Here is a 115,343-nt window from a genome sequence, read left to right on the forward strand (position 1 = left end):
AAGAGGAAAAAGTATTGCTTCACATATTGACAATAAAAAAAGCCGCCTAAAAATTACTTTTTAGACGACCTCTTTTTGTTAAATTAAAATTCATTTTTTAAAAATATTCTGGTGTGGAAACGTCACTTCCCCACTTTTATGGGGAAAGATTCATCAATTTCCTGTTAATATAGAAAACGGCAAAAAAGAATTTTCTGATTAAAAAATTGCCAATATTATAAGTGAATTTCCATGCCAGAAATTACCTACAAACCCAATGAAATTCAGGAATTGTGGAGCATTATCAAAATAATTCTTCTTCCATATATAATTATGAATTTGGTTTCCCTCAGGGAGTTTTTATCCTGCTTTTAAAAAATTGGAACTGCAATTGCTTCTATAACTATAACCAAAAACCACACTTATGAAAGGAGGAGAAAAGCGTGTAGACAAAAAGTTGCTTTTAGAAACATATCTTTCCCAAATAAACTGGGACTGGCTTTTCCTTAAAGGACAATTGATCTTCACGGCAATTATTTGTCTTGGAACCCTTGGATTCATTATATGGTTTTTGAGGTAAGATCCCGATTTCTAATTTGTGGGTTCAGAAATCTTTTTCTGAGTTTAATTCCCCTGTAAAACAATTGTTAAACTTTATATTTAACTGAAACAAACCCCTTTAGTTTTCGTCATTTAAATACAAGCTGTCCCCACAGTCTGGATTTTAATCGACAGGTCATGAAAACAAAGGGAACTTTTTGGGCACGAGATGAGGTTCATACTTATCGCAATTACATCAACCGGGACTCATGGTTTTTAAAATTACAGCTAATCCTTGGCTTACTTGTGCTTCTGGGCGTAGTCCTGTATTCAGTTTTTGTTCAACAGTCTATTTGGCTTTAGAGATAAAAACCTTCTATCATCCGTAGACAACCCAGAAACAAGAAATGATCTGGAACCGTCCTCCTCCTGGTTCTAACCTTTTATTAGTTAGCCTTCCCCTTTTTTGATTGCAGAAAAAGCTTCCTAAACTTTTCCCAATCTGTTTTATCTTCAAGGCTAAACAACTTATTTTAAATAAGTTAAGTTTTTAATGCGACCCCTGATAATAACAAATCCAAAAAGGGAAGTAATGTCAATAACTAAAGAAAAATTTGGATCCCCTGCCAAAAAGCGGGATGCGAATAAGGCTGTAGTTCCGGGACCTGTTCTTAGTACATTGGATGCCTTTGCCCTTATCATTGGAATTGTAATTGGAGCGGGAATCTTTCGCACTCCGTCTTTGGTCGCAAATAGTGTTGCATCGGGTGAAATGATGTTACTGGTTTGGCTGTTGGGAGGCGCAGTATCCATCATCGGAGCCCTTTGTTATGCCGAACTTACCACCACCTTTCCCAACACCGGTGGTGATTACCATTTCTTAAAGGAAGCCTTTGGTAAACGCACAGCTTTCCTTTTTGCATGGGCAAGGATGAGCGTGATTCAAACAGGCTCAATAGCTCTATTGGGGTTTATCTTTGGGGATTACGCTTCGCAGATCTATAAATTAGGCGAACACTCTGCGGTGATCTATGCAGCTTTACTGGTTAGTGGCCTCACAATGATAAATATTGCAGGTATAAAAATGGGCGCAGGAACTCAAAAAATTCTTACCACGATTGAAGTGCTGGGAATATTAATGATCGTTGTGGTAGGATTTTTTTTGGTTCCTGAAGCTTCAGCAACTTCATCTACTTCTAATCCGGAAACAGGTAATGAGAATTCGTTTGGACTGGCCATGGTCTTTGTGCTGCTTACTTTTGGAGGGTGGAATGAGGCCGCATATATCTCTGCTGAATTAGGTAAGGGAAAAAGAAGAATCGCCATCGCATTAATTGCCGGTATCCTGGTCATTACTTTAATTTATTTCCTTGTAAATATGGCATTATTGAGAGGTCTGGGACTGGAAGGAATGGCCGAATCCAACGCAGTAGCGGGAGATCTTTTAGGAGTGGCTTTCGGACAAACGGGCATAGTTATCATTTCCGTCTTAGTGGCTATTGCTGCCCTTACTTCGGCAAATGCAACGATCTTCACCGGAGCACGTTCAAATTATGCACTGGGCAGGGACTTTAGTATTTTTTCTTTCCTCGGAAAATGGAAAAGCAGGCTTGAAGGCCCTGTTAATGCCCTTTTGATCCAGGGTGGCATCGCACTTGGGCTTGTGAGTTTTGGCCTCTTCTCCCGAAGTGGGTTTGAAACGATGATAGAATATACTGCCCCTGTTTTTTGGTTTTTCCTGTTGCTTACAGGAATTTCTTTATTCATACTTCGGAAAAAAAGACCTCTCAAAAAACGGCCTTTTAAAGTACCTCTCTACCCCGTACTGCCTATTGTTTTTTGCCTAAGCAGCGCCTATCTCCTCTACTCCAGCATTGTATATACCGGTTGGGGAGCACTGGCAGGAATTGGTGTTTTAATCGCAGGAGCAATGATCTTACTGCTCAAGCCAACTGTTGCCGAAAAGAAAAATAATGATAAGAAGAAGATCTGATCCAAAATTCATCTTATGAAAAATTTATTAGCAATTATTGTCTTTCTAATCCATTCCTTTGGAACTATAGCTCAGGATGTGATCTATGTGCCCACCCGGGATACTGTTGTCAACGCCATGCTGCAACTCGCACAAGTAGAATCTAATGATGTTGTATATGACCTCGGAAGCGGTGACGGCCGAATCGTTATTGCCGCTGCAAAGAATTTCGGCGCCCGCGGAGTTGGAATAGACATTGATCCAAAAAGAATTTCGGAATCCAGGGTGAATGCAAAGAAAGCTGAAGTAACAGGCAAAGTAGAATTTATTGAAGCCGATCTGTTTAGATCAGATTTTTCAGAAGCTACAGTGGTAACACTTTACCTGCTTAGTCATTTAAATGAGAGACTTAAACCCATTTTGCTCGAACAATTAAAGCCCGGCACCCGTATTGTCTCTCATGCTTTTGATATGGGAGACTGGAAACCCGACCGGGTTGAGTTTATTGACGGCACTACCATTTATTTATGGACCATCCAAAAAAGAAGTGAGTTCAGGAAATGAGCTTTCTTGAAAAACAACGCCCCTCTTTCCCGATAATCTATGCAATAGAGCTAAGGATGAGTATTCTAATAATACTTAATCATTTGATTCGGCATATTTCCTGAAGTTCTCAAGGATTGCCTGCCATCCTTCCCGCTGCTGTTGTATACTGTTTTCCTGTTCGGGATCAAAAGTTTCCTCTATGAAAGTAGCATTTTCAACAGGCTTGAAGTGAATGCTCACCTCCCGACCGTCATCCATTCTGTATCTTATAAGCCTGTGGGGCTCCACCTCCTGGTATTCTCCCGTAAAATCAAAGCCCTGGCTTCCATCTTTGGCTTCCATTCTATAATTGAACTTTCCGCTTTCTTTTAAATCATTTTCTGCAGAAGGGGTATGCCATTGGGGCGTGGCAAAATTCCACTTTTTAATATGCTCCGGGTTGGTCCACAGCTGCCACACTTTTTCCACCGGCAGCGGCACCAGGGTTTCTACTGTGATTTTTTTGGATTTCATAGTTCTGGTAAATTTATATAATACTGATAATAAGTACCTTAAATTTACAATAATTAGTTTTTTTCAAATGGCAATTCCCTCTTTTTTTCGAAGAATTTTCATCTATAAAAGCATTATTTTTTTAAAAGTTTTTTTATTCTAAAACATCATTTTTGAAGCCTCAAATCTCTACTTGTTCTATAAGGTTTTTAGATTTCGTAACAAATTCAGGTGAAGGTCAAAGCCTTCAGGTGAGCGGGAGCTTTATTGTAGTTTCCACTCCGGTGCCTGTACTTCTATTTTTAATTTCGAAGCTGTAGTTATTTCCGTAGAGATTTGACAGCCGGGCATCAATATTTGCCAGGCCTTTGCCTTTCTTCAAAAGCTCCTCTTTTCCTGCACTAAGACCGGCACCGACGTTAATAACCTGAATGATGAGTTCATTTGCTTCCGCATAAATCCTAATGGTAACTTCAAGATGAGTATGTTCATAGGAATAGCCGTGTTTTATGGAATTCTCCAGAATCGGCTGCAACAGCAATGCAGGAACCTTCTTTGACATGAGGTTCTGGTCCACTTCTTTGGTGATAGTAAGATGGTCGGAAAATCGAACATTTAAAATATTCTGGTAATATTCTAAAGTGCGTAATTCCTTTTCCAGGGGAATAACATTTTCGTCGCCGCTATACAGGATCTCCCTGAGAAAGTCACTGAGATCTGCAATAGTATCCTTAGCTTTTTCCTTATCAAGATCGGCCAGGACAGCAATACTATTAAGGGTATTGAACAGGAAATGCGGCTGTAATTGAGAAGATAGCATCTTCATTCGGGTATTTACCAGCTGAGTCTCCAGTTGAGCCCGGTGATGCTCCGCCTCCTTTACCTGTTTCACATAGTAATAAGTGTAAATAATAAAGGTCATGGCAAAGTAGATGAGAAAATTGAGATCCACCACTATCATGAACCGGGTAAAACTTTCTTTAACCTGATATTCTTCAATGGTAAATAATCCCGTTAAAATGCTATATAGATCAAAAATAAGCCTGATTATAAAACCTATGAGAATAGAGCAAACTATATGGATTGAAATGATCTTGACCCAGGAGTAATTCCTGTGGAGGAAACGTTTAGTGCTAATTGCGATAATGCTCATGTAGAATACCACGACCAACCAGTCAATAAGGATATTATTCACCAGGAAATCATACCAGGGCTCATGCCTCATTTCGGGGAAAGTCTCTCGCAGGTAAGCCGATTTTGTTATGTAAATAACATTAAACAGACCGTAAAACCCTGCCAGTAAAAGGATCAATTTAAAATCGATATATTTCTTGAGTTTCATATTCTTAGATTCCCAGTTTTTCCAGAAATTCCTTTTTATTTGATTTGCTTATATGAAGCAGCTTGCCATCATTCATGCGGGCATCCACTTCAGAATATTCTGAATGCACGATCTCCTTTACCTGGTCAATATTGACAATAGTAGAACGGTGTATTCTAAAGAAGCTTTCCCTTTCCAGTTGCTCTTCAAGATTGCTTAGAGATTCCCTTAGCACGTACTTTCCTGAAGTTGTATAGATCTCTGCGTAATATCCAGATGCGATTATGTAAAGTACATTCGCCGGGTCGATAAGGACAGTTTTGTTGCCTTGCTTAACCGGAATCTTACTGGCAATTTTTTCTGTTTTGCCCTCTAAGGAAAAGATCCTGAACATCTCCCTTATCCTTTTTTCGAAAAGATCATCGGCTTCTTTTCCTCCGGTTTTCATTACCCTTTCTATGGTTTTAAAGAATCGCTGGTCCTTAAAAGGTTTCAGGAGAAAATCAAAAGCTTCCACATCAAATGCACGGGTGGCATAACTATCATATGCAGTAATAAAAACAACAATGGGCTTTGGCTTGATTTCCACTTTTTGCAGCACTTCAAAACCATTCATATCTTTCATGCTGATGTCGAGAAAAATAAGATCGGGATGTTCACTGTTGATCCTTTTAATTGCAGTTTGCCCGTTAGAACACTCCCCAATTACTTTAATATTCGGAACTTCATCCAGAAGATTAAGGATCCTTCTGCGTGCCAATTCCTCATCATCTATAACGAGTGCTCTCATTTGTGTGGAAATTATTATTCCAATTTAATACATATTTGTTTTGATTTGTCCTCCTTATGTGTAAAAACCATCAGGCGAAAAGAACGCCTGATGGTATGTTATCAAATCCTGACTTTTTAGTTGCTCGCAATGTCTGTTACGCTAACCGGTGCTTGTAAAACTATCTTTTTGCGGTCTTTTCCATTTTCAAGATTAATCTTGTAGTAATCCTTGCTAACGTCACCATTTTTGCCCCGGGTGATACGAATATTCTTGGTCATTGCCCAGCCTTTATGGTCGCGATATAGATCGTTTCTTAGGTTATGGGGTAAAAGTGTGTTTTTAAATCTTGAGTTGGTTTGAACCAACTTTCCATTCTTATCAAAATCGGCTATTAATTGACCTTTTTGACTAACAAAGCTTACTTCATATCTATCATACTGTTCGGGCTTTAATTCTGAAATAAAATCTTCGATACTAAAGTAGTTCTCCATAAAAGCCAATGGATCTTTTTCAAATTCCCCAACTACAGCTTCTTTAACATTAAATGAAAAACTATTGCCGTTGCGTTCCACACTCGAAGCCATTGGGGCGAATCCCACATTTGCTTCCTTGAGTTCAGTAAATTCCTGTGCATGGCTTGTTCCTAATACCAGCAGTACCAAATAAAAAATTACAGTTTTCATAGCTTTAAGTTTTAGAGTTATTATACCCCCGAAATTAAGAAGCTAATCCCCTATAAATCAGTAAGAAGATGTGAATGACCAAAGAGAAGTAATTATGAAGATGATATATGATAACACACTAATAAACAACCTGTTGAATATAAAAATGATATTCACATCAAGTAAAAAGGTGTTAATATGCTATTTTAGGAGATTCACCGCAAAAAGTATAGAAAATGAAGAAGCCGCCTCTTCTACAAACAATCCGGTTACCCTACATTCCCGAATATATTTAAGAAAAAAGCGGCCTTTCTAAACTGCTAACTAACTATATTAACTTAAGATCTTTTAAAATTCCAACTAAATGAGGGGTTGTATTAGCTCCAAAATCTTCCCGAAGTTCCTTTAGCCTTTTCTCTATTGAACTCCTGCTATTGGGCGCAATCCTGCGACCCCTAAAATCTTCCTGGATCTCTTCCTGTGTATGACCTGTAGCAATGGCTTTAAGAAGTTCCATTTCCCAGTCTCCAAGGATCAACATATTGTTTTCCTTTAGGAGATTTTCAATGCGCACAGAATTATATTTTCCACTATTATTTACCGTTTCGATGGCTTCTTTAAGGTCCCGCATTCCATGCCTGTCTTTGGAAACATACCCATCAATATTCCCCGATTCCCAAAGATTACGCACAATTTGGGGGTGATCTTCAATAGTATTTACCAAAACTTTTAAATTGGGATCTTCTTTTTTAAGGGCAGATATTAATTCTCTACCTGTAGTCAACTTTTCTGTGCGGTGATCATTCTTAAAGGAAAGGTCACAGATAAGAAGATCAAATGGTTCCCCCATTGTAAGAGCCTTTTTGGCAAGGAGCCAGGCTTCATCACAATACTGGGCATGTTCCACCTTTGGTACTCCAAGATCCTTGAGCAATCCCGCGACAGCGAGATTAATGCTGTCCATATCTTCTGCTACCAGTACTTTTTGAAACATCGCTATTTGTCGGGGTATTCCCACCTTATCAATTTCTATGAATCAAAAATAAAACAAAGAATTCGAGTTGAATTACGGTTTTCCGTAATTTGCCCTAAATAAATATAAAATCTTCTAAAATTTTCGGCAGGAGAAAAAGCAATTTGTGATCTTATAAGCTGGCGTAGGAAAAAAATCTGCAAGAAAGCACGTGCAGGTTTTCAAAGGTTAGGCTCAAAAATGTATATTTGAACAGCCTATTTTAACCAACTATATGAATATTGCCGAAATAGCTGCGTACGTCCTAAGCATTTTAATCCTGGTTCCTACTGCAGCGTCCATAAGCAGGTTTGATCAATGGTGGGTAAGGGACTTTGATTTCCCCCGATTACAGATCAGCATCCTCATTCTTGCTGTTCTTATCTATAGTGCCGTGTCTTTTGATTTTAGCTCCATATGGGAGACCATAATGGTAGTCCTGCTCGCTTTGAGTTTCCTTTACCAGTCGGTAAAGATCTATCCTTATACGTTTTTTTCTTCCAAACAGGTGAAAATGTACCGTGGTCAAGAGGTGGAAAGGCAGATATCTATCCTGGTGAGCAATGTGCTCACTACCAACACCCGTTATGATAAGCTTATCCAAATAATAATTCGTGAAAACCCCGACCTGGTTCTTACCCTGGAAAGTGATAAGACCTGGGAAAAGGAGCTACAACCCATTGAAGAGGAATATCCCTATACGGTTAAAATTCCCCTCAAAAATCTTTATGGTATGCACCTCTACTCAAAACTTGAGCTTGAGGATATCGACATCAAATACCTTATTTCAAAGGAGATCCCTTCCATTCATGGAAAGGTGAAGCTGCGCTCGGGTGAGAAGATCAACATTCACTGCCTGCATCCAAAACCTCCAAGCCCATCTGAAGATGATACTTCTACCAACCGGGATGCAGAACTCCTGCTGGTAGGGAAATCAATTGACGGCGATAATTCCACTCTTGTCTTTGGTGATCTTAACGATGTGGCCTGGTCTAGAACCACAAAGCTATTTTTACAGCTAAGTGGCTTACTGGATCCGCGTATTGGTCGTGGTTTCTATAATACCTTCCACGCAGAATATCCAATCTTTCGCTGGCCCCTGGATCATGTTTTTCACAGCAGCGATTTTATGCTTCTGAAGTTAAAAAGGCTGGAGAAGATGGGATCTGACCATTTTCCTATGTTCATAAAGCTGGTTTATCAACCGGAAAATGACAACGCCAACGGCGAATTCGAAGAACCTGAAGCCGAAGAGGAAGAATGGGTAGAGGAAAAAATTGAAAAGGGCAAAAATTCTGAAGCTTAATAAAAATTGGCATTTTGGACACTCTATTTAATCTGATGTTTCAGGTACAATAGAGAACCTTGAGATATTTCCGTTCAAAAAGGGCATTTTTGACGCCTCTTATTTAGTGGTAACTACAGGCTCCAGCACCTCCCACACATTCTGGGCTACAATGTCATAGCCCTCTGCGGTTGGATGAATCCCGTCCTGTTGATTTAAGTTGGGATCTCCGGCTACGCCTTCCAGTAAAAAGGGAATCAGGTAGATGTCATTTTCTTCTGCCAGTTGTGGGAAAATCTCACGAAAATCTGTAGTGTATTCGGGTCCCATATTAGGTGGAATCTGCATTCCGGCGAGTACGATCTGCACATCGGGATTTTTCTCTCGTACTGCATCAATTATTTCCTGCAGGTTTTTGCGGGTCTCCTCCACCGGAATTCCGCGGAGGCCATCATTAGCTCCCAGGGCCAGAACAAATACATCCACATCCTGGTTAAGCACCCAATCAATCCTGTTTTTACCGGCAGCAGTTGTCTCTCCACTAAGTCCCGCGTTCACAACTTCATAATTAAGCCCCAGGGAATCTATGATCTTCTTAATTTCGGCCGGATAACCTTCAGCGGGATCCAGACCCATGGCGGCAGTGAGACTATCCCCAAAGAACAGGATCGTGTTGCGGTCTTCTTCAGAATTTTCAGCTTCATTTTCAACTTCCGAAGTAATTTCGGCTTCAGCCTCTTTTTCCTCTTTGGCAGTTTCTCCACAGGAAGTTAAAATCAAAAGTGTCAAAAATGGCAAATACAACAGGTTTCTCATAGCTACTGGCTTGAAGTGGAAATCATTTCTTATTTTGCTTTTTCTGAAAGCAAATTTAAAGATGACAAAAATATTAAACGTGCGCAACCTGGAAAAAAGCTATTCCAGCGGTTCCAAACAGCTCACTGTACTCCATGATATAAGCTTTGATGTTGAAGAAAAGCAAACATTTGCCATTGTAGGACCTTCAGGCAGTGGAAAAACCACTCTTTTAGGCCTCTGCGCAGGCCTTGATCGTCCCGGGAAAGGCAGCATTGAGCTCTGCGGCACCGAACTAAGTTCTCTTTCTGAAGATGAACGGGCAGTACTTCGTAATCAAAAGGTAGGTTTTGTATTTCAGGATTTTCAACTGCTTCCAACTTTGACTGCATTAGAAAATGTTGCCGTTCCCTTAGAATTGCAGGGAGCTAAAAATGCTTCGGAGGTCGCAAAAGGGTTACTTGAAAAAGTAGGTCTTGGCGGCAGGTTTGATCATTATCCTTCCCAGCTTTCGGGCGGGGAACAACAGCGGGTGGCAGTAGCCCGGGCCTTTTCAAACCAGCCTTCCATTCTCTTTGCCGATGAGCCCACAGGAAACCTGGATGCCGAAACGGGTGAAAAAGTAATTGAACTTCTTTTTGACCTCAACAGGGAAGCAGGAACCACACTTGTGATAGTAACCCACGACCTTGATCTTGCAAAAATGACACAGCGAATCCTGCGTCTCAAAGGCGGAAAAATCATAGATACCCATGAGCAGCACTAAAACAAGCACCTCATTTATGTGGTTGATGAAAATGGCGTGGCGCGATGGAAAAGCAAGTGGGCGTAAGCTTATCCTGTTCATGGCTTCGATCGTATTGGGAATAGCTGCCGTGGTTTCAATACAATCTTTTGGAGAAAACCTGAAGGATAATATCGCCCTGCAATCCAAAGCCATGATGGGAGCCGATTATAAGATCGACCTGGACAAGGCTCCAACAGAAGAAGTTCTCTCCATTATAGATTCTTTGGGTGGCGCAAGGGCAAGGGAAATAGGCTTCACTTCCATGGCTGCCTTTCCAGGAAATGACGGCACCAAGCTGGTGCAGGTACGGGGAATCGAAGGCGGATTTCCTTTTTATGGGGAACTGGAGACTGTGCCACCGGAGGCAGCACAAACCTATCAAGAGGAAGGTAAAGCTTTGGTCGATGCCACGCTAATGCGGCAGCTGGGACTTAACCCGGGTGACAGCATCAAAATTGGAGAAGTTACTTTACCTATTGCCGGGGCCTTGCGTTCCATTCCGGGCAGTAATTCATTTTTTAGCTCTGTTGCGCCACCTACTGTCCTACCCTACGGTTTTATTGAAGAAACAGGGCTTATACAAACGGGAAGCCGCATTTCTTATGATTATTACTTCACTGCACAACCGGGAACAGACCTGGAGCAACTGGACGAGGTTCTTGATCCCCGGCTGGATAATCTTGAAGCCGACCTGGACACGCACACCTCCACCAGTGAAAGATTGGGGCGGCGTTATGATAACTTCGGAAAGTTCCTGAACCTGGTAGCTTTTGTTGCATTGCTGCTGGGTTGTGTGGGAATTGCAAGTGCAATAAATATCTACATCAAAGGCAAACTGAAGGCTGTTGCTGTTCTTAAATGCCTTGGGGCCACCAGGAAACAAACTTTTATGATCTATCTCCTCCAGATTGCCGGCATGGGATTACTTGGTGGAATTATAGGTACCATTGCAGGCTTATTTTTACAGCAACTCTTCCCATTACTACTCGGGGACCTTTTACCTGTAGATATAGAAATGACCTTTAAAATTCAGATCATCTTATTGGGGATTTTACTTGGGGTTTTCATGGCAGTGTTATTTGCCCTTGTGCCACTTATAGGAACTTTATATGTTTCCCCTTTACAGGCTCTAAGAGTGCAGACGGGAGGTAATAAGAAAAAAGGAAAAGCAGAATTAGCAGTTCTTGGCGGCATTTTTCTTTTCATCCTTCTCTTCTCCTATTGGCTCCTGCAGGACTGGAGATACTCTTTGGCCTTTGTACTGGGAATTGTGGTGACCTTTGCTATACTTGCAGGGATCGCCCGATTGTTCATGAAAGTGATACGGGAGAATTTCCCAACCGGCTGGGGATTTCCCGCAAGACAGAGCCTGCAGAATTTATTCCGGCCACAAAATCAAACGCTCACTTTGGTGCTGGCCATTGGAGTAGGAACTTTTCTCATTAGTACTCTCTACTTTACCAAAGATGTTTTACTGGCCGAAGCCTCCCTTGACGCACAAACTGATAGTCCCAATATGATCCTTCTAGACGTGCAGGCCGGGCAGGAAAAAGAGGTAGAACAAGTAATTAAGAACAGTGGAAATCCTGTTCTGGATGATATTCCAATTGTTACCATGCGGGTGCAGAATATTAACGGAAGAACCGTGAACCAGATGAGAGAGGATTCAACATCGGGGATTAATCGCTGGGTTCTCAATCATGAGTTTAGGGTGACTTACCGTGATTCGCTCACAAGTTCTGAAGTACTTTCTTCGGGAGATTGGATTTCTCAAGTGGATAACACCAACCTCATCCCCATCTCTGTAAGTGATAACTTTGCTGAAGATGCCTTGGTGGGCGTGGGAGATCGTATCTCTTTTAATGTTCAGGGGGTGGTGATGAATACCGAAGTCCGCAGTATTAGGACCGTTGACTGGAGCCAGATGCAGCCAAATTTTTCAATTGTTTTCCCAAAAGGTGTTTTAGAGGGTGCTCCCCAGTTTAGAGTGATCACAACAAAAGTTCCCGGTGAGGCTGCAAGTGCCGCCCTGCAACAGGAACTTGTAAGATTATTTCCAAATGTTTCGATCCTTGACCTGCGGCAAATCATTACTGTTATTGAAGATCTTCTGAATAAAATTGCCTGGCTTATTAACTTTATGGCCTTCTTTAGCATACTTACTGGAATAATTGTTCTTCTCGGGGCAGTTCGCACCAGTAAGTTTCAGAGGATCAAGGAGAGTGTTTTACTGCGAACCATAGGTGCCCGCAGCAATCAAATTCTAAAGATCCTTGCACTGGAATATTTTTACCTGGGAGCACTTGGAACCTTATCGGGAATCCTGCTTTCTTTAATTAGCAGCCAGTTACTCGCATGGCTTTTGTTTGACACTGCCTTTGTACCTTCTATTTTTCCATTCCTGGTGCTCTTTCCTGCTATTACTTTACTGGTAATGTTCATTGGACTTACTAACAGCATAAGCGTAATCAAAAGTCCGCCGTTGGTAGTTTTGAGGAAGGAGAGCTATTAAGCCTGGTACCAAAGGTGTGGAAAAGGGTGAAATTTTGCTTCTTTTCCCACCTTTGATAAAATCAATATTATTGAGTCTGGATCATATAAATATCGTTATTACCAAAAGCTATCTCTTTTCTTATTTTCCTTCTTTTGAATTCCCGAACTTTGAATAAAACCTGAAATTTCTATGTCTCAGAACAAAAAATATACTCCTTATTCAATATTAGAACTCGCCAGTGTAGGCGTAGACTCCTCTATTCACCAAACCTTTGAAAACAGCCTGGATCTCGCCCAGAAAGCCGAAGAAATGGGTTATCAAAGATTTTGGCTGGCAGAACATCATAACATGCTTAGCATAGCAAGTTCGGCTACTTCAGTTTTAATAGGTTATATAGCCGGAGGCACAAAAAAGATAAGAGTAGGTTCGGGAGGGATCATGTTGCCTAACCACTCCCCGCTCATAGTTTCAGAACAATTTGGAACTCTGGGTTCATTATATCCTAACAGAATAGACCTTGGACTTGGCAGGGCCCCCGGTACAGATCAAGTCACTGCACATGCTATTAGAAGTGACCGCATGCAGGCAGTTTATAAATTTCCTGAGGAAATAAGCCAGATCCAGCAATATTTTTCAGCAGAAAACAAAAGAGCACAGGTGCGGGCGACTGTAGCTGAAGGAGTTGATGTCCCAATCTATGTTCTTGGTTCCAGTACCAACAGCGCACACGTGGCTGCCGAAAAAGGTTTGCCTTATGCATTTGCCAGTCATTTTGCACCAACCCAACTTTTTGAGGCGCTAAACATCTATTATAACAAGTTCCAGCCTTCAAAATACCTTGAAAAGCCCTATACCATTGGTTGTATAAATGTAATTGCTGCTGATACCGATGAAGAAGCTGAAGATATTTCGACTACGCTCATAAGAATGATGTATGGCGTAATGACAAATAACATGGATTATATGCAGCCTCCAATTAAAATGACAGAAGAGTTGCGGGAGCTGGCGGCAAACCCTGCTTTTCAAAGAATGCTTAAATATGCCTTTATTGGCAGCAAGGAAACTGTAAGGGAGCAAACTTCAAAATTCCTGAAAGAAACCGGCGTGAATGAAGTTATGGTAGCTTCTCATATTTATAATCACGAGGACAGGTTAAAATCGTACAGGATCTTTTCGGAAATAATGAAAGATCTTAAACATAAATAGTAGTTCTCGTTTTACTTTAAAGTATGGAATTATGCAATTACACCTTTACCAGATAAACGCTTTTACAGATCACATTTTTGGTGGAAATCCCGCTTGCGTGGTACCTCTCTCAGATTGGCTTCCCGATGATCTACTTCTGAAAATTGCCAGGGAAAACGCTGTTGCCGAGACCGCATTTTTTGTCGATAAAGGTCATAGTTTTCATTTGAGATGGTTCACCCCAGAAATGGAGATGGACCTGTGTGGACACGCTACTCTGGCAGCTGCTCATGCGCTTAGGGATATTAGAAAATATTCAAATAAAAATATCATTTTTGACACCCAAAGTGGGGAGTTAATGGTAACTGCCGAAAATGGGAGCTACACTTTAAACCTGCCCGTAAGAAATCCTGGTCCAACCGTACTTCCGGAACTATTAAAAAAATCCCTGAACATTCAGCCACGGGAAGTACTTAAAGCACGAGATTATGTGTTGGTTTATGAAGATGAACAGGAAGTGAGAAATATTGAAATCAACCGTACTTACTTTGATCAACTTGAACTTGGAACCGGAGGAGTAATAGTCACTGCCAAAGGTAAAGCTTGTGATTTTGTATCCCGGTTTTTCACTCCCAAAGCTTCAGTTTTTGAGGATCCGGTAACTGGTTCTGCTCATTGTTCCCTCACTCCCTACTGGAGTGAAAAGTTAAATAAACAGGAGCTGCAGGCAAGGCAATTATCTCAACGCGGCGGGCGTCTTTTTTGCAAAAACCTGGAAGACAGGATTGAAGTGAGAGGGAGTGCCCGCACCTACGCTATCGGTAAATTGTGGACGGAGTAAATCTTTATAATGTTTCGTCCCTCTCCTGTCAGAAAAAGGAGCCGGGACCGATAATTATTTGGAACACTGAATAGTTATTTGAAAGTCTACAGATTCTGCTCTGCGATATCCTCCTGTAGCAATAGTGCTGCAGTGTAAAGAGCAATAACCTTTCTGAAGGATCTTTGGTATGTAGAAACACCTCTCCTTTATACACTAAGAAACTGCCGCGACAGATTCTCCCATCTTATTGAATATCTCATATTCCAGCAATACCAACAACAGAAAAAGATTTTTATAATAAGATCTAAAATATCATCTAGCACGGGGCAGCAGGAAAAATGTTAGGCTCTATTTGCTTTTTTTGAATACTTGAATTCTAAGCCACACTACTTTTCTTTTCCTGATCTACTTTTGCACCCTTTACAAAATACATTTTCATCATGCCTTTATTCTTCACCATGATCTCTCCCCTGTAATCACATTCAAAATCATCCTGAATGAGATGATACGTATTTTCGGAAATGTTGATCCTTCCCGTTTCTGAACAGGATTCCATCCTGGCTGCAATATTCACCGCATCTCCCCATATATCATAAGCCCATTTTTTATTGCCTACCACTCCGGCCACCACAGGGCCCGAGTTTATCCCAATCCTTACCTCAAAACGAATCTCTTTTCCTGGCTCTTCCCTACCTACAAATTCTATCATTTCACAAGCCGCAGCGACCACGCGGCGGGCATGATCTTTAACAGCAAAAGGAACTCCGGCTGCACACATATAAGCATCCCCCACAGTTTTTATTTTCTCAAGGCCATGATGCTCGATTATTTCATCAAACTTGGAAAAATAAAAATCTACCCTTTTCACAAGTTCCTCTGGCGGAAGATTTTCGGCATAATGGGTAAAATCCTTGAAATCGGTAAACAATATGGTCACTGCTTCAAAGCGCTTTGCACGTACCTTTCCTTTTTCCTTTAATTCCATAGCAGTTTCCTGAGGAAGAATATTGAGTAGTAAACGATCTGATCGTTGTTTTTCTCTTTCAATGATTTTTTTGGTCCTGCCTATGTACCTATTTCTACGGTAAAGCCCCAGAGCCAGGAGCAGAATAAGGAATAAAGCAATAGCGGTAGCAATAACAATGTTGCGCTGATTACTTTTTTGTTCATTAAGTAAATCAACTTCGGTTTGTTTTTTGGCTATTTCATAATTCGTTCTAAGGTTTGCCACTTCCTTTACAGAAGCAATATTCTCAATACTGTCTTTATATACCACGTACATTTTGTAGTGGTCATAAGATTGCGGAATATTACCTGCTTCTTCGTGTAAAAATGCAAGTTTTTGATGTGCCCCCTGCAGGTCTTCTTTTAAACCATTGGCCTTTGCTGCTTCCAGGCTCTTATCTGCAAACGCTATTGCTGCTTCCAAATCTCCCTGCCTCTGGTTGATCTCAGAAAGTGCAGCATAGAAATCTGTTAGTGCATTATAATCTTTTACTTTAAACAAAGTTTCTACCGCCTCATTAAGTTGAGTTTCTGCTAAATCATATTGTTCCATAGCGGCATTGATTCTACCAAGATTCCCAAGACTATAGGCTTCATAAATTTCATGTCCGGCTTTTTGAAAAATTTCTCTCGCCTGGGTGGTATAAGCAAATGAAGAGTCTATGGCACCTTTATCGAAAAAGGTATCTCCCATGTTATAATAGGTCGCTCCTACCATTAAAGTGTCTTTTTCTGCCAGGAAAAGACTTATCCCCCGGTTAAAATAAGTCGAGGAAAGGTTAAGATCACCACTTTCGGCATAGGCATTTCCTATCTCCACATAAGAACTTCCAAGCTTATTTTTATTTTTAAGTTCTTCAGCTAATTCTGCACTTTTAAAGAGATGCTCAAAAGCATTGCTATAATCTCCTTTATAGCGCCAGGCGATGCCCTGGTTAAAATGCGCAAACTGAAGATACTCCTTATTATCAACAGGTTGTGCTTTTTTTATAAGAAGATTTGTATATTTAATCATGCTATCTGGCTGTGTTGCCGAAGAAATTATAACCTTAAGCAAATCCAAATTGTATCTTTCTTCTGAAGAACGATACAATTTGGTTAAACTGTCAAATTCAGATTTCTCCTGCCCCACTATGGTATAACCAATGGAGAATAAAAACAGGAAAGAAATAAGAATCTTTTTGTTCATCTTGAATCCGAATTACTTTTGAGCTCCATCTGTATCTTTGGGTCCACTTCAAATTCGCTTTTTCGTCCTTCAATTCGGAACCGGACAGAATATGGTTCCTGGCCATCAATGTGTTCCCCTTTGACCTTTCCAACCTTCACTCCCTTGTTTCCCTGTTCCGGCCCCACACTATCAAGAAGCTTCCATTTGTCTTTCCCGTCCTTAGCAGTGACCCCTGTAATTTCTATAACATCGCCGGATCCCTCATCTTTGGGTTGCCCCTTCCAGTAGACCTTCATACCGGGACTTATGGTTGAAACATAATCCATAGGCTTTCCCGGTTCCTGAGGAGGATCATCCCTGTCATCTGAAAAAACAACCTTCTCATCAATATTTCTTTCATTAATGTTTTTTGTGTCCACCGTTAAATAGATCCAGGTATTTTTAGGTGACTTACCTTTTTTTGTTTCATTCTTTTCCATTATTTCCAATAATTAGTTAATTAACTGAATATTAAGGTACTAAAGAAAGCTTGACTTTTAAATAAAATTCGTTGAAGTGCCGTAAATCATGCGAGAAATATCTTCTCCTGAAATAAATTCGTACATTCTGAAGTAAAAAGAAGACAATAATTTGCTGATTACTAAGCGTCAAAGAATTTTATTTCAAAAAAAATGTTAAGTTAGAGGATCCTCCCTACAAAAACATTTTGAACTTATGGTATCAAAAAACCCCATTAACTGGCGATCCCTGTTTTCACTTCACTCGGTGGTGTATTCCCTGCTGGGAATATTTTCTGCGATGATCGCGCTCGAGGGATTTATGCTTCCAAATCACTTTTTAGACGGGGGTGTTACGGGAATCTCCATCGTAGTGGAAGAGATGCTGGGGATCCCTTTTACTTATTTACTTGTTGCCTTTAACTTACCTTTCTTATACCTTGGATATCGTAAAATCGGAAAAACCTTTGCCCTTAGGGCCCTGCTTTCAATACTTCTGCTTACTGTCCTCATGCATTTTATTGAAATTCCAGCTGTTACCGAAGATAAAGTCCTTATTGCCGTTTTTGGAGGATTCCTTATAGGATTAGGACTGGGATTAGTGATCAAAGGAGGTGGTGTACTGGACGGCGTGGAAATTATGGCTGTCTACACCACGCGAAATTCAGCATTTTCCACTTCTGAAATCATCCTTGTTTTTAACGGTCTCATATTTTTGGGTGCCGCTTTTGTATTTGACCTCGAAGCAGCCATGTATTCTTTTTTAGTATATTTTACTGCCTCTAAAACTACAAGTTACATTATCGATGGTTTTGAAGAATTTACGGCCTTGACCATAATTTCGAAGGATTGCGAAGATGTAAAATCCCTTATAGTTAATGGCTATGGTAAGGCAATAACAGTATATAAAGGGGAAAGAGGTTATTTACCCGGAGCCTATGAGGTTAAACACGATTGTGATATCATTATGACCATTGTGACCCGGCTCGAGATACACAGAATTAAGGAAGCTACCCTAAAAATAGATCCTAATGCCTTTTTCTTTGTTCAAAGGATCAAAGAAGTTAAAGGCGGAATAGGAAAACAAACCGCAAAAGACCCTTTTGAAGACCATGTTCGAAAAAATCTACAAAAAAGTGATGTCCAACCTGGAGAGTAATCTTCCTTCCTGGTTATACTATCACTCACCTGCCCATACAAAGTATGTGCTGGAAAAATCTATTTTCCTCGCCCAACAGGAAGGAGTAACAGGCCGTGAACTTTTTCTTATCATGGTTGCAGCACTTTATCATGATCTTGGATTTGTAAAAGGCAGGGATAATCACGAAAAAAGGAGTTGTGAAATGGCTTCCGAAGAATTACCGGAATTAGGTATTACTTCAGAAGAAGTTCAAAAGATATGTAATATGATCCTGGCCACACAAATTCCGCAAAAACCTAAAACCCTTTCGGAAAAAATTCTCGCCGATGCCGATCTTGAGTATCTGGGAACTAACAGCTTCTATGAGATAAGTGAAAAACTATACCAGGAATTGCTGCACGACAAGCCGGAACTTAACAGGCAACAGTGGAATGAGATCCAGGTAAATTTCCTTTCGGGTCATACCTACCACACCCGTTACTGCAAGGTGCACTGTGAACCAATAAAGGCTGCACACCTTGCAGAGTTACAGGCGCAGATAGAAAGTTAATCCTTGATCCTTACCGGCTCCACCATCCATATTTTGTCACAGTAGTCTCTAATAGAACGATCTGACGAAAATTTACCCATCCTGGCTACATTAAGAATGGATTTTCTCGTCCATTCTTTCTGATCCTTCCACAGACTAAATACCTCTTCTTTTGTCGTACAGTAAGAATCGTAATCTTTTAGAAGTTGATATGGATCCTGCTGTAATAGATTTTGGTAAAGAGGCTTGAATAATTCTGTGTCCCCATCGGCCAGTTCCCCCGAGATAAGGAAATCCAGTACTCTCTTCAGGTCTTGATTTTCATTGTAGTATTCATAAGGCCTGTAACCATCACTTCGTGTTTTCTGCACTTCCTCTGTAGTTTGTCCAAAAAGGAAGAAATTTTCCTTTCCAACTTCTTCAAGGATCTCAACATTGGCACCATCCAGGGTTCCTATGGTAAGGGCCCCGTTTAGCGCAAATTTCATATTCCCTGTACCCGAAGCTTCCTTGCCAGCCATAGAGATCTGTTCCGAAAGATCGGCGGCAGGGTAAACTCTCTGGGCCTGTTTGACATTGAAATTTGGCAAAAAGACCACTTTAAGATATTTGTTTACCTCTTCATCATCATTAACAAGTTCTGCAACGGCTGTGATAAGTCTAATAATCAGTTTGGCCATAAAATAGCCAGGAGCAGCCTTCCCTGCAAAGATAAATGTGGATGGCGCTATGTTTTCTGTTCTTCCATCTTTGATCCTTAAATAAAGGTCGATGATGTGAAGTACTTTAAGATGTTGCCTTTTGTACTCGTGGATTCTTTTAACCTGCACGTCGAATAACATAGTAGGGTCCACTTTCACCCCTGTGCGTTCTTCCAGTAACCCGGTGAGAATCTTTTTATTCCAGAGTTTTATATCTCTCCATTCTTGCTGGAAGTCCTCATCTTCAGCAAAATTTTCCAGTTCCCTGAAGCTTGTGAGATCTGTTAGCCACTCCTGCCCAATCTTTTCAGAAATTATATCTGCTAAACCGGGATTACTCACTGCCAGAAAACGACGATGGGCGACCCCATTGGTAACGTTGGTAAATTTTTCGGGCCATAGATCGGCAAAATCATGAAGTACCTGTGATTTTAAAAGCCGTGAATGTAATTCTGAAACTCCATTTACTTTGTAGCTTCCAATAGTTGCCAGGTGGGCCATTCTTACAGAAGGTTCCCCGTGCTCATCGATAAGAGACATTCTCGAAATTTGATCTCCACTATAGCCTTTATGCCTTAGTTCATCAAGGAAACGACTATTGATCTCATAGATGATCTCCAGGTGTCGCGGAAGTATTCTTCCCAACAGCGTTATAGCCCATTTCTCCAGAGCTTCGGGCAGCAGGGTATGATTGGTATAGGCAAAAGTTTGCCGGGTGATATCCCATGCCTCCTCCCAATCAATTTCGTGTTCGTCAACCAAAAGCCGCATAAGTTCGGCAACGGCGATGGAAGGATGAGTATCGTTGAGCTGGATCACAAACTTTTCATGAAAATTCTCCAGTTTACGCCCCTGCATTATATGAAGGCTTATCATGTCCTGCAGCGAACAGGAAACAAAGAAATATTGTTGTTTGAGCCTCAACTCTTTTCCCGAAATATTTTCGTCATTAGGGTACAATACTTTTGTGATATTTTCGGAACGGAGTTTCTTCTCCACGGCACGATAATAATCACCAACATTATATACCGAAAAATCAAAGGATTCTATAGCTTCAGCTTTCCAGAGACGCATAATGATCCCGTTACTTTGATACCCAAGAATGGGGGTGTCATAGGCAGTACCCTTAATTTCAGATTCTGGCAACCATTCTACCTCGTACCTGTTCTTTCCATTGGTACCGTGCTCTGTTCTTCCGCCAAACTTGACGACATAAGAAATTTCGGGACGCATTACCTCCCAGGGATTTCCATTATGCAACCACTTATCTGTAGTCTCTACCTGCCACCCATCCTTTATTTCCTGCTTAAAGATCCCGAATTCATAGCGAATCCCATAACCAATAGAGGGTATCCCTAAAGTAGCCATGGAATTCAAATAACAGGAAGCAAGCCGGCCTAAACCTCCATTCCCCAATCCAGGTTCTCCTTCCTGCTCCAGAAGCTGGTCAAGATCTAAATCAAGATCTGCTAAAGCTTCCCTCGTCTCATCAACGGCTTCCAGGTTAAGCAGGTTGGTTCCCAAATGGGGACCCGGAAGATATTCAGCCGAAAAGTAAGCCACTCCACGTGCATCCTTTTGTGCAAATTCTTCGGTGGATCTCACAAATTGCCTTAGAGCTCTGTCTCTTATTGTAAGAGCCAGCGCAGTGTAGAGGTCGTTATCTGTAGTTACGGCAGGAACCCTCCCCAGGTGGTAAAAAAGCTTCCGCAGAAAATCTTTTTTTATATCTTCTTTGGTTAATCCAACTTCACTGGCTTTTGTTCCTAATGAAGCAAAATAACTTTCTATAGATCTATTGTGGTCTTTCATAGTGGCTTTTTTTTAAAAAATAAGAAAAAATTAAAAATCAATAACACAGATCATTACTTTATAAGATAATTTTATGAATTGTAATTGTTCCTCATCTTCATAAAATGTCATTTCGGGAAGTAATTTTTTTATTTAAATTTCACAAAAGTAGCCACCAAAAGCAAGGTCTCGAAAATGCCATTTTTAATGGCAACTGTCAGGTATTCTCTTTAGGAGTCATGAAGAGCTTTTTCTCCTTGATCATCTGGGTAGTTTTAGGAGGTAACATTTCTTCCCAGCCGGGTCGCCCTTCAGCAATCATTTGATGCACTTCCCGGGAATATATATCAAGAATTTCGGGGTTATAATCGGTGATATCCACTACCCTGCCGTTATCTTTAAAGAACTTGTAGAGCTCTTTCATTCGGGGGTGCACTTTTAGGTTATTACTGGTAATGATATTTCCGGTTTCAGGATCTTTTAAAGGGTGCAAATAAACTTTTAGATCCCTGAAAAAGAGTTTTCCAAAGGCTTCCAGTATTCCCCCGCTAAGGTGCCGGTAGTATTTCTCGTCAAAAAGGTCTAAAAAGGTGTTGACCCCCATAGTAAGTCCCATTCTCTCGGCCGTGTATTGGGAAAAATACTCTACAACTTTATAATATTCCTGAAAGTTAGAGATCATTACCATTTGCCCCAACGAGCCCAGTAGATCTGCTCTATCCAGGAAATCCTTTTCGTCAATATACCCTTCAGTCCGGAGATTGGATAGAGTTATCTCAAAAATGACTTTAGTTTTATCCTTATTTACCTTCTTTTCGTTCAGGAACAGTTTAAGGGACTGCTCGAACATGTTCATATTCACCTTGGTAACCGGCCTAAAACTTCCCCGAAGGGTAAGAATGTTCTTTTTGTAAAGCTCATTTGCGGGCAGGACATTATTTCCGGAAGGTTCAAACATCACCGCCTGTGTCATCCCATTCTTTACCAGTTGCAGACTCATAAGCCGGTTATCGACATCTTTAAAAACCGGACCTGTAAAGTTGATCATATCGATCTCTACCTGGTCATTGTTAAGATGATCGTACAAGTGCTTTAGAAGTTCCTTTGGATTATCATACTGGTAAAAGGCGCCATAAATAAGATTGGTACCCATTGTTCCAAGAGTTATTTGCTGTAAACCTGCATTGTTTTCATGAAATTGCAAGTGGATAATGATCTCACTGAATTCTTCTTTAGGGTGAGTTTGAAATCTAATTCCCATCCATCCATGACCTTTATATTTCTTGGCAAAATCAATGGTTGCCACTGTGTTGGCATAACTAAAAAAGAGCTTCTCTGGATGTTTTTCCCTTAAGATCCTTTGCTCTAAAAGGTCTGTTTCGTACCTCAACATGCTCTTTAGCCTTGCCTCTGTTACGTACCTTGCATCTTTTTCTATTCCATAAATGGCATCACTAAAATCCTTATCATAAGCACTCATGGTCTTGGCTATAGTGCCTGATGCGCTACCTGCCCTGAAGAAATTGCGCACAGTTTCCTGTCCGGCGCCAATCTCTGCAAAAGTTCCATAAATGCTCTCATTGAGATTGATGCGCAGAGCTTTGTTCTTGACAGAAGGAACCGGATCAAAATCTAACTCATCTTTATCTCTAAATTTCATGCTCCAATTTTTCTAGTGATTTTTAATTTAAGAATTAAATCCGGGTTAAAGGTATATTTATAAATAGTTCTTGCCAAAACCATGTGGTTTTCCGATTATGACTTTGATCATTTTATAAGCGTAATAAGCCCTGTACTTTTATCAATGAATTTGTTAAAACTCAAATATGAGAAAGCTTGATAATACTGTTGAAAAACTAATAATCATTTTGTTTTTCATTTCTGTGGTATTGATCTCTTTATTACTTTCCTAAAATCACACAGATAAAGTTATCAAACGATCTCTGATTTTCAAGTCACGGAATTTAAATTTTTCCCTGACAAAATGAAAAGTTTCTTCCTGAAACATAAAAATGTGGGTGGGATCATTTTTATAATACCAGTTCCCAAACGGGATCCCGGGATGATAAATATGTGTCATACATAACAGCTGTCCTCCCGGCCGAAGCATAGATCTCAACAGCTGAAATTCCTTTGCAGGGTTTTGAAAATGCTCAATCACTTCACAGCAGGCTATAAAGTCATAAGTTCCCTGCAGAAGTTCTGGGAATGGGAAGAAGAAAGGATCATAAGTGAAGACCTTATATTGAAGATCCAGGAGTAATTTTGTAATAACCGGCCCGGTCCCGGCTCCAAAATCCAGTCCTACGTGTTCCTGCGGATCAAAATTTTTAATTACCGATTCTACAATAGGTGATACAAATTTCCGGTAACGGGGATCATCGACATCATTGTTATGGGTCAGATACCTTTCTTTCTCGGAAACGGGATCGGGGAAATATTCCTTAGCAACAAAAACACCCTTACAGTTGGTGCATTCCAGGTACTCTCTTCCCGGCTGGGAATGAAAAAGATAAGCGCTGGAAAAACATAAAGGACATTTCATTAAAAAGGATTAGGTTGCGTAGTCGCAAGGTTAATCCTCTATCATGGAACCTTAAGCAGGCTATTGGGAGTCTAACTTAATCTTCTTGTTGTTCAAAAGGAAAGAATCTTACCTACCTGTCGATAGCCACTTTATAAGTAGGATCTTCAAGGATATTTACCTCTATGATCTTATCTGCATTTTCCAGCAACTGGCGACAGTCACGACTTAAGTATCTAAGATGCAATTTTTTTCCCTGTTTCAGGTATCTCTCCGTCAGTTTATTGAGGGCCTCAATACCCGACATATCGACAACACGGCTTTCAGAAAAATCAATAATAACCTCATCTGGGTCTCCCAAAATATCGAATTTCTCATTAAATGCAGCCACACTTCCGAAGAAAAGAGGACCATAGATCTCGTAATGTTTTACTCCTTTATCATCAACATATTTACGGGCACGTATCCTCTTTGCATTATCCCATGCGAATACAAGGGCAGAGATAATAACACCAACCAAAACCGCCAGGGCCAGGTTATGAAGTACTACCGTAACAAAAGTCACGAGCACCATCACCAGTACATCACTTTTTGGCATTCTGCGGAAGGTTCTCAAACTTGCCCATTCAAAGGTGCCAATAGAAACCATGATCATTACTCCCGTAAGGGCTGCCATAGGCAGAAGTTCAATAACATCTGCTGCAAACATTACAAACACAAGGAGCATTACTGCCGCTACTATACCAGATAGTCTGGCTCTGGCTCCAGATGAAACATTGATCAAACTCTGACCGATCATTGCACAACCTCCCATCCCCGAAAAGAATCCCGACAAGATGTTGGCTGTTCCCTGCGCCACACATTCCTTATTCCCACGTCCACGGGTTTCAGTGATTTCATCGACAATATTAAGAGTAAGTAAACTTTCTATTAATCCTACTCCTGCCATTATTGCCGCATATGGAAAAATGAGGGTTATAGCCTCCCAGGTGAATGGCACCATAGGAATGTGGAACGGCGGAAAGCCCCCCTTTATAGAAGCAATATCTCCTACTGTTTTGGTATCAATACCTAAAACAGCTACTAAACCAAAAACAACAAGAATTGCGGCAAGCGAGGAGGGAAAAACTTTTGTGAGCTTAGGCAGTCCCCAAATGATCAACATGGTCACCAGAACCAATCCGAGAAGGATATAAAGGTTTGTCCCTGTCATCCACACAAGCTCCCCCGCCTCATTGACAGTCTTGAACTGGTCCAGCTGAGACATAAAAATGATGATTGCAAGACCGTTAACGAAACCAAAGATCACAGAATGCGGCACCATTCTTATAAGTTTTCCAAGCCTTAGTACACCGGCGAGGATTTGCAGTATCCCCGCTAAGATTACAGTGGCGAAAACATATTCAACTCCATGAGATATCGCCAGGGCGGCAATCACCACGGCCACGGCCCCTGTTGCTCCCGAAATCATACCGGGTCTTCCTCCAAAAAGAGAAGTAATTAAACCCATTACAAAGGCCGCATATAAACCCGTTAAAGGAGAAAGGCCGGCGATCATTGCAAAGGCAACAGCTTCGGGGATTAGGGCCAGGGCTACAGTAAGTCCTGCCAGAACCTCAATTTTATAATCTACTTTTTGTGAAAAATCAAAAAGGTTAAAGAACTTTTTCATCTTAGAATATCGAAAAATTAATAATATAAAGGGAGCTCCCGTTTAGAAAAGGGAGAAAAATGAGAAGGAAAATTTTATCTCAGGGCGGAGTAACTGGCGAAATGGATATTTTTTTAATGCTCGTCATAAGAGCCGGCAAAAGTAGCCTTTTTTATTCTTTAACAAAACCGCACTCTCCTTTTTTTACTATAAAAGAAAACCGAAAAGGATTTCGGTTGATAAAGTTTGAATATCCTGATAGTCGGAAAGGAAAAACAGAAAATGAAGTAATTATTTGGTAAGGCGAAAACAAAAAATTTTTCAACCCAAAACTAAATATCCAGCTTAGCTTATCGGACCTGGACGTTCAAACGCCGGTTTTCTTTAATTTCTGAACATAAGAAAGGGATTCAGTTCCTTTTCGGAACAAAATCCCTTTTCGTTAAATCAAAATCCCGGTTGGGGGATCAAGCCACTTTCATATCGGCCGGATGTAATGTATAAAGCAGTTTATAATAGTCATCGACAGACTTCTTCCAGGTGAACCTCATTCTACGGGCGTTGAGACCAATTTGCTTCCATACGGTCTTCTCATTTTCAAAAAAGTAAAGCGCTTCATTGAAACTTTCAACCATATTGTAGATTTTCTCGTCATAGGTTTTCCCATCAAAAGCAAAACCCGTATGAACATGTTGAACGGTATCTTTTAGTCCGCCGGTATGGTGCACCAGGCAGGGTTGCCCATTTCGCATTGCAAGCATCTGGCTTATTCCGCAGGGCTCAAAGAGGCTTGGCATAAAGTAAAGGTCGGAATCCCTGTAAATAGAATTCACCACTTGCTCGCACTGGGTATTGACAAAAATAAAATTCTTCCTTTTGTAGCTAATCTCTCTGAGTAATTGTTCGTAATCTCCTGCGCCTGTACCCAGAAGCACATAAATTCCATTGACTTCTTCCAGCCTGTCAAGGATTTCAAGAAGAGCTTCGGGAGAACGCTTAAAAAAATAGAATTTCTGCTCGGTCAATCGTGCGACACTGGCACAAATAAAGTTGGGTTTCTTTTTTAGGAATGGAACAACTTTTTCACCGGTATGAGCCAAAAATGCAGCTTTCTCCCAATCCAGTTCCTTTTGAAGTTGTTTAAAAATTGCCGTGGCAATGTTTGGGAACAAACGGTTCTTTTTCACCAGGGTTTCAGGACGATAATCGGAACCATTAAGGATCCCGTGAAAACGCCCTTCTTTATCTGCCTGCCTCAAATCATTCTCCAGGCCTTCTCCTCCAATAAACTCGGGAGCCTCACTGGGAAGCATGACATCCTGTTTATAAGAAGGGGAAACGGTATGAACGGCATCAGAGAACCTTATACCAATGGCCATTAAATTGAAACAGTCATCGTAGCGTGGGTCTTTTAAAGCTTCACGATCGAAATTCAGATTAGGGAACCATGTATTTAAAGAAGAATAGTTATTCTCAAATGGCCGAATTCCCTGAAGAGCAAGATTATGGATACAGTATACAAACCTGTTTTTTTTAAGACAGGAATACTGTGGATGATAATTCTTTAAAAATAGTAAAATACTGGAATGCCAGTCATGCAGGTGCACAATGTCCAGCTTCCCAAAATGTTTTTGTTTTATGGCTTCGGCAACGGCTGTACAAAAAATGGTGTATTTTATAACGTCACTGTAAAATGGTTCTAAAGGATCATGATGATAAATTCCGCCCAGGTTTCCCATTTCGATTTCGGGATGGTGGATCACGTAATGTGTTATGTTTTCATCTTCCTCTTTAGCAGGAACCTCGTAGAGATGCGCAGTATAAGAAATCCCCCTCAACTCAAATTGAAGTGCGGCCTTTAAAGTACCGTTTTCATGTAACCTTGAATAGGAAGGGACTACAACATGAACACGATCCCCACGTTCGGAAATCTGCCTTGGCACATCACGAATCACATCACCTACCCCACCAACTTTACAATTGGCAATGGCGTCGTTTTCTGAAGCTACAAAAAGGAAATTATTCATAGTATAAAGCCCTTAAAAATATTATTTTATAAACTTAGGCGAAAGTACCTTTTAAAGACATAACTAACAGCATATCAAAAGGTTAAATTAGTATTAAAAAAAGGTTACTTCAAACGATTTAGTCGGTAACTTTTGACCTCAACCTTCAAAAATGCCTTTTAGTGATTGAATTTTTCTTTCGGAAGGGTTAGAAAAATTCCATAACCTATTTTATGCTATTCCAGAATTTATTCAATCCTCCCTCTTTCCCTTTTACAGGATCATATTCAGGAATAGGGACAGCAGTAATATTCTTATCGGTTTGGGGCCTCTCAGAATCTTCTCCGGTATTCATATCATGTGACCTGCCTTCGGGATAAGCTCCGACAACTGCAAAATCTTCACTCCCTAGATTTTTATGTGCTACGCCGGCAGGAATTACAATAACATCCCCGGCAGAGACCTCCAGTTTTTCCCCTTTTTCGCCACCAAGTTGTAATAAAGCCTTTCCTATATACACTCCTAATACTTCATGAGTATTGCTATGATAATGGTGATAATCGAAAACACCGTTTCTCCACGAGTTTTTCCAATTATTTTCAGCAAAACGTTCCTCCAGCCATTTTGCTCCAGGCTCTCCTTTTGTTGAAAAACAACCTTTATAGATCAAAACAGGTAATTTGCTGTTAGGGATGTTTCCATCGTCCTGAAAATATAATAATTGTGGCTCCATGAAGTCTCTTTTTGGTTTATTCAAAAAGATAGAAAATTTTAATGTACTCAGATAACGTTTGCGAAAATTTCTCCCTCGCAAATTTGTCAACATATAACGTTTGAGTCCAATAAATACGGGGAATTGACTGAGTTTTTAAAGTGTAAAACCACTCAAAACCACCTATAATTCGTAAATTTAGGGAACTAATTCTTCAGGGAAAAACATTATTAAAATGACACCAACAAAAAGCAATAAAGCATTCAACAAAATAGAAAAAGACATGCAGTTTCTTACCGATTGCTTCCAACAGGTTTTAAAAAATCTGGGAGAGCATGAACTTGCAGGTCTCCTCACAAAACATGAAGATCTAAAAGATTCTTTTTCTACAAATCCAGCCCTGGAAGAAAAACAGATCCAGGTCCTAAGTATTTACCTGCAACTCATGAACCTGGTGGAAGAAAATGCCGCCGTTCAATATCGCCGAAGGTTAGTTGACAAAACTGGAATGCAATCTGTAAGGGGCTCCTGGAGTGAGACTTTTCGACGATGGAAGGATCAGGGACTAAAGGAAAATGAAATGCAGGAGATCATTTCAAAAGTAAAACTGATTCCTGTACTCACCGCCCACCCCACAGAAACAAAACGCATTTCCATTTTGGAACTGCACAGGGAAATCTACCTCAACCTCATAAAGCTTGAGAATACTTCTTTTTCTTTTACTGAAAGACAGGTTATTGCCGAAGATATTAAAACCCTGCTGGAGAGATGGTGGCGCACCGGAGAGGTCTATCTGAAAAAACCTACCGTGGAAATGGAACGAAGTAATGTCATCCATTATTTCAGCAAGGTTTTTCCGCAGGCATTGAGAAAAAGTGATATTCAGCTAAAACAAAGCTGGATCAACATGGGCTTTGATCCCCAAAACCTAAAATTTCCCAAGTTGCAGTTTGGAACCTGGGTAGGTGGCGATAGAGATGGACATCCTTATGTTACCGCATCTGTAACAAAATCTACTCTCGAAGAACATAGAAAGACTGCTCTTCATCTCGTACACGAGCAGTTGGAGCATCTGGCTGCCGATATGAGCTTCTCGGGCATAAGCAATAAGGCTTCAGAACAGTTGCAGGAGGCAATTGAAAATATGTTGGGAGCACTGGGAGAAGAAGGAAGTAAAGCATTGGGCCGCAATCCATACGAGCCCTGGAGACAGTTTGTGAGCCTCATATTATTGAAGCTGGAGCATACCACCACAGGAAACGAACAGGAAAACACATTTTACAACAGGCCCGGGGACCTTCTTGAGGATCTTGATATTTTAAAGGAAAGTCTTTATGAAATAGGTGCAAATCGAATTGTTGAGGATCTTTTATTCCCGGTGGAAAGAATGGTGGAGTGTTTCGGTTTTCATCTCGCCCGGCTGGATATAAGACAAAACAGTGAGTTTCATGACAAAGCCCTCGAACAGATCCTGAAAATAACTTTTCCCGATAAGCCTGAATTCAAAACCTGGAGCGAAGAAGAGCGGGTTAAATTTATTTCGGAAGAATTAAAGAGCGACCGCCCCTTTGCTACTGCAGGAAGATCTTTTGGGCCCGAAGCAGATAAGGTGCTGGAAAGCTATAAAGTAGTTAAAGAACATACAGATAAGTTTGGTCCTCAGGGAGTAGGAAGTTTTATAGTTAGTATGACCCGCCAGCTTAGCGATCTTTTAATTGTTTACCTCTTCTTTAGAGAGGTGGGTATAGACAGGCGAACATTCCAGGTAGTCCCACTTTTTGAAACTATCGATGACCTTATTGCTTCAGGTGAAATTTTAGAAAGCTTTCTCACTCATCCTGCATATTACAGGGAGAAGGGAAGACCACAGGAGGTTATGCTAGGCTACAGCGACAGCAATAAGGACGGCGGAATTATTGCCAGCCGCTGGAATATTTACCGGGCTGAAAAAAACCTGACCGAAATGGCCGACAAACTGGATACAGAACTAAGATTCTTCCATGGCATTGGAGGAACCATAAGCAGGGGTGGCGGGAAATACCACCGCTTCCTGGAAAGTATGCCGGCGGGAAGCATGAGCGGGGAGATCAAACTCACAGTCCAGGGAGAGACCATAGCTCAGCAATTTGCCAATATGCTCACAGCTACTTATAATCTGGAAATGTTGTTTTCGGGAACTGCCCTTCAAACCGGGAATCGTCTTCATCCCAAAACTAAAAAAGGATATCCAATTGATGCTCTAAGACAGGTAGCAGAATATTCCAAAGAAAAATACCAGGAATTAATTGCACATCCTTCTTTTCTGAATTTCTATGGAGAAGCCACTCCAATAGATGTATTGGAACTAAGTAAGATTGGATCGAGACCTGCCAGACGTACCGGAACAAGGAGCCTGTCAGATCTTAGGGCAATTCCATGGGTTTTTAGCTGGAATCAATCCAGGTTTAATATCACGGGCTGGTTTGGAATTGGATATGCTCTACAAAAGTTAAAAGCCGATAATCTGCAGCAATATGAGCAACTTCGGGAAGTTGCCCAGGAATGGCCTTTTTTGAGATACGTTTTGATCCAGGTAGAAACTAACATTATGAATGCCGAACCTGCTGTAATGGAAGCCTATGCCTCTCTTGTAAAGGATGAAAAAGTAAGAATGGAGATTACAGAAATTATAAAAGCTGAACATCAAAAAGGACTTGATGAAATTGGCGCCATGTTTGAAAAAGGTCGGGAAGAACGAAGACAGAGCCTGCTCGACAATTTAAACCGGCGCAATGATGCTTTGATCTCCCTTCACCGTTTACAGATCAAAAATCTCGAGGCATGGAGAAGAACTAAAGGCAGTACCAAAGACGAGGAATTGGTGACACATCTTTTGCAAATCACTACTGCACTCGCTAGCGGATTAAAAAATACCGGTTGATCATTAAAGGTTAAATCTGTAAGAAGTTATAAAGAGATGGTTCGTTTTTTTGACAGACAAAAGCACGAACCATCTTTTATTAAATAAAAATCCTCCTGATCGAGGAAAGTATTTCTTATATCGACACCACGGCGGAATGTTTTTCGGGATGCTTTAAAATTTGCAGACCTTAAAACCAATTTTGGGTAACGTTAAAAACTATTAAGGCTTATAATATTATGTCTCCTTGACCGAAATGATCTTAACCGGGCAGGCTTTTACCGCTGCTTCACAGTTTTCTAGTATGGAATGATCTGCCGACTTTAGGGTGTGGAAACCCTTGCGATCAACAGATTTTAGCAGCACACTTTTACCATCTTTTTTTGACATTTGAAACTGCCCCGGAGCCAACTCTACACAGTAGTTACAACCAATACATTTGTTCCGCTGCAGGGTCACTACTACCATTATGCTTCCACCATTTTATATAGTTTGTCTGAAAGTCTTACTCTGAAAGGAACTTTGATCGTACAGCTATCCCCTTTTCCGGCTTTTTCTGAAAGCAGATCGTTTACGAACATTTCCTCCAATTCAAATTCCTGCGCTCCGGTGCTGGGGCCGGTAACCAGGATCTTATCTCCTTTTTTAATGTCGTAGGCCTCGATCTTAAATTCTGCTATTCCCGCTTTTGGGAAGTAATGTACACCCTTCCCAACATAAACCTTCTTTTGAGTAGCCTGAGAACCTGAAGTTTTACTCCACTCCCCCAGTTTTTGTCCAAGATAGTACCCACTCCAGAATCCGCGATTATAGACGGTGCTTAGGCGCGCCATCCAGTCGGCAACTTTTTCTTCGGAATATGTTCCTTCATACCAGGAATCAATAGCCTCACGATAAGCTCTGGTCACTGTTGCAACATATTCCGGAGCACGGCCGCGACCTTCTATCTTCAAAACCTGTACTCCCGCTTCCATGACCTCATCCAGGAAATTAATGGTGCAAAGGTCTTTTGGAGACATCATATATTCATTATCGATCTCGATCTCAAATCCCGATTCCTGATCAATAACCGTATATTTTTTGCGACAATTCTGTTTACAGGCACCGCGATTTGCTGAAGAATTGTGGGAATGCAGGCTTAGGTAACACTTTCCTGAAACTGCCATACAAAGTGCCCCGTGGCCAAAAATCTCAAGCTTGACCAGCTCTCCCGAAGGACCTTTTATTTGCTCTTTTTGGATCTGTTCAGAAATATTTTTTACCTGTCTAAGACTTAGCTCTCGTGACAATACCATTGTTTCGGCAAAGAGACTGTAAAATTTTACAGTTTCAATATTGGTTATATTGAGCTGCGTAGAAATATGAACGTCAATTCCCATACCGCGAGCAGAAGCGATTACAGCCTGGTCACTTGCGATAACAGCAGTAATCCCTGCCTCCTTAGCTGCGGAAAGCAGGTTTTTGATAAGTGAAAGATCGTGGTCGTAAACAATGGTATTTAAAGTCAGGTAACTTCTACCCCCTTTCGCCTCACACCTTTTAACTATTTCTGGAAGATCATCCATTGTAAAATTAATAGATGCCCTTGCCCGCATATTCAATTGTTCCACTCCAAAGTAGACGGAATCTGCTCCATTTTCCAAAGCTGCCTGCAGAGATTCAAAATTTCCTGCGGGAGCCATTAATTCCATTTTTCCTGAATCTTTTTTCATAAGCTGCTGCCAATATCGTGGTGCCGGAGCAGTAAAGTCTACCCGGCACTATTTTAGGCGGCAAAGAAAATGGCATTTTTGGAAGGAAAATATGACCTGGGTCACATTTTATTTGTTGTGAAAATTACGCCCCTTTTTGTAGTAGTAAAAGCCTGCAAAGTGCCGGGACCGGGAATAGATTTAGTATAAAATCATTTATAATACTGTTTTTCGACCCGGTATGGGTTCTTTAAGGTAAAAAGAATGCCAATAACGGCGATCTTGTAGTAATTTACTTACTTATTTTGGACGAGTTAGTAGAGACCCTTAGTCCGTAGAAGAGTAACCCCTATTCTTCTTTCTAAGGGTTTTCTTTTGCCTGAATATTGGTCATTGTTATAAGGTTTCACTCGGACAAGAAAGGCTTCAGGTTGCCATTGCTCCTTTTGTTTAAAAAACTTTGGAAAAAGGCCCTGCTTCTCCTGTAATTCCCAAGAAGCCAATGTAATTTTTGACAACAGCCATTTCCCAGGGAAAAATCCTGACTATCTTTACAAAAAAGGAAATTTATGAGTGAGTTCTATAATTTTTCAGCAAAGGACCTGCAAGGACAGGATGTGGAAATGAAGGATTTTAAAGGAAAGGTAGTACTTGTGGTCAATACAGCTTCAGAATGTGGCTTCACTCCGCAGTTGGAAGGCCTGGAAACACTAAATAAGAAGTTTAAGGATGACGGATTGGTAATTCTGGGGTTCCCCTGCAACCAATTTGGGAAACAGGAACCCGGAGACGAAAAATCCATTGCCGAAGGTTGTGTAGTGAATTACGGAGTGACCTTTCCCATGTTCTCAAAAGTAGATGTTAATGGAAAGGAAGCTCATCCCCTGTTCAAATATCTTAAAAGTGAACTCGGAGGAATATTAGGCAGCAAGATCAAATGGAATTTCACAAAATTCCTCATTGATCGCACAGGCCGGCCGGTAGAAAGATTTGCCCCAATTACAAAGCCTGAAAGTCTGGAGAAGGACATTAAGAAACTTCTGTAATCCTCGACCCTTTCAGGGTTTGGAATCCTGAAAGGGTTAAAGTGGGTAATCCAGAATAACAGGTGTCAAAAATAACATTATTGGCACCTCTTTTTATTACCGAAAGTTTCAGGAAATACACATGGGAACCCGAAAGGATCCAGGAGAAAATGTTCCCTTTCATCCCGATGTGACCTGGGTCATAATTTAGGACAAAACTATCCGCTTTATTTGCTGAGAAATTTTGAATCATGACCGAAACCATAGATACTTCAGCATTACCAAAGGGACATCCCGTCAATATATATTCCGAAGAAAAAGAGTTGATCCAGGCGTTGGGAAAAGAACTGCTGGAAACCAATCCTGAAAAAGAAAATCAGAAATTCTACAACATCTTCAATCAGCTACAACAGATTGAGCGGAGGTTCGAGCGTAAGGAAAATCAGTTATTTCCGGTACTGGAACAAAAAGGCTGGACCGGGCCTAGCAAGAACATGTGGTCTTTTCATGATACCATTCGGGAGCAGTTCAGGATCCTTAGAAAAAAGGTGGAAAACCGCAATTTTTCAGAAGCTACACAAGATGCACAGTATCTGGTGAGCAGCATTTTCAGATTACTGCTGGTAGAAGACAGCGTACTTTTTCCTAATGCCCTGGAGTTACTTACCGAAGAGGACTGGAAGCAGGTTCGAAAAGGTGAGGAAGAAATTGGGTGGATGTTGAAAACAGAACCTGCGTCATTCCCCGAAAATAAGGATGAATATATTCACCCTTCTCAGGATCACACTAAGCGCGAGTTAACTTTTGACACCTCAAATGCAGCACATTATGACGAGGGTTATATGACTGTCGACCAGGTCAACCTGCTCCTAAGAACTATGCCTCTGGACATTACGTATGTGGATGAAAATGACAAGGTAATTTTTTATAATCGCGGAGAAGAAAGGGTATTCCCCAGGAGTGCCGGAATCATTGGGAGAGAAGTAAAATTTTGTCATCCTCCCAAAAGTGTGGGTACAGTGCTAAAGATCCTGGAAGAATTTAGAAAAGGGACAAAAAATGAAGCTTCTTTCTGGATCAATTTTAAGGACAGGCTTATTTATATAAGATATTTTGCGGTGCGGGATGATCAAAAAAACTACCGCGGGGTCATTGAAATGTCTCAGGACATCACCGAGATCAAAAAGATCGAGGGGGAACAGAGACTGCTGGACTGGAATTAATTTACCTGAAAAAAACACTGTTTTACGGTTTTCCTCAAAGAAGGTCTTTCTTTTTAATTTAGCTTTACCCTGTTAAATCTAAAAAGATGGAATATTTTCTCACCGGTATTGCAGGAATTGCCTCACTGCTCCTTATCATTCTTTTGGTAAATAACAAAAGGCAGAACCGTAGGATTAAAAGAAATATCCAGGAAATTAAAGATCTTAAAACTGGTTCGGGAGATTCTCTGAAGTTTTTTGAATAATTAGGTTTTACTCAAGTTTCCGGGAAAATTCCTTCCCTGAAAATTTCATATTTTCTCCAGGGGATTAAAATATTGGTATAAAAGCATTTTTCATATCTTTAGACTTCAGCTATTAAACTATTTTGTATGAAAACTTTCCAGGTACTTCTTTTGCTCCTCTTTCCAACTCTTATTAATGCACAGACTAAAATCCTGCCTGCCGAGGTCCAGATCAAAACTGCCACGCTTGCCGCACCCGAGGAACTGCGAGCTGGCGTTATGGTTTATGGGTATAATGACAAGGGAGAAATGGTCCTTCTACGTGAGGGCACAAATCACTTGGTTTGCCTGGCCGATGATCCAGAAAAGGAAGGCATTAATGTCTCCTGTTATTCAAAAAAGCTGGAGCCTTTTATGGCCCGTGGCCGTGAACTTTCTGCTGAAGGAAAAGGTGAAATGGAAAAACGTGTTGCGCGAAAAAATGAAGCTGAAGCCGGCACTCTTACCCTAACCGATACTCCCGGAATGACCACAATTTTAACCGGAAGTGAAGAAAACTATAATTCTGAAACGGGAGAACTTACCGATGGACATTTTCGATACGTGATCTACATTCCTTATGCCACTGCAGAGTCTACCGGTCTTCCCGAAAAACCTTTCGCACCTGGAATGCCCTGGATCATGGATCCCGGTACACACCGTGCCCATATAATGATCACACCGCCAAAGAATTAATTAAAATTCAAAAAGACATCTGTGTCCAAAAATGGGCTGGGAACTACTTGCTTCTGGAACGGGAAGTGGCGAGCCGGGAATCTAATTACTTCCCCGCACCTCTGTCTCCTTTAAAGTTTTGAGCAGCTGCTTCGCGAATTCCCTGAAGCGGTAGTTGGGATGTTTTGCAGCATCGTTTAGGTTATTCAAACTTTCCACATCAAAAGCATTTAACTGGTACAGGTATTCAAAGGCTTTTTGCCGCACCTGAAACCTTCTATGTGGTGCTGTATAACTTCTGAGTTCTTGAATGTATTGCCCTTTTGATTCCATTTCAAATCCGGCGGTTGCCAGGCTTAGAGCCAGCCAAAGAGTGCGGAGGTTTTTGTCAAGAAATCCCTGTGTTCCTTCCATTTCTCGAAGGTATCGCTCCCGGTCAACAGGGAAAGACATCCATAAATTATAAAGCGCCATCTCCTGCGTGAGGTATGAATCGTCCTTCAATAGCGACTCATACTCAGTTTTTAACTGCTGTGGCACCTCCTGTAACGAGAAAGCAATAGCCTGTCGGGTGAAAAGATTTCCACTTGAAAATGCCTTTTTGTAGAGATCAGCAACTCCAACGGGATCTTCCAGCCCAAGTTGCAGTACGGCTTCCTTCCCCAGATAATCATTTACCGGAAAGCTAAGGGCTGTGGGAAGCAGTTGTCTTTTTTCTGAAATGGCCAGAGGTTTTGCCGCTGCCAGTTCCAAATATTTCTGAATAAAAGGAGACCTTTTGAGAGATTCCAATGCCTCAGTTCCCTGAAAAGCCGATTGTTTCAACCAGTCCTTCACAAAACCTGAAAGATCCTGCCCGCTGGCAGCCTCCATCTCGGTTATAAAATCGCCTGTTGTGGCGGTCGAATATTTATATTTTTCCAAATAATTCTTCACTCCTCTGTCAAAAGCAGCCTTGCCAATTTTCTCGTTTAAGATATGCAAAGCCCAGGCTCCTTTTTGATAATAAGTAAGGGAACTGGCATATTTAGAAACTACCGCCTCTCCTTTTCCCTGGTCACTTAACTGTTTAAGCTCTTCGGCTGTTTTGAAAAGCTTTCGGTAGTAATAATCCTCTCCAAAAATCTCTTTTTCGGCAAGTAAAGCATAATAGGTAGCAAAACCTTCCTGCAGCCAATGATCTTCAGGGGTCCCGGCCGTCACATAGTTTCCAAACCACTGGTGAGCCAACTCATGAGCGTTAACATTAACGTAATTTTGGTCGATGTAGCCAATGGAGTCTACCAGGAAAATATCTGAAAAAATCGTGGTGCCGGTATTTTCCATTCCGGAATATAAAAAGTCCCGAACAGGAACCTGTTTATAGTTTTGCCAGGGATATGGAACTCCGGTTTCCTTTTCAAAAAAGTCCATCATAAATGCACTGTGGCGATAAGTGGGCTCCACAAGGTTTTCCATACCTTTTGGATAATAAAAATACAGCGGAATTCCTTTTTCTGACTCAGTAAGAACGTTATAATCCCCTGCTGCCACCGCAACCAGGTAGCTACTCATGGGATGCTCCATGTTATATTCCCAGCGGGTGAGAGAATCGTTTAGCTTTTGAGTTTTCAATAATTCTCCATTGGAGATCAATATTTTTTCTGAAGGGTAAATAAAGGATAGATCGAACTCAAGCTTTTCGGTAGGGTTATCAAAACTTGGTAACCAGTGGGAAGTGTATTTCCCCTGCCCCTGCGTCCACATTTGGTAATCCTGCTGCCCTGTTCCTTCCGGCTTCTTCGGAATAAAATACATGGTTTGAGCAGGTTTAGCCGAATACTTCAGCTGAAGTTGTTGATCTTGTGCCGGTAAGAAGTTTTTGGTGATCCAGAATTTATTTTGATCACTTCCGAAGGGAACAGGTTGGCCATTCAGAAGAACTTCAGAAAAATCCATTTTTTGGGCATCAATAAAAATGGAATCTACCTGCTCAAAAATGTCAAATTCGTAATTAATTGTTCCCGAAACTGCCTTTTTTGAAGGGTTAATGGCGACTTCGGCCTCAAGTCGTGTAAAATCAATAGCGGGCGTCTGCTGGGCATAAGTTTCAGCGCTTAAAAGGGCAGCCAGGATCAGGAAGATGGAACTTTTCATTCCTCAAATATACGCTACCTGCTCAAATCGGGAAAAACTTACTTTCCTAAAAGGCTTTTTTTTATCTTCGTTTCCATGAATCCAAGCCTGCTGCAAACTCCCATTGATTACCTAAAAGGTATTGGTCCCAACCGGGCAGAGATCCTGCGGAAGGAGATTGGGGTTCACACTTATGGCGATTTTCTAAACTTTTTTCCCAACCGCTATCTCGATAAAACCCGCTTTTATAAGATCGCACAGCTGGAAAAGAATACATCGGAAGTGCAAATCGTAGGGAAAATTGTTCACCTTCGAACGGTTGAGCAAAAAAAAGGAAAACGACTTGTTGCCGATTTTGTGGATGATACCGGAAAGATGGAACTCGTATGGTTTAGGGGTCAAAAATGGATCCGCGAGAACCTGAAGCTCAACACCCCTTATGTTATCTTCGGAAAAACCTCCTGGTTTAATGGACTTTTTAGTATGCCACACCCCGAAATGGAGCTGGTGGAAGAATATAAAAAAAGCCTCCGTCCTGCCATGCAACCTGTTTATCCTTCTACAGAAAGGCTCGGCAAATCTGGAGTTACAAATAGGGTAATTGGCAGGTGCGTGCAGCAACTTTTCCTGGAAAGTGGCAATAAATTCGTTGATCCCCTTCCGGAAAACTTATTGCAAGAACTACACCTGCTTCCAAAGGCCGAGGCGCTTTTTAATGCTCATTTCCCCAGAAGTCAGGAGTTGTTGGCCAAAGCCCAGTTTCGCCTTAAGTTCGAGGAACTCTTTTATATACAGTTGCAGTTGTTGATCAAGAATATGATCAGGAAGCAAAAGATCAAAGGTTTTCCATTTGAGGAGGTTGGCTCCCACTTCACCGAATTTTATGAAAAGCATCTTCCTTTCGAATTAACCAATGCCCAAAAAAGAGTAATTAAGGAAATACGTCAGGATCTGGGGAGTGGAGCTCAAATGAACAGGTTGCTGCAGGGAGATGTGGGATCGGGAAAGACTATTGTGGCCTTGATGAGTGTTCTGCTTGCCCTGGATAATGGCTTCCAGGCTTGTTTAATGGCGCCAACAGAAATTCTTGCGATCCAGCATTTCAATGGAATCTCCGACCTTGTCACCGATCTTGGGATCAAGGTAAGGTTGCTCACGGGCTCTACAAAGACTTCAGAAAGAAGGGAAATTCATGAAGCTCTTGAAAGTGGCGAGCTTCACTTATTAATAGGCACCCACGCCCTGCTTGAAGAAAAAGTAAAGTTCCAAAACCTTGGCCTTGCAATCATTGATGAGCAGCACAGGTTTGGAGTGGCCCAGAGAGCCCGGTTGTGGAAAAAGAATCATTTGCCACCTCATGTGCTGGTAATGACCGCTACGCCAATACCCCGAACACTTGCAATGAGTCTTTACGGCGACCTGGATATATCGGTTATTGATGAATTGCCGCCCGGCAGGAAGGAGATAAAAACAGTACACAGGTATGATAGCAACAGGTTAAAAGTTTTTGCTTTTATTCGGGATGAAATAAGGAAAGGCCGGCAGATCTATATAGTCTATCCACTTATTCAGGAATCGGAAACCATGGATTATAAGGATCTTATGGATGGCTACGAAAGTATTGCCAGGGAATTCTCAATGCCCGAATTCCAGATCTCGATCCTGCACGGACAAATGAAACCTGCCGATAAAGATTACGAGATGGACCGTTTTGTAAAGGGGGAAACCCAGATCATGGTCGCCACTACAGTAATTGAAGTAGGTGTAAATGTTCCCAACGCCAGTGTGATGATCATTGAAAGTGCAGAGCGGTTTGGACTTTCTCAACTGCACCAGTTGCGTGGCCGCGTTGGTCGTGGTGCCGAACAAAGTTTCTGTATTCTTATGACCGGGCATAAATTATCCAATGACAGTAAGACCCGCCTGGAAACCATGGTTCGTACTGCCGATGGTTTTGAAATAGCAGAAGTAGACCTGAAACTCCGTGGCCCCGGAGATCTTATGGGGACCCAACAAAGCGGCGTGCTCAATTTAAAGATCGCAGATATTGTTAAGGATAACGATATATTGAAATCTGCCCGGCACTACGCCTTGCAACTTCTTAAAGAAGATCCTAAACTCGAACTTGAAAAAAACAAAGTGGTGAAATACACTTACTCCCAACTCGTGAAGGAGAAGAATATATGGAACTATATAAGCTGATGTTTGGGAAAAAGCGATGAACGCTCCGTTTCCGGAATTATAACAGATTGTGAAAAGTTTAATTTTCAGGGAAATGGATTTGAGTATTCCTTCAGCAAAACAATACTGATGCGGGGCAACAGACTTTGATATGAACATTACTAAATAAAGAAGTTTTGAGCTAAAAGTTTAAAGGAAGGGGAACAAATACCCCTTCCTTTTTTTATGCCAAAATCATTCGTAATGCTATCTTTGCAGCTGGAAAAATTTATTCAATGAAGATTTCATATAACTGGCTCAGGCAATTTCTAAAAGTTAATCGCACCCCCGAAGAAACCGGGGAATTACTCACAGATTTGGGCCTTGAAGTAGAAGGTATTCATGAATTTCAAAGTGTAAAGGGCAGCCTCCGCGGGATTGTGGTAGGTGAAGTTCTTACCTGCGAACAACATCCCAACGCCGATCGACTAAAGATTACTACGGTAAACCTGGGTAACGGCGAGCCGGTTCAGATTGTTTGTGGTGCTCCTAATGTAGCTGCAGGCCAAAAAGTGCCGGTTGCTACTGTTGGAACCACTTTATATGATGAGAAAGGGACTCCCTGGGAGATTAAAAAGAGTAAGATTAGGGGTGAGAGTAGCCATGGGATGATCTGTGCAGAAGATGAGCTTGGCCTTGGGCAAAGCCATGAAGGCATTATGGTCATGGATCCGGCCCTGGAACCGGGTACTCCTGCGGCCAGTCTTTTTGAGATAGAGGACGATCATGTTTTTGAAATAGGCCTAACTCCCAATAGGGCCGATGCTATGAGTCACTGGGGAGTGGCGCGTGATCTTAAGGCAGGTTTAATTCAACAGGGGGAACAACAGGAATTGATCACCCCATCGGTAAGTAGTTTTCATGTGGACAGCCGCAGCCGAAAAGTTCCGGTAAAGATCACCAAACCTGAACTTGCTCCCCGTTATTGCGGAGTAACAATAACCGGCGTAGAAATTTCGGAATCACCCGGTTGGCTTCAAAATCGCCTGAAGGCTATAGGCATCACTCCAAAAAACAATGTTGTTGATGTCACCAATTATGTAATGCATGAGTTAGGGCAACCCTTACACGCCTTTGATGCCGACAGGATAAGCGGAAATGAGATTATTGTTCAAACCCTTCCGGCAGGAACAAAGTTTACAACCCTTGATGAGGTGGAAAGAGAACTGCATGAAGAGGATCTTATGATCTGTGACGCCGAAAAACCTCTGGCGATCGCCGGAGTGTTTGGGGGAATTGGTAGCGGAGTAACTTCGGGAACTACAAACCTCTTTATTGAAAGCGCATATTTTAATCCTGTTACTGTTCGAAAGACAGCAAAACGTCACAGCCTTAATACAGACGCCTCTTTTAGATATGAGAGAGGAATTGATCCAAACATAACCGAATATGCTCTTAAACGTGCAGTGCTGTTGATCCAGGAATTGGCAGGAGGAAGTGTTTCGAGTGATATCGATGATTATTACCCCAAAAAAGTAGAAGATTTCCCTGTATTCCTCACTTTTGAGAAGATAAATTCCCTTGTGGGCCAAAACCTTTCTAAGGAAACCATTAAATCCATATTGGCCTCCCTCGAAATTAGAGTCAACAATGTTACTGAAACCGGTATGGGCCTTACCATTCCATCTTACAGAGTAGACGTAAAGCGGGAAGCAGATGTTATTGAGGAAATCTTAAGGGTATTTGGATACAACAACATAGAGTTTGGAGATAAAATAAATGCATCTGTTGCCAATTCCACGAGATTTGAAGATTACAAACTTCAGAATCTAATTGCAGGGCAACTGGTTGGCCAGGGATTTTTTGAAACCATGGCTAATTCCCTTACAAGTCCGGCGTATTTGGGATTAAGTGAACTTTTAAAGGAAGAGCACGCTGTAAAAATGCTCAATCCTCTTAGCCAGGATCTTTCTGTGCTAAGGCAATCGCTATTATTTTCAGGATTGGAAGCAGTGAGCTACAATCTCAATCGCAAAAGGGCCGACCTTAAGTTCTTTGAATTCGGAAAAACCTATCATAACTACGGCAATGGCCGGGAAGAGCAAAAACATCTTTCGGTTTTCCTCTCCGGAAACCGAAAACGCGAAACCTGGACCAATGCTGTCCAAAGAAGTGAATTTTTCTACCTTAAAGGAGTGATCACTTCAATTCTGGAAAGACTGGGCATTAGAGACCTGAAAACATCTCCCGTCAAAAATGATATTTTTTCGGAAGGTATTTCTTTTAGCTTCAACAATGCGAAGCTGGTAGAATTTGGAGTAATCAAGAAAAAGATCCTAAAGGATTTTGATATTAGTCAGGAAGTACTTTTTGCCGATTTTAACTGGGATCAGGTTGTGGAGACTTCAAAAAATCAGCAGAATAAATTTAAGGAGATCTCTAAATTTCAGGCAGTAAGAAGGGACTTTGCTCTTCTCCTGGATATTTCAGTAAAGTTTGAGGAAATTTATGATATCGCATTTAAGACTGAAAAGATCTTACTTAAAGATGTAAATCTTTTTGACGTGTATGAAGGCGCTAACCTTCCGGAAGGAAAGAAAAGTTACGCTGTTAGTTTTATTATGCTTGACGAAAAGAAAACGCTGACCGATAAGCAGATCGATAAGATCATGAACAAACTTCAGCAAAACCTGGAAAAGCAACTTGGAGCAGAGCTTAGATAAGAAGCAAAAAAAACCTAATAAAAAAGAGAGGCTGTTCAATTGAACAACCTCTCTTTTTTTCATAGCAATCTTAAATTGTTTTTCATTATTTAGGTAACTTTTCAAAAATGGCATTTACATAAGATCTTACCTCTTCATCGAGATTACCCGGGGCAACCACATCTTCTGCCCTACCTCTCCAAACGATCTCATTAGACTTTCGATCAATTAAATCGATCACAATAGTCCCTTCCTTGTACGGCACTTGCTCAATACCATTTCCAGCAATTCTCGGTACGGTAAAATAATTACTGTAGGCGTAATTTCTATAATAAGGACCTACATAAAACCCGGGACGGTAATAGCTGTAATTTGTATAAACAGGATTCGCATTCACTGCCACTTCCTCATCAAACATTAAATGGTAATAAACCAATAGATCTGGCTGGTTCTTATCCAAACGATAATTTAGATCCTGCATGTTCTGGCGTATTTCGTCGATCACAATTTCATTCACCTGGGCATTGTCATATTTTGAAGTCTGGATGGTATCCTGGTTGGGCAAAAAAGCATAACTGTCATAACTATTTAAACTTTTTGCTGTTCTTTTATTTGCATCTACTTTAGGACCGCAGCTGGTAAAAAGTATTCCGGCCATTAAGCTGAGACTTAAAAAATGTTTCAAAAATTTCATTTATTTAGGGATTTTGGATTAGTGTTTTTCAAGATATGACATCTCAACATTTCCTCCGGAAGGTTCTTACGGGTTTAAAAGGAATTTAACCCTAGTATCTTAAAATTAACAGTAGAATTCCTTAATAAATAGCCAAAAATCAATGTTTTGCATGTTTTACGGTTATTCCCTATTTTTAGCTGCTAAACGAGAAAGATTATGCTGCTAGAGAGAGTAAACCTTCAAAGGGAAATGGAAGCGCTTCGCCGGAAGGAGATGAAGGAACAGGAAATCCTGGAGGAAGTAGGGAGGGTCTTAAAAAGAGATCAGGAGACAGAAGAAGAGATCCTTCAGCGAATTTCTGAAGGGGATGGTGAAGGAAATGATTCCAACAACTTTAATTTTGATCTGCTCGAAAGCGGAAGGATCTTTCACCTTTCCCAAATAAAGAAGATTTGTGTAGATTACCGGTTGCGTTTCCTTAATACCCGATTTTATAAAGGAGATCTACCCCCGGAAGCTGTTTTTGCAGTGAAAGAACTGGAAGCAAAACATGAGGTAAAACTTCAGGGCTTTAAAATGGTTGCTCCTGCAAAATATTTCAGACTGGAAAATGCCGATGATCCAATGCTATTTGCACCCCTTGGTAATAATTACTTTTACCTCATACATAAATGGGGAACAGATATGCACCCTTTGAGAAAACTTCTAATGTGGCCATTAAGGAACCTTGAAAACCTGTTGATCTTTAGTTTCTTTTTTAGCTTTTTATTCACCTTTGGAATTAGGGAAGTTTTTTTCTCGAGATTCCGCGAAACTTCAGAGTTCCTGATCTTGTTCCTGTATTCCTTCAAATCTGTGATCGCCCTTACATTTTTCTATGGAATTAGCCTCGGAAAGAATTTTAGTTCAGGGAACTGGAACAGCAAATTCTACAATGCCTAAGCTCAAATGTTAAACTGAAATTAAATACGCCTGAAGTAATTATCCTATTCTTAAATTTATAAGGAAATATTTTTTTTATGAGCGAAGAAGAAGAATACAAAAGAGTTTATACCGGTAGTGAAGTGAATGTACAACACCTTAAAAACCTACTGGAAGATGAAGGCATTGCAACCCGCGTAAGAAATGACTTTGACTCGGGTTTACGAGCCGGTTTTGGCGGCGGATTACCGGGACAGGTATTACTATTTGCCAAATCTGAAGATTACGAGAAAGCACTTCGTATCACTAAAGAAACATTTCCCGATAGTGATTAGTTGATGACTGCTGCTCCCCGAAAAAATTATTTTAATCTTTTACTGGGCATTACCTTTCTGGGCTATGGTGGTTACCGCATCTTTACTTTTCTCACAGGCGCAGAATACACCACCTTTAGGATCATTATTGCTATTGGCTTTGTGATCCTTGGAGGCTTCGACCTTTACAAGTTTTTTAAAAAAGATAAATAAGAGCAAAAAGAAAGGTTCCAAAAATGACATTTTCGGAACCTTTCTTTTTTTGTTTCAACTAAATTACCGGGTATACATTTTTTCCCTTTGTTCCTTTATTTTAGGATCGCTCATGTACTCATCAAAAGTCAGGTAGCGATCAATAGCTCCATTCGGGGTTAATTCAATTACCCTGTTTGCCACAGTTTGCGCAAATTCATGATCATGAGTGGTAAACATAACCGTCCCTTTAAAATTCTTCAGGGAATTGTTGAAAGCCGTAATAGATTCCAGGTCCAAGTGGTTGGTTGGCTCGTCAAGCATTAGAACGTTTGCCCTCATCATCATCATTCGGCTTAACATACAACGTACTTTTTCACCTCCAGAAAGCACCCTTGATGTCTTTAAAGCTTCTTCCCCGCTAAAGATCATTTTTCCAAGGAAGCCACGAATATAAACTTCTTCTCTTTCCTCTTCTGTCTTGGCCCATTGGCGCAACCAGTCAACTAAAGTGAGATCATTATCAAAATATTCCGAATTGTCCAGCGGTAAATAAGACTGGTTTGTAGTGATCCCCCAGCTAAACTTACCTGCTACCGGCTTTTGCTTATCATTCAATATTTCGTAAAAAGCACTTGTAGCACGTGAATCTTTAGAATACACCACTACTTTATCTCCTTTAGCAAGATTGATGTTCACATCTTTGAAAAGAGTTTCTCCTTCAATAGAAGCCTCAAGACCTTCTACATTTAGGATTTGATCCCCAGCTTCTCTTTCTCTCTCAAAAATAATAGCAGGATATCTACGACTTGATGGTTTAATATCATCAATATTCAGCTTGGCAATCATTTTTTTACGGGATGTTGCCTGCTTGGATTTTGCAACGTTGGCACTAAAACGACGGATAAATTCCTCAAGTTCCTTTTTCTTTTCCTCGGCCTTTTTATTCTGTTGAGATCGTTGACGTGCTGCTAATTGAGAAGATTCATACCAAAAGGTATAGTTACCACTGTAATGGTTGATCTTTCCAAAGTCAATATCCGAAACATGTGTACATACAGAATCCAGGAAGTGACGGTCGTGGGAAACTACAATAACAGTGTTTTCATAATTTGCCAGGAAATTTTCAAGCCAGCTAATGGTCTCGTAATCCAAATCGTTTGTAGGCTCATCCATGATCAACACATCGGGATTTCCAAACAAGGCCTGGGCAAGAAGAACCCTTACCTTTAATTTGTTATCCAGGTCGCCCATTAAGGTGTAGTGGTTTTCTTCCTTTATTCCAAGGTTTGAAAGCAAAGCTGCAGCTTCACTGTCGGCATTCCAGCCATTCATCTCTTCAAATTCCACCTGCAGTACTCCTACTCTTTCCCCATCGGCATCGTTGAAATCTTCTTTAGCGTAGATTTCGTCCATCTCCTTTTTTATCTTAAAGAGAGGCTTATTTCCCATTATAACTGTTTCCAGTACCGGGTATTCATCGTATAAGTTATGGTTCTGCTCGAGCACAGACATCCTTTTTCCCGGCTCCAGGTGAACATGACCCGAGGTAGGCTCAGATCTCCCGCTAAGGATGTTTAAGAAAGTAGATTTTCCGGCACCATTTGCGCCTATAATTCCGTAACAGTTGCCTTGGGTAAAAGTTGTATTAACTTCATCAAACAGTATTCTTTTCCCAAACTGCACAGATAAATTTGAAACTGATAGCATAGAGTCTTTTCTAAATTTTTGCAAAAGTAGCTATTTAAGCTTATTCAGTAAAAGATTAACTTTTATAATTCTCTATTTAACGCGGAGTTAACATTGAGGTGACTCCTCTGCATATACATTTGTGCACCCTATTTTTGCCCCCCGGAAACCTTGAAAAGTAGAAGAACAAATATTTCTCGCTATGCCCTGCCAGCACTGCTTTTGCTGTGTTTAAATCTTTTTTTTACTGGCTGTAAAAACTCCAAGGATGACCTTCCTGCTCATACTTATATTGGAGGTAAAATTATAAATCCCACTACAGAGTATATTGTAATTAAGAATAACGGCAGTATTCTGGATTCGATACCCCTGGATAACGAGAACCGGTTTAGCTACAAGATTGAAAATGCAAAAAGAGGTCTTTACCTACTGGAACACAAACCAGAAACGCAAAACATTTACCTTTCACCCGGCGACAGCCTGCTGTTGAGAGTAAATACGCTTGCTTTTGATGAGTCACTGCACCTTAGCGGAAGAGGTAATGAAAAAAATAATTTCCTCACTGAAATGTTCCTGAAAGACGAGAAAAATTCCCAGCTCCTGCTTTCTTTTCATGAATATCCACCCGAAGTATTTCTTAAAAAAGCAGATTCTATCAAGCATGAACGTTTCAATACCTTAAACAGGGAATCTAAAAAAAAGAATTTCTCTGAGGATTTTGTCGGGGTCGCCAGTAATATTATCACCTATGAAAATAATGATCTAAAGGAAAGATATACTTATTTGGTGAACAAATATTACAAAGAGTATTCAAAAGAATTTCCCGAAGGATTTCACGACTATCGGAAAGACATAGATTTTAATTGTGAAGCTCTTCAATCCAGCCCCGCTTATAAAAGATTTTTAGAAAATTATTTCATCAATCATTCCCTTTCCTGGTGCGCAACAAGTGGCCTGGATAAAGATGACTGCTATAGTCTTACCAATGTTGATAATGTAAAAGCGCGTCTGCAAAAAGTGGGAGAACTTGTAGAAGCACTCACGCTAAGAAAAGAGATCCTGGAAAAAATTGCAGTAAGGGGGATCGTAATGGCAAAAAGCAGAGAAGACATTATCTCCATCCTAAAGGAGCTTCAGGAACAAAACATGTCCGAAGAGGATATTCAGGAAATGAAACAACTGGGTACCATCCAATTAGCATATTTACCAGGAACCTCCCTGGAAGGTGTTCCATTGCTTAATATGGCTGGGGAACTCATGGAAATGGGAGAAATCATTGATAAACCAACCGTGATTTTTTTATGGTCTGTTTATTCTGAAGGGCATCAGGAAGAACACCGGCTAATCAACCAATACAGGGAAAAATATCCAGAAGTCAATTTTATAGGGATTAATCTTGACCTGGAGGAAGAGCCCGCATGGCGAGTGGCAGTGAGACAGAACGGATACAATCCCGAAACCGAATTCCAGTTAGGAACCACCAGCATTGACAAAGAATTTTTCAACTACTTCCTTGATAAAATGCTCTTCCTAAATGCTTCCGGAGAAGTTGAAGTAGGAGATATATACCTTTCCTCTCCCGATTTTGAATCCCGACTTCTGGAATTCCTCAATTAAAAAAAGCCTTTCTTCCGAAGAAAAAAGGCTTGTAAAATGTCATTTTTGGAACCTTAGTTCCCTTTCTTATGATCTGCAAGGAATTTCTCCAAACCAATATCTGTCAAAGGATGATTTAGTAAACCTGTGATGGCCGAAAGTGGTCCTGTCATTACATCTGCACCAATCTTTGCACAATCAATGACATGCATTGTGTGTCTTACAGAAGCTGCAAGAATTTGAGTGTCAAATCCATAGTTGTCATAGATCTGGCGAATTTCCATGATAAGGTTCAACCCATCTGTAGAAATATCATCCAGTCTTCCTATAAAAGGAGACACATAAGTCGCACCGGCTTTAGCAGCTAAAAGCGCCTGTCCTGCAGAAAAAACCAAAGTACAGTTTGTCTTGATCCCTTTATCACTAAAATATTTGATCGCTTTTATTCCTTCCTTGATCATAGGTACCTTAACAATGATCTGGTCGTGAAGGGCAGCAAGCTCCTCTCCTTCTTTAACAATATTGTCAAAGTCGGTTGCAATTACTTCGGCACTAACATCTCCGGTTGTGATCTCGCAAATTTTCTTGTAATGAGCAATGATGTTCTCTTTTCCGGTGATACCTTCTTTAGCCATAAGAGAAGGGTTTGTGGTCACCCCGTCAAGAACCCCAAGGTCCTGGGCTTCCTTTATCTGGTCAAGATTGGCAGTGTCAATAAAAAATTTCATAGTGTGTTGTTATAATGATTAAAAGAGTGCCGAAAAATGCCATTTTTCGAACTTCTGCAAAACTACAATTTATAATGCTTTAGGAGTAATTTCTCGTAAATTTTATCGGGCAGCACCCGCTTCAGGACAATTGAAAATTTCTGAAACGGCTCCCCTACCTTATAATGTATTTTAGGATCTTTCTCCTGAATGATGCTGTAGATCGCACGAGCCATTAAAAGAGGATCTTTGCCTTCATCCACATGTTGATTCATTATTTTTAGCGTATTCCCATAAGGTTCCTCATATGGAGAACCCTTTACCACTGGAGCATGATACCTTCCGGCAGCGATATTGGTTGCAAAATCGCCGGGCGCAATATTTGTCATCTTGATATTAAAACCTTTAAGTTCCATTCGGAAAGCTTCCGTCGTGATCTCTAAAGCCCCTTTTGAAGCTGAATATATTCCGCGGTAAGGAAGCCCCATGTATCCTGCGATAGAGGTCACATTGATAATGAGTCCGCTGTTATTTTTCCGCATTTCGGGAAGCACGGCCTTTATTACATTGACGGGACCAAAATAGTTCGTGTCAAATGCCTTTTTGATCTCCTCATCGGGGGTTTCTTCTATGGGCCCGGTAATTCCAATGCCCGCATTATTAATAAGGATATCAATTTTTCCTGCTGAAGATATTACTTCAGCAACTGCCGAGCTTATAGTTTCGGGTTTGGTAACATCGAGAGCGACCAGCGGAAATGAAGATTTCTGCCTGCCGGGATTTCGGCTGGTTCCAAAAACTGTAAAATTCTTTGACTGAAGGAATTCGGCTATAGCTTTACCAATTCCTGAAGATGCTCCTGTAATAAGCACCACTTTTGAAGGTGTTTCTGTCATGCTGCAAAGATGCAATAAATCTGACTTATGGAAACAAAAAATGGCAAGCTACCCACATCACACCGCTACGACCACTTACCCTTGCTGCGTTCCCGCCCTGGGGGATTCAGCAGGAGCTGGTTGTGTGGGACTTGCCGGGGCAAATATACAACCTTTCATACTTTTTGCAAGTATTTTCTAAACCGAATTCTTTAATTTAGCTCACAGAAAAATTACCAGTTAACATGAAGCTATATAACTCTCTCTTTTTGATTATTTTAAGCGCTCATCTTTTTTCCTGCGGAAGTGATCCAGAAGATTCGGAAAGCAGCTACTCTCTCGAAATTGCCGAAAATAAGACGGAATTTAAGCTCGGGGAAAGCATACAGGCACAGGTAAAAGGTGAAAAAGATTCTGTGATCTACTTTTTGGGAGAACAAAGACTGGCAAAAACAGTTGGTGAGGAAACCCTTAACCATACTTTCAAAAATGAGAAACTGGGCAAATGGAATCTTACCGCCAATATTTATAAAAATGGAGAATCCTTTGAAAAGCCATTGGAAATTACTCTTTTTAATGACACTGCCCCTGTAACTTATACCTACGAGATCATAAATAAATATCCCCATGCTACAGATGCTTACACGCAGGGCCTTGAATTTTATAATGACGAATTATACGAAAGTACAGGCCACTACGGCAGCTCTTCTTTAAGAAAAGTAGACTTAGAGACAGGAGAAGTACTTCAAAAAATCGATATTTCTCCCGAATTTTTCGCTGAAGGAATTACCATTTTAAATGATAAGATCTATCAGCTTACCTGGAAAGAAGGAAAAGGCTTTATCTATGACGTGGATACTTTCGAGAAAACAGGGGAATTTGAATATAATGAGAGTGAACAGGGCTGGGGACTGGCCAATGATGGGGCTAAGATCTATAAAAGTGACGGAACAGAAAAGGTCTGGTTTCTCGATCCCTCCTCCCCTTTAGTATCCGAAGAAGATTTTATACAAACGGTCACTCACCGTACTGTAGCCACTCAGCTAAACGAACTGGAATGGGTGAATGGAAAGATCTACGCCAATACTTACCAAAAGGACGGAGTAGCTATAATAAATCCTGAAAATGGAGCCATTGAAGGGCTTATCAATTTTTCCGGGCTTAGAGATCAATTGGGAAATACCCAGGATCTTGACCCGGTAAACGATGTGCTTAATGGAATCGCCTATGATCCTAAAAATGAAAAACTCTATGTTACCGGAAAAGACTGGGACACCCTTTTTGAAGTGAAAATAATTAAGAACTAGATGGTAGTACCTGCAGAAACCTATACGCATCAAAGAACCGTAATAGAGGAAGATCTTGATGATCTCCACCACGTTAATAACGTGCGATATGTACAATGGATACAGGATATTGCCAAAGAGCACTGGGAAGTAAGAGCCACAGAGCAACTCAAAAATGACTTTATATGGGTGGTAATTCGGCACGAGATCGATTATAAAAAGCAGGCCTTCTTGGGAGATGAAATTCTTATAGAAACCTATGTTGGGGAGACAACTTTTGTAACCTCCGAAAGGTTTGTGAACATCAAAAATGCCAAAACAGGAGAAATTCTTGTCGCCGCGAAATCCATGTGGTGCCTGTTGAACGCAGATTCCAAGAAACCCACAAAGATCACCGAAGAGCTTCGTACCGTCTTCCATAAAACATGAAAAAGCTAAGCGGCTTCATTTTATTCCTGATGCTGGTGCTTTGGAGCTCTTGCCGTAGCGATTTTGAATCTACCGAAACCACCGGGAACTTAGATTTTTCAAGAGACACTGTTTTTCTCGATACGGTTTTTAGCAACCTTAGTACAGCAACTTACTCATTAAAGGTATACAACCGCAGTAACGATGATATTTATATCCCGGAGATCTCTCTGGAGAACGGAACAAACTCTTTTTACAGACTAAATGTTGATGGGCTCCCGGGTACCCAGTTTGAAAATGTCGAGATCCTTGCCCGTGACAGCATTTACATTTTTATAGAAACCACAGTGCCTTCTGAAGGTCTTGAGGAAACGGAATTCCTGTACACCGACAAATTAAAGTTCAAATCGCGCTCCCATCTCCAGGAAGTACCGCTGGTAACACTGGTGAAGGATGCAATCCTGCTATTTCCGGAGAAAGATGATCGGGGAATTCCGGAGAAAATTCCTATCGACACTAATAGAGATGGAAAACCTGAATTGGTTTCAGGGTTTTATCTGGAAGAGGAACATCTCCAGCTTACCCGAACAAAACCTTATGTGATCTATGGGTATGCCGCAGTACCTGAAGGGAAGATCCTAACCATCAATGCCGGTGCCCGAATCCATTTCCATGCCGACAGCGGGATCCTGGTTTCTGAAAATGCTTCCATCCGGGTCAAAGGCGAACCAAGTACAGATCCCGAAATAATGGAAAATCAGGTGATCTTCAAGGGGGACAGGTTACAGAGCCTTTACAGGAATATCCCTGGACAGTGGGGAGCCATATGGCTTCAAAAGGGCAGTAAAAATCACCTTTTTGAACATGTAACAATTCGCAATGCCAGCCTGGGAATATTGGCTGAAGAAACTCTCGACTCCCCTCCCATTCAATTAAAGAATGTTGAGATCTATAACTCTGCTGTTTCCGGAATAAGAACTGAAGGAGCCGACATATTAGCTGAAAACCTGGTGATCAACAACAGCGGACAAGCTTCCCTCTACCTCAACGGCGGAAATCATCATTTTAAGCATGTAAGTATCGTTAATTACTGGAGCCAAAGTTTCAGGATGGCTCCGGCCGTTTTTATATCCAATATTTCTAAAGAAGGTACTGTTCCACTAGAATTGAAATTCTATAATTCTATCATTTTCGGCAATGAAAACAGGGAATTAGGTTTTGAAATAGATGAGAATGGTCCTGCAGAAATATTTTTCTCTCACAGCCTGATTAAATTCAGTCAGGAAGAGGTTTCAGGTGAATGGTATGACTTCAGCAATAGTGATATCTACAATAATATCTGGTTAAATGAAGATCCTTTTTTTAGTGCGCCAAAAGAGAATGATTTGCGGCTGCTGGAAAATTCCGCAGCAATTGACAAAGGTGATCCCAATGTTGCGCAACAGGTCCCACAGGATATTTTGGGCAACGACCGTACTCAAAATCCCGATTTGGGAGCGTATGAATTTGTTGAAATTCAGGAATAAAAAAAGCTGCCAAAAATCCCATTTTAGAGACCTTAGGCAGCAGTTTTTATAGAGACTAGATCGCTAGCGCTTCTAGAATCAAGAACCAAGATTTTTACATTTTGAAAAGAGGTTTTCCCTGCATCATGTTAAACACATCTTCTTTTATGGCTTCCAGTTTTTCGTCATTTTGATAATTAGTAATCACGCGATCCACAAGATCCACAATGGCATCCATATCATCTTCCTTAAGTCCACGGGTAGTAACCGCCGGAGTTCCAATTCTAATTCCGGAAGTCACGAAAGGAGATTTATCATCAAAAGGAACCATATTTTTATTCACGGTAATATCGGCCTTTCCAAGAGCTTCTTCAGCTTCTTTGCCCGAGATATTCTTGTTACGAAGATCTATAAGCATCATGTGGTTATCTGTCCCGCCCGAGATCACGTGGTAATCTTTTTTCACAAAAGCTTCGGCCATTCTTTTGGCATTCTTTTTCACCTGTACAGTATAATGAAGAAACTCATCTGTAAGCGCTTCACCAAAAGCCACTGCCTTGGCGGCGATAATGTGCTCAAGGGGTCCTCCCTGGTTACCCGGGAAAACTCCGCTGTTAAGCAAAGCAGACATTTTCTTTAGATTTCCGTTTTTTAGTTTTTCTCCAAAAGGATTATCAAAATCCTTTCCCATCATGATAATACCTCCTCTTGGACCTCTTAAGGTCTTATGAGTAGTAGATGACACCACATGGCAATGAGGAATGGGATCACTTAGCAGACCTTTTGCGATCAAACCAGCAGGATGAGCGATATCGGCAAAAAGAATAGCACCAACACTATCGGCAATTTCACGGAACCTCTTATAATCGATCTCCCTGGAATATGCCGAGGCACCGGCAATGATCATTTTAGGCTTCTCTTTTTTGGCAATTTCGGCTACCTTATCATAATCGATAAGGCCTGTTTCTTTGTCTACCCCATAAAATACCGGCTCGTAAAGTTTTCCGGAGAAATTTACAGGAGAGCCATGAGTTAAATGTCCGCCATGAGAAAGATCAAAACCAAGGAATTTATCACCCGGTTTCATACAGGCGTGAAAAACTGCAGTATTTGCCTGGGAACCGGAATGTGGCTGCACGTTTGCATATTCGGCATTGAACAATTCTTTTAACCTTTCAATGGCAAGGTTCTCGACTTCGTCCACTACCTCACAACCTCCGTAATATCTTTTGCCGGGATAACCTTCGGCATATTTATTCGTAAGCACAGAACCCGCTGCTTCCAGCACTTGATCACTCACGAAATTCTCACTTGCAATTAACTCTAAACCATTAAGTTGCCTTTCCTTTTCTGCTTGTATTAAATCAAATAATTCGTTATCCCTTTGCATATGCATTTTTTACGTTAAATAATACTCAAAAATAACAAATACATTCGGTTCTTAGTAAGAAAATAATATATTTGGTTCGAATTGATTTTAACAAAATACCAACATTTATTATGTCCATTACAGCTAACGACCCTACACGAAAAACCTGGCTGGAAGTACCCGAAAATTCTGATTTTCCTATTCAAAATATTCCCTTCGGAGTTTTCCTGACAAGGGACGATATCATCACTATTGGAACCCGAATTGGTGATACCGCTATTGACCTTGGAGCCCTACACCAGCTGGGCTACTTTGAAGGTATCCCGCTTACCGATGATATTTTTCTTCAGGATACCCTTAACGATTTTATATCTGACGGGAAAAAGACCTGGAGATTGGTAAGAAACCGCATTGCCGAAATCTTTGATGCCAGCAACGATAAACTTCGCGACCATGAAGAACACCGAAAAGTGGTTTTATTTGGTCTCGATGAGATTGAAATGCAAATGCCTGTACAGGTAGGTGATTATACCGACTTCTATTCCAGCAAAGAGCATGCTACCAACGTGGGAACCATGTTCCGGGATCCGGAAAATGCTTTATTGCCAAACTGGCTCCATATTCCTGTGGGATACCACGGAAGAAGTTCTTCGATCGTTCCCAGCGGAATTCCGATTCACCGTCCACAGGGCCAAACAAAGCCCAAGGATGCTGATGAACCTGTTTTTGGACCTTCAAAAAGAATAGATTTCGAACTGGAAATGGCTTTTATAACTACAGATGCCAATCACCTGGGAGAACCTATTCCCATAGATGAAGCCGAAGATTATATTTTTGGACTTGTACTGTTCAATGACTGGAGCGCAAGAGATATTCAAACCTGGGAATATGTTCCACTGGGGCCATTCCTGGCAAAGAACTTTGCTTCATCAGTTTCTCCATGGATCGTGACCCTAGATGCTCTTGATCCTTTTAGAGTGGAAAGTCCAAAACCTGAAAAGAAATTGTTGCCTTACCTGCAAACCAGCGGGAAAAAGAGTTTTGATATTGACCTGGAAGTTTTCATTCAGCCAGAAAATGGTGAAGAAACCAGAGTCTCAAAGTCCAACTTTAAATACATGTACTGGAATATGAGTCAGCAACTGGCTCACCATACGGTAAATGGATGTCCTGTACTTTCGGGAGATATGATGGGATCGGGTACAATTTCTGGTCCAACTCCAGATTCTTATGGTTCTATGCTTGAACTTTCATGGAAGGGTGAAAAACCTGTCAAACTTAAAGATGGCAGCACCCGTACTTTTATTGATGATAATGATACCGTAATTATGCGCGGTCATTGCCAAAAAGAAAATTACAGAATTGGTTTTGGAGAGGTGAGTACAAAGCTGCTTCCTGTTTTTGAGAAGAAAAAATAAGGAATGTAAGTCATAGAAAAGAGCCGCAAATTTGCGGCTCTTTTTGCTTTAATTAAAAAGACTTTATCTGTTTTCATCTCTCCTACTGCGGTCTTCCTTATTACGATCGCGATCCATCTCTCTACCTCTTTCAGCATCTTCTTTTTTCTGCTTGTCGTGATCACCAGCAGCATTTTGAGCAGGATTCTTACCAGGTTCGTCGTGCTTTTGTTGCCTTTGCGAGTGGATACGATCTTTGTTACGGTCTTCTCCTCTCTCTTCCATAATACAGGTTTTTGAATTATTAATGATTCAGTTATAAATATACTCTGTTAGTTAGCATATAAAAACCTGATTATAAAACATTTAACTCGCTACCAAAAGATTAACTTAATGTCCAAAAATTGTATTAAATATGCTCCTTCACACTTTCCAGCTCGATGGAATGGTGCGAGGCATGATGAACAACTTTTCTGTCTTTTAAAATGATCATTTGAGGGCTTTCATGTCTCACCCCAAATCTATTCGCCACTTCATTTGAAATGTTCCGGTTAGCTAATAGGTCTAAAAAATAAAGCTTGACTTCTTTATCTTTTGGGAGATCATAACCTCTTTCGAAATTTTTCAAAACCATTCTGCTTATTCCACAACTGGTAGAATGTTTAAAAATCACTACCGGTTGCTTTTCAGATTCTTTCTCGATCTCATCCAGCTGTTTGCTCTCGGTAAGAGCATGCCATGGCACCTCCTCTATTTCTTTCTTTGCTATATCACGTTCGCTTTTAAAAACCTTATCGAATAATCCCATTTTTGAATATTTTTGTTACACTTTTCTTGAACTGTGTAAAATAGTAAATTAAGGTGATTTTTAGGGTAAAAAAGCCAAAGTTTAGTATCTTTATAAGAGACAAAAAGTCATTACTTTTTCCCCGTTATCAGCCATTATGTCTGCTCCCCGCTGCTGGTACAAGCTTTGCTTAGCTTCTGTAAAAAAGACCAAACATCACTACTATGAACTTGAACAATTTTACAATTAAAAGTCAGGAGGCCATACAAAAGGCCCAGCAGCTGGCCCAGGAATTGGGACATCAGCAGATAGAGAACGAACATATTTTTAAGGCTATCACCCTGGTAGATGAGAATGTAGCTCCTTTTCTTCTGAAGAAATTAAATATTAATGTGGGGCTTTTTCAGCAGATACTGGATAAAACCCTACAAAGTTTTCCCAAGGTAAGCGGGGGGGACATTATGCTCTCCCGGGAATCTTCCAGAACTTTAAATGATGCTTCTTCCATCGCCAAGAAAATGGGGGATGAATACGTATCTGTAGAACACCTCATTTTAGCCATTTTTGGATCCTCCAGCAAAGTATCTCAGGTCCTAAAAGACCAGGGCGCAACAGAAAAAGGACTTAAGGCTGCGATTCAGGAATTACGCAAAGGAGAAAATGTAACCTCTCAAAGCGCCGAGGAAACGTATAATTCCCTAAACAAATACGCGAATAATCTAAACAAGCTTGCCGAGGAAGGAAAGCTTGATCCCGTAATAGGAAGGGATGAAGAAATTCGAAGGGTACTTCAAATCCTTTCCCGAAGAACCAAGAACAACCCTATGCTGGTTGGAGAGCCCGGGGTTGGTAAAACAGCTATAGCCGAAGGTCTTGCCCACCGAATTATTTCAGGAGATATTCCCGATAACCTTAAAGACAAGCACATCTATTCCCTGGATATGGGAGCCTTGATCGCAGGCGCGAAGTACAAAGGGGAATTTGAGGAAAGACTCAAAGCTGTAATTAAGGAAGTTACTTCAAGTGAGGGGAATATCGTGCTGTTCATTGATGAGATCCATACCCTTGTAGGTGCCGGTGGCGGACAGGGAGCAATGGACGCGGCCAACATTCTAAAGCCCGCTCTTGCCCGTGGGGAATTGCGCGCTATTGGTGCAACAACACTGGACGAGTATCAAAAATACTTTGAAAAAGATAAGGCACTGGAGCGTCGTTTTCAAAAAATTATAGTTGACGAACCCGATACCGAAAGCGCCATTTCCATCCTGCGCGGGATTAAAGAAAAGTACGAAACCCACCATAAGGTGCGTATAAAAGATGAGGCGATCATTGCGGCAGTAGAACTGTCCCAGCGATATATCACGAATCGTTTTCTTCCCGATAAAGCTATTGACCTTATGGACGAAGCTGCTTCCAGATTGCGCATGGAGATCAACTCCAAGCCCGAAGAACTGGATGTTCTAGATCGTAAGATCATGCAACTGGAAATCGAGCTGGAGGCCATTAAAAGGGAAAATGATGAAAATAAATTAAAATCCCTTAGAGCAGATCTTGCCAATTATAAAGATGAGCGCAATGAACTAAATGCTCAATGGAAAAACGAAAAAGATGTTGTTGACAATATTCAGACTGCGAAATCTAAAGTAGAGGAATACAAACTTGAAGCCGAGCGTGCCGAAAGAGAAGGTAACTATGGCAAAGTAGCCGAACTTCGTTATGGAAAGATAAAAGAAGAACAGGAAAGGCTGGCAGAACTTCAAAAGCAACTGGAGGAAAACCAGAAGGGAAAAACCCTTATCAAGGAAGAAGTGACAAATGAAGATATCGCTGAAGTAGTAGCTAAATGGACGGGAATACCGGTAACCAAGATGCTGCAGACCGATCGGGAGAAACTTCTTAAACTTGAAGAGGAACTTCACCGCAGGGTTGTAGGGCAGGACGAAGCCATACAGGCGGTAAGTGATGCGGTGCGCCGAAGCCGTGCGGGACTCCAGGATCAAAAAAAGCCAATTGGCTCCTTCCTTTTCCTTGGTACAACCGGTGTAGGTAAAACCGAACTTGCAAAAGCCCTCGCCGATTATCTCTTTAATGACGAGAGTGCTATGACGCGAATTGATATGAGTGAATACCAGGAGCGCCATGCGGTAAGCAGGCTCGTGGGAGCACCTCCGGGATACGTGGGTTATGATGAAGGTGGACAACTAACAGAAGCCGTGAGAAGAAAACCTTATTCGGTCATTTTGCTTGATGAGATCGAAAAAGCTCATCCCGACACTTTCAACATTCTGTTACAGGTACTTGATGAAGGAAGGCTCACAGACAATAAAGGACGTCTCGCCGACTTTAAAAATACGATCATCATCATGACCTCAAATATGGGTTCTCATATTATTCAGGAGAAATTTGACACCGAAAAGAATGTCGATTTGGCTATGGAAAGTGCAAAAGTGGAAGTGCTGGCTCTTTTAAAACAGAGTGTAAGGCCCGAATTTATCAACAGGATTGATGACATAGTAATGTTCACTCCTCTTACCAGGAAGGATATTCAGGAAATTGTAGGTCTTCAGTTAAAAGGCGTAAGAAAGATGCTTGCGAAGCAGGGAATCACCCTCGACGCTACGCTTGAAGCAATCTCCGACCTTGCTGAAAAAGGATTTGATCCACAGTATGGAGCAAGACCTGTGAAGAGAACTATTCAAAAAGAGGTTCTTAACAAGCTCTCAAAAGAGATCTTAAGCGGAAAAATTCATACAGATAGCATAATCCTGCTGGATTCCTTTAATAATGAACTGGTCTTTAGAAACCAGGAAGAAATAGCACAGTAAAAAGAGAAGCTGTTTAAAAGAAAAACCCGTCATTCTGAATGTATATCAGAATGACGGGTTTTTTTATACCTGATTTAATTCAGAAGTAATTTGAACCTGAAAAAAACCAGTGTTACGTGGATGGAACTCTAAACAGCTTTTTTACCACCTGTCTATTTCCTTTCTCAATTCTTCCTTAGAGCGACCGGTTTTTTCCTGCAGCCGTCCAATCATTTCATCAAATTGTCCTTCACGGTAAGTGGTATCATCGTCGGTAAGATCGCCATACTTTTGTTTGAACTCACCCCTTATCTGTTTCCATTTTCCTTCTAATTGATCATTATTCATAATTTCAGTTTTTATGGTTAAAATAAAAGTACAGAGAAACAAGCCTGAACAACTTTAAAAATCTCATATTTTGCTCTTAAGATTTTGTTATTTTTAGCCCCATGAAAAAGATATTCTTCCTCACAATTTTTGCCTCTCTCCTCATTAGCTGTAAGAGCACCAGAGTGGGCAGCACTTTAAATGTCCAGGTAAGGTTCCTGGATGATTACAATATTGAAGATGGTCTTGAAATTCGGGACACTGAAGTTGGCGGACTTTCGGGAATTGATTATCATGACGGCATTTTTTATATGGTGAGCGACCATCCTTCCAACCCACGTATATATGTTGCAGAGATGGAATTTTCCGAAGAAAAGATCGATACTGTGGCGATAACCGACGTTATTCTTCTGGATAAGCAGGATGAAAACCTGAAGGACCAGCATCTGGATCTTGAAAGTATTCTTTTTGAACCTGAAAATAAAAATTTCCTGTTAAGCAGTGAAGGAAACATCAACAGCAACAAAGATCCAATGCTTTTTAAGGTGTCAAAAAGGGGAAATTTCATTTCTTCTTTTGCCTTACCTGAAAACCTTTTAGCCGAAAGCGTTAAAGAACCCCGTAACAACGGGACTTTGGAAGGCCTTGCAGCCTCTTTCGATGGCAAAGGAGTTTGGGCAGCTATGGAACTACCTCTTGTAACCGATGGTCCCAAGCCAAAGCTGTATCCTACCAAATCTCCTGTGAGGATCACCTATTTTGACAAAAAAAACCAGACTGCAACCAAACAATTTCCATACAGACTGGAACGTATTGCAAAGATTCCATGGCTGTATTTTGCGGTCAATGGAGTAACCGATCTATTGGAATACGCACCCAATAAATTTCTCATCATTGAAAGAGGATTTGCCGCAGGACACGGTCAAAAAGGAAATACGGTAAGAATTTTTGATGTTGATGCTACACTGGCAACCAACACTTTAGATATTAACAACCTCCGGGTTTCCTTCAACAATCCTGCGAAGAAAACTTTGCTTTATGACTTCAAGTGGGCGAAAGATTTTCTAAGCCAGGAGATCATTGACAACATTGAAGGCATCACTTTTGGTCCAACTCTCCCCAACGGTAAGCAAAGCCTTATTCTAATTTCCGATAATAATTTCAACTCTATGGGACAACAGTTAAACCAGGTGATCCTTATGGAGTACAACCTAAAAGATTGATCTTATGAATGCACTTTTCATCTTTTTAATTTCGTTCTTATCTTTAGGAGAGATTTCTTTAGATCCTATAGAACCGCCAGTGCAGGAAACTTTGACTCAATATTATTTTATTCGTCACGCCGAGAAAGACGAAAGCAATCCACAGGATCGCGACCCTCAACTTTCGGAAGTAGGTAGAGAGCGGGCAGCAAAGTGGGCAGAGATATTTAAAGATGTAGAATTCGATCTTATTTTCTCCAGCAACTACAAGCGCACTAACAGTACTGCAAAAGCAATAGCCGATTCACAGGAAAAGGCGGTGGAGATCTATGATCCAAAGAAATTAAATGATCCAGACTTTCAGGAAAAGACCAAAGGAAAAACTGTACTGGTAGTAGGTCACAGCAATACTAATCCCGCCTTTGTCAATCTTGTCCTGGAGGAAAAGAAACATCAGGATCTCGACGAAAAGGAATATGGCAGCCTCTTCATAGTTACCGTAACTCCCGGTGGAGAAAGAACCTCGCAGGTACTTTACATCAATTAATCCTGAATCTCAACATTGAGAATCTCATTCTCGATCTGTGAAACCTTTGTAAGCTGTCCCTGCTGGAAAAGGTCATCCAGATTTTCAAGTGGAGTTGAGAGCTCATCAGTCTTATAATTCTCATAATCTACAATGCGAATTCCTCCAACTTCTCTTGGATTAACAGCTTTTCTAAACCTTATCCCCCCGTCATTAACAAAAAACCGGTACGCCAGGTAATCTATGGTTAAATCATCTTTTTCGACCCAGTACATATAAACATCTTCATGGTCGACCCCGCCACCTTCCTGTTCAAAAGTCACTTTGATCTCGTGATATACTTTATTATCAATGGTATCCTGCCCCACAAGTTCTTTGATCACCGCATCATCGTTCAAACCAAAAGGTAGCTGCACAAAATAATGCACAGCATTTACGCTTTCAGAATAAACCCCTTTTAAAGAGTCAGAGAGTTTTACTTCTTTGTCTTTGTGATATCGGGTAAAGCCATCATTATTCAGCACATCATAATAGGTAGTACCGGTAGAATCGGTAATAGTTCGGGTGTATTCGTATTTTCCGTTATTTCTTGCACTGGTGTATTTATTATTTCTGAAGGTGAACTCAATTTCAGCCTTTTTATACTTCTCACCTCCTGCTTTTTCAATTACTGCGGAAATTATTTTGTCGGCTTCAGAAGCTGAAGGTTCATTGTTACAGGCAATCAGTGAGATCAGGAAAAGGAACAAAAAATATTTTTTCATATCGGGGAATTGTATGAGAGCAAAAATACCTATTCCCTTCCTGAAACTGAAATTAAACACCGGCTTTTAAGAATTCCCTAAAATCGCATGTATTTCGCGAAAGCTTGTTACTTTTGTTAATATGAAGAACGACATCAATATTAAAAACCGGAAAGCGAAGTTTGAATACGAGATCCTTGACAAATATATTGCGGGGATAAAGTTAGCCGGTACCGAAATTAAAGCTATTAGGGAAGGAAAAGCTTCCATAGCCGAAAGTTTCTGTGAGTTCTCCAATAGCGAATTGTTCGTGATCAATATGACGGTACAGGAATATTCGCATGCCACCTACTTTAATCACGATCCAAAACATGCCCGTAAACTTCTCCTTAACCGTAAAGAGTTGAGAAAGCTGGAAAAGGAAGTGAAGAATTCAGGACTAACCATTGTCCCTTTGCGCCTCTTTATCAATGACCGCGGACTCGCTAAACTGCAGATAGCTCTTGCAAAGGGTAAAAAACTCTACGACAAAAGAGAGGTGATCAAAGAACGGGAAAGCAAAAGGCGCCTGGATAGAATTCAAAAAGATTACAGGTAAATCAAAGAAAGACTCTTGAACAAACTTTACTTCCCCCTGTTGCTGTTTTTATGTTGCTTTTCGGGATGGGCTCAAATTACCGGAAAAGTCACCAATCAGGAAGGAACCTCCTTAGCTTACGTCAACATTTATCTTGACGGCACCTTCTCTGGCACTACTTCAAACGAAAATGGCATTTATATTTTAGAGCTTTCTGAAACAGGAAATTATACTGTGGTTTTCCAATTCCTGGGTTATAAAACAGAGAAAAAATCTATTTCTGTTACCGCTCTGCCTTATACTCTCAATGCCCAACTTACCGAAGAATCAACCACCCTGGATGAAGTGATTGTAAATTCGGGAGACAATCCCGCCAATAAGATCATGAGAAATGCCATTGAAAAAAGGGATTTCCATAGATCAAAAATCCAGGAGTATACTGCCGATTTTTATTCCCGCGGACTCTGGCGGATAAAAAATGCTCCGGAAAAGATCTTAGGTCAGGAAGTGGGAGATCTTGGCGGAGGCCTGGACTCTACCCGAAGCGGCGTGGTTTATTTGAGTGAAACTATTTCAGAAATAACTTATAAGGCTCCCAATGATTTTAAAGAGAAGATCATTGCTTCCAAAGTGAGCGGCAATGATAACGGGTTTAGCCTAAATAGTGCCCAGGAAGCTAATATTTCCTTTTACAACAATACCATTAGCCTCAATACAGAGTTGATCTCTCCGTTGGCCAATTATGCTTTTAATTATTACAACTTCAAGCTGGAAGGGGTTTTCTATAATGACCGCGGAGATCTTGTAAATAAGATCCAGGTAACTCCAAAACGACCAAAAGACAAAGTTTTTAGTGGTTTCGTATACATTATAGAAGATAGCTGGCAACTTTATGGCGTGGAACTTAAGACCACAGGCGAGGCTATACAGGTGCCGCCTATAGAAGAACTGGTTTTTAGACAGAACTTCAATTTTTCTGAAAAAGAAGAACTTTGGGTGCCTATTTCCCAGACCATTGATTTTATCTTCAATATGTTTGGGATCAAAGGGGATGGAAGGTTTACAGCTGCTTATACCAATTATGACTTTTCTCCCGGCCTGGACGAGAAGACCTTCACGAATGAAATCGTGTCTTTTGCTCCGGAAGCCAACAAAAAAGATTCCATCTTCTGGAGTAGTGTCCGGCCTGTCCCGCTTACCGAAGAGGAACAGAATGATTACATAAGGAAAGACAGCCTACAGGAATTAAGAGAATCAAAGCCTTACCTCGATTCCCTGGACAATGTTCGGAACAAATTTGGTTTAGGTAATCTTATTACCGGTTATACCTACAGTAATTCTTACGAAAAATGGTCCATCAACATAGGCTCTCCTATTTTCAACACAAATATCAATACGGTACAGGGTTATAATTCTACCCTCGAAGCTTCTTTCAGGAAAAATACAGGAGAATCTTTCGGCCAGTACTGGCGTATATTCAGCGAAGCAAGTTATGGTTTTAGCGAAGAGAAATTCCGGATTTCGGGAGGTTTCCAGCAAAAATTCAACAACATTTCCAATCCTGTCTTGACCGTTTCAGGAGGAAGTGAAGTGAAACAGATCAATAGCCGTGAACCAATTTCGAAAACCTTAAACAGCATTACAACCACCTTCTTCGAAAGAAATTACCTGAAGCTTTACGAACTCGATTTTGCGAAAGTGTCTTATCAACAGGAGTTGCTCAATGGGTTTTCTGCCTTTTCAGCACTAAGCTATGAAAATAGAAGTCCGCTCTATAACCACCGTGACAAAGCTTTTTTAATCGATTGGGATGAGCGGGAATTTACGTCCAATAATCCGCTGCAGCCAGATGATGAAAATTCCGCTCCATTTGTGGAGCATAAGATCTTTAAAATTTCCCTGGCCGCAAAGATTGAATTTGCGCAAAAATATTTGAGTTACCCAAACGCCAAATTCAACATCAAAAATGAAGATTATCCCAGTCTTACCATCAGGTATGACAAAGGTTTAGGCGCTAATATTCCGGAATATAATTTTGATCATTTGAGGCTCAATTTGCGGCAGGAGTTCACGGTAGCTAATAAAGGGAAATTGGGTTACAGCATTACCGGCGGAACTTTTTTTGGTAATGAAGAAATTTCTTTTTTAGATTACCGGCATTTTGACGGAAACCAAACAAGGATCGGCACTTCTTCCAATTACCTGGGGAAGTTTAATTTACTGCCTTACTACACTCTGAGCACCAATAAAAATTATGTGGAAGGACATGTGGAACACAATTTTAAAGGTTATATCCTGGGAAGAGTTCCATTGATCAACCGTCTTAATTATAATTTGGTGATTGGCGCTCACGCTTTATCTACGGAAGGAATTGCACCTTATTCTGAATACTCTATCGGGCTGGACAATCTCGGCTTCGGAAAATTCCGGTTTTTAAGGTTAGACTACGTCGTTTCCCAACACCACGGAAACCATAAAGGAGCTTTTATATTCGGGTTAAAATTTCTGGAGATCTTCTAATCTTTGTCTGGTTGTCCTAAAAAGGTGAAATACTGTCCACACTCCAACTTCTCTCGTTATACTGAACACTGAACACTGATCACTGACTACTAATTCCTGTCTTCCAGCAAAGGCACAAACCTGAAATTCCCGAATTCAGTTTTTTCAAACTCGGTTTCAGATTTTCTTTCGAAAAGGGTCATTACCTGCGTGTCCTTTCCAACCGGGATCACCATTCTTCCTCCTACTTTTAACTGACTAAGTAATGGCTTCGGAACAAAAGGAGCTCCCGCAGTAACGATTATCCTGTCAAAAGGGGCATAATCGGGCAGGCCTTTGTAGCCATCCCCAAAAGCCAGATATCGGGGGCGATATCCTATTTTAGAGAGGAAAAGCTTTGTTCTTTTAAAAAGTTCCTGCTGTCTTTCAATGCTGTAAACCCTTGCTCCAAGTTCACAGAGCACAGCAGTTTGATATCCACTGCCGGTACCAATTTCCAGCACCATATCTCCTTTGTTTACCTGCAGCACTTCAGTTTGAAAAGCGACCGTATAGGGTTGGGAGATAGTCTGGTCCGCAGCAATAGGAAACGCTTTGTCCTGGTAGGCATGATCTTCAAAACTACTGTCCATGAACAGGTGCCGTGGGATTTTTTTGATGGTATCAAGCACCTTTTCATCCTTAACGCCTTTGTTTTCCACAACCTTTGCCAGCTGCATTCTTTTTCCCTGATGTTTAAGCGTATCTTTTCGCACCCTATTTTGCTTTTGAAGGCCAAAATTACATAAAGAATACCTCAGGTTAAAGAAAAAATGGGAATGTCCTCTTTTATTCACCTGTAATTGGATTGGCTTTAGTGCAAGAAATGTTATTTTTGTTGAAAACCTTTTTATTATGCTAAAAGCCGGCGTCCTGGGTGCAGGACACTTAGGAAAAATTCATCTGCGTTTGCTGAAAGAATCTGAAAAATACGATCTGGTTGGTTTTTACGATATAGATGAAGAAAGTGGCCGCAAGGTAGAAGAAGAATTTGGATATAAATATTTCAACAATCTCGATGAGCTCATAGCTGCGGTCGATGTAGTTGATGTGGTTACTCCTACTCTTTCTCACTTTGAAGTGGGACAAAAAACCATCAAAGCAGGAAAGCACCTGTTCATAGAAAAGCCTATTACCAATACCGTAGAGGAAGCCGAACAGCTGGTGAAATTAGCCAGGGAGTACAAGGTCAAAGGCCAGGTAGGACATGTGGAAAGATTCAATCCGGCCTTCAAAGCCGTTTCAGATAAGATTGAAAACCCCATGTTTATTGAGGCGCATCGTCTGGCGGAATTTAATCCACGGGGAACCGATGTTCCGGTTGTGCTGGACCTTATGATCCACGATATAGATGCCATTCTTAGCGTGGTAAAATCTGAAGTTAAGGAGATCAAAGCCAACGGGGTTTCAGTCATTAGTGATACTCCCGATATCGCCAACGCACGTATAGAATTCGAGAATGGCTGTGTGGCCAACCTCACTGCCAGCAGGATTTCTTTAAAAAATATGCGGAAGGCAAGATTCTTTCAGCGGGACGCCTATATTTCTGTAGACTTTCTGGAGAAAAAATGTGAGGTAGTGAAGATGAAAGATGCCCCCGAGGAACCTGGAGATTTTGATATGATCCTTCAGAATGCCGAAGGTTTGAAAAAGCAGATCTATTTTGACAATCCGCAGGTGAACCCAAATAATGCCATTTTAGACGAGCTAAATTCTTTTGCCGATGCTATTGAGAACAACACTACTCCAATTGTGAGTCTCGAGCAGGGAACGCAGGCTTTGCGTGTGGCAAAACAAATTATAAATTCATTTAACTAATACTTTCTATGAAAAATATAGCAGTTATTGGTGCAGGAACTATGGGTAATGGAATTGCCCACACTTTCGCCCAATTCGGTTACAAAACAAATCTTATTGATATTTCAGAAAAAAGCCTTGAAAAAGGTATGAACACTATCTCCGGCAACCTCGACCGCATGGTTTCAAAGGAGAAGATTTCTGAAGAAGACAAAAAAAATACACTCAACAACATCACCACTTTTACCCAAATCTCTGAAGGAGTAAAAAATGTGGATCTTGTCGTGGAAGCAGCTACAGAAAACGTGGATCTTAAATTATCCATTTTTAAGCAGCTGGACGAGCTTTGCGCTGCCGATACTGTGTTGGCTTCCAATACCTCTTCGATCTCGATCACTAAGATCGCAGCTGCAGTATCTAATCCTGAAAGAGTTATAGGAATGCACTTTATGAATCCTGTGCCTGTGATGAAGCTGGTAGAGATCATTCGCGGTTACAGCACAAGCGACGAGGTCACTTCCAATATCATGGAGCTTTCAAAAAAGCTAAAAAAGGAACCTGTTGAAGTAAATGATTATCCCGGTTTTGTTGCCAACCGCATTCTTATGCCAATGATCAACGAATCTATAGAAACTCTTTATAACGGAGTTGCGGGTGTTCAGGAGATTGACACGGTAATGAAATTGGGAATGGCACATCCTATGGGACCGCTACAACTTGCAGATTTCATTGGGCTGGATGTTTGTCTTTCTATCCTGGAGGTGATGTACAGCGGCTTTAAAAATCCAAAGTACGCTCCCTGTCCACTTCTTGTGAATATGGTACAGGCAGGAAAACTGGGAGTGAAATCGGGAGAAGGATTTTATGACTATTCCGAAAGCAGGAAAGCTGAAAAAGTTTCCCCACAATTTACCTCTTAAAAAAGGTATTTTTCGAACCTATTTAATCTGAGCAGCATTTGGCAAAAATAATTCCTTTTAAGGCAGTACGGCCGTCAAGGGATAAGGTGGGGCTTGTAGCTTCACGTCCCTACCAGGAATATTCGGTGGAAGAAGTAAGATTTCAGCTGGAACACAATCCCTTTTCTTTTCTTCATATCATCAATCCCGGTTATAAATTTCAGAAAGAAATATCTGGAAGTGAGCGATTTCAGCTTGTAAAGAACCGCTACCTTGAGTTTAAGGAGGAAGAGGTTTTTATTCAGGATGGAAAGCCGGCATATTACCTTTACAAGACTATTTCCCGGGAGCAGGTCTACTGCGGAATTATTGCTGCCACAAGTGTTGAAGATTATGAAAATAATGTAATTAGAAAGCACGAGGATACTATTTCTCACCGGGAACAACTTTTTAAAGACTACCTTAAAACAGTAGGTTTTAATACCGAACCAGTGCTTCTCACCTACCCGGACAGCCCTGTGATCAATGAAATCACTACACAGGTAATGCAGGAAAGGCCGGAATATGAATTCTCCTCCCTCAACCGCGATATTCATTACATGTGGGTGGTGGATGATCCCGAAAGAACAGAGAAAATAAGGCAGGAGTTTGAGCGTATGAAATCTGTTTATATCGCCGATGGGCATCATAGAAGTGCCTCTTCCTGGTTACTGGCGAAAGAGTCACGGGAAAAGAATCCAAATCACACCGGAGAGGAACCTTATAATTTTTTCCTTAGCTATATGATCGCCGAAAGCAATCTTAGACTCTACGAGTTCAACAGGCTGATACGCGATCTCAATGGGCTGGGGAAAGAGGAATTTTTAATTAAACTGGACGAATGGTTTCGCATAGAGAACCGTGGGACACAGTATTATAAACCCTCCAAAAAACATCATTTTTCGATGTACCTGGATGGCGAATATTACTCACTTTACCTGCGCAAGACGAACTATGAATTCACAGACTCGTTGAGCGCACTGGATCCTTACATCCTGTTCATCAAGATCCTCAAACCTATTTTAGGCATCGAAGATCTTAAAAATGACAACAGAATATCTTACCTTCCCGGGAGGAACGAAAGTTTTGACGTAAAGAAAGCGGTAGATGAAGGAGAATTTGCCGTTGGCTTCGGAATGTTGCCCCTCACTATTGAAGAGATCAAAGAAATCGCCGATGCAGGTCTCACTATGCCACCCAAAAGCACTTGTATTGAGCCAAAACTGAGAAGCGGTCTCACCGTTTACGAATTTTAGAGATTTATGAGGATTTCAGAAAACATAAAAAGAAAAAAAGCGGAAATACCGGAAGAGGTTACTCTTGTCGCTATTTCCAAAACCAAACCCGAAAGTGACATTTTGGAAGCCTATAATACCGGGCACAGGGTCTTTGGAGAAAACAAGATCCAGGAAATGACAGAGAAGTGGGAACAACTTCCAAAGGATATTAAATGGCACATGGTTGGCCACGTGCAGCGCAATAAGGTAAAATACATGGCCGAGTTTGTTGACCTCATCCACGCTGTTGATTCCCTGAAGCTGCTTAAGGAAATCGAAAAACAGGCCGAAAAATATAACCGCACTATCCCCTGTCTTCTACAGATCAAAATAGCCGAAGAAGACACTAAATATGGAATAGATGTTGATGAAGCAAAAAGTATACTTCAGTCAGACGCTTACCGCAAGATGTCTCATGTTAAGATAGTTGGCTTGATGGGGATGGCGACCCTTACCGAGAAAGAAGAAAAAATTAGAAAGGAATTCAGCTTTTTAAAGACTACTTTTGAAGAATTGAAATCCAGGTATGATTCCTTTACCACATTATCAATGGGAATGAGTGGCGACTACAAGATCGCCATTGAATGCGGCAGTACAATCATAAGAGTAGGAAGTTCAATATTTGGAGAAAGAAATTATAATTAACAGGGAGATTTAGCATTTGTACGCAATTTTAGACATAGAAACTACCGGCGGGAAATATAATGAAGAGGGAATTACAGAGATTGCTGTTTATAAATTTGACGGTCACAAAGTCGTAGATCAATTTATTAGCCTGGTAAATCCCGAAATCCCAATTCAGCCATTTGTTGTTGGACTTACAGGTATAAACAATGATATGCTACGCCAGGCACCAAAATTCTATGAGGTAGCAAAGCGAATCGTAGAAATAACTAATGGAGCCATCCTGGTAGCCCACAATGCAAAATTTGACTATCGCATCCTGTGCACAGAATTCGGTCGCCTGGGTTTTGATTATGAAAGACAAAGCTTGTGTACCGTGGAGCTTTCCAAAAAACTTATTCCGGGGTTGCCTTCCTACAGTTTGGGTAAGCTCGTTAGATCCCTTGGAATTCCCCTTAGTGACAGACACCGCGCCAACGGAGACGCCCAGGCCACGGTAAAGTTGTTTAAGATGCTGCTGGCAAAAGATTCAGAAAAAGAGATCCTCAAAAGTTCGGTTCGCAATGCACCAAAACTTCAGATGGATACGAAGCTAATCCGGTTACTTGAAGAACTTCCCTCGATCACCGGTGTTTATTACCTGCATAATTCCGAAGGAGATATCATTTACATTGGGAAAAGCAAGAATATCAAAAAACGGGTGAATCAACACTTCACCAATGAGAACAGGAAGTCTATAGAGATTCAAAAAGAGGTTGCATCCATAAGTTATGAGGCTACAGGAAATGAATTGAACGCGCTGCTAAAAGAAAATGAGGAGATAAAAAGAAATAAGCCGAAGTTTAATAAATCCCTTTCCAGAAATATTTTTTCTTATGCCCTGTACCAGTCAAAAGACGACGACGGGTATATCAATCTCAAAATTGGTAAAGCCGATCGAAGGAAGAAAAGCGTGACAACTTTTACAAACCTGCAGCAGGCAAAGGCTTTGGTTTCAAACCTTGTGGAAGAGTATAACCTGTGCCAAAAGTACACAGGAATCCATACCGGAAACGGAGCCTGTTTCAACTACAGCATTAAAAAATGCAATGGGGCGTGCGTGAAAAAAGAATCTCCTTTAGAATACAATGAGCGCGTAAAACAGGCACTTCATAAGTATAGTTACGAAAAGCAAAATATGCTGGTAATTGATCGTGGCAGGGAACTGGACGAAAAGAGCGCATTGCTAGTGGAGGAAGGACAGTTCAAAGGAATTGGATACTTCAACCTCAACTATCAACTCAATAACATGGAGATCATAAAATCCATAATTACCCCAATGAAAAATGATCGTGATGCCCAGCACATCATTCAGAGTTACCTTAGAAAAAATAACCGCCTCAAAGTCATAATGTTGGATCCTGCACAATAGAATTGTCTTCCCCGGTAGAGAAGATTCTGCCGAAAAATCCTATTTTTAGACTGTAATTAATCATTTGTGGCCCAAGCAACAACTTCTTCCTGGAAAAAGAAACTCCATGAGATCATCTATGAAGCTGATACTCCTGCAGGGAAAGCTTTTGATATAGGACTTCTTCTAGTCATTATTCTTAGTATAATTTTAGTAATGCTGGAGTCAATCCCCGGAATGAGTGAGAGGTACTACTGGGAATTTTATACTGCCGAGTGGATCATAACAGCAATTTTTACCGTAGAATATATCTTGAGGATCGTGGTAATTAACAAACCATCAAAGTATATTTTTAGCTTCTATGGTATAGTAGATCTGCTTTCTACGCTTCCTACCTACATTGCCATTTTAGGTGGGGGACACAATCTTTTATTTGCAGTCCGAGCTTTAAGGTTATTAAGAATATTCAGAATTCTAAAGATCACCCGCTATATTGGAGAGTCAAACAAGCTCCTCCTGGCTCTGCGAAACAGTCGCGCCAAAATCCTTGTTTTTCTTTATGCTGTTATTATTATGTGTGTGATCATGGGTACAGTAATGTACCTTGTGGAAGGCCCCGAAAACGGATATACGAGTATTCCAACGGGGATATACTGGTGTATTGTTACCCTTACTACAGTAGGTTTTGGAGACATTCACCCGGTTACCCCACTTGGACAATTCATTGCTTCTGTCATTATGATCACCGGTTATGGGATCATTGCAGTACCTACAGGAATAGTTACTTCAGAGTTTAGCCGTGCCTCGGCCAAAGAAGTACCGGTAAATACTCAGGTCTGCCCCCATTGTAATGAATCCAAGCACCTTGACAAAGCAGAATATTGCCATAACTGCGGAAATCTTCTGAATGAATAAAAAGCACCTCATTGTAATTGTAGGTCCCACTGCTATTGGAAAAACCTACCTCGGAATTGAGCTGGCACGCCATTTTAAAACTGAAATTATTTCTGCCGATTCCCGGCAATTCTTTAAAGAAATGACCATTGGGACTGCAGTTCCAACTGAAGATGAATTACAAGCCGCAAAGCACCATTTCATTCAGCACATTTCTATAGAAGAAAATTATTCTGTAGGAGATTTTGAGCGGGACGCCCTGCAAAAACTTCAGAAATTATTTTTGAAGCACGATGTTGTAGTAATGGTTGGCGGGAGCGGACTTTACGTAGATGCTGTGGTAAAAGGACTGGATGAGTTTCCTGAAGTAGATCCCGCCATCAGGCAAGATTTAAAAAAGGAGCTGGAGGAAAAAGGATTGGAAATGCTTCAGGAAGAACTTGAAATAAAGGATCCTGAATATTTTTCCGAAGTAGACCTGCAAAATCCGCACAGGGTGATAAGAGCTCTTGAAATTTGCAGAGGAACCGGAAAACCCTATTCCGCATTTAGAAAAAGGGGAGCCAAAAATCGCTTTTTTGACACCTTATATGTGGGACTCACTTCAGAAAGGGAGATTGTTTACGATCGTATCAATCGCCGGGTGGATATTATGATGCAGCAAGGTCTTTTGAAAGAGGCTGAAGCACTTTTCCCCCAACGGGAACTAAACGCGCTCAACACTGTTGGGTACAAAGAACTTTTTAAATATTTCAATAAGGAATGGGACCTCGAAACGGCAGTTGATGAAATTAAAAAGAACACCAGGAGATTTGCCAAGCGGCAGTACACCTGGTTCAGAAAAAATGAGCAGATCAACTGGTTTGATATTTCCACTCCTCCTGCAAAAATTCTGACTTTTGTCGAAGAAGAAATTACCTGATTATTGCCCTTTTTAGATATTCCCTCCCGTTGGTTTGAATGAGCAATTGATATACACCCGCCTGGTACTCACTCAGGTTAAGCTTATATTCTAAAACGGGTATGCTGTTATCATACCTGTGCTCCAGGAGAAAACGTCCCCTAATATCAAAAACCTCGATCTGATGAATTTGAAGACCTTCAGAAACCTCAAATTTAAATAGTCCATCGCCGGGATTAGGATAAAGTATTAAGGTATCTCTCTCTACAGGTCCGGGTGTTTCACATATCTCCAAAGGATCCTCCACCACAACTTTTACCGTACAGGAACCCTCTCCATTAAGTGTGGCATAAGAAAGGATCACCTCATTCTCTCCCAGGTCTTCACAGGTGAAGTTTGTTTGGCTAAGGTAATATGTACCGCTTGGACCACTGGAAAAGGCATCCTGAGCGTTCAATCGAGCCCTCCCGCTTATATCTAAATCCAGGGTAATGAGATCCCTACAAACTACTCCGGAAGGATTTTCCTCATTGGGCAGGATCGTTATATTGGCTTCACAAGTATCGGTATTTCCGGATGCATCTGTAACAGTCAAAGTTACTTTTTGCTCCCCAAGATCGGCTCCGATGAAGGAAGTACGGTCAAGGCTCATAGAAGCAATTTCACAATTGTCTGTAGATCCACTATCAACATCCTCTGGTGCCAAAGTTGCCGTTCCATTTATATCCAGAGTTAATTCTATATCTGCTTTACAAGAAGCGACTGGGGCAATATTATCCACGATCTCTACTTCTATCTTGCAACTTTGGGAAGGATCATCTTTCTTGGTCAACGTGATAGTATGAAACCCGACATCTTCACAGGTGTAGGTCACATCCCCAAAAAATTCGGCATTACCCGGGTCTCCTTCGAAAAGATCCTGTGCGGTTAAAACAGCCTCACCACCGGCATCAAGCTCAAGGGTTAAATTTTCCACACAATCCAGTTCCCCGGTTGTAGCCATATATGGTTTTACATTTACCGTGACTTCACAAAAATCTGAATTTCCCGAGGCGTCGGTTACCGTAAACCTTACAATTTGAGTACCAACATCGGTGCTGGTGAAACTGCTTTTGCTCAGGGACATATCTTCTATGGCGCAGTTATCTGTGGAATTTTGATCTACATCATTTACAGATATTTCTCCTGTTCCGTTTTCATCCAGAACCAGATCAATTTCGGAAGTGCAGTTAACCAAAGGTGGTAAATCATCCACAACAATGATCTCAATTTCACAACTTCCTGTATGTTCGCCGTAATAAGAAGCTGTGATCATTTGAGAACCAATGTCATCACAGGTAAAATCTTTCTTACTTAGCTCCAGTTCAATATTTTCCTGCTCTCCGGAATAAGTAAGACTCAGCTCTGCCTTACCTTCCCAGTCGAGCGACAACGGCACAGATTCGGCGCAGTTAACACCTCCCGATTGTTCATAGGGAATAACATTGATGGTAGTCTCACATGTTTCCACATTCCCATTCACATCAACTACGGTCACCACAACCTCGTTCTCTCCAACATCTGTAATTTCAAAACGGCTTTTACTCAAGGTAGTACTGGCAACCTCACAGTTGTCTGAAAAGCTGTCCAGTATAATTTCTGCGGAAATTATACCGTAACCTTCTTCATTCAGAAAAAGGTTGAAATCCTCCCGACATTTAATTACAGGTTTTATTTGATCTACTACTTCAATTTTAGTGGTGCAACTTCCGGAAGAACCATCAACAAAATGGACAATTAATTCTACTTCCTGCTCTCCAATATCCTCACAGGTAAATACGTCTTTACTCAATTCAAAAAAGTCAACTGCAGGACTGGTTGGGTCTGCATCATATAAGGTAGCGGGATCCAGAGTAGCGGTTCCGTTAGGGCCCAATGCCACTTGAGTGGAAACACAATTTATTTCCACAGCAGGAGTATTGTAAACAATTGGAAAGGAACATGCCGTGGAAACATTTCCAGCTTCGTCCTCTACTGTTAAGGTCACTGTGGTGTTATTTGTAACTACGTCCTGAGGTGCGGGAACCTGAATGACATTAAATTGGGTTGAGCAATTATCTGTATAACTGATTCTATCCTTATAATTTGGAACTACAAAGTTCTCACCGGGAACAAGATCTACTTCCACAGGAGAATTATTACAGGAATTAAGTTCAGGAGGAATGTTATCTTCTAAAGTCACCACTAAATTGCACTCCCCAACGAAAGGAGAATTTGCGTCAATTCCATGATATACTTTAAGATTTACTTGCAGCTCTTGCCCCAGTCTTTCCTCAATTTGTTCAATAAAAATCCCATTATCAAAGTTTTGCCTGTTAATAATATAGGACTCAAAATCTGGCGCAGAATAACTACAATCCTCATCAAGCTCCAGAGATAATCCGGCAGTCGATCCACAATCAAAAGATGGCTGATCTTCCTGGACTAAAACAAGCTGAATTGAACAGACATCCGATTCATTATCGAATTCATCAAAAGCCCGAATGTTTACAGTAAAATCCTGAGTAATTTCATTATTTGCAGCCGGGGTTTGTTCATACCTAATGGAATTGCCACAGTTATCAACTGCCTCCACTTCCCCAAGCAGGTCTGGAACAAAATACTTGCCGTTTACTGCTGAAACAAATTGCGTGGAATTCTGCGGACATACAGTAAACTCCGGCGGTTCTTCATCTTTAACGGTGATCTTTAAGGTACAGGTAGCAGTATTCCCTGTTGCATCTTTTGCCTCGAACTGTATCTCGGTTTCCCCCACCGGGAAAAAGCTTCCTGAAACAGCACCCCCGTCGATTATAGAAATAGTTGGCTCTCCGGCATTATCTGTAGCAGTAGGCCATTCGTATTCCACCTCCGCCCCGCATGCTCCGGGATCGGTTAATACTTCAATATTACCCGGGCAACTTATCACAGGATCTTCCTCATCTTCGGCTTCATTTATGGTCACCGTGAAGCTACAGGTGGCGGTATTGCCCGCCGCATCTGTGACTATAAAGGTATTGGTGATGGTTTGCCCAACAGGAAACTCACTTTCCGAAGGTAATCCCGCTGTTTGAACAATACTTGCTCCGGGGCAGTTATCCCCAAATGGTACACTATAGTTTACTATTTTACCCGTTTCTCCAATAGCAACATTTTCTACAATATTTGAGGGACAGTTGATTGCGGGATCTTCAATATCAGTAACAGTAACATCAAAACTACAAATAACAGGAGGGTTTATCCCATCACTGGCTTCATATGTAACAGTCGTGGTACCATCAGGAAAAACTTCTCCCGAGGAAGGACCACCATCAGTTCTTGTGATCGAAACATCATCATTTTCGGAATCTTCGGCTGTAGGATCAGCAAACACAGCAACCGCACCGCATATTCCTGATTCTGAATTCAGGTCAATATCTGAAGGACAATTTTTTAAAGTGGGCGGCAAATTCTCATCTGCAGGACTAACAATTACATTAAACTGGCATATAGCTGTTGCTCCTGAGGCATCTTTAACTGTGAATTCTATAGGATGTGTCCCTTCAGTAAATTGCGTTCCCGAAGCCTGGCCTCCAGTTTGATTTACAGTAAATCCACTACAATTATCATCTGCAACGGGATCCGGAAAGTTTACAGGGATAGAAGTTTCTCCAGTTGCTAACTGCGCATTCACAACGTTAGGACAATCGAGAAATACAGGGGCTTCATTATCTGTAACAGCTATGGTAAAACTACAGTCAGCAGAATTTTCGGACTCATCTGTTGCTCTGTATACTACAGTTTTTGTTTCGCCCACAGACACAAAATCTCCCGGTTTTGGACCACTTATCCAGGTAATTTCAGGATCAACACCAGAATCGTCTGTTGCTTCAGGAATATTATAATTCACTATAGCTCCACATTCTCCGATATCTGCAGGAAAGGTCAGATTTGTACAGGAAGTAAAAACTGGATCTGTAGTGTCTTCCCCTCCCTCAGCTTGATATTCGATTGAAAATTTTCCTTCAGGCTGTGGGCCGCATTTAAAAAGAACGGTGTCTTCTATAACCACCTTTACCTCTCCCGTTGCCACCGGAACAACTTCGGCGGTGAAATTATCCTCTCTTTTAAACTCTTTTAAATTAAAATCAAAATCTACATCAACATCATAAGGAACAGGATAAGTTCCAAATATTCCTAAGTCTAATGATCGTATGTCTAAAGAATGGACAGTTAAATCCATATTATTGACATGTATTCTGCCACAGCTGTTAATAGCTAGATCAATTGGCAAATCTAGATCCTGGGAAGAAAAATTTCCCACCAAATTGTAATTATTCCGCGAGTCATAAACCTTCACATCGAAATTCCCATTTTCAATACCTGAAAAACTTTCTAGGAGTGCCAGAGGGTCATTAAACAGAGCTCCTAAATCAAAATCATCTGCAAAGTCAGCGACATACAAATAACCATATTCATCTGTTACCAAACTACCGGGACTGCCTTGAACATCTTTATTTATAATGGTAACCGGATTATAATCTTTATCATATACTAAAACTCTTCCATTTTCTCCACCAGAATCACTTAAATATATATTGCCTTCATTATCAACTGCGATCCTTAATGGATCCCTAATAGGATCTCCTTTAAAATTATCAATTGTATGAATATATCTCCCTTCTGGAGAATAAATTTTAATAGCATCCCAATTACCCGCTGTTTCACCGGTATAGTTATCGGCATTGTAAATATTTCCATCTTTATCTAAGGCAAGGCCGGATGTGCCCCGAGGATCTTCACTTTCTGCATCTGTACCTCTTCCAATTTCGTTGATCAACTGAAAGGAATCATTGAAAACCAAAATTTGTTTTTCACCGTGATCGGCGACATAAATTCTTCCATTCGATCTATTAATCACAAAATCTAAAGGTGTCTCAAAGTAACTGGCATCAATTACAGGATTGGGATTCCCAAGTTTATACAGTCCATTGCCATAGGTTAAATAAAAAAGTTCATCACTGTCGTTAAAATCAATACTTATGACAGCTTCAGATAATTTAGCCTCAAGATAAGGTCCGAGTTTCCCTAAACCTGAGATACCTCCAATATCATCTAAAATTTCATCCAAAATCTTATCAATGTTAAAACTAGTCAAATCTTCTTTGTTACCAACAAAGGAGAATGCAGGATCAACCCTCTGAAGATCTTCTAAACTTCCATTATTTACATTAATGGCAGAACCGTCGATAAAATTGACTGCTTCTTCAAATTTGATTTCAATAGGTATAGGATTTGCACTGGAAGGTCCTGGTGATTCAGAACTTGTAATTTTCACTCCATTCTGGGCAAAAAGAGAAGAAGAAAACACAAAAAGTAACAGGAAAAGAGATATACTTCCCCAACAACCAAAAAAATGCCGCAAGAGTACGGCAGTAGAATTACATTTTTGGACGGTTTGGAGTCTCCTCATAGAGTGCAGCTTACTAACAAATATAAGTAAGTAAAACGAAGACCCCGATAAAGTATTGTTAACAAATATCAAGACATTGCTGCAGTTTCACTGCAGCGATGCCCGATACCCGGAACTGAAAATTTTATGCTTATTTCTGAGCTTCTTCTTTATTTCTAATCACCAATCTAAATCCTTCCCCGTGAATGTTAAGGATCTCTACGTTCTCATCCTTTTTAAGGTACTTACGCAGCTTGGCTATATAAACATCCATACTACGGGATGTAAAGTAATTGTCGTCTCTCCATATCTTGGTTAGAGCTAACTCCCTTGGCATAAGATCGTTCTCATGTAAAGCTAAAAGGCGCAACAATTCGTTCTCTTTTGGAGACAGTTTTGATGGTTCCTCATCTCTAAAGGTAAGGAAGCGAAGTTTTGAATTCAGGTGGAAATCTCCAATCTGGAATTCGAACTGCTTGCTATCGGCCACGCTGTCTGTAGCTTTACGCTGCATAATAGCTTTGATCTTCATAAGCAAAACTTCACTGTCAAAAGGCTTGTTCAGGTAATCATCTGCCCCTACTTTATAACCTTTTAAAACATCTTCTTTCATTGCCTTTGCAGTCAGGAAGATGATAGGAATTTCTTCATTCTTTTCCCTAATCTCTTTGGCTAGTGTAAAACCATCTTTATATGGCATCATCACATCCAGGATACAAAGATCAAAATCATCTTTTTTGAATTTCTCAAATCCTTCCATCCCGTTCTTGGCATGTGTGACCTCATAATCGTTCATGGCCAGGTAATCTTTTAATACCGTTCCAAAGTTTGGGTCATCTTCAACTAGTAAAATCTTCTTATTTTCAGTTTCCATAAATTAAGATATTAGTGGTAATTTAATTATAAATGTACTTCCTTTTCCTTTTTCACTTTCCACGCTTATTTGTCCGTGGTGGTCATCAAGGATACGCTTGGCATAGGCAAGTCCAAGGCCGTGGCCTTTTACGTTGTGGATATCTCCCGTATGCTCGCGATAAAATTTTTCAAATATTTTTTTCTGAACAGGTTTTGTCATTCCGCTTCCCTGGTCACGTATTTTCATGACAATATAGTTCTTTACATTTTCTGTGTAGATATCAATTTTAGGCGCATCTGTAGAATATTTCACTGCATTATCAAGCAGGTTTACAACCACATTGGTAAAATGGGTCTGGTTTGCCAGTATTGATGCTTTCAAGGCCCCAAAATGTGTTTGAATATATCCCTGTTTATCTTCCACAATTAGATCTATATGCGTAATGGCTTCTTCAATTAATTCATGTAAATCAAGTCTCTCCTTTTTAAGATCGAGTTCATTCTTTTCCAATCTGGAAATTCGCAGTACGTTCTCAACCTGTGCATGCATCCGCTTATTTTCATCCCTTATCATGCGGTGATAATGAGCGACTTTTTCGGGATCGTTCATGATCTTTGGGTTCTTGATCGCATCCAGTGCAAGATTAATAGTTGCAATAGGTGTCTTGAACTCGTGGGTCATATTATTAATAAAATCTGTTTTAATTTCAGATATCTGCCTTTGCTTTATCAATTGTGATAGTGCACTTGAATATGCTACCACAATGATAAGGGTGAAAATGATCGATAAAGCCGCCATTAAAGTAATGGAAGACAATACAACCTGTTTCTTTTCGGTAAAGTTCACGAACAAATTATAATCATTAATCCTGCTTCCTGAAGCAAAAACCGGCACCCTGTAAGTTGTTCTTGCATCCAGTTTAAAATTCTCTGACTGCACCTTGGTTGCCAGACCATTGTCGTAAACAGCATATTCAAAGGAGGTATGCATCCCCCTGTTCTCAAGTTCATTCTGGATCAAACCTTCCAGATATGACTTTGAAACCCGCTCATGCAAAGGTTTCCTGCTCGTATATTCGTTCACAGTGGAACGGATAAATTCTTTCTCCACATCTTTCATCCTAAAGATGCGATTGATCCTGCTGGAGGTGGCAAGCAAATCCTCATTTATGCTATCATTCTTCACCAGCTTGGAAACCCTGCGGTTAATAAGCTTTTTAAACTGAATGGTATCTATAGATGCATCCAGAAAAGCTGTAGAAAGCCTGTAATCTTCTTCCAGTCTTTCCTGTGAAGAGAGATAGTCATCTTCAGAGGACCCATTGCGCTCATCTTCAAATATTTCATTGATCATCGCACTATCTGCCTTCGCTCCCAAACTGTCAACCAACTCCTGCATCGCGAAATAGTAGTTTTCCAGTTCGTTATTCTCAACTTCTGTAGCTACCCTTCGCAGTATCTGTTTTGCATTGAAAGAGAATTGCTCTTCCTTGCTCTCAACCGTGTTTTTTATCCAAAACCCCTGAACAAATATAATTCCTATTAAAGAGAGGCTCATTAGAACCACCAAAAGAAAAAAAATCTTTTTGTTCATATTTTCAAAAGTATGATTTTAACATTTAGCCAAAGACGCCTTTAACCAAATGTTAACAAAAGAAAGTCAGTATTTACGCGCGCTCAAGAAGGGTTTCGTGCAAGTCACGCACTGCTTCGCGGGTTTTGGAGAGCTCCTTGTTTTCAATAAAAAAATCTGCAAGTTCCGCCTTTTTTTTATCACTCCACTGGTGGCTCATCCTGGCTTCGATTTCTTCCAGTGTAGAACTATCCCGCTCCTGCAACCTCGCCACCCTTTGTTCAAAAGGAGCGGTAATGAGTAGATTGAAGTCGCATTTGCGATAGCCTCCTTTTTCAAAGAGAATGGCTGCTTCATAAATTACATAAGGAGCAACCTGATCTTGTTTCCAGGTCTCGAAATGTTTGGCCACAGCCGGGTGAATTATTCCATTAAGTTGTTCCAGCTTTTCATTGTCGCCAAAGACTTTTGAAGCAATAAATTTTCTATCGGGAATTCCTTCTTTGTAGGCTTCCTCTCCAAAAAGTTGAATTATGGCAGCCTTTATTTTTTCATCTTCCAGCATTAACTTCTTTGCCTCCACATCGGCAATAAAAACAGGAATACCCAGCTCTTTAAAGAATCCGGCTACTGTTGTTTTTCCGCTTCCAATGCCTCCTGTAAGCCCAAGTACTTTCATTTTTTGATAATAAACTGAATTCTCTTCTCATTTAGCCGAATATTAGAAGTGAATTCCGGCTTCTGAATAACTTCAGGAATAAGAAAATCCTGCTGTCCTCTTACATCGTCGAAATCCACAACCACCCTAAAATCTGAAGCTGTTACTCTGCTGAAGTCTTTCAGGTTCACCTGGTAAAACAGCACGACCTCCTTGGGGAAGATCACGACATTAAGCCCTCGAGGCACGTTCATGATTTCAATAGGAACCTGCACCTTCCCTTCAGTAACTTTCTCGACATCCACCGCATATTTTACTTTATTGCGATAAAAAGTAACATTGGGAAGAGCCGTGGTATCGAGATACACTATCCCCTGTTGATCTTCTTTCACTTTTGTAAGGCTAAGCTGCTGGGTGAAAAGTTTTGAAAGGGTATCCAAAATATTGTCGGGACCGCTCACCATAATAGAATCTGGCTCATATTTCAAAGCCTCCACAGCCGAATATCCCACTGCGTATTCCATTTTCATGCGGAAAACAACAGGTAATTTTTTCTCCTGTTTTTGTTCATATTGCACAACAAGCGCATCCTTTAAAAATTCGTTGTCATCCAGATCGATTTCCAGCTGGGATTGAAGCTCTGAATGGTTTTCATCAATCGCATAAACCAAAGCATCATTCTCAATACTTGCTTTAGAAAGATCAATATTTACAGTAGGCGGAAAAAGAGAGAACCAGGCGACTGTAAAACCATTTTCCTGAATCCTCAATTCCAGACTTTGCGGAATTTTCCCCACCAGCAGTTTATCCTGCGGGACATTTACATATTCCACAGGGATCTCCAGCACCTCACTGTACTGCTTGGAAAACTGAACAAAGATCCAGATCACAATAGCAAAAAAGAGAAAAAATAAAAATGAGTTAAAATCGGTTTTTCTAAACCGGGCTTTGGTAAGCGTTTTAAATCTTTTAAGCATGTTTAAAAAATAGCTTTGGGAACCTCTTTTCTGGATCCATATTTAGAATCCTAAGATAGCAGGTTGACTTGCAGTAACCAAACCCATATCCTAAAAATTGAACCATGGCGGCTACTATAGAAAGTCCGGCGATCTTGATACTACGGTTAAGAACAAGGGAATGGAAAAACAAGATCAAAAAATAGGTGACATAAAGCCAAAGCGGCCAATACCATCCAAAAATGGCAAAAATGAGAGCTGTTATTAATCCCAAACTGAATAAAGTGGGAAACCAGTAAGTGATCTTGGCCGAATGTGGGTGCCATTTGTTGAGAATTGGCCTCACCATCCCAAATTTCTTCACCTGTTGATAGAATTTCTTCCAGTCTATGCGTCGCTTATGATAGACAAAAGCCTCCGGAAATAACCTGGTCTTAAAATGCTCTTTTTGAAGCCTTAGTGCAAGATCTGGATCTTCGCCGGGATGGATCCTTCCGAAGCCATTGCTTGCAACAAAAGCTTCTTTAGACAAACCCATATTAAAACTGCGGGGTTGAAAATTACCCACGCTTTTTTTTCCTCCCCGTATTCCGCCGGTGGTCAAAAAGGAGGTCATGGCATAATTTATAGCTTTCTGTAGGTCACTAAAATCCTTATGGGCGGCATCCGGGCCGCCAAAACAGTGAACAAAATCCTTCAGGAGTTCCTTTTCAACTTCAGCGAGGTACTGCGGCGGCAAAATCACATCACTATCCAGGATCAAAAAGTAGTTCCCGGCAGCTCTTTTCATTCCGTAGTTGCGGGAGTCCCCCGGTCCTGAATTCGGTTTCCTGAAGTAGCTGATGTTCAAACTTCCGCAGTATTCCTGCACCACTTCTTCCGAAGAAATTGTCGAACCATCTTCCACGATCACAACCTCAAAAGGCTTTTGATATTCCAGGGCCTGCATACTTTGCAGCAGCTCCTTTATCTCGGCGGGGCGGTTATAGACAGGAATGATAAATGAAAAAGAAAGCTCCATGACACAAATGTATTAAAGAATGTGGGACAGGGCCCAAAAAATAAGAGGCCCCAAAAATGACATTTTCGAGACCTCTTACTATCGATATTTGAACTAGCTTACTCTTCTTTCCCTTTTATAAAAGCTTCCATAACCTGCTGGCTCACTCCCATATTGGAGAAACCACCGTCGTTGAAAAGATTTTGAAGGGTAACTCTTTTTGTAAGATCCGAGAACATTGTGATAATGTAATTAGCACAATCCATTCCCGTTGCATTCCCAAGAGGCGACATCTCATCGGCATAGGCGATGAAACCATCGAAGCCTTTAACTCCTGTACCTGCAGTGGTAGGAGTTGGAGACTGGGAAATTGTATTTACTCTTACTTTTTTCTCTTTCCCGAAGAAATACCCAAAACTACGGGCAATTGATTCGAGATATGCCTTATTGTCGGCCATGTCATTATAGTCCGGGAATACTTTCTGAGCAGCGATATAAGAAAGCGCCATAATACTCCCCCACTCGTTCATTGCATCCTTTTTATAAAGACTCTGCATGGTTTTATGGAAAGAAACTGCCGATACATCCCAGCCTTTAGTGGTATAATCATAATTCATATCGGTATAGTGATTCCCTTTTCGCACATTGACAGACATTCCTATGGAATGCAGCACGAAATCAAGCTTTCCGCCAAGAATTTCCATGGCTTTCTCTACAAGATTATCAAGGTCTTCCACCTTGGTGGCATCTGCAGGAATAATTTCGGAATTCGTCTTTTCAGCAAGATCTTTGATATTCCCCATTCGCATAGCGATAGGTGCGTTGGTAAGAACGAATTCTCCCCCCTCTTCATGGACGCGCATCGCCGTTTTCCAGGCGATAGAATTTTCGTCTAAGGCCCCAAAGATGATCCCTTTTTTTCCTTTTAGTAGATTATATGACATGGTATGGTTTTATAGTGTTTGTTAAGCGGGTAAATATAATAAACATCTTTTAATTCAAAAGGGCTTTCGCATGCGCCACGGCAGAATCACTAATGTTTTTGCCGCCCAGCATCATTGCAAGCTCTTCTATCCTGTCTTCCCCTTTCAATTCCTTGATATTGGTGATGGTGCTGTGAACCGCATCTTCTTTATAGATCTTGAAGTGCCTGTTTCCTTTTCCTGCAATCTGCGGAAGGTGGGTTATGGCAATAACCTGCATATTACTACCCATTTTTTGAAGGATACCCGCCATTTTCTGGGCAATATCGCCCGAAACTCCTGTATCTATCTCATCAAAAATTATGGTGGGGAGTTTGCTGTAAGTCGCAAGAATACTTTTCACAGCCAGCATGATCCTGGAAAGTTCCCCGCCAGATGCCGCCTTTTTTATGTCGTTATAACTACCGCCCTTGTTGGCAGCCAGCAACCAGTTAAGCTTATCCTGCCCATTGCTGTAAAATTCTTTTTGTTGCTCCAGCTCAATTTTCAGGGTAGCATTTGGCATTCCCAGGTCGGCCAGAATATTTTCTACTTCCTTAATAAACTTCGGAATTACGCTTTTTCGGGAGGTATGAATTTCTGAAGCTATTTTATGCAGCGCCTCTTTCTTCTCTAAAATGGCTTTTTCTGAACGTGCTATTTCTTCATCGGCATTTTCTGAAACTGCTACTTTTTTGGCTAGCTCTTCCTGAATTTCCTTCAGTTCCTCTACTGTACCGGCTGCATGCTTCTTTTGAAGATTATACAACACCTGAAGCTTTGCGTTCACCTGCTCCAATTCGGTAGGATTTGCCTCCACTTTATCTAAAGCTGATTCAAGTTCGGTGGCGATATCATCCAGTTCTATGTTCACACTTTGCAGCCGTTCAAAAAGCTGCTGATATTGACTTGAGATGCCTGAAATCTTTTGCAGGTTATTTTTTGCTTCCCGAAGTGAGGCCGCAGCACCAACTTCTTCCTGCTGAATATTATTGATCGCACCTCCCAATTGCTCGGTGAGCTCCTCTACATTACTAAGCTCTTCATACCGCTCCTCAAGCTCTTCCTGCATCCCCGACTCCAGCTTTGCCTGCTGAAGTTCGGTAAGCAAAAACAGGTTGTAATCGTATTCTTTGGTAGCCTGCGCCTGCTCTTCTTTCAACTCCTGCAACTGCTTTTGAAGTTTCTTAAGCTGTTGCAATACTGCCTGATAATCTTTAATTGTTGTGGCATTTTTGGCCAGGGAGTCGATTACCAGGAACTGGTATTCATTATCACCAAGACTTAAAGTTTCGTGCTGACTATGGATATCAAGCAGCTTCTCGCCCAAAGTCTGCAGGGAGGAAAGGTTCGCCGGAGTATCATTTATAAATGCCCGGCTTTTTCCTGAAGGTAAAATTTCCCGGCGTATAATAGTCTGGGATTCGTAATCGAGATCTTCTTCAGCAAAAAGTGATTTAAGCTCATAGGAGGAAATATTGAAGCTTCCTTCAATAACACACTTCTTTTCCTGATTGCGAATTGCACTAAAGTCGGCACGCTTACCAAGCAAGAGCGAAAGAGCTCCCAGCATTATGGATTTTCCAGCACCGGTTTCTCCTGTTATTATCGTAAAACCGCTTTGAAGATCCATCTGGATGTCTTCAATAAGGGCGTAATTTTTTATAGAAAGGCTTGTGAGCAAGAGAATGTAAATTTGGGTTAAAGATAATGGAAAATTCAATTTACAATTAGCAATTAGCAATTAGCAATTAGCAATTAGCAATTAGCAATTAGCAATTAGCAATTAGCAATTAGCAATTAGCAAAATTAAACGAATTCATTTTTAAGCACCAAAAAAGAAGAAGTAAATTCCAAGCACTCAATTCCAAAAAGGATTCAAGATTCAAAGTTACTTTTCTCCTAAGCATTTGCTTTCTGAGTAGTCACCACTGTTAACTCAAAAACAGAGTTCTCGACTCAGCTCAACCTGACAGTAAAAAGTTCTGGTTCTTGATTTTTGCCTCTCCTGAATTGCCCACTAAACTCTGAGCCCTTGAAAAATTTCCCGCAGATCCCGCAGATTTCCACAGATTTAAAATTCTTGACTGCTGCTCCTGATTCCTGTTCGTTCTGAACTGCTTACTGAACACTGAACACTGAGCACTGAGTACTGAGTACTGAGTACTGAGTACTGAGTACTAAAATCTAATATTTCCCCACTTCTCAGAAAAAGTAGGAGCCATGTTATTTAAAGCATCTACCACTTCACGGATATTGACCTGTGGCCCACCGCTAAAGATCTGCTCCACCTCGTCGGCTTTGGCGTCGAAGAAAGTCCTCAACAGGAGAGAATTTGGTCGCCGGCTGTTCATACGTTCCAGGTCGATAAGAGCTGTGGCAATTGCTTCCTTCCCTTCTTCCGGTGACATGTGCATTACATCCAGCCCATTCCGGTGATAGTCATAAAGCGCATTTCTGTATCCCGAATAAGTATTCGAAAGCAGATTGGCATTAAGTTGATACCGGGAACGATTTCCATCTGTGCCTTTCCACCCGCTGTAAGAACTCTGTTGTGCTGTTCCCACAATTTGGTTGGCAGTTTCAAAATAAGGTGTCCCTCCCTGTTCAGTAAAGGTATCGGCATCGAGACCTAAGATTGTATAGACATAATACCCAATTATCGAAACAAGATTAGAATCGAATTGACTGGGACTAAATTCCAGCGGCTCATACTCGGTATACTCAAACGCAAGATCATCGTCGTTAAAGTTAAATACAGGACTAACCATGGTGGAGCCAAAAACCGGTCTTGAGGATTGCACCTGTATGCTCCCAGAAAAACTGTTCCCGTCATAACTGTTGATGTTGATGAACATACTACAATTGATGCGCTCCTGCGGAAGAAACTCCCTGTTGGTCCAGCGGGTTTGGTTGATGAATTCGCTAATGGTGTTTTGAAGTGTTTTAAAAACGGAAGCATTTGCCTGCCCTGTTTTTTCTGAATTGACCACCACCTGGCAATTTAGCTCCTGCGCTCCGGCAGCTACGCTAAGACCAAACATAAACAGTAAAACAAATACTCTATTCATTGCTTAACAGGATTATTTCATTCAGGATGTCGCCGGCTACTTCTGTTTTCGACTTTATCTGGAAGCCTTTGGTCTTTCCATCTTTGAACAGGATCTTGATCTTATTGGTTTCCGATTTAAATCCGGCACCGGAGTCGTTCAGGGAATTCAGAACGATAAAATCCAGGTTCTTTCTCTGTAACTTCCCTGCGGCATTCTCCTCTTCATTTTCAGTTTCCAGGGCAAAGCCAACCAGGATTTGGTGCTTTTTTGCTTCTCCCAGGCTTGCCAGGATATCAGGATTTTTTACCAGCTCCAACATCATGGTTTCCGCCGATTTCTTGATCTTTTGGGTAGCCGAAAGCTTCGGGCGGTAATCTGAAACCGCAGCCGATGCAATTGCTATATCAACTTCAGGAAAGAACTTTGTAGCGGCTTCAAACATATCTACAGCACTCTGCACCCTTATCAAATTGATCTCCTCATTGGGATTCTGCAAATGTGTGGGACCGGAGATTAAAATTACTTCCGCTCCCAAAGAACGGGCAGCAGCAGCAAGTTCAAATCCCATTTTCCCACTGGAATGATTTCCTATAAAACGTACCGGGTCAATGGCTTCGTATGTGGGACCGGCAGTAATGAGTACTTTTTTATTCCGAAGTGGAAGACTTTCAGCAATATGATCTTCAATAAACTTTAGAATATCTTCGGGCTCTGCCATTCGGCCTTCCCCGGAAAGCCCGCTTGCCAGTTCTCCCGAAGTAGCGGGGATCATAGTATTCCCAAAGGAAGTAAGTATGTCAAAATTTTCCCTTGTAGAAGGATGCCTGTACATATCAAGATCCATTGCCGGGGCAAAATATACCGGACATTTGGACGATAAATAAGTAGCAAGTAAGAAATTATCGCTGTGCCCTTTTGCCATTTTTGAGAGTGTATTAGCGGTAGCAGGTGCGATAAGCATAAGATCGGCCCAAAGGCCTAATTCCACATGATTATTCCATTGGTTGCTATGATCTTCTTCTTTAGTAAAAGAAGAAATAACCTCATTTTTGGAAAGTGTGGATAAAGTAAGCGGAGTAACAAATTCTTTGGCTGCAGGAGTCATTACGACCTTCACCTGGGCCCCGGCTTTAATAAACAGCCGGACCAAAAATGCTGTTTTATAAGCGGCTATACCCGCGGTAACGCCGAGAAGTATCTTTTTGCCGCTTATTACAGACATAATTCTTATTCTTCGCTTTGGGTATTGCGATAGTAGATCTTTTCATTAAGCCACTCCTGAACTGCTAAAGCATGCGGCTTTGGCAACTTTTCATAGAACTTGGAAACTTCGATTTGCTCTTTGTTTTCAAAGATCTCATCAAGACTATCATTGTAAGTAGCAAATTCATCCAGTTTTTCAAGAAGTTCTTTCTTGATCTCTGAATTTATTTGGGTGGCTCTTTTCGAGATTATTGAGATCGCCTCATAAATGTTGTTGGTAGTAGCATCGATCTTGTTCTTGTCAAGAGTCGTAGTATTAAGTGGAGCCTCTGTTCTCTTTAGATCTATCATATTCTCGTCTCAGATTTTAATTGTTGTTCTTTTGTTTCAATATCTTTTAAAGCAGTGTTAGCCATATCAATAAACTCCCCTTCGGAATAGTAACGCTGGTAATCCTCGTAATATCCTCTTGCTTTTTCCAGTCTCTCGGGCATGGCATATTCATAACTGTTAATGGCATAAAGATAAGCCGATTCAAACCTGTAATACATAGCTTTTTCCCTGAAAGGGGAACCGGGATATTGAGATATAAAATTGTCAAAAGCCGTCATTGCTGCAATATAACTTTCGGTGTGATGATATTGTTTTGCAATTTCATAAGCCTTTTTCTCAAGTTTCACCCTAAGTTCTGTAACCAGTTTATTGGCCTCATCCATTTTTTCACTTTCGGGAAAACGGTTGATATAATCCTGGAGCTTACTTATCCCTTTTACAGTTTCAGTTTGATCAAGATTATATGGAGGAGAGAGATAGTAATAACTCTTAGCCCCTTTAAAAGCAGCCTCTTCAAGTTTCTCACTCTCTGGATAGGTTTCTACAAAACGCTCAAATTGATAACCGGCAAGGAAATAATCTCCCAGCTCATAGTAGGTATCTGCAAACAGGTACATCAACTTTTGCCCCTGTGGTTTACCTCTAAATTCTGGCACCAGCTGCTCAAAAAGCCTTAATGCCTTCTTATATTTACTCCTGCTATTGCCTTCCCCTGCTTTAGCCTCATTATAAAGCTTTTCTGCAGTTGAATACTTTAAACCTGTGTCTTTACTCTTCAACACTTTCTGGTATTCCCCACAAGAGGTAAAAAGAATAGCTAAACTTAAAAATAGGATGATTTTCTTCATTCTGAATTTTAACATCTGGCAAAAATACTCTTTTCTGCCTTATTATAAAAACTTTAGTTTCAGTGCAAATTACACCAAAAACAAAGGTCTGCCCGAAGTATGGGAATTAAAAATTATCAATAAAATCGTCGATCTTCGTGGAAAGATTATCAGTTGAAGAAACCAGCGGCAATCGCAGGTTGTTCTTCACTATTCCTTTCTTTTTAAGCATGGCTTTTATTCCAACAGGATTGCCTTCAGCAAAAATAAGATCAATAGAAGGAGCTACCTTATAGTGAAGTTCATAAGCTTCATCCACCTTTCTTTCAAGTCCCAGCTTTACCATTTTAGAGAATTCGGCTGGAAGGCCCTGCGCAATAACAGAGATCACTCCATGTCCCCCGGCGAGAACCATTGGCAAGGTGATCATATCGTCACCTGAGATCACAAGGAAACCTTCGGGCACCTCGTCAATAAGTTTCATTGCCTGCACGATATCTCCTGCAGCCTCTTTAATCCCGATAATATTATCCACCTGCGCCAGGCGTTTCACAGTTTCCGGAAGCATGTTAGAACCTGTTCTTCCCGGGACGTTATACATAATGATTGGCTTTGGCGAAGCAGCCGCCACAGCTTTGTAATGCTGAAATATACCTTCCTGCGATGGCTTGTTATAATAAGGAGAAACAGAAAGTACGGCATCAAAAGCCGACAGATCTGTACTCTTCACCTCTTCAGAAACCTTTGCTGTGTTATTACCGCCAATTCCAAGTACTAGTGGGATACGACCATTATTTTCTGCAACCACGGTATCAATAACCAGTTGCTTCTCTTTAGAAGTAAGGGTCGCACTCTCGCCGGTAGTTCCAAGAACCACCATATAATCAATTCCGTTCTCGATTTGAAAGTTCACTAAATCTTTTAGTGCTTCCACATCTACAGTAAGATCGTCTTTAAAAGGAGTGATCAAAGCAACTCCCGTTCCAACAAATTTGTTCATTATGTTGTTGTGTTTAATATTTTTAAATACTTTTTTAATTCTTCGGTGAAAATTTCTGCTTCTGAAAGTTCTGCGGAAATATTCAGATCAAAAATGGTCTTTTCGGAAGTCTTTTCTCTTCCCACCTTTAACCTCGCCCGGGTAACCGAAACGAGAAAACCGGCCATTTTATTTTCTGAAGCTGTAAAAGATACCAGAACATCAAATTGAGCATCTATGAACGCTGAAGCTTTTTCAGAAACCTTGCCGTTCCATCGAAAATCTTCACGGGAAATTTCAGGCCATTCAAAAGTGTCAATTTTGACAGCTTTTTTTTCACAAAACACAAATTTTACTTCCTGTTGCTTCAGGTTTAGATCTTCCTTCAGCTTTAAAAAATGTTTTACGGTATCTTCACTGCTGTCATCCAGAATAATTCCCAGTTTATACACCTTACCTTCAGCAACCGAATTTTCAGAAATCCGCAGATTTTTTCGCGCTACCGCAAGCTTAAGATCTTTAATTTTCACAGGGCAAAATTAGGAATAATTGTATTACCAAAAACAAGGGAAACAAGGGATTTTCCACTATACCAGGTGCAATAGCCTGAGTTTTTTTTCGGGGGTGATAAAAAAGAGGAAAACGAGTTTTATCGCCGCAAATTTTATAAGTGTTCCAACAATTTCAATACTTAGGTCTCTAAAGTAGAAAACCTCCATATCCCTCAACACATCTGAAAAAATGAAGGAGAGGGCCAGGCAAATAAAGAAAACCGACTTCTTGGAAAAAGAATTAAGATAGTAAACCAGGGCAGTAATGGCAATAAACAGGATATTGAGGTAGTAAATTACATAAAGCCAAAAGGCAAGATCATTTCCTAAATTTCGTTCAATTTCGGTAATATGACCCCACAATAGATATACATAGATGCCCACAATACTCATAAAGTAAAGTGTTGTGAATCTACTGCCTCTTTCATACTCGGTATGTCCAATAGCCTCCCGGGCCAAAAAGAAGTAACTGGTTAACCATAATCCAAGTTTTATCTGTTCAAAATACCAAATACTGCCTCCAAAGGAAATCAAGGTCGCCGCCATGGCCATCCCTAAAAACATGGAAAAATTAAAATTTTTGAATGGAATCTTTTTGAAATAATAAAAGATAAGGGGGAAGAAAAACAGGATCTCACCCGATTTTCTAAGCAAAAAGTTGTCACTTACAATACCGGCGACGTTCACACACATAGCAGTGATAGCCAGGAGAGAAAGAAAAACCTTTTGTTTCATTTATGGGAGAAAATTCCTGCAATATAAAAATTTTGAGAAGAATAAACTTTAATGTGAAAAATATTATTAAAATGGAATATAAAAAGTAATTCTAAAAAGAATACTGCATTAAAAGCCTGGAAGAAGAGAACTTTTTCTTCGATGGCTTGCGTGTTCCACCAAGCCAAAAAATGCGATAACATGAAATAAAGGATAGAAGATAATGACGCTGATATCGGGTATTATAAACAGCCTGTAGAACAGGGAAAGTTCAGACAACAGTAAGGAAGCGGAAGCCAGCATGAGCCATAGGGATGCGTAGTGAGATTTGAGCAGGTATTGTGTAAAGGTCACTGCCAGTAGGCAAATAAGCAACAGCATGTAAATATAAGCAGTCTCCTGGTGAGATGGAATTACCTGTGGCACAAGATCGGCCATGGTATAGAACAAAAATCCCAGAAAAGTGTACATGATCAACAGGGATATAAGTTCCACTAAATGAATTTTCGCCCGTTTAAATCCAATGAAGGCAAAGACATAAAGTATAAGAACAGCACCACCAAAGCTATATAGAATAGGTCTGGGATTACTGAAAAAACCTTCCAGCATTAGCAAATCCCGCACGTAGAATAAAAGTAGCACGATCACCATTGGCAGGAACCATTTTTTCGTCTTATATCTGTAATAAAGGATGAGAACAGGGATTAAAAGAATTGTTGAGGCAACAGTCAGCACATTAAAATTAAAAATAGAACCAATAATAAAAAGTACTCCAATGACCAGGAACAACAACAGAATTTTTTTATTCGTCTTCACATTTTCCAGTTAGAAATAATCAGCAGATAGCAGCAAATTTTACCGAAAAATAGAACAAATTTCCTTTAGGACGACAAAAAGCCTATAAAAAGTATAAAAAAGCACATTTACGGAAAATAAAAAATCTTTTACGTGTTCCTTTCAAAAACCCATACTTTTGTTTTTTATACTATACAAATGAAGCGATACCTCCTCCTCCTGCTCATCATAGCCGGTTCATGTAAATTTAACGACAACTACGTTCCCACCCGTATTGAAGGAACACAGCTGGAAATAACTTCCACCATTGAATCCAATGATTCCATAGAAATGTTCATTCAACCTTATAAGTTGAATATTGACCGAGAAATGGAACAAGTATTGGCATACCTACCTTACAATCTCACTAAAACTGACGGGGAACTCAATACCGCCATAGGCAATCTAATGGCCGATGCTTTAATGGAGCTTTCAAATCCTATTTTTGAAAATCGCACGGGAGATAAAATAGATATCGTATTGCTGAACTTTGGGGGAATAAGATCCTCAATACCTAAAGGAGATATCACTACAAGAACTGCTTTCCAGGTTATGCCCTTTGAAAATGAAGTGGTGGTCGCGACCCTAAAAGGAGAAGCTGTACGGGAGATGATCCACTACCTTATTGATTCGGGAAATGCCCATCCTGTTGCGGGAATAGAATTACAACTGGAAAAAGACAATAGCATAAGAAAAGTTTTAATTCAGGGGGAACCCTTACAGGAAGACAAGACTTACAATGTCGCAACAAATGACTACCTGCTGCAGGGAGGAGATAATATGGTTTTCTTTTCCAGGGCTCAAAAGGTCACCAACCTGGATTATAAAGTTAGGAACCTTCTAATCGATTATTTTAAACAGGAAGACACCCTTATCCCAGTAAGAGATCAACGTTTTATAAGAGTGAATTAATGGAAAGACGTAAATTTATTAAAAGAACAGCCGCTGCCGGTGCATTTGCAAGCCTGGGCAGCCTTGGCCTGTTATCTTTTGCGCCAGACAGAACCCTAAAACACATCACTATCCTACATACCAATGATGTGCATAGCCATATAGAACCTTTTGAACCCGATCATGCTCAATATCCGGGCATGGGAGGAGTTGCAAGAAGATATACCCTTGTACAACAAATAAGACAGGAAAATCCTCACACCTTACTGCTCGATGCAGGAGATATATTCCAGGGAACCCCCTACTTCAACTTCTACGGTGGAGAATTAGAATTCAAGCTCATGAGTAAAATGGGCTATGATGCAGCAACAATTGGAAATCACGATTTCGATAACGGAATTGAGGGTCTACTGGCTCAAATGCCTCATGCTAAATTTCCCTTTATTAATGCCAATTATAATTTTGAAAACACAGTGCTCCAGGGACAAATAAAACCTTACCAGGTTTTCCTTAAAGATGGTATTAGAATAGGTGTTTTTGGATTGGGAATTGAACTGGAAGGTCTGGTAGGAAAAAAATTGTACAAAGAGACCGAATATCTAGATCCTGTTGATATTAGCCGGGAAATTGTAAAGCAGCTTAAAGAAGAGGAAAAATGTCATTTGGTAATCTGTCTTTCCCACATGGGCTATGAATACAAAAGCAATAAAATAAGTGATGTTAAACTTGCCGGAGCCACGAAAGATATCGATTTGATCATTGGTGGTCATACCCATACCTTTCTTCCTGAACCTTCTATAGTACTTAACAGCATTGGAAAAGAAGTATTGATCAACCAGGTAGGTTGGGCCGGAGTGAATCTTGGAAGAATAGATTTTTACTTAGACACCTCCGGAAAAAAGGACTCCAGGGGCGCCACTATTAACGTTTAGCACCGGGAATTTGGTTTTTCCTTTTTATTTTAGGAAAGATGAACTTCCACAGCCCCTGCATTGCAGGAAAATTTTAAGCCAAACTATTTTTTACTCCTGACAGCTCCAGGCGTTTATGTCAAATCCTTTTGATATATCTTTTTCTGGAGTTAAAAATGATGGATATGTCCATCATCTACTGCTGAAGAAAGTATTTGTAAAGCCTGTGACTTAGCCCCGTACAATCCAATATATCAGACTGAGAGAAAAGCTATAAAATACGTGTAGGTTTGACCGGTAATTCTATGTCGAAAAAGATCCCGACTTCAGTCCCTAGTACGACCGGCTTTTGGTCTTGTTTACTTCTGTCAAACCTTCTACCAGTTCCTTAAGTTTATCTTTTTTCAAAGGTTTGGATAGAAAACCAGATACAAAAGGATACAACTTTGCTTCGTTACTAAAATCTTCAATTGAAGAAGTAAGAATAAAAATCTGAAATTGATTTTTTATGTGCTCCTTAAATTCCTGAAAAATATCCAAAAATTCCCATCCAGACATGACCGGCATATTAACATCTAAAAAAAGAATGGTTGGAAAATCAACTGCCTCCTTTGAGTAATCTTCCTTTATAAACATTAAAGCTTCTTCCGGCTCTAAGAATAGGTTAATTACAGCCTGCGAATTGAAACTTTTGATAGTGAACTCACAGATTAGGTTATTCGTTTTATCGTCATCAACTACTATGTAATGCTTCGGCTCTTTCATCCTTAATATTCATGTTAACGTCATTAAACTTTAGGGTGAAAATCGTTCCCTTATTCACCTCACTTTCAAGTAAAATCTTCCCACCAAGAAGTTCTACCTGAGTCTTAACCATAAAAAGGCCCATTCCCTTTCCTTCCACATGTTGGTGGAATCGCTTATATAATCCAAATACCTGCGCCCCTTTTTTAGCCATATCTAGCCCCAAACCATTGTCTTCGAAAATAATAAGGACCTTATCATCTTTCATTTTTGATTTGATCTTTATTTCTGGAGCAATTTCAGGTTTTCTGTATTTAATACTATTGGTAATAAGATTATAGAAAATACTATAGAGGTAGCTCTGAACTGTACTCAGCACAGGCGCCTCCGAAAAGTCGGTAATAATTATGGCCTGTTCTTTTTCTAATATCCTGTTGATACTGGATTCAATTGAATGTACTAGTTGTAAAAGATCCACCTCTTCCCTCTTGGCCGTAAGTTCTACTTTTACCTGAAGGATCTCGTTAAGATCAATAATCACATTATCCAGCCTTTTTACATTATCCAATAATTCCTTTAGAAACTGATCTTTAATTTCTGAGGGATAATCCTCCTCCATTAGATCTGCCAAACCAATAATATTGGCTACCGGAGAACGCAGGTTGTGGGAGACAATAAAAGAAAATTGTTCAAGGCCTTTATTTGCAGTAACCAGTTCCTGTGTATATTTCCGCAGGTTTTTGTTCAGTTCCCTCAACTTGATGTCCGCCTTTTTACGTTCAGTGTTATCTGAAGAAACAGCTATGTAGCCTTTAAAATTATGATCATCATCGTATACAGGGGAACCTGTGATCAAAGCAGGAAATTCTGTTGCGTCTTTTCGCTTCACCCACAATTCCCCACTCCAGGTTTCACTCTTTTTTAAAGCTTCTTTTAATTCCAGGGCTAAAGTAGTAGAAGCGCCGGAAGGAACCTGATCCATGATGTTCTTGCCTTTTATCTCCTCTGGCAACCATCCATAAATGGTTGTTGCTGCTTTGTTCCAGTAATTAACTACTCCCTTATTATCTGTCGCTATCACTGCCTGTCCAATTTTATCCAACAGGTTGGCCTGGAATTTCATTTCTTTTTGGGCAAGTACTCTCGCGGTAATATCTATACCTACGCATTGAATTTCTCCAGGTTCATCTTGAGAAGCCTTCAAATAAATGAAATCCCATAAAGTAGTTTTTGTTGTTCCATTTTTCCCGGGTTTATCAATCTCCACCTGAAATACCTGATCGGGATTCTTAATACATTTTTCTGAAATATCAGCCACTCTCTGGTGATGATACTCTTTAATTGACATCATGCAGTTCTTTCCAACAATCTTTTTATCTGGGTAAATCCAACCAAAATCCTCCTGGAATTTGTTATTGCAATATGTATATTCCCCGGCCATGTCCACCCTAATAAAATAGCTAGTCTGCGACTGGATAAGACCTCTATGACGGGCTTCACTTTTCATAAGTTTCTGCATGGCCATTTTTCTCTCGGTAATATCCTGTATAGCTCCCACCATTCTAACTGCCTTCCCTTCTTTATTTCTCAAAATAGTACCTTTTTCCACCACAAAAGCATACTTTCCATCTGCCTTTTTATAACGGTATTCTGCTCCCCAGGAATCTGAGTTGCCTTTTACTACTGAAAATAGATCTGCACCAATAAAATTATCTTCGGGATGCATGTTGGCAAGCCAGGAATCAATGTCTTGCGTGAGGGAAGTTAGTGGATAACCAAAAAGCTTATAATATCCCTCACTCCACTGTATATTACCGCTTTGAATATCCCAGTCGTAAATTGCATCTGAAGTAGCTTTTGAAACTAATTGATAGCGATGATTGCTTTCTTTTAAAGCATTCTCTGCCTTGACTCTTTCAGTTATATCGATCCCCACGCACTGTACCTCAAGAGGCTCACCCTTCGCATCTGTAAGACATATGAAATCCCATAAAGTTGATTTTGCAGTCCCATCTTCCTGTAATTTATCCAGCTCAACCTGTTGGATCTTATTAGGACGAGCTATACAGTTGTAGAAAACCTCTTCAGCCTTTTCTCTGTGATATTCCTGAACTGTAACTTTTGCAAACTCTCCAATAACCTGCCCTTCCGGAAATATCCATGCAAAATCCTGCAGGAATTTTTCATTACAGTAGGTATAATAACCCTCTAAGTTTATACGCGTAAGATAGTTCGTTTGGGACTTCAGGATTCCCCGCTGGCGCGCCTCGCTCTGCATAAGTTTATCAACAAAATTTTTACGCTCAGTGATATCCTGTACAGAACCTTCCACACGAAGAGGCAGCCCCTCTTCATCTCTTATAACTTTTCCTTTCTCATGTACCCACTTCACTTCTCCATTAGGCAGAATGATGCGGTGCTCATTGTCCAGCTTCTGGTTACATTCAATTGCCTTTTCAAAGACTTTTCTAAAATCTTCCAGATCTTCAGGATGAATCGTCTTCTGAAAAGTCTCTACGTCCACCTGAAATTTCTCTTTCTCCCTGCCCCAAATTCTATAAACCTCATCGCTCCAGAAAAAATTGTAATCCTGAAGTCGCACCTCCCAATAACCAAGTTTAGCTAATCTTTCTGCATATATAAGTTTCCGGGTCTTTTCTTCCAGTTTTTCCATTACAGCAATCTTATCTGTAATATCTATACAAACGATTAATCTACATCTTCGTTTTTTAAACTGTAGATTATAGCCGTACACCTCTACTTTTATTTTTTCTCCATTCTTTTTTAGGTTAATTATTTTATTATGACTCAATTGTCCTCCATCTGTAATAACCCGGAAAATATTTTTTTTCAACCATTCTTTGTCTTCCTCAAGAAGAAAATCAAGCACGGTCAATTTAAGAAATTCCGCACGCGAGAAACCGTAATGCTCTATTGCTCCATTGTTTACATCCAATATTTCAAAGGTATCTACATCATAAATGAGATTTGGAAGGGGGCTCATTTCAAATAATTGCCTGTATTTCTCTTCTGAAGCCCTTAAGTTTTCCTCTGCCCGGTTAGCTTCCGTATTATCTCTAATGATCATAGAAGTACGGGGTTCACCGTGGGCATTCTGAAAAACAGAGGAAGAAAGTGCAGCCGGGAAAATACTGCCATCCTTACGCACCATGTTGATCTCACACAGCACTCTCCCTTTGCTTTGCCTTTCTTTAATTGCCTGTAACACTCGAGGATCTTTTGGATCTACAAGTCCAAACCTCCCCGCCTCACATATTTCACGTTCGGTTCTTTGAAACATTTTACAGGCCGCAGCATTTGCGGCAAGAATTCTTCCATCGGTAACAGTGAGCAGAATTCCATCCTGGCTATTTTCAAAAAATGCCCGATATTTTTCTTCACTTTCTGATAAAGCTTTTTCTGCAAGTTTTCGCTCAGTCACATCGCGAAAATCCACAACAATACCTAAAATATCGGGATCATCGATCAAATTGGTTACCGTGGTTTCCAAATAACGCCAGGCTCCATTTTTATGCTTTACCCTCACTTCATCATCATAAAATGGCCTTTCTGGATACTCTATACATTTCTCCAGTTTTTTTGAAAAGCAGTCGTGGTGATCAGGGTGGATGATCTCAAAAATATTTAATTGATGAATTTCCTCATCCGAATAACCCAAAACATTTTTTACAGAATTTGAAACATAAGTCGGAACTCCACCAGGGGAGAGAATAGCCACTGCACCAGCCGAGTTTTCAATAAGGCGTCTAAACTTTCGCTCATTTCTCTCGAGCTGTAGCAAGAAATCCTGCCGTTCTATTTCAAGATGATGAGTTTTAAGAACGTTTTGAATAGCTGAAGGTAATCGTTCTAACCTGTCTTTAAGCACATAATCCTTTGCCCCTTTTTTAATGATATCTACGGCAAATTCATCGGTCATTGTGGCCGTAACAAGAATAACCGGGATCGGCTTTTCTAATTTTTCGAGTAATTCCAACGCCTCAAAAGAATTAAAAGAAGGCAGGGAATGATCGGCCAGAATGATATCGGGATCAAAATTATTTAACGCCTGTAAAAACTTTTCTTTGGAATCTGCCACCACGCACTCATTCTCCAATTGTCTCTTTTTTAAGGAAAGAGAGATTAACAGGGCATCACTTGGCTCATCTTCAAGGTGGAGGATCTTTAATTTTTTTAACATATGAAGTACTTAGGGATGTACGTAAAAGGTAGAAAGACCTTGTTCTGGTTAAATATGAGGGGTTTGGTTCACTATCAACCAATAAAAACCTAACTCGGTTACTGTTTTCGTAAAATTCTCAAAGCCCACAGGTTTAACTATATAACTGTTCACTCCAAGTTTATGACTTTCAACAATATCTTTTTCTTCTTTCGAGGAAGTCATCATGACAACGGGAATAAGTTTCGTGCGTTCATCGGCCTTGATCACACGAAGCACTTCCAGCCCATCTATTTTTGGCATTTTGAGATCCAAAAAAATAACTTTTGGTTTATCTGCTATATGCCGTCCCTCATACTCTCCTTCTCCAAAAAGGAAATCAAGAGCCTGAGCCCCGTCCTGTAAGTGCACCAGGTTGTTTGCCAGATTAAGTTTTTTTAAGGCTCGAATGGTAAGCATAGCATCAGACTTATTATCTTCTACTAACAAGATCTGCACTTCATTATTTGACATAATTTTATTTTTTAATTAGTTAGCAGGCAGAGAAACATAAAAACAAGCGCCTTCTCCAACTTTACCCTCTGCCCAAATTTCCCCATCATGCTTTGATACAATTTTTTGCACGATAGCCAATCCTACTCCCGTACCTTCAAATTCGTTGCTGCTATGCAATCTTTGAAAGACTCCGAATAACTTGTTATAATACCGGGCATCAAATCCGGCACCATTATCTTTTACGTAAAAAACCTGCTGCTCACCTTTGGGATAGCTACCAATCTCAATTACTGAGTCTTCCCTCTTGCTGGAATATTTAAAAGCGTTAGAAATGAGATTGAAAAACAATTGTTTCAGCATATTCTTATCTCCTTTTATTAAAGGTAGATCCTTTACATAAACAGTTGTTTTTCTTTCCGGCTCCAGTTCCTTTTGCTCATCTACCAGCTTGTGAATTATATCTTCAATGTTTACAGGGACCCGGAAAAAATCCTGCTTGGAAAGGCGGGAGAACTCCAGTAAATTATCTATCAGATCTCCCATTTTTTTGACATTCCTGCCAATTTCAGAAAAATACAGCTGCGCTTCTTCATCTAAATGTTCAGCATAATCCTCGATAAGAACTTCCGAAAAACCGGATATTGCTCTAAGAGGAGTTCTCAAATCATGAGAAACCGAATAGGAAAATGATTCCAGCTCCTTGTTGACTTCTTCCAGTTCCAGTTTCTTTTTTTCCTTTTCCTGGATCTGGAAAGCCAACTGTTTATTAACCTCAGCCAACTCGGCTGCACGCCTTTCTTTCTCTTCTATTTGAATAGAAAGATCTTTTACAGCCTCTGCCAGTTGTAAGGTAATTTCCTTTTTTTCCTTATCCTTAGCTAACAGAGCTTCTTCAGATAATTTGAGGGCTAACGCTAATTTTTCATTTTTAGCCCAAACAGAAGTTGTTTTATTATTTTTTTTCATTAAATATCTTGCTAAGTCAGTGATGAAAACAGGGGCGACCCCTTGCCAGAATTAGTAAAATATATCTTTAATCACACCTAAATTCTTCCACTATGACATCTTGATTTTTTAATTTAAAAGCCTTTAATCGATAAAATGAGGCTTATTGTCTAGAAATGTAAGATGCAAAGTTATATTATTTAAGTAATTTTTAACAAGTTTAAAACCTGAAATTTATAGGGTTAGTAAAATATCCTGAGGAAACAGGCCAGATATATAGCAGACTCAACTACTTCCAGAGAAACAAAATGTAATAACGTTTTTAATTGTAATATTTTTCTTACATCAAACAAGAATTCCTGTAAATCGTGGTTTCTCATTCAGAAAAAGTTTGGACATCTAACATAGAAGAACTGAGCCCGAATCATTTTTTAAATGTTCCAGATCGAACTCATTCCACTACAAATTAAAAAAGGATGTTGTAGAAGATTTTTTGCAGAGAAAGTCCAATCTAATTATTTTAACCCAAAACCTAAAAAATGGTTATAAGACACTACAATGGAAAAGGAGCAGCCAATATTTACCTTTTAAAAAAACCGGCCATTGTACTTCTGTTAAACCCAAAAAGAACAATGAATTTTTAAGAATTCCTTATATAAAAAACGTGATCAGGATCATAAATAAGTACCTACTCCTGCAGTACTTTTGCACCCGAAATTGACAGGAGACTTCTGATTATGAACAGAATGAATAACAGCAAGCCAAAATGTCAAAATTTATGTAATAAAGTAAATCCTCAAACTTGGGTTAAAATATCATTGAGCAGCAACAGCAATGCAATAAATAATCTAAATTTGACCAGCTTTTAATAAAAAGATGATTGTTAATTAAACAGTTGACCATGATCAAAAGAATAATTCTAAAAAGCAGTAGAACAATGTGCTTTCAACAGAGATCGATGCTTGCCATCTTTCTAATCCTTTCAGTCATTCTGGCAGCCATAATTTCTACAGGTTCGTAATTACTCTATCATCTGGAGAAATTTCTTCTCATCGATGATCGGGATCTGTAAACTTTCTGCTTTGGCAAGTTTGCTTGGGCCCATATTTTCTCCGGCCACAACGTAGCTTGTTTTTGAAGAAATTGAGCTGGAAATTTTTCCTCCGTTATCTTCAACCAGCTTTTTGAGATCGTTACGTGACATTTCAAAAACTCCCGAAACTACAAAAGTCTGTCCCTCCAGCTTACTGGTCTGGTTCGCGAGCTTTTCTGCCGAGATTTCCAGTTGCAGTCCATAGCCTTTCAATCGCTCCACAGTTTTTACATTTTCTTGATTTGCAAAGAATTCTACCACACTTTCTGCAATTCGATCTCCTATTTCATCAACGCTTTCCAGTTCTTCTTTTTCAGCCTTTCTTAAAGCTTCAATATTTTTGAAATGTTTTGCCAGCTTTTTAGCTACCGTTTCTCCAACGTAGCGAATTCCCAAAGCGAATAGCACCCGTTCGAAAGGGATCTTCTTCGAGTTTTTAATTCCTGTAATAAGATTTTCTGCCGATTTTTCTGCCATACGTTCCAGCGGCAGGATCTGTTCTTTCTTTAATTCATAAAGATCGGCGTAATTACTTATTAGACCTTCATTAACCAACAGAGCCACTGTTTCCCCTCCAAGGCCTTCTATGTCCATGGCCTTCCTTGAAATAAAGTGCTGAATTCTTCCAATGATCTGTGGTGGACAGCCATTAAAGTTGGGACAGTAATGCTGCGCCTCCCCCTCATTTCTCACCAGCTCTGTATTACATTCGGGGCAGTGGGTAATGTATTTTGTAGGACTGGAATCGGGATCTCGTTTTGTGAAATCAACTCCCACTATCTTGGGAATGATCTCCCCTCCTTTTTCCACATAAACCTCGTCCCCTTCACGAACATCGAGTTTTTCAATTTGATCGGCATTGTGCAGGGAAGCTCTTTTGACCGTTGTACCTCCAAGTTGCACCGGTTCCAGGTTGGCTACCGGAGTAATGGCTCCGGTTCTTCCTACCTGGTAGGATATCCTGTTCAGTTTAGTCGAAACCTGCTCGGCTTTAAATTTATATGCCATTGCCCAACGGGGAGCTTTAGCCGTAAAGCCTAATTCCTCCTGCTGGTGCAGGCTGTTCACCTTTACCACCACTCCATCGGTTTCATAGGGTAAATCATGCCTGTGTACATCCCAGTAATTGACGAAATCCATAACCTCTTTCAGGTTTTTGGCAAGTTTTGCTTCCTCCGGCACCTTAAACCCCCACTTTCTCGCTTTTTGAAGACTTTCATATTGGGTTTCTATTCCTGGAAGATTTCCGCCTAAACTGTATAAAAGACAATCGAGTGGTCTCCTGGCTACTTCTGCGCTGTCCTGCAACTTAAGGCTCCCCGATGCTGTGTTCCGTGGGTTTGCATAAGGTTCTTCTCCTGCTTCAACCCGGGCAGCATTGAGGTGGGCAAAACCTTCATAAGGAAGGACAATCTCGCCCCTTATTTCAAATTTTTGCGGGTAATCCCCCTTTAATCTAAGAGGCACAGATCTTATGGTGCGCACATTATTCGTCACATCATCGCCCTGTATACCATCTCCCCTGGTAACCGCCTGCTTAAATTCCCCTTTTTCATAAGTAAGGCTTATAGAAGCACCATCATATTTCAACTCACAGGTAAAATTCACCTCCCCATCTACCTGCTTTTCAATCCTTTTCTCCCAGTTTTCCAGGTCTTCCTTGGAGTAGGAATTATCCAGCGAATACATTCTGTGCTCATGCACAACAGTTGCAAAATTTTTAGTTACCGCACCCCCAACTCTAAGGGTTGGCGAATTGTCATCATGAAATTCCGGATATTTTTCCTCCAAATCCTGCAATTCCTTTAGCTTCCGGTCAAAATCATAGTCGGAGATCTCGGGCTTGTCCAGAACGTAATACAGGTAATTATGGCGGTGTAATTCCTCCCGCAGCTTAGTGATTTTTTCTTCAGGTTTCATAAAAGAGTAAGTCTTTCGTGCTTGTATGAGGCTCCAAAAATGGCATTTTGGACAGATATATTTATTTCGAAAGGAGATGCATATGCTTTATCTCCAACGGGGATCCAGTCTTTTTGTTCTTTGTTAATAATGATGAACAAGCCTTCATCATCCCCGGTGGCGCAAAAATGTTCGTAATCGCCGGTAAATTTGGTGAGCCCGAAATTGTCATTCAAGAAGTTGAATTTCTCTTCCACATTGGAAGTAGCAAGACCAACTTCGCTTATCCCAACAATACTTGCTGCGGAAAATTCCTCGGAAGAAGGATGGTACATATGGCTTCGGGAAATGAACTCCAGAATATTCCTGTCTTTATCATAAAAGTAAATAGATTTAGCCTGCCAGGCCGGAAAATCGATGATTTCATTGCCGTCATCCTGAAGTATTTCCACTTTCTTCCGAAGCCATTTTAGCGCTTTTTCTTCCTGTAGAGCCGGGATGTGAAAAGCTACATGATAAGGCTCGGCATTTAAATCCTCCTCAAATTCTAGAGTTGAAAAACCAATCTCCACCCTAAATTTTCCTTTCGAGATCCCATCCACCGGAAGCTCAAGAACTTCACCATAAAAATGATGCTGTGCCTTAAGGTTTGAAGTGTAAAGTTTAAGAAATTCGATCTTCATAATTTAATGCCTCTTAACATGCGGTCCACCCCGAAAATATCCTTTTTCAGGCGGGTTTGGAAATTTTTTTCAGTTAAAAGTGCTTCAGTTTCTTTACCGAGGTATTGATTGATCTCGAAATAAAGTTTTCCGCCCGGCTTAAGATTATTTTCCGCCAGGTCTGTAATTTTTTGATAAAAGATCAAAGGATTGCTGTCCTTAACATAAAGTGCAGTTTCGGGTTCATGTTCGAGAACATTGCGTTGCATATCTTTCTTCTCCAGCTCCCGAACATAGGGCGGATTAGAAACTATGATGTCAAATTTATCATGGAGCTGTGCAATATTCAAAACATCACCTGGAAAAAAATCTATTTCCACCTCATTTGTACTGGCATTGGCCCGGGCAACTTCAAGCGCTTCTTCAGAAATATCTATGGCTGTTACTACGGAATGTGGTAACTGCTTTGCCAGTGCAATAGCAACACAGCCACTGCCGGTCCCTATATCCAGAATCTTTATTTCTTCCGAATTAACTACATCCTCCAGGATCCACGCTACCAGTTCCTCTGTTTCGGGTCGTGGAATAAGAACATTCTGGTTAACATTGAAGGGAAGTCCGAAAAACTGGGTGTGGCCCGTAATATATTGTACAGGCTCATGCTGTTGAAGCCTCTGCAGAGCAGATTCAAATTTGTCCTTTTCCTCCTTTGAGAGCTCATACTGTGGATACAGTGCAACTTCCAGTCTCGACAGATTGAAAAACTCCTGAGTAAGAATACTAAAAAAAGATCCAATTTCTTCCCTGGGATATTCTCCCGCTAAGGTGTCAAAAAAGTGATTTTTGAAGGCTGCTATTTTCATTCTCTTAACTGGTCTGTTTTCTCGCAGAGGGCGCAAAGAATTCATAAAAAGTATTTCCCGCAGATCTAATTGTCAAATCTTCAAATCCCCAAATTATCAAATCAGAAAATTGGAATTTGGTGCTTGATTTTTGGAATTTGAATCTAAAGATCTCTTATCATCCAAACACTACAGTTGTAATGGCCGGTGTCACCCAGCGGACCATCTAATTGCTTAAATCCTGAACGCAGGTAAAGCTTCCTGGCCTGGTCCATATAAGGCATGGTTTCTATGTAGCATTTTTCAAAACCCTGCTCCTTTGCGTAATCCAAACATTTTTTCATCATTTCTGCGCCAACACCTTTCCCCCTTACTTCAGGTAAAAAGTACATTTTTTGCAGTTCACAAATTGATCCTTCAAAGTTGGCCAGGGGAGCAATTCCCGCCCCACCAATTATTTTTCCGTCGTCATCAACAACAAAATAAGCCTTTCCAGGCTCACTGTATTCCGCATGCATATCATTTAAAGAAGCGTCTTCGTAAGCTGTTCCTACTTTGGGAACACCCATTTCCACCAGCACACTCTGCACTACCTTTTTAACCTTCTCATTATCTTCGGGTTTGATTTCCCGTATTAAGTAACTGCTCATTATCTCTATTAAATGCTATTTTTGTGGTGGTGAAGATACATGAAAAATACATAAACCGCTGTATTCAGCTGGCCCAAAACGGGCTGGGAAGAACCTATCCCAATCCTGTGGTGGGCAGTGTAATTATCTATAATGACATCATTATTGGCGAGGGCTGGCACCACAAAGCAGGGGAACCTCACGCAGAGGTGAATGCAGTAAATTCGGTCAAAGATAAAGACCTTCTCGCGAAGAGCGCCATCTATGTGAGCCTGGAGCCTTGCAGTCATTATGGGAAGACGCCTCCCTGCAGCAATCTGATTATTGACAGCGGAATTAAAAAGGTAGTTATTGGCACCGTTGATCCATTTTCTAAAGTTGCCGGCAAAGGCATTAAAAAGCTATTGGACGCCGGCTGTGAAGTTCGGGTGGGAATATTAGAGCAGCAATGCCGGGAGCTCAACAAACGATTCTTTACTTTTCACACACAACAGCGCCCTTACATTATCCTTAAATGGGCGCAAAGCAGCGATGGTTTTTTAGCCCCTTTACCGCTTAAAAATGCTGAAAGAAAGCCTGTTTGGATCACAGGGAAATACTCCCAGCAGCTCGTCCACAAATGGAGGTCTGAAGAGCAGGCCATCATGGTGGGTACAAATACTGCGGTTGCAGATAATCCAAAGCTCAACACCCGCATGTGGCAGGGCAATGACCCGGTAAGGGTGGTGCTGGACAGGAATTTGAGAATTTCTCAAGAATCTCACCTTTTTGACGCCTCAGTAAAGACCATTGTCCTAACAGAAAAATCTCCGGAAGAAAGGAGCTCCAAAAATGTCATTTTGGAGACCATTGATTTTGAAGCAGACCTGGCGCAGCAGGTTTGTGAAATTCTATTCCGTCATGAGATACAATCGGTCATTATTGAGGGAGGACGGGAGACACTGCAAACCTTCATGACTGCCAACTTATGGGACGAAGCCCGAATTTTCATTGGAAAACCCCATTTTAAAGAGGGAGTCAAAGCTCCTGAAGTAGCAGGAAGACTGACTTCTGAAACAAATGTGGACCATGACCAGTTAAAGATATATTTGAATGATTAAGACTATAATATTTGATTTTGGAGATGTATTTCTCAACCTCGACAAACCGGCTACGGCGCGGGAATTAAAGAAGCTCGAGATTTCACATTTTTCAGAGGAAATGCTGCACCAGAATAAGCTTTATGAAAAAGGTTTGATCACCTCGGAAGAATTCATATCCGGCTATTGCGAATCTTTTCCGAAGTTAACTTCCGGTAATTTTAGGGATTCCTGGAATGCTATCCTTGTTGATTTTCCCGAACATCGCCTGAAGTTTCTTAAAAAACTAAAAGAGGAAAAATCCTACAAGCTTATTCTTCTTAGCAATACTAATCATATTCATATTGACTGGGTAAAAAAGAATGTTTCATTTTTTGAGGAGTTTAAAAATTGTTTTGATGCTTTTTACCTTTCCCAGGAAATCAACCTTCGCAAACCCGACTCCGAAATTTATGAGTATGTCCTGGAACAACACGATCTAAAACCCGGGGAAACTCTTTTCATTGACGACACCCCCGAAAATACTGAAGCCGCTTCAAAGCTGGGAATTCACACCTGGAATATTGATCCCGTTCAAGAGGATGTCTCTGATCTTTTCACTATTAAAAGCGAATTGTTTTGATCTACCTGCTGTTAAGCGTACTCTCTTCAAGTGTGATCTTTGTGATCTTTAAACTTTTTGAGCGCTTTAAGATCAATACGCTACAAGCCATTATTTTCAATTATTTTTTCGCATTCTCGGCAGGGATGCTGGTGGACAGGCAGGAGCTGGACCCTATAAAAATTCTTTCAGAAGATTGGTTTTTAGGAACCTTTATTCTTGGGTTCATGTTTATCGCTGTCTTTTACCTGGCTGCCCTTACCACTCAAAAAAGCGGATTATCTGTGGTATCTGTCGCTACAAAAATGTCGGTCGCTATTCCGGTTTTCTTCGGGATAATTCTTTACAACGAAAGTACGGGTTGGATAAAGATCATAGGAATTCTTCTCGCCCTTGTTGCCGTTTATTTAACCTCCATTAAAAAGAAAGAAGGAATAACGATTAGAAAGAGAAACTTGATCTTTCCGGTCCTGGTCTTCTTTGGTAGCGGCATTATTGACACCACGCTCAAGTTCCTGGAAACTTCTTATGTCGCCGAAGCCGATGTCGCCCTCTTTTCCTCCACTATTTTCGCCATAGCGGGAATTATTGGAATTTTGATCCTACTTATTCAGGCAATAAGAGGGTCTCTTAAGTTGAGTTTCAAAAATGTAATTGGAGGCGTGGCTTTGGGTATTCCGAATTTTGGTTCTATTTACTTTTTGGTCATGGCTTTGCGAACCGAAGGGCTGGAGAGTTCCACAATTTTCCCAATTAACAATGTGGCGATTGTTATGATCTCGACTTTCCTCGGGATCCTTTTGTTCAGAGAAAAGATGTTGTCCAAAAATTGGGTAGGAATTCTACTCGCGATAACAAGTATTATTTTAATTGCAACTTCTGAAGAATGGATGTAAAAGACACCTATAAAACAATCATAAAACCTTCTGAAGAAGTATTATTCAAAGACAAGAACAGTAAATTCTTTGGTTACGCTTTTCCCATAACCACAGAAGAAGAGGCCAAGGAACATCTTGAAGACCTAAAGAAAAAACATCATGCTGCCCGGCATTGGTGCTATGCCTGGCAATTGGGGAAAAGCGATTTTCACTACAGAGCCAATGATGACGGGGAACCATCAAATTCGGCAGGAATGCCTATTTATGGGCAAATACAATCTTTTGAAGTAACTAACATTCTAATAGTTGTGGTAAGATACTTTGGGGGAGTAAAATTGGGAGTTGGCGGCTTGATCAATGCTTACAAAACTGCTGCGCAAATGGCCCTGGAAGCTTCGAGGATCGTCACCAGGACAATTGATGTAAAGTTTGAGATCTCTTTTGATTATCCCGAAATGAACAAAGTGATGCGGGTGATCAAAGAGAATAATCTAAATGTTGTGGACCAAATCCTGGAATTGGATTGTAAGATCATAATCCTGGTTAGAAAAAATGAAGCCGAAAGAATCCACGATAAATTTGATGCTACCTATAAAGTGTCCATTAAAGAACTGGAAGATCAATAGCCGAGTTTCTCGAGAACATATTGCGGACATTTAATAGGTTTACTCTTTTCCACATCCATAAATATTAAAGTAGTTTCGGCTGTGGTGAGCAGTTCTCCATGCTGATTGAAGATCTCGTATTCAAATGCTATGCGCACCCCGGGCTTCTGTTTTAACCGGGTCACGATTTTTAGCTCATCATCAAATTTCGCCGACTTTTTAAATTTTAAATTGAGCTCGTAAACAGGCAGCATCACCCCCTCTTCTTCCATTTTTCGGTAGGAAATTCCCAGGGCGTCCAGCCAGTCAATACGGGCTATCTCGAGATATTGAGCATAATTACCGTGATAGACTACTCCCATTTGATCTGTCTCTGCATATCTAACTTTAACATAGGTGAAGTGGCTTTTCATGATTTTTTTAAGTGTTTATTTGAATCGGTTTTGTACTTTCACAGTGAACGAAGTATGCTAAAATTTTTGTTAAAATTCAAGTAGTTAAACGTTTTTTTTTCAGATAATTTGTTCACATATTTGTTGCTCTTAAAAACCCAAGGGGAAAGATATTTTCTCTTTTTCTTATGGAAGTCACAACTAACAAACGTACTATAAATTTAGAATCCGGAATGTCAGAAACTGCGCAATCAGTTTGGAATAACTGCCTAGCTTTCATAAAAGATAATATTACTCCACAGGCATACAAAACGTGGTTTGAACCTATACAGGCTGTTAAACTTTCAGATAGGGCTTTGAGCATTCAGGTACCTTCAAAATTCTTTTACGAGTGGCTTGAAGAGCACTATGTTAAACTTCTTAAAGTTTCGTTAAACAGAGTGCTTGGTGACCAGGCAAAACTGGTGTATGTTATAAGAATGGAAAATACCTACGGCAACAAACAACCTTTTACAGAAAAGATTCCCAGTACAAATCGTTCTAACGTTGCTTCCCAGGAAGTTGATGTGCCTATAAAGAATAAAAATCCGGAGTTGAAGAACCCTTTTATTATTCCCGGTATCAGGAATGTAAAAATCGAATCACAACTCAATCCCAGTTATAATTTTGACAACTTTTTAGAAGGAGATTCCAACAGGCTTGCTAGATCTGCAGGACTGGCCGTGGCTAACAAGCCGGGAGAAACTTCTTTTAACCCTTTACTTATTTTTGGAGGTGTAGGTCTTGGAAAGACTCACCTGGCTCATTCTATTGGGATCGAAATCAAGGATAAGTATCCGGAAAAAACGGTTTTATATATTTCTGCAGAAAAATTTACACAACAGTATATTGAATCTGTAAAAAAGAATAATAGAAACGATTTCATCCATTTCTACCAGATCATTGATGTGCTAATTGTGGATGATATCCAGTTGCTTTCGGGGAAAGCCGGGACACAGGATGTATTCTTCCATATTTTCAACCACCTGCACCAAAACCGAAAGCAGGTGATCCTCACCAGTGATAAGGCTCCGGTGGATATGCAGGATATTGAACAACGCCTGCTTTCCAGATTTAAATGGGGTCTTTCTGCCGAATTACAACATCCCGATAATGAAACCAGGGTTTCCATAATTAAAAGCAAACTTTACCGCGACGGAGTAGAGATGCCCGAGGAAATTGTTGAGTTCCTGGCCAACAATATAAAGACTAATATTCGTGAACTGGAAGGAGCTATAATTTCTTTGATCGCTCACTCTTCTTTCAACAAAAAAGATATTACTCTTGAACTGGCGAAAAAGATTGTAGACAATTACGTTAAGAACACCAAACGTGAGGTTTCCATAGATTACATTCAAAAAATAGTGAGTGAATATTTCCAGATGGATGTGGAAACATTGCAGTCCAAAACCAGGAAAAGACATATTGTACAGGCACGCCAGTTAGCGATGTTCTTTGCCAAAAAGTTCACTAAAGCCTCGTTGGCGAGCATTGGATCCCAAATTGGAAAAAGAGATCACGCTACTGTACTCCACGCCTGCAAAACTGTAGACAATTTAGCTTCTACCGACAAGCAATTCCAGAAATTTGTTGAGGACATCAATAAGAAATTAACTCTATAGGTATGAAGACCCGGATCCTGATGGTGTGTCTTGGAAATATCTGCAGGTCACCCCTAGCCGAAGGAATTCTTAAATCCAAGGTAGATCCACAACAGATTTTCGTCGATTCGGCAGGAACCAGTAACTATCATGTAGATGATTGCCCCGACCCCAGATCTGTTTCGATCGCAAGAGAGAATAATCTGGATATTACCTCCCAACGCGGAAGGCAATTTTCAGCAGAAGATTTCGAGAATTTCGACAGGATCTATGTAATGGACATGTCCAATTACCATGATGTAATTTCCCTGGCTGCCAATGAGGAGCACAAGGATAAAGTATCCCTGATTCTTAACGAAATCTTCCCCGGTGAAAATGTAGAAGTCCCCGATCCTTACCACGGAGGCGACCATGGCTTTAAAAAAGTATACCAGATGCTGAATGAGGCCTGTGAAGTAATTGCAGAAAAACACAAATAGTTTGAGTTCACCTTTCTCCTATCCCGGAAAATTGTATTTGCTGCCCACCACCTTGGGAGACAATGACCCCCTGGAAGTTTTACCGGCCACCGTACAAAAACAGGTAGAACGTATTAACATTTTTATTGCTGAAAACGAAAAAACCGCCCGCAGGGCAATAAAGAAGCTGGTGCCAACAAAGTCCCAGCCTTCTCTACAATTCTTCTTATTAAATAAACATACAGAACCTTCAGAGATTCCATCTTTTCTTGAAGCTTGCAAAGCAGGTACAGATGTGGGATTACTTAGTGAAGCTGGTTGTCCCGGTGTTGCCGATCCAGGTGCCGAAGTCGTAAAAATTGCTCACAGAGAAGGAATACAGGTGATACCAATGGTTGGCCCCTCCTCTATTTTATTAGCTATGATGGCTTCGGGAATGAACGGGCAAAATTTCGCTTTCAACGGTTACCTGCCCATAGATAAAGCGGCGAGAAAAAGTGAGATCAAAGCACTGGAAAAGACCTCTCATGAGAAAAATCAGGCCCAGTCTTTTATCGAGACCCCTTATAGGAATAACAAGATGCTGGAAGACCTGATACAGATCCTGCACCCCGGCACCCGAATTTGTATAGCCTGCGATCTTACACTTAGCACAGAATACGTGGTGACCAAAACAGCTGCAGAATGGGGTAAAACAAAAGTGGACCTTCATAAAAGGCCCACTATCTTTATATTACAGAAGGACTATTAGCCTTCGCTTTCCTGTCGGGAACGACAAAAGAAGTATCGAATCCTTCAAACTTTTTAAAGTAATGCTTTATTGAAGTGCCAAAACCATCACTAAAACTGTTGGTTCCATTACTTCTAAGGAATTTTTTGACATTTCCGGGGCCGGCAAGATGAGCTGCTGCCAGAATTCCCGATTCGGTTATTTTGATCCCGTTCACAACCTGGTCCTCAAAACGCTCAATATCTTTTCGAAGAATCCATTTATTACGGGAGGCATTTGCATAAAAAGCAGCTTCCTGAAGATCGGGAGAGTTTAGAAAAAGATTCGTGTCCTTTATCCCAATCAACTTTAAGGTCCCTCTACCAAACTGGTACTTGCCCATGTAACCAAATTCATTGATGACCTTGTAGTCTCCACCAGATTCTTTAAATCCAAGAGCCTCTTTAAAGGCTACGTAAGACTTACCCAGTGCAGGGTAAAATCGAAGCTGTGGATCAAAAACAGTAGCATCTGGGGAATATGGTACTTCAAAAGTTAATTCCTCATTTACTGTTTTAAACTCTTCCAGCAAAGCAGTGTTAATATCCTGGGCTTTGTTAGTCGAAAAGCTGTAAAAGAATATTGAGGCTCCTACAACCGGTAATACTGAAAATTTTGCAACTTTCTTCTTCATCCTATTTGATTTAGCTTTAAAAAACCTTTAAGATTATTTCAAAACAGCCGACAAATGTAAGGTTTTTTTTTAAAAATCTTATTACCAACATGTTAACCTAATTCTTAAAGAAATTTTAAGATTGCACACATCATTGCATAGAACGTGCCAAGAATGAATTTAGTACTACCTATAATCCACTAGGAATTAATTAATTACCTATTGATCTTTTGCTCATTTATCCATTTTACATACGCCCGCTTGTTGGCGTTGTGCTGCGAGAGGGTTTTGGCAAATTTGTGGTAACCAAAATTCTCTACATCTGCCACAAAATAAAAGTAATCGTGGTCTTCATGGTTTAGAACGGCGTCAATTGAAGAAATATCGGGCATAGTAATGGGCCCGGGAGGAAGCTCTTTGTACTTATAAGTATTGTAAGGGGAATCCAAAGTAAGGTCTGCATACAATACCCGTTTAATGATTGTATCAAAATTCTGTAGCTTGTCCTTTAAAGCATAGATCACAGTAGGATCTGCTTCCAGCTTCCAGCCTTTTTTTATTCTGTTCATGTAAACTCCCCCAACCTCTGGTCTTTCATCTACTTTCGCGGTCTCCTTCTGAATGATGGAAGCAATTACTATAACTTCCTGCGGGGTGAGCCCCAATTCATTAGCCCTGGCAAGCCTTTTCTCTGTCCAAAAGCGATCATATTCAGTTTTCATTCGCTCACGGAATTCTGTAGCAGAAGTGTTCCAGAAAAACTGATATTTATTCGGAACGTACATCGAGAGGGCATTCTTCTCCCCGAAACCATACTGGTTCAAAAAAGCCGAATCTTTCATGCTTTCAAGGAGCTGGGTACTATCGGCTTCAATTTGGGAAGCTACCCTACCCGCGAGATCCTCAAGCCTTTCCTGATTATTGAAGGTGACCCATACTGGTTCATTAGTACTGCGAAGCGTATTAATGATCTCATTATTGTTCATCCCCTTTTTTAGGATGAACCTTCCGGCTTTAATATTGTCAACATAACCTTTTTTTTGAGCCACAACATCAAATTCCCTTTCATTTTCAAGGTAAGGCTCCAGGATATTTCGTACTTCGGGATAAGTAGCACCGGTAGGAACATATACATCTACCGTTTCTTCAGAAAAAGCTGTGTTTGATGAAAAAATGACATCATAAATGTACCAGGAAAAACCTGCCAGTCCCAGAATGCCTAAAAGGGCGATTATTAATAAAATTTTCTTGATATACATTTTAATTGATCAATTGATACATGATTTCATCCTTATATTTTCCCTCCACCAAATTCCAATCCTTTTTTATTGCAGCTTTAAAAAATCCTGCCTTTTCAAACAGCAACTTACTCGAGACATTGTCGTCTCCCACATTTGCGTACACCTGGTGGAGGCCAAGATGCTTAAAACAGTAGTTGCACAGCAGTTCCAGGGCCTCTTTACCATAACCTTTCTGGCGATTCATCCTGTTGATAATTACAATGCCCAAAGCAGCACGTTTATTTTTGGGATCGAAGTCAAAGATGTCAATAAAACCTAAGGCCTCTCCTGCGATCTCACAAATAACCAGTCTCAGCTGTTTAATTTCATAAATATCCTTATGAGAATTTTCAAGGTACTGCTTTAGAATAAAGCGGGAAAAAG

At 40.6% G+C, this 115,343-nt stretch carries 102 protein-coding genes and 1 other RNA gene (1 of these 103 running past the window's edge); 47 read left to right on the top strand and 56 right to left on the bottom strand.

Features of this window, described 5'->3' with window-relative positions; genetic code table 11:
- Positions 1-403: 403 nt before the first annotated feature.
- The 4 genes from LA313_RS14865 to LA313_RS14880 all read left to right on the top strand — a co-directional run bounded on the left by LA313_RS14865 (position 404) and on the right by LA313_RS14880 (position 3,055).
- On the top strand, positions 404-559 hold the full coding sequence (locus LA313_RS14865; RefSeq protein WP_228916397.1) for a hypothetical protein: 156 nt from the start codon (positions 404-406) through the stop codon (positions 557-559).
- A 158-nt stretch (positions 560-717) separates the two neighbouring features.
- A complete protein-coding gene (locus LA313_RS14870; protein ID WP_228916399.1) occupies positions 718-882 on the top strand; it encodes a hypothetical protein in 165 nt (54 codons plus the stop codon).
- A 229-nt stretch (positions 883-1,111) separates the two neighbouring features.
- Complete coding sequence (locus LA313_RS14875; protein ID WP_228916401.1) at positions 1,112-2,512, top strand: APC family permease; 1,401 nt, start codon at positions 1,112-1,114, stop codon at positions 2,510-2,512.
- A 15-nt stretch (positions 2,513-2,527) separates the two neighbouring features.
- On the top strand, positions 2,528-3,055 hold the full coding sequence (locus LA313_RS14880) for a class I SAM-dependent methyltransferase (RefSeq protein ID WP_228916404.1): 528 nt from the start codon (positions 2,528-2,530) through the stop codon (positions 3,053-3,055).
- 75 nt (positions 3,056-3,130) lie between these two features.
- On the opposite strand, the gene LA313_RS14885 is transcribed toward LA313_RS14880, so the two are convergent.
- From LA313_RS14885 to LA313_RS14905, 5 genes are all read right to left on the bottom strand, one after another.
- Positions 3,131-3,550, bottom strand: coding sequence for an SRPBCC family protein (locus tag LA313_RS14885; RefSeq protein ID WP_228916405.1), 420 nt, complete (start codon positions 3,548-3,550; stop codon positions 3,131-3,133).
- A 226-nt stretch (positions 3,551-3,776) separates the two neighbouring features.
- Positions 3,777-4,871, bottom strand: coding sequence for a sensor histidine kinase (locus LA313_RS14890; protein WP_228916406.1), 1,095 nt, complete (start codon positions 4,869-4,871; stop codon positions 3,777-3,779).
- A 4-nt stretch (positions 4,872-4,875) separates the two neighbouring features.
- Positions 4,876-5,640 (bottom strand): LytR/AlgR family response regulator transcription factor, encoded by a 765-nt coding sequence (locus LA313_RS14895; protein ID WP_228916407.1) that lies wholly within the window; start codon positions 5,638-5,640, stop codon positions 4,876-4,878.
- Between the two features lie 116 nt (positions 5,641-5,756).
- Positions 5,757-6,305, bottom strand: a complete 549-nt coding sequence (locus LA313_RS14900; RefSeq protein WP_228916408.1) for a hypothetical protein — start codon at positions 6,303-6,305, stop codon at positions 5,757-5,759.
- 307 nt (positions 6,306-6,612) lie between these two features.
- The gene (locus LA313_RS14905) at positions 6,613-7,302 is read right to left on the bottom strand and encodes a response regulator (protein WP_228916409.1); all 690 of its coding nucleotides are present in this window, start codon (positions 7,300-7,302) and stop codon (positions 6,613-6,615) included.
- 229 nt (positions 7,303-7,531) lie between these two features.
- On the opposite strand from LA313_RS14905, the gene LA313_RS14910 reads away from it, so the two are divergent.
- Positions 7,532-8,602 carry an endonuclease/exonuclease/phosphatase family protein gene (locus LA313_RS14910; protein ID WP_228916410.1) on the top strand — a complete coding sequence of 357 codons (1,071 nt, stop codon included), beginning with the start codon at positions 7,532-7,534 and terminating at the stop codon, positions 8,600-8,602.
- A 99-nt stretch (positions 8,603-8,701) separates the two neighbouring features.
- Here LA313_RS14910 and LA313_RS14915 read toward each other — a convergent pair whose 3' ends face one another.
- Positions 8,702-9,397, bottom strand: coding sequence for an arylesterase (locus LA313_RS14915; protein ID WP_228916412.1), 696 nt, complete (start codon positions 9,395-9,397; stop codon positions 8,702-8,704).
- Between the two features lie 61 nt (positions 9,398-9,458).
- On the opposite strand from LA313_RS14915, the gene LA313_RS14920 reads away from it, so the two are divergent.
- The 4 genes from LA313_RS14920 (at position 9,459) to LA313_RS14935 (ending at position 14,683) form a co-directional block, all read left to right on the top strand.
- Complete coding sequence (locus tag LA313_RS14920; protein ID WP_228916414.1) at positions 9,459-10,142, top strand: ABC transporter ATP-binding protein; 684 nt, start codon at positions 9,459-9,461, stop codon at positions 10,140-10,142.
- Positions 10,129-12,675, top strand: coding sequence for an ABC transporter permease (locus LA313_RS14925; protein WP_228916416.1), 2,547 nt, complete (start codon positions 10,129-10,131; stop codon positions 12,673-12,675). The genes LA313_RS14920 and LA313_RS14925 overlap by 14 nt, the downstream gene beginning before the upstream one ends.
- Before the next feature lie 171 nt (positions 12,676-12,846).
- On the top strand, positions 12,847-13,863 hold the full coding sequence (locus LA313_RS14930) for an LLM class flavin-dependent oxidoreductase (protein ID WP_228916418.1): 1,017 nt from the start codon (positions 12,847-12,849) through the stop codon (positions 13,861-13,863).
- A 31-nt stretch (positions 13,864-13,894) separates the two neighbouring features.
- Positions 13,895-14,683, top strand: a complete 789-nt coding sequence (locus LA313_RS14935) for a PhzF family phenazine biosynthesis protein (protein ID WP_228916420.1) — start codon at positions 13,895-13,897, stop codon at positions 14,681-14,683.
- Between the two features lie 358 nt (positions 14,684-15,041).
- Here LA313_RS14935 and LA313_RS14940 read toward each other — a convergent pair whose 3' ends face one another.
- Entirely contained in the window at positions 15,042-16,859 is a 1,818-nt protein-coding gene (locus LA313_RS14940) for an adenylate/guanylate cyclase domain-containing protein (protein ID WP_228916423.1), read from the bottom strand.
- Positions 16,856-17,320 (bottom strand): hypothetical protein, encoded by a 465-nt coding sequence (locus LA313_RS14945; protein WP_228916425.1) that lies wholly within the window; start codon positions 17,318-17,320, stop codon positions 16,856-16,858. Before LA313_RS14945 ends, LA313_RS14940 begins: the two co-directional genes overlap by 4 nt.
- A gap of 235 nt (positions 17,321-17,555) precedes the next feature.
- Here LA313_RS14945 and LA313_RS14950 point away from each other — a divergent pair, with 235 nt between their 5' ends.
- Both LA313_RS14950 and LA313_RS14955 read left to right on the top strand, forming a co-directional pair.
- The gene (locus tag LA313_RS14950) at positions 17,556-18,497 is read left to right on the top strand and encodes a YitT family protein (protein ID WP_228916427.1); all 942 of its coding nucleotides are present in this window, start codon (positions 17,556-17,558) and stop codon (positions 18,495-18,497) included.
- On the top strand, positions 18,451-19,029 hold the full coding sequence (locus tag LA313_RS14955; protein WP_228916429.1) for an HD domain-containing protein: 579 nt from the start codon (positions 18,451-18,453) through the stop codon (positions 19,027-19,029). Before LA313_RS14950 ends, LA313_RS14955 begins: the two co-directional genes overlap by 47 nt.
- Here the strand turns inward: LA313_RS14955 and LA313_RS14960 are convergent.
- From LA313_RS14960 to LA313_RS14985, 6 genes are all read right to left on the bottom strand, one after another.
- The gene (locus LA313_RS14960; RefSeq protein WP_228916431.1) at positions 19,026-21,521 is read right to left on the bottom strand and encodes a glycogen/starch/alpha-glucan phosphorylase; all 2,496 of its coding nucleotides are present in this window, start codon (positions 21,519-21,521) and stop codon (positions 19,026-19,028) included. The two genes, LA313_RS14955 and LA313_RS14960, sit on opposite strands and share 4 nt — an antisense overlap.
- Positions 21,522-21,717: 196 nt before the next feature.
- Positions 21,718-23,160: a TonB-dependent receptor gene (locus tag LA313_RS14965; protein ID WP_228916433.1), complete on the bottom strand. Its 1,443-nt coding sequence runs from the start codon at positions 23,158-23,160 to the stop codon at positions 21,718-21,720.
- A gap of 255 nt (positions 23,161-23,415) precedes the next feature.
- Entirely contained in the window at positions 23,416-24,045 is a 630-nt protein-coding gene (locus LA313_RS14970) for a class I SAM-dependent methyltransferase (protein WP_228916435.1), read from the bottom strand.
- Positions 24,046-24,157: 112 nt separating this feature from the next.
- Positions 24,158-25,696 (bottom strand): SulP family inorganic anion transporter, encoded by a 1,539-nt coding sequence (locus LA313_RS14975; protein WP_228916437.1) that lies wholly within the window; start codon positions 25,694-25,696, stop codon positions 24,158-24,160.
- A gap of 446 nt (positions 25,697-26,142) precedes the next feature.
- Positions 26,143-27,702, bottom strand: a complete 1,560-nt coding sequence (locus tag LA313_RS14980) for a glycogen synthase (RefSeq protein WP_228916439.1) — start codon at positions 27,700-27,702, stop codon at positions 26,143-26,145.
- 205 nt (positions 27,703-27,907) lie between these two features.
- On the bottom strand, positions 27,908-28,414 hold the full coding sequence (locus tag LA313_RS14985; protein WP_228916441.1) for a cupin domain-containing protein: 507 nt from the start codon (positions 28,412-28,414) through the stop codon (positions 27,908-27,910).
- Positions 28,415-28,628: 214 nt separating this feature from the next.
- On the opposite strand from LA313_RS14985, the gene LA313_RS14990 reads away from it, so the two are divergent.
- Positions 28,629-31,313 (top strand): phosphoenolpyruvate carboxylase, encoded by a 2,685-nt coding sequence (locus LA313_RS14990; protein ID WP_228916443.1) that lies wholly within the window; start codon positions 28,629-28,631, stop codon positions 31,311-31,313.
- A gap of 216 nt (positions 31,314-31,529) precedes the next feature.
- Here the strand turns inward: LA313_RS14990 and LA313_RS14995 are convergent, their stop codons facing one another.
- Both LA313_RS14995 and LA313_RS15000 read right to left on the bottom strand, forming a co-directional pair.
- Positions 31,530-31,760, bottom strand: a complete 231-nt coding sequence (locus tag LA313_RS14995; RefSeq protein ID WP_228916445.1) for a ferredoxin — start codon at positions 31,758-31,760, stop codon at positions 31,530-31,532.
- Complete coding sequence (locus LA313_RS15000) at positions 31,760-33,004, bottom strand: peptidase U32 family protein (RefSeq protein WP_228916447.1); 1,245 nt, start codon at positions 33,002-33,004, stop codon at positions 31,760-31,762. The genes LA313_RS14995 and LA313_RS15000 overlap by 1 nt, the downstream gene beginning before the upstream one ends.
- Before the next feature lie 548 nt (positions 33,005-33,552).
- On the opposite strand from LA313_RS15000, the gene LA313_RS15005 reads away from it, so the two are divergent.
- From LA313_RS15005 to LA313_RS15020, 4 genes are all read left to right on the top strand, one after another.
- Entirely contained in the window at positions 33,553-34,029 is a 477-nt protein-coding gene (locus tag LA313_RS15005; RefSeq protein WP_228916450.1) for a glutathione peroxidase, read from the top strand.
- Between the two features lie 230 nt (positions 34,030-34,259).
- Positions 34,260-35,231, top strand: a complete 972-nt coding sequence (locus LA313_RS15010) for a DUF438 domain-containing protein (protein WP_228916452.1) — start codon at positions 34,260-34,262, stop codon at positions 35,229-35,231.
- An 86-nt stretch (positions 35,232-35,317) separates the two neighbouring features.
- The gene (locus tag LA313_RS15015; RefSeq protein ID WP_228916454.1) at positions 35,318-35,476 is read left to right on the top strand and encodes a hypothetical protein; all 159 of its coding nucleotides are present in this window, start codon (positions 35,318-35,320) and stop codon (positions 35,474-35,476) included.
- 126 nt (positions 35,477-35,602) lie between these two features.
- Positions 35,603-36,190, top strand: coding sequence for a hypothetical protein (locus LA313_RS15020; protein ID WP_228916456.1), 588 nt, complete (start codon positions 35,603-35,605; stop codon positions 36,188-36,190).
- A gap of 81 nt (positions 36,191-36,271) precedes the next feature.
- On the opposite strand, the gene LA313_RS15025 is transcribed toward LA313_RS15020, so the two are convergent.
- Positions 36,272-38,305 (bottom strand): M1 family metallopeptidase, encoded by a 2,034-nt coding sequence (locus LA313_RS15025; protein ID WP_228916458.1) that lies wholly within the window; start codon positions 38,303-38,305, stop codon positions 36,272-36,274.
- Between the two features lie 75 nt (positions 38,306-38,380).
- On the opposite strand from LA313_RS15025, the gene recG reads away from it, so the two are divergent.
- Together recG and pheT are read left to right on the top strand one after the other, a co-directional pair.
- On the top strand, positions 38,381-40,486 hold the full coding sequence (gene recG, locus LA313_RS15030) for an ATP-dependent DNA helicase RecG (RefSeq protein ID WP_228916460.1): 2,106 nt from the start codon (positions 38,381-38,383) through the stop codon (positions 40,484-40,486).
- A gap of 254 nt (positions 40,487-40,740) precedes the next feature.
- A complete protein-coding gene (pheT, locus tag LA313_RS15035) occupies positions 40,741-43,167 on the top strand; it encodes a phenylalanine--tRNA ligase subunit beta (protein WP_228916467.1) in 2,427 nt (808 codons plus the stop codon).
- An 85-nt stretch (positions 43,168-43,252) separates the two neighbouring features.
- Here the strand turns inward: pheT and LA313_RS15040 are convergent, their stop codons facing one another.
- Positions 43,253-43,840: a DUF4136 domain-containing protein gene (locus tag LA313_RS15040; RefSeq protein ID WP_228916468.1), complete on the bottom strand. Its 588-nt coding sequence runs from the start codon at positions 43,838-43,840 to the stop codon at positions 43,253-43,255.
- Positions 43,841-44,038: 198 nt separating this feature from the next.
- Here LA313_RS15040 and LA313_RS15045 point away from each other — a divergent pair, with 198 nt between their 5' ends.
- The 3 genes from LA313_RS15045 to LA313_RS15055 all read left to right on the top strand — a co-directional run bounded on the left by LA313_RS15045 (position 44,039) and on the right by LA313_RS15055 (position 45,270).
- Positions 44,039-44,764 (top strand): hypothetical protein, encoded by a 726-nt coding sequence (locus LA313_RS15045; RefSeq protein ID WP_228916469.1) that lies wholly within the window; start codon positions 44,039-44,041, stop codon positions 44,762-44,764.
- A gap of 77 nt (positions 44,765-44,841) precedes the next feature.
- Positions 44,842-45,078 (top strand): putative signal transducing protein, encoded by a 237-nt coding sequence (locus tag LA313_RS15050; RefSeq protein ID WP_228916471.1) that lies wholly within the window; start codon positions 44,842-44,844, stop codon positions 45,076-45,078.
- 3 nt (positions 45,079-45,081) lie between these two features.
- Positions 45,082-45,270 (top strand): hypothetical protein, encoded by a 189-nt coding sequence (locus tag LA313_RS15055; protein WP_228916474.1) that lies wholly within the window; start codon positions 45,082-45,084, stop codon positions 45,268-45,270.
- A 63-nt stretch (positions 45,271-45,333) separates the two neighbouring features.
- On the opposite strand, the gene LA313_RS15060 is transcribed toward LA313_RS15055, so the two are convergent.
- A complete protein-coding gene (locus LA313_RS15060) occupies positions 45,334-46,959 on the bottom strand; it encodes an ABC-F family ATP-binding cassette domain-containing protein (protein WP_228916481.1) in 1,626 nt (541 codons plus the stop codon).
- A 150-nt stretch (positions 46,960-47,109) separates the two neighbouring features.
- Between LA313_RS15060 and LA313_RS15065 the strand changes: the two genes are divergently transcribed.
- Positions 47,110-48,555, top strand: a complete 1,446-nt coding sequence (locus tag LA313_RS15065; protein ID WP_228916483.1) for a TlpA family protein disulfide reductase — start codon at positions 47,110-47,112, stop codon at positions 48,553-48,555.
- 53 nt (positions 48,556-48,608) lie between these two features.
- Here LA313_RS15065 and fsa read toward each other — a convergent pair whose 3' ends face one another.
- The 3 genes from fsa to ffs all read right to left on the bottom strand — a co-directional run bounded on the left by fsa (position 48,609) and on the right by ffs (position 50,274).
- Positions 48,609-49,262 carry a fructose-6-phosphate aldolase gene (gene fsa / locus LA313_RS15070; protein ID WP_228916484.1) on the bottom strand — a complete coding sequence of 218 codons (654 nt, stop codon included), beginning with the start codon at positions 49,260-49,262 and terminating at the stop codon, positions 48,609-48,611.
- Positions 49,263-49,324: 62 nt separating this feature from the next.
- Complete coding sequence (locus LA313_RS15075) at positions 49,325-50,137, bottom strand: SDR family oxidoreductase (RefSeq protein WP_228916485.1); 813 nt, start codon at positions 50,135-50,137, stop codon at positions 49,325-49,327.
- 38 nt (positions 50,138-50,175) lie between these two features.
- Positions 50,176-50,274: signal recognition particle sRNA small type (gene ffs / locus LA313_RS15080), an RNA gene on the bottom strand.
- A gap of 87 nt (positions 50,275-50,361) precedes the next feature.
- Between ffs and LA313_RS15085 the strand changes: the two genes are divergently transcribed.
- From LA313_RS15085 to LA313_RS15095, 3 genes are read left to right on the top strand one after another with little or no spacing between them, the layout of a single operon-like run.
- Positions 50,362-51,423, top strand: coding sequence for a glutaminyl-peptide cyclotransferase (locus LA313_RS15085; RefSeq protein WP_228916486.1), 1,062 nt, complete (start codon positions 50,362-50,364; stop codon positions 51,421-51,423).
- Positions 51,424-51,831: an acyl-CoA thioesterase gene (locus LA313_RS15090; RefSeq protein ID WP_228916487.1), complete on the top strand. Its 408-nt coding sequence runs from the start codon at positions 51,424-51,426 to the stop codon at positions 51,829-51,831.
- The gene (locus LA313_RS15095) at positions 51,828-53,336 is read left to right on the top strand and encodes a choice-of-anchor Q domain-containing protein (protein ID WP_228916488.1); all 1,509 of its coding nucleotides are present in this window, start codon (positions 51,828-51,830) and stop codon (positions 53,334-53,336) included. The genes LA313_RS15090 and LA313_RS15095 overlap by 4 nt, the downstream gene beginning before the upstream one ends.
- Before the next feature lie 94 nt (positions 53,337-53,430).
- Here the strand turns inward: LA313_RS15095 and glyA are convergent, their stop codons facing one another.
- A complete protein-coding gene (glyA, locus tag LA313_RS15100; protein WP_228916489.1) occupies positions 53,431-54,705 on the bottom strand; it encodes a serine hydroxymethyltransferase in 1,275 nt (424 codons plus the stop codon).
- A gap of 110 nt (positions 54,706-54,815) precedes the next feature.
- Between glyA and fahA the strand changes: the two genes are divergently transcribed.
- On the top strand, positions 54,816-56,102 hold the full coding sequence (gene fahA, locus LA313_RS15105) for a fumarylacetoacetase (protein WP_228916490.1): 1,287 nt from the start codon (positions 54,816-54,818) through the stop codon (positions 56,100-56,102).
- 63 nt (positions 56,103-56,165) lie between these two features.
- Here fahA and LA313_RS15110 read toward each other — a convergent pair whose 3' ends face one another.
- Complete coding sequence (locus LA313_RS15110; protein ID WP_228916491.1) at positions 56,166-56,366, bottom strand: hypothetical protein; 201 nt, start codon at positions 56,364-56,366, stop codon at positions 56,166-56,168.
- Positions 56,367-56,490: 124 nt separating this feature from the next.
- A complete protein-coding gene (gene ytxJ / locus LA313_RS15115; RefSeq protein WP_228916492.1) occupies positions 56,491-56,889 on the bottom strand; it encodes a bacillithiol system redox-active protein YtxJ in 399 nt (132 codons plus the stop codon).
- Between the two features lie 203 nt (positions 56,890-57,092).
- Between ytxJ and clpB the strand changes: the two genes are divergently transcribed.
- Positions 57,093-59,693, top strand: coding sequence for an ATP-dependent chaperone ClpB (gene clpB, locus LA313_RS15120; RefSeq protein WP_228916493.1), 2,601 nt, complete (start codon positions 57,093-57,095; stop codon positions 59,691-59,693).
- A 141-nt stretch (positions 59,694-59,834) separates the two neighbouring features.
- Here clpB and LA313_RS15125 read toward each other — a convergent pair whose 3' ends face one another.
- Positions 59,835-60,020, bottom strand: coding sequence for a CsbD family protein (locus tag LA313_RS15125; RefSeq protein WP_228916494.1), 186 nt, complete (start codon positions 60,018-60,020; stop codon positions 59,835-59,837).
- Between the two features lie 101 nt (positions 60,021-60,121).
- Here LA313_RS15125 and LA313_RS15130 point away from each other — a divergent pair, with 101 nt between their 5' ends.
- Both LA313_RS15130 and LA313_RS15135 read left to right on the top strand, forming a co-directional pair.
- On the top strand, positions 60,122-61,222 hold the full coding sequence (locus LA313_RS15130; protein ID WP_228916495.1) for an esterase-like activity of phytase family protein: 1,101 nt from the start codon (positions 60,122-60,124) through the stop codon (positions 61,220-61,222).
- A gap of 4 nt (positions 61,223-61,226) precedes the next feature.
- The gene (locus tag LA313_RS15135; protein ID WP_228916496.1) at positions 61,227-61,748 is read left to right on the top strand and encodes a phosphoglycerate mutase family protein; all 522 of its coding nucleotides are present in this window, start codon (positions 61,227-61,229) and stop codon (positions 61,746-61,748) included.
- Here the strand turns inward: LA313_RS15135 and LA313_RS15140 are convergent.
- The gene (locus LA313_RS15140; RefSeq protein WP_228916497.1) at positions 61,745-62,491 is read right to left on the bottom strand and encodes a DUF6503 family protein; all 747 of its coding nucleotides are present in this window, start codon (positions 62,489-62,491) and stop codon (positions 61,745-61,747) included. The two genes, LA313_RS15135 and LA313_RS15140, sit on opposite strands and share 4 nt — an antisense overlap.
- A gap of 121 nt (positions 62,492-62,612) precedes the next feature.
- Here LA313_RS15140 and smpB point away from each other — a divergent pair, with 121 nt between their 5' ends.
- Together smpB and LA313_RS15150 are read left to right on the top strand one after the other, a co-directional pair.
- Positions 62,613-63,068 (top strand): SsrA-binding protein SmpB, encoded by a 456-nt coding sequence (smpB, locus tag LA313_RS15145; protein WP_228916498.1) that lies wholly within the window; start codon positions 62,613-62,615, stop codon positions 63,066-63,068.
- 15 nt (positions 63,069-63,083) lie between these two features.
- Complete coding sequence (locus tag LA313_RS15150; protein ID WP_228916499.1) at positions 63,084-65,567, top strand: DUF5686 and carboxypeptidase regulatory-like domain-containing protein; 2,484 nt, start codon at positions 63,084-63,086, stop codon at positions 65,565-65,567.
- Between the two features lie 89 nt (positions 65,568-65,656).
- On the opposite strand, the gene LA313_RS15155 is transcribed toward LA313_RS15150, so the two are convergent.
- Positions 65,657-66,301 (bottom strand): protein-L-isoaspartate(D-aspartate) O-methyltransferase, encoded by a 645-nt coding sequence (locus LA313_RS15155; RefSeq protein WP_333473567.1) that lies wholly within the window; start codon positions 66,299-66,301, stop codon positions 65,657-65,659.
- Positions 66,302-66,440: 139 nt separating this feature from the next.
- Here LA313_RS15155 and LA313_RS15160 point away from each other — a divergent pair, with 139 nt between their 5' ends.
- The 7 genes from LA313_RS15160 (at position 66,441) to miaA (ending at position 73,427) form a co-directional block, all read left to right on the top strand.
- Positions 66,441-67,403, top strand: coding sequence for a Gfo/Idh/MocA family protein (locus LA313_RS15160; RefSeq protein WP_228916500.1), 963 nt, complete (start codon positions 66,441-66,443; stop codon positions 67,401-67,403).
- A gap of 8 nt (positions 67,404-67,411) precedes the next feature.
- Entirely contained in the window at positions 67,412-68,302 is an 891-nt protein-coding gene (locus LA313_RS15165) for a 3-hydroxyacyl-CoA dehydrogenase family protein (protein ID WP_228916501.1), read from the top strand.
- Between the two features lie 38 nt (positions 68,303-68,340).
- Positions 68,341-69,576: a DUF1015 domain-containing protein gene (locus tag LA313_RS15170; RefSeq protein ID WP_228916502.1), complete on the top strand. Its 1,236-nt coding sequence runs from the start codon at positions 68,341-68,343 to the stop codon at positions 69,574-69,576.
- Positions 69,577-69,582: 6 nt separating this feature from the next.
- Positions 69,583-70,242, top strand: a complete 660-nt coding sequence (locus LA313_RS15175; RefSeq protein WP_228916503.1) for a YggS family pyridoxal phosphate-dependent enzyme — start codon at positions 69,583-69,585, stop codon at positions 70,240-70,242.
- Between the two features lie 16 nt (positions 70,243-70,258).
- On the top strand, positions 70,259-71,632 hold the full coding sequence (locus tag LA313_RS15180; RefSeq protein ID WP_228916504.1) for an exonuclease domain-containing protein: 1,374 nt from the start codon (positions 70,259-70,261) through the stop codon (positions 71,630-71,632).
- Between the two features lie 66 nt (positions 71,633-71,698).
- On the top strand, positions 71,699-72,526 hold the full coding sequence (locus LA313_RS15185) for an ion transporter (RefSeq protein WP_228916505.1): 828 nt from the start codon (positions 71,699-71,701) through the stop codon (positions 72,524-72,526).
- The gene (gene miaA, locus LA313_RS15190) at positions 72,519-73,427 is read left to right on the top strand and encodes a tRNA (adenosine(37)-N6)-dimethylallyltransferase MiaA (protein WP_228916506.1); all 909 of its coding nucleotides are present in this window, start codon (positions 72,519-72,521) and stop codon (positions 73,425-73,427) included. Before LA313_RS15185 ends, miaA begins: the two co-directional genes overlap by 8 nt.
- On the opposite strand, the gene LA313_RS15195 is transcribed toward miaA, so the two are convergent.
- The 16 genes from LA313_RS15195 to LA313_RS15270 all read right to left on the bottom strand — a co-directional run bounded on the left by LA313_RS15195 (position 73,420) and on the right by LA313_RS15270 (position 93,335).
- Entirely contained in the window at positions 73,420-78,876 is a 5,457-nt protein-coding gene (locus tag LA313_RS15195) for an HYR domain-containing protein (RefSeq protein WP_228916507.1), read from the bottom strand. The two genes, miaA and LA313_RS15195, sit on opposite strands and share 8 nt — an antisense overlap.
- Before the next feature lie 130 nt (positions 78,877-79,006).
- On the bottom strand, positions 79,007-79,729 hold the full coding sequence (locus LA313_RS15200; RefSeq protein ID WP_228916513.1) for a response regulator transcription factor: 723 nt from the start codon (positions 79,727-79,729) through the stop codon (positions 79,007-79,009).
- A gap of 3 nt (positions 79,730-79,732) precedes the next feature.
- Positions 79,733-81,304, bottom strand: coding sequence for a sensor histidine kinase (locus LA313_RS15205; RefSeq protein WP_228916515.1), 1,572 nt, complete (start codon positions 81,302-81,304; stop codon positions 79,733-79,735).
- A gap of 73 nt (positions 81,305-81,377) precedes the next feature.
- Positions 81,378-81,962, bottom strand: coding sequence for a dephospho-CoA kinase (gene coaE, locus LA313_RS15210; RefSeq protein WP_228916517.1), 585 nt, complete (start codon positions 81,960-81,962; stop codon positions 81,378-81,380).
- Positions 81,959-82,918 (bottom strand): YbbR-like domain-containing protein, encoded by a 960-nt coding sequence (locus LA313_RS15215; RefSeq protein WP_228916519.1) that lies wholly within the window; start codon positions 82,916-82,918, stop codon positions 81,959-81,961. The genes coaE and LA313_RS15215 overlap by 4 nt, the downstream gene beginning before the upstream one ends.
- Positions 82,911-83,918, bottom strand: coding sequence for a glycosyltransferase (locus tag LA313_RS15220; protein WP_228916521.1), 1,008 nt, complete (start codon positions 83,916-83,918; stop codon positions 82,911-82,913). The genes LA313_RS15215 and LA313_RS15220 overlap by 8 nt, the downstream gene beginning before the upstream one ends.
- Before the next feature lie 98 nt (positions 83,919-84,016).
- Positions 84,017-84,841 carry an enoyl-ACP reductase FabI gene (locus LA313_RS15225; RefSeq protein WP_228916524.1) on the bottom strand — a complete coding sequence of 275 codons (825 nt, stop codon included), beginning with the start codon at positions 84,839-84,841 and terminating at the stop codon, positions 84,017-84,019.
- Positions 84,842-84,890: 49 nt separating this feature from the next.
- Positions 84,891-86,543, bottom strand: a complete 1,653-nt coding sequence (recN, locus tag LA313_RS15230) for a DNA repair protein RecN (RefSeq protein ID WP_228916526.1) — start codon at positions 86,541-86,543, stop codon at positions 84,891-84,893.
- 496 nt (positions 86,544-87,039) lie between these two features.
- Positions 87,040-87,930: a type IX secretion system protein PorD gene (gene porD / locus LA313_RS15235; protein WP_228916528.1), complete on the bottom strand. Its 891-nt coding sequence runs from the start codon at positions 87,928-87,930 to the stop codon at positions 87,040-87,042.
- Positions 87,923-89,134, bottom strand: coding sequence for a bifunctional phosphopantothenoylcysteine decarboxylase/phosphopantothenate--cysteine ligase CoaBC (gene coaBC, locus LA313_RS15240; RefSeq protein ID WP_228916530.1), 1,212 nt, complete (start codon positions 89,132-89,134; stop codon positions 87,923-87,925). The genes porD and coaBC overlap by 8 nt, the downstream gene beginning before the upstream one ends.
- Before the next feature lie 5 nt (positions 89,135-89,139).
- Entirely contained in the window at positions 89,140-89,466 is a 327-nt protein-coding gene (locus LA313_RS15245) for a DNA-directed RNA polymerase subunit omega (protein ID WP_255702538.1), read from the bottom strand.
- Positions 89,463-90,296 (bottom strand): outer membrane protein assembly factor BamD, encoded by an 834-nt coding sequence (locus LA313_RS15250; protein WP_228916532.1) that lies wholly within the window; start codon positions 90,294-90,296, stop codon positions 89,463-89,465. Before LA313_RS15250 ends, LA313_RS15245 begins: the two co-directional genes overlap by 4 nt.
- A gap of 106 nt (positions 90,297-90,402) precedes the next feature.
- Positions 90,403-91,275: a 4-hydroxy-tetrahydrodipicolinate synthase gene (gene dapA, locus LA313_RS15255; RefSeq protein WP_228916534.1), complete on the bottom strand. Its 873-nt coding sequence runs from the start codon at positions 91,273-91,275 to the stop codon at positions 90,403-90,405.
- A complete protein-coding gene (locus LA313_RS15260; protein WP_228916536.1) occupies positions 91,275-91,784 on the bottom strand; it encodes a DUF6913 domain-containing protein in 510 nt (169 codons plus the stop codon). The genes dapA and LA313_RS15260 overlap by 1 nt, the downstream gene beginning before the upstream one ends.
- Before the next feature lie 57 nt (positions 91,785-91,841).
- Positions 91,842-92,540 carry a hypothetical protein gene (locus LA313_RS15265; RefSeq protein WP_228916538.1) on the bottom strand — a complete coding sequence of 233 codons (699 nt, stop codon included), beginning with the start codon at positions 92,538-92,540 and terminating at the stop codon, positions 91,842-91,844.
- A gap of 108 nt (positions 92,541-92,648) precedes the next feature.
- Positions 92,649-93,335, bottom strand: coding sequence for a hypothetical protein (locus LA313_RS15270; protein ID WP_228916540.1), 687 nt, complete (start codon positions 93,333-93,335; stop codon positions 92,649-92,651).
- A gap of 177 nt (positions 93,336-93,512) precedes the next feature.
- Here LA313_RS15270 and LA313_RS15275 point away from each other — a divergent pair, with 177 nt between their 5' ends.
- A complete protein-coding gene (locus LA313_RS15275; protein ID WP_228916542.1) occupies positions 93,513-94,265 on the top strand; it encodes a 5'-nucleotidase C-terminal domain-containing protein in 753 nt (250 codons plus the stop codon).
- Positions 94,265-95,176 carry a bifunctional metallophosphatase/5'-nucleotidase gene (locus LA313_RS15280; protein ID WP_228916543.1) on the top strand — a complete coding sequence of 304 codons (912 nt, stop codon included), beginning with the start codon at positions 94,265-94,267 and terminating at the stop codon, positions 95,174-95,176. Before LA313_RS15275 ends, LA313_RS15280 begins: the two co-directional genes overlap by 1 nt.
- A gap of 312 nt (positions 95,177-95,488) precedes the next feature.
- Here the strand turns inward: LA313_RS15280 and LA313_RS15285 are convergent, their stop codons facing one another.
- The 8 genes from LA313_RS15285 to LA313_RS15320 form a co-directional block, all read right to left on the bottom strand.
- Positions 95,489-95,920 (bottom strand): response regulator, encoded by a 432-nt coding sequence (locus LA313_RS15285; RefSeq protein WP_228916545.1) that lies wholly within the window; start codon positions 95,918-95,920, stop codon positions 95,489-95,491.
- Positions 95,889-100,100: a PAS domain S-box protein gene (locus LA313_RS15290; protein WP_228916547.1), complete on the bottom strand. Its 4,212-nt coding sequence runs from the start codon at positions 100,098-100,100 to the stop codon at positions 95,889-95,891. Before LA313_RS15290 ends, LA313_RS15285 begins: the two co-directional genes overlap by 32 nt.
- A gap of 48 nt (positions 100,101-100,148) precedes the next feature.
- Entirely contained in the window at positions 100,149-100,592 is a 444-nt protein-coding gene (locus LA313_RS15295; RefSeq protein WP_228916549.1) for a response regulator, read from the bottom strand.
- Positions 100,593-100,607: 15 nt separating this feature from the next.
- On the bottom strand, positions 100,608-101,540 hold the full coding sequence (locus LA313_RS15300) for a sensor histidine kinase (RefSeq protein ID WP_228916551.1): 933 nt from the start codon (positions 101,538-101,540) through the stop codon (positions 100,608-100,610).
- A 1,000-nt stretch (positions 101,541-102,540) separates the two neighbouring features.
- Positions 102,541-104,532, bottom strand: a complete 1,992-nt coding sequence (ligA, locus tag LA313_RS15305; protein WP_228916553.1) for an NAD-dependent DNA ligase LigA — start codon at positions 104,530-104,532, stop codon at positions 102,541-102,543.
- The gene (locus LA313_RS15310) at positions 104,529-105,194 is read right to left on the bottom strand and encodes a VOC family protein (protein WP_228916555.1); all 666 of its coding nucleotides are present in this window, start codon (positions 105,192-105,194) and stop codon (positions 104,529-104,531) included. Before LA313_RS15310 ends, ligA begins: the two co-directional genes overlap by 4 nt.
- Positions 105,191-106,036 carry a peptide chain release factor N(5)-glutamine methyltransferase gene (gene prmC / locus LA313_RS15315; RefSeq protein WP_228916557.1) on the bottom strand — a complete coding sequence of 282 codons (846 nt, stop codon included), beginning with the start codon at positions 106,034-106,036 and terminating at the stop codon, positions 105,191-105,193. The genes LA313_RS15310 and prmC overlap by 4 nt, the downstream gene beginning before the upstream one ends.
- Positions 106,037-106,179: 143 nt before the next feature.
- A complete protein-coding gene (locus tag LA313_RS15320; protein WP_228916559.1) occupies positions 106,180-106,665 on the bottom strand; it encodes a GNAT family N-acetyltransferase in 486 nt (161 codons plus the stop codon).
- A gap of 29 nt (positions 106,666-106,694) precedes the next feature.
- On the opposite strand from LA313_RS15320, the gene ribD reads away from it, so the two are divergent.
- From ribD to LA313_RS15340, 4 genes are read left to right on the top strand one after another with little or no spacing between them, the layout of a single operon-like run.
- Positions 106,695-107,744, top strand: a complete 1,050-nt coding sequence (gene ribD / locus LA313_RS15325; protein WP_228916929.1) for a bifunctional diaminohydroxyphosphoribosylaminopyrimidine deaminase/5-amino-6-(5-phosphoribosylamino)uracil reductase RibD — start codon at positions 106,695-106,697, stop codon at positions 107,742-107,744.
- Positions 107,737-108,345, top strand: a complete 609-nt coding sequence (locus LA313_RS15330) for an HAD family hydrolase (RefSeq protein ID WP_228916560.1) — start codon at positions 107,737-107,739, stop codon at positions 108,343-108,345. The genes ribD and LA313_RS15330 overlap by 8 nt, the downstream gene beginning before the upstream one ends.
- Complete coding sequence (locus LA313_RS15335; RefSeq protein ID WP_228916561.1) at positions 108,342-109,220, top strand: EamA family transporter; 879 nt, start codon at positions 108,342-108,344, stop codon at positions 109,218-109,220. The genes LA313_RS15330 and LA313_RS15335 overlap by 4 nt, the downstream gene beginning before the upstream one ends.
- Positions 109,211-109,828: an IMPACT family protein gene (locus tag LA313_RS15340; protein ID WP_228916562.1), complete on the top strand. Its 618-nt coding sequence runs from the start codon at positions 109,211-109,213 to the stop codon at positions 109,826-109,828. Before LA313_RS15335 ends, LA313_RS15340 begins: the two co-directional genes overlap by 10 nt.
- On the opposite strand, the gene LA313_RS15345 is transcribed toward LA313_RS15340, so the two are convergent.
- Complete coding sequence (locus LA313_RS15345) at positions 109,822-110,220, bottom strand: acyl-CoA thioesterase (RefSeq protein ID WP_228916563.1); 399 nt, start codon at positions 110,218-110,220, stop codon at positions 109,822-109,824. The genes LA313_RS15340 and LA313_RS15345 overlap by 7 nt on opposite strands.
- 212 nt (positions 110,221-110,432) lie before the next feature.
- Here LA313_RS15345 and dnaA point away from each other — a divergent pair, with 212 nt between their 5' ends.
- From dnaA to LA313_RS15360, 3 genes are read left to right on the top strand one after another with little or no spacing between them, the layout of a single operon-like run.
- Positions 110,433-111,860 (top strand): chromosomal replication initiator protein DnaA, encoded by a 1,428-nt coding sequence (gene dnaA, locus LA313_RS15350; protein ID WP_228916564.1) that lies wholly within the window; start codon positions 110,433-110,435, stop codon positions 111,858-111,860.
- Positions 111,861-111,862: 2 nt separating this feature from the next.
- Positions 111,863-112,318 (top strand): low molecular weight protein-tyrosine-phosphatase, encoded by a 456-nt coding sequence (locus LA313_RS15355; protein WP_228916565.1) that lies wholly within the window; start codon positions 111,863-111,865, stop codon positions 112,316-112,318.
- Between the two features lies 1 nt (position 112,319).
- The gene (locus LA313_RS15360) at positions 112,320-113,048 is read left to right on the top strand and encodes an SAM-dependent methyltransferase (RefSeq protein WP_228916567.1); all 729 of its coding nucleotides are present in this window, start codon (positions 112,320-112,322) and stop codon (positions 113,046-113,048) included.
- On the opposite strand, the gene LA313_RS15365 is transcribed toward LA313_RS15360, so the two are convergent.
- The 3 genes from LA313_RS15365 to LA313_RS15375 all read right to left on the bottom strand — a co-directional run.
- Positions 113,026-113,700 carry a peptidoglycan-binding protein LysM gene (locus LA313_RS15365; RefSeq protein ID WP_228916568.1) on the bottom strand — a complete coding sequence of 225 codons (675 nt, stop codon included), beginning with the start codon at positions 113,698-113,700 and terminating at the stop codon, positions 113,026-113,028. The two genes, LA313_RS15360 and LA313_RS15365, sit on opposite strands and share 23 nt — an antisense overlap.
- Positions 113,701-113,894: 194 nt before the next feature.
- Positions 113,895-114,938 carry an endolytic transglycosylase MltG gene (gene mltG / locus LA313_RS15370; protein WP_228916569.1) on the bottom strand — a complete coding sequence of 348 codons (1,044 nt, stop codon included), beginning with the start codon at positions 114,936-114,938 and terminating at the stop codon, positions 113,895-113,897.
- A 1-nt stretch (position 114,939) separates the two neighbouring features.
- On the bottom strand, positions 114,940-115,343 hold the 3' portion of the coding sequence (locus LA313_RS15375; protein ID WP_228916570.1) for a GNAT family N-acetyltransferase. 118 nt of this gene lie beyond the right edge of the window; the window shows 404 of its 522 coding nt (coding positions 119-522); its start codon lies beyond the right edge, outside the window; the stop codon is at positions 114,940-114,942.

This window comes from Salinimicrobium sediminilitoris (assembly GCF_020866905.1).
Lineage (GTDB): Bacteria > Bacteroidota > Bacteroidia > Flavobacteriales > Flavobacteriaceae > Salinimicrobium > Salinimicrobium sediminilitoris.

Excerpts from the sequence above, each read along its gene's own strand:
- LA313_RS14945 (WP_228916425.1), bottom strand. The coding sequence starts at position 17,320 with ATGGAAAAGAATGAAACAAAAAAAGGTAAGTCACCTAAAAATACCTGG.
- LA313_RS15010 (WP_228916452.1), top strand. The coding sequence starts at position 34,260 with ATGACCGAAACCATAGATACTTCAGCATTACCAAAGGGACATCCCGTC.
- LA313_RS14920 (WP_228916414.1), top strand. The coding sequence starts at position 9,459 with ATGACAAAAATATTAAACGTGCGCAACCTGGAAAAAAGCTATTCCAGC.
- LA313_RS15345 (WP_228916563.1), bottom strand. The coding sequence starts at position 110,220 with ATGAAAAGCCACTTCACCTATGTTAAAGTTAGATATGCAGAGACAGAT.
- glyA (WP_228916489.1), bottom strand. The coding sequence starts at position 54,705 with ATGCAAAGGGATAACGAATTATTTGATTTAATACAAGCAGAAAAGGAA.
- LA313_RS15095 (WP_228916488.1), top strand. The coding sequence starts at position 51,828 with ATGAAAAAGCTAAGCGGCTTCATTTTATTCCTGATGCTGGTGCTTTGG.
- porD (WP_228916528.1), bottom strand. The coding sequence starts at position 87,930 with ATGAATAGAGTATTTGTTTTACTGTTTATGTTTGGTCTTAGCGTAGCT.
- LA313_RS15320 (WP_228916559.1), bottom strand. The coding sequence starts at position 106,665 with ATGAGCAGTTACTTAATACGGGAAATCAAACCCGAAGATAATGAGAAG.
- LA313_RS15285 (WP_228916545.1), bottom strand. The coding sequence starts at position 95,920 with ATGAAAGAGCCGAAGCATTACATAGTAGTTGATGACGATAAAACGAAT.
- LA313_RS15365 (WP_228916568.1), bottom strand. The coding sequence starts at position 113,700 with ATGAAGAAGAAAGTTGCAAAATTTTCAGTATTACCGGTTGTAGGAGCC.
- LA313_RS15265 (WP_228916538.1), bottom strand. The coding sequence starts at position 92,540 with ATGAAACAAAAGGTTTTTCTTTCTCTCCTGGCTATCACTGCTATGTGT.
- LA313_RS14965 (WP_228916433.1), bottom strand. The coding sequence starts at position 23,160 with ATGAAATTTAGAGATAAAGATGAGTTAGATTTTGATCCGGTTCCTTCT.
- LA313_RS14980 (WP_228916439.1), bottom strand. The coding sequence starts at position 27,702 with ATGAATAATTTCCTTTTTGTAGCTTCAGAAAACGACGCCATTGCCAAT.
- LA313_RS15140 (WP_228916497.1), bottom strand. The coding sequence starts at position 62,491 with ATGAAAAAATATTTTTTGTTCCTTTTCCTGATCTCACTGATTGCCTGT.
- LA313_RS14910 (WP_228916410.1), top strand. The coding sequence starts at position 7,532 with ATGAATATTGCCGAAATAGCTGCGTACGTCCTAAGCATTTTAATCCTG.
- LA313_RS15330 (WP_228916560.1), top strand. The coding sequence starts at position 107,737 with ATGATTAAGACTATAATATTTGATTTTGGAGATGTATTTCTCAACCTC.
- LA313_RS14900 (WP_228916408.1), bottom strand. The coding sequence starts at position 6,305 with ATGAAAACTGTAATTTTTTATTTGGTACTGCTGGTATTAGGAACAAGC.
- LA313_RS15310 (WP_228916555.1), bottom strand. The coding sequence starts at position 105,194 with ATGAAGATCGAATTTCTTAAACTTTACACTTCAAACCTTAAGGCACAG.
- LA313_RS15295 (WP_228916549.1), bottom strand. The coding sequence starts at position 100,592 with ATGTCAAATAATGAAGTGCAGATCTTGTTAGTAGAAGATAATAAGTCT.
- LA313_RS14975 (WP_228916437.1), bottom strand. The coding sequence starts at position 25,696 with ATGAAAAAGTTCTTTAACCTTTTTGATTTTTCACAAAAAGTAGATTAT.
- LA313_RS15135 (WP_228916496.1), top strand. The coding sequence starts at position 61,227 with ATGAATGCACTTTTCATCTTTTTAATTTCGTTCTTATCTTTAGGAGAG.
- LA313_RS15075 (WP_228916485.1), bottom strand. The coding sequence starts at position 50,137 with ATGACAGAAACACCTTCAAAAGTGGTGCTTATTACAGGAGCATCTTCA.
- LA313_RS15340 (WP_228916562.1), top strand. The coding sequence starts at position 109,211 with ATGGATGTAAAAGACACCTATAAAACAATCATAAAACCTTCTGAAGAA.
- LA313_RS15205 (WP_228916515.1), bottom strand. The coding sequence starts at position 81,304 with ATGAACAAAAAGATTTTTTTTCTTTTGGTGGTTCTAATGAGCCTCTCT.
- mltG (WP_228916569.1), bottom strand. The coding sequence starts at position 114,938 with ATGTATATCAAGAAAATTTTATTAATAATCGCCCTTTTAGGCATTCTG.
- fsa (WP_228916484.1), bottom strand. The coding sequence starts at position 49,262 with ATGAAATTTTTTATTGACACTGCCAATCTTGACCAGATAAAGGAAGCC.
- LA313_RS15130 (WP_228916495.1), top strand. The coding sequence starts at position 60,122 with ATGAAAAAGATATTCTTCCTCACAATTTTTGCCTCTCTCCTCATTAGC.
- LA313_RS14925 (WP_228916416.1), top strand. The coding sequence starts at position 10,129 with ATGAGCAGCACTAAAACAAGCACCTCATTTATGTGGTTGATGAAAATG.
- dnaA (WP_228916564.1), top strand. The coding sequence starts at position 110,433 with ATGTCAGAAACTGCGCAATCAGTTTGGAATAACTGCCTAGCTTTCATA.
- coaE (WP_228916517.1), bottom strand. The coding sequence starts at position 81,962 with ATGAAAGTACTTGGGCTTACAGGAGGCATTGGAAGCGGAAAAACAACA.
- clpB (WP_228916493.1), top strand. The coding sequence starts at position 57,093 with ATGAACTTGAACAATTTTACAATTAAAAGTCAGGAGGCCATACAAAAG.
- LA313_RS14950 (WP_228916427.1), top strand. The coding sequence starts at position 17,556 with ATGGTATCAAAAAACCCCATTAACTGGCGATCCCTGTTTTCACTTCAC.
- LA313_RS14940 (WP_228916423.1), bottom strand. The coding sequence starts at position 16,859 with ATGAACAAAAAGATTCTTATTTCTTTCCTGTTTTTATTCTCCATTGGT.
- LA313_RS15165 (WP_228916501.1), top strand. The coding sequence starts at position 67,412 with ATGAAAAATATAGCAGTTATTGGTGCAGGAACTATGGGTAATGGAATT.
- LA313_RS14895 (WP_228916407.1), bottom strand. The coding sequence starts at position 5,640 with ATGAGAGCACTCGTTATAGATGATGAGGAATTGGCACGCAGAAGGATC.
- pheT (WP_228916467.1), top strand. The coding sequence starts at position 40,741 with ATGAAGATTTCATATAACTGGCTCAGGCAATTTCTAAAAGTTAATCGC.
- coaBC (WP_228916530.1), bottom strand. The coding sequence starts at position 89,134 with ATGTCTGTAATAAGCGGCAAAAAGATACTTCTCGGCGTTACCGCGGGT.
- ligA (WP_228916553.1), bottom strand. The coding sequence starts at position 104,532 with ATGAAACCTGAAGAAAAAATCACTAAGCTGCGGGAGGAATTACACCGC.
- LA313_RS14985 (WP_228916441.1), bottom strand. The coding sequence starts at position 28,414 with ATGGAGCCACAATTATTATATTTTCAGGACGATGGAAACATCCCTAAC.
- LA313_RS15290 (WP_228916547.1), bottom strand. The coding sequence starts at position 100,100 with ATGTTAAAAAAATTAAAGATCCTCCACCTTGAAGATGAGCCAAGTGAT.
- LA313_RS15300 (WP_228916551.1), bottom strand. The coding sequence starts at position 101,540 with ATGAAAAAAAATAATAAAACAACTTCTGTTTGGGCTAAAAATGAAAAA.
- LA313_RS15280 (WP_228916543.1), top strand. The coding sequence starts at position 94,265 with ATGGAAAGACGTAAATTTATTAAAAGAACAGCCGCTGCCGGTGCATTT.
- LA313_RS15245 (WP_255702538.1), bottom strand. The coding sequence starts at position 89,466 with ATGATAGATCTAAAGAGAACAGAGGCTCCACTTAATACTACGACTCTT.
- LA313_RS15195 (WP_228916507.1), bottom strand. The coding sequence starts at position 78,876 with ATGAGGAGACTCCAAACCGTCCAAAAATGTAATTCTACTGCCGTACTC.
- LA313_RS14880 (WP_228916404.1), top strand. The coding sequence starts at position 2,528 with ATGAAAAATTTATTAGCAATTATTGTCTTTCTAATCCATTCCTTTGGA.
- LA313_RS15250 (WP_228916532.1), bottom strand. The coding sequence starts at position 90,296 with ATGAAGAAAATCATCCTATTTTTAAGTTTAGCTATTCTTTTTACCTCT.
- LA313_RS14865 (WP_228916397.1), top strand. The coding sequence starts at position 404 with ATGAAAGGAGGAGAAAAGCGTGTAGACAAAAAGTTGCTTTTAGAAACA.
- LA313_RS15090 (WP_228916487.1), top strand. The coding sequence starts at position 51,424 with ATGGTAGTACCTGCAGAAACCTATACGCATCAAAGAACCGTAATAGAG.
- LA313_RS15200 (WP_228916513.1), bottom strand. The coding sequence starts at position 79,729 with ATGGAAACTGAAAATAAGAAGATTTTACTAGTTGAAGATGACCCAAAC.
- LA313_RS15020 (WP_228916456.1), top strand. The coding sequence starts at position 35,603 with ATGAAAACTTTCCAGGTACTTCTTTTGCTCCTCTTTCCAACTCTTATT.
- smpB (WP_228916498.1), top strand. The coding sequence starts at position 62,613 with ATGAAGAACGACATCAATATTAAAAACCGGAAAGCGAAGTTTGAATAC.
- LA313_RS15040 (WP_228916468.1), bottom strand. The coding sequence starts at position 43,840 with ATGAAATTTTTGAAACATTTTTTAAGTCTCAGCTTAATGGCCGGAATA.
- LA313_RS14990 (WP_228916443.1), top strand. The coding sequence starts at position 28,629 with ATGACACCAACAAAAAGCAATAAAGCATTCAACAAAATAGAAAAAGAC.
- LA313_RS14930 (WP_228916418.1), top strand. The coding sequence starts at position 12,847 with ATGTCTCAGAACAAAAAATATACTCCTTATTCAATATTAGAACTCGCC.
- LA313_RS14970 (WP_228916435.1), bottom strand. The coding sequence starts at position 24,045 with ATGAAATGTCCTTTATGTTTTTCCAGCGCTTATCTTTTTCATTCCCAG.
- LA313_RS15110 (WP_228916491.1), bottom strand. The coding sequence starts at position 56,366 with ATGGAAGAGAGAGGAGAAGACCGTAACAAAGATCGTATCCACTCGCAA.
- LA313_RS15050 (WP_228916471.1), top strand. The coding sequence starts at position 44,842 with ATGAGCGAAGAAGAAGAATACAAAAGAGTTTATACCGGTAGTGAAGTG.
- LA313_RS15025 (WP_228916458.1), bottom strand. The coding sequence starts at position 38,305 with ATGAAAAGTTCCATCTTCCTGATCCTGGCTGCCCTTTTAAGCGCTGAA.
- LA313_RS15045 (WP_228916469.1), top strand. The coding sequence starts at position 44,039 with ATGCTGCTAGAGAGAGTAAACCTTCAAAGGGAAATGGAAGCGCTTCGC.
- LA313_RS14935 (WP_228916420.1), top strand. The coding sequence starts at position 13,895 with ATGCAATTACACCTTTACCAGATAAACGCTTTTACAGATCACATTTTT.
- LA313_RS15125 (WP_228916494.1), bottom strand. The coding sequence starts at position 60,020 with ATGAATAATGATCAATTAGAAGGAAAATGGAAACAGATAAGGGGTGAG.
- prmC (WP_228916557.1), bottom strand. The coding sequence starts at position 106,036 with ATGAAAATAGCAGCCTTCAAAAATCACTTTTTTGACACCTTAGCGGGA.
- LA313_RS14885 (WP_228916405.1), bottom strand. The coding sequence starts at position 3,550 with ATGAAATCCAAAAAAATCACAGTAGAAACCCTGGTGCCGCTGCCGGTG.
- LA313_RS14960 (WP_228916431.1), bottom strand. The coding sequence starts at position 21,521 with ATGAAAGACCACAATAGATCTATAGAAAGTTATTTTGCTTCATTAGGA.
- LA313_RS15005 (WP_228916450.1), top strand. The coding sequence starts at position 33,553 with ATGAGTGAGTTCTATAATTTTTCAGCAAAGGACCTGCAAGGACAGGAT.
- ytxJ (WP_228916492.1), bottom strand. The coding sequence starts at position 56,889 with ATGGGATTATTCGATAAGGTTTTTAAAAGCGAACGTGATATAGCAAAG.
- LA313_RS15015 (WP_228916454.1), top strand. The coding sequence starts at position 35,318 with ATGGAATATTTTCTCACCGGTATTGCAGGAATTGCCTCACTGCTCCTT.
- LA313_RS15085 (WP_228916486.1), top strand. The coding sequence starts at position 50,362 with ATGAAGCTATATAACTCTCTCTTTTTGATTATTTTAAGCGCTCATCTT.
- LA313_RS15160 (WP_228916500.1), top strand. The coding sequence starts at position 66,441 with ATGCTAAAAGCCGGCGTCCTGGGTGCAGGACACTTAGGAAAAATTCAT.
- LA313_RS15175 (WP_228916503.1), top strand. The coding sequence starts at position 69,583 with ATGAGGATTTCAGAAAACATAAAAAGAAAAAAAGCGGAAATACCGGAA.
- recG (WP_228916460.1), top strand. The coding sequence starts at position 38,381 with ATGAATCCAAGCCTGCTGCAAACTCCCATTGATTACCTAAAAGGTATT.
- LA313_RS15215 (WP_228916519.1), bottom strand. The coding sequence starts at position 82,918 with ATGCTTAAAAGATTTAAAACGCTTACCAAAGCCCGGTTTAGAAAAACC.
- LA313_RS14870 (WP_228916399.1), top strand. The coding sequence starts at position 718 with ATGAAAACAAAGGGAACTTTTTGGGCACGAGATGAGGTTCATACTTAT.
- LA313_RS15000 (WP_228916447.1), bottom strand. The coding sequence starts at position 33,004 with ATGAAAAAAGATTCAGGAAAAATGGAATTAATGGCTCCCGCAGGAAAT.
- LA313_RS14875 (WP_228916401.1), top strand. The coding sequence starts at position 1,112 with ATGTCAATAACTAAAGAAAAATTTGGATCCCCTGCCAAAAAGCGGGAT.
- fahA (WP_228916490.1), top strand. The coding sequence starts at position 54,816 with ATGTCCATTACAGCTAACGACCCTACACGAAAAACCTGGCTGGAAGTA.
- LA313_RS14955 (WP_228916429.1), top strand. The coding sequence starts at position 18,451 with ATGTTCGAAAAAATCTACAAAAAAGTGATGTCCAACCTGGAGAGTAAT.
- miaA (WP_228916506.1), top strand. The coding sequence starts at position 72,519 with ATGAATAAAAAGCACCTCATTGTAATTGTAGGTCCCACTGCTATTGGA.
- LA313_RS14890 (WP_228916406.1), bottom strand. The coding sequence starts at position 4,871 with ATGAAACTCAAGAAATATATCGATTTTAAATTGATCCTTTTACTGGCA.
- LA313_RS15220 (WP_228916521.1), bottom strand. The coding sequence starts at position 83,918 with ATGGAGCTTTCTTTTTCATTTATCATTCCTGTCTATAACCGCCCCGCC.
- dapA (WP_228916534.1), bottom strand. The coding sequence starts at position 91,275 with ATGAACAAATTTGTTGGAACGGGAGTTGCTTTGATCACTCCTTTTAAA.
- LA313_RS15055 (WP_228916474.1), top strand. The coding sequence starts at position 45,082 with ATGACTGCTGCTCCCCGAAAAAATTATTTTAATCTTTTACTGGGCATT.
- LA313_RS14995 (WP_228916445.1), bottom strand. The coding sequence starts at position 31,760 with ATGGTAGTAGTGACCCTGCAGCGGAACAAATGTATTGGTTGTAACTAC.
- LA313_RS15275 (WP_228916542.1), top strand. The coding sequence starts at position 93,513 with ATGAAGCGATACCTCCTCCTCCTGCTCATCATAGCCGGTTCATGTAAA.
- LA313_RS15355 (WP_228916565.1), top strand. The coding sequence starts at position 111,863 with ATGAAGACCCGGATCCTGATGGTGTGTCTTGGAAATATCTGCAGGTCA.
- LA313_RS15060 (WP_228916481.1), bottom strand. The coding sequence starts at position 46,959 with ATGCTATCAGTTTCAAATTTATCTGTGCAGTTTGGGAAAAGAATACTG.
- LA313_RS15225 (WP_228916524.1), bottom strand. The coding sequence starts at position 84,841 with ATGTCATATAATCTACTAAAAGGAAAAAAAGGGATCATCTTTGGGGCC.
- LA313_RS14915 (WP_228916412.1), bottom strand. The coding sequence starts at position 9,397 with ATGAGAAACCTGTTGTATTTGCCATTTTTGACACTTTTGATTTTAACT.